The sequence below is a fragment of the Oceanisphaera sp. genome, assembly GCF_048268965.1.
Classification (GTDB): Bacteria; Pseudomonadota; Gammaproteobacteria; order Enterobacterales; family Aeromonadaceae; genus Oceanimonas.
Genome location: NZ_JBLWUK010000014.1, coordinates 1 through 83099 on the forward strand (window position 1 = coordinate 1; position 83099 = coordinate 83099).

Annotated in this window: 72 protein-coding genes and 7 tRNA genes; 28 read left to right on the forward strand and 51 right to left on the reverse strand. The window is 55.7% G+C overall.

Translation table 11 applies throughout. From position 1 onward, the window contains the following. Positions 1–581 precede the first annotated feature (581 nt). A complete protein-coding gene (gene ftsH / locus ACN0VL_RS08125) occupies positions 582–2420 on the reverse strand; it encodes an ATP-dependent zinc metalloprotease FtsH (RefSeq protein ID WP_417616272.1) in 1839 nt (612 codons plus the stop codon). Positions 2421–2616: 196 nt separating this feature from the next. Here ftsH and ACN0VL_RS08130 point away from each other — a divergent pair, with 196 nt between their 5' ends. Beyond that, positions 2617–3789, forward strand: coding sequence for a hypothetical protein (locus ACN0VL_RS08130; RefSeq protein ID WP_417616273.1), 1173 nt, complete (start codon positions 2617–2619; stop codon positions 3787–3789). 88 nt (positions 3790–3877) lie between these two features. Here ACN0VL_RS08130 and ACN0VL_RS08135 read toward each other — a convergent pair whose 3' ends face one another. After that, positions 3878–4960, reverse strand: a complete 1083-nt coding sequence (locus ACN0VL_RS08135) for a hypothetical protein (protein WP_417616274.1) — start codon at positions 4958–4960, stop codon at positions 3878–3880. A 180-nt stretch (positions 4961–5140) separates the two neighbouring features. Further along, entirely contained in the window at positions 5141–6190 is a 1050-nt protein-coding gene (locus ACN0VL_RS08140) for a DUF2235 domain-containing protein (protein ID WP_417616275.1), read from the reverse strand. Positions 6191–6532: 342 nt separating this feature from the next. Here ACN0VL_RS08140 and ACN0VL_RS08145 point away from each other — a divergent pair, with 342 nt between their 5' ends. Further along, positions 6533–6871: a thioredoxin family protein gene (locus ACN0VL_RS08145; protein ID WP_417616277.1), complete on the forward strand. Its 339-nt coding sequence runs from the start codon at positions 6533–6535 to the stop codon at positions 6869–6871. Positions 6872–7133: 262 nt separating this feature from the next. Here ACN0VL_RS08145 and ACN0VL_RS08150 read toward each other — a convergent pair whose 3' ends face one another. From ACN0VL_RS08150 to ACN0VL_RS08160, 3 genes are all read right to left on the reverse strand, one after another. Next, positions 7134–8111 carry a calcium/sodium antiporter gene (locus ACN0VL_RS08150; RefSeq protein ID WP_417616279.1) on the reverse strand — a complete coding sequence of 326 codons (978 nt, stop codon included), beginning with the start codon at positions 8109–8111 and terminating at the stop codon, positions 7134–7136. A gap of 412 nt (positions 8112–8523) precedes the next feature. Then, positions 8524–10014: a CoA-acylating methylmalonate-semialdehyde dehydrogenase gene (locus ACN0VL_RS08155; RefSeq protein WP_417616280.1), complete on the reverse strand. Its 1491-nt coding sequence runs from the start codon at positions 10012–10014 to the stop codon at positions 8524–8526. Positions 10015–10178: 164 nt separating this feature from the next. Beyond that, a complete protein-coding gene (locus ACN0VL_RS08160) occupies positions 10179–11531 on the reverse strand; it encodes an aspartate aminotransferase family protein (RefSeq protein WP_417616282.1) in 1353 nt (450 codons plus the stop codon). Between the two features lie 288 nt (positions 11532–11819). Between ACN0VL_RS08160 and ACN0VL_RS08165 the strand changes: the two genes are divergently transcribed. The 4 genes from ACN0VL_RS08165 (at position 11820) to ACN0VL_RS08180 (ending at position 15627) form a co-directional block, all read left to right on the forward strand. Continuing rightward, positions 11820–12764, forward strand: coding sequence for a LysR family transcriptional regulator (locus ACN0VL_RS08165; RefSeq protein ID WP_417616284.1), 945 nt, complete (start codon positions 11820–11822; stop codon positions 12762–12764). A 132-nt stretch (positions 12765–12896) separates the two neighbouring features. Then, positions 12897–14318, forward strand: coding sequence for a copper-containing nitrite reductase (gene nirK / locus ACN0VL_RS08170; RefSeq protein WP_417616285.1), 1422 nt, complete (start codon positions 12897–12899; stop codon positions 14316–14318). Further along, positions 14318–15094 (forward strand): formylglycine-generating enzyme family protein, encoded by a 777-nt coding sequence (locus ACN0VL_RS08175; protein ID WP_417616287.1) that lies wholly within the window; start codon positions 14318–14320, stop codon positions 15092–15094. Before nirK ends, ACN0VL_RS08175 begins: the two co-directional genes overlap by 1 nt. Beyond that, the gene (locus tag ACN0VL_RS08180; RefSeq protein ID WP_417616289.1) at positions 15091–15627 is read left to right on the forward strand and encodes an SCO family protein; all 537 of its coding nucleotides are present in this window, start codon (positions 15091–15093) and stop codon (positions 15625–15627) included. The genes ACN0VL_RS08175 and ACN0VL_RS08180 overlap by 4 nt, the downstream gene beginning before the upstream one ends. Positions 15628–16119: 492 nt before the next feature. On the opposite strand, the gene ACN0VL_RS08185 is transcribed toward ACN0VL_RS08180, so the two are convergent. Together ACN0VL_RS08185 and ACN0VL_RS08190 are read right to left on the reverse strand one after the other, a co-directional pair. Then, the gene (locus ACN0VL_RS08185; RefSeq protein ID WP_417616291.1) at positions 16120–16743 is read right to left on the reverse strand and encodes a YceH family protein; all 624 of its coding nucleotides are present in this window, start codon (positions 16741–16743) and stop codon (positions 16120–16122) included. An 84-nt stretch (positions 16744–16827) separates the two neighbouring features. After that, positions 16828–17163, reverse strand: coding sequence for a YkgJ family cysteine cluster protein (locus ACN0VL_RS08190; protein WP_417616293.1), 336 nt, complete (start codon positions 17161–17163; stop codon positions 16828–16830). A 326-nt stretch (positions 17164–17489) separates the two neighbouring features. Between ACN0VL_RS08190 and ACN0VL_RS08195 the strand changes: the two genes are divergently transcribed. After that, positions 17490–18041, forward strand: a complete 552-nt coding sequence (locus tag ACN0VL_RS08195) for a hydrolase (RefSeq protein WP_417616295.1) — start codon at positions 17490–17492, stop codon at positions 18039–18041. An 83-nt stretch (positions 18042–18124) separates the two neighbouring features. Here ACN0VL_RS08195 and ACN0VL_RS08200 read toward each other — a convergent pair whose 3' ends face one another. Then, entirely contained in the window at positions 18125–19552 is a 1428-nt protein-coding gene (locus ACN0VL_RS08200) for an alanine/glycine:cation symporter family protein (RefSeq protein ID WP_417616297.1), read from the reverse strand. Positions 19553–19914: 362 nt separating this feature from the next. Between ACN0VL_RS08200 and tal the strand changes: the two genes are divergently transcribed. After that, positions 19915–20874, forward strand: coding sequence for a transaldolase (gene tal, locus ACN0VL_RS08205; protein ID WP_417616299.1), 960 nt, complete (start codon positions 19915–19917; stop codon positions 20872–20874). A gap of 394 nt (positions 20875–21268) precedes the next feature. Beyond that, positions 21269–21460: a DUF3545 family protein gene (locus ACN0VL_RS08210; RefSeq protein WP_417616301.1), complete on the forward strand. Its 192-nt coding sequence runs from the start codon at positions 21269–21271 to the stop codon at positions 21458–21460. Positions 21461–21973: 513 nt separating this feature from the next. Here ACN0VL_RS08210 and ACN0VL_RS08215 read toward each other — a convergent pair. Continuing rightward, positions 21974–23410, reverse strand: a complete 1437-nt coding sequence (locus ACN0VL_RS08215) for an MBL fold metallo-hydrolase (protein WP_417616302.1) — start codon at positions 23408–23410, stop codon at positions 21974–21976. 218 nt (positions 23411–23628) lie between these two features. On the opposite strand from ACN0VL_RS08215, the gene rcsF reads away from it, so the two are divergent. From rcsF to ACN0VL_RS08235, 4 genes are all read left to right on the forward strand, one after another. Further along, entirely contained in the window at positions 23629–24003 is a 375-nt protein-coding gene (gene rcsF, locus ACN0VL_RS08220; protein ID WP_417616304.1) for an Rcs stress response system protein RcsF, read from the forward strand. Beyond that, the gene (tsaA, locus tag ACN0VL_RS08225) at positions 24003–24737 is read left to right on the forward strand and encodes a tRNA (N6-threonylcarbamoyladenosine(37)-N6)-methyltransferase TrmO (RefSeq protein ID WP_417616306.1); all 735 of its coding nucleotides are present in this window, start codon (positions 24003–24005) and stop codon (positions 24735–24737) included. The genes rcsF and tsaA overlap by 1 nt, the downstream gene beginning before the upstream one ends. 121 nt (positions 24738–24858) lie before the next feature. Then, positions 24859–26580 (forward strand): proline--tRNA ligase, encoded by a 1722-nt coding sequence (locus ACN0VL_RS08230; RefSeq protein WP_417616308.1) that lies wholly within the window; start codon positions 24859–24861, stop codon positions 26578–26580. A 566-nt stretch (positions 26581–27146) separates the two neighbouring features. Further along, the gene (locus tag ACN0VL_RS08235) at positions 27147–28298 is read left to right on the forward strand and encodes a patatin-like phospholipase family protein (RefSeq protein WP_417616310.1); all 1152 of its coding nucleotides are present in this window, start codon (positions 27147–27149) and stop codon (positions 28296–28298) included. 38 nt (positions 28299–28336) lie between these two features. Here the strand turns inward: ACN0VL_RS08235 and hda are convergent, their stop codons facing one another. The 4 genes from hda to upp all read right to left on the reverse strand — a co-directional run bounded on the left by hda (position 28337) and on the right by upp (position 32082). Continuing rightward, positions 28337–29059 carry a DnaA inactivator Hda gene (gene hda, locus ACN0VL_RS08240; RefSeq protein ID WP_417616312.1) on the reverse strand — a complete coding sequence of 241 codons (723 nt, stop codon included), beginning with the start codon at positions 29057–29059 and terminating at the stop codon, positions 28337–28339. 1 nt (position 29060) lies between these two features. Further along, positions 29061–30062 carry a DUF2066 domain-containing protein gene (locus tag ACN0VL_RS08245; protein WP_417616314.1) on the reverse strand — a complete coding sequence of 334 codons (1002 nt, stop codon included), beginning with the start codon at positions 30060–30062 and terminating at the stop codon, positions 29061–29063. Positions 30063–30124: 62 nt separating this feature from the next. After that, positions 30125–31393 carry a uracil-xanthine permease family protein gene (locus ACN0VL_RS08250; RefSeq protein WP_417616316.1) on the reverse strand — a complete coding sequence of 423 codons (1269 nt, stop codon included), beginning with the start codon at positions 31391–31393 and terminating at the stop codon, positions 30125–30127. A 62-nt stretch (positions 31394–31455) separates the two neighbouring features. Beyond that, complete coding sequence (upp, locus tag ACN0VL_RS08255) at positions 31456–32082, reverse strand: uracil phosphoribosyltransferase (protein ID WP_417616318.1); 627 nt, start codon at positions 32080–32082, stop codon at positions 31456–31458. A gap of 312 nt (positions 32083–32394) precedes the next feature. On the opposite strand from upp, the gene purM reads away from it, so the two are divergent. Together purM and purN are read left to right on the forward strand one after the other, a co-directional pair. After that, the gene (purM, locus tag ACN0VL_RS08260) at positions 32395–33432 is read left to right on the forward strand and encodes a phosphoribosylformylglycinamidine cyclo-ligase (protein ID WP_417616320.1); all 1038 of its coding nucleotides are present in this window, start codon (positions 32395–32397) and stop codon (positions 33430–33432) included. Further along, positions 33429–34067 carry a phosphoribosylglycinamide formyltransferase gene (gene purN / locus ACN0VL_RS08265; RefSeq protein WP_417616322.1) on the forward strand — a complete coding sequence of 213 codons (639 nt, stop codon included), beginning with the start codon at positions 33429–33431 and terminating at the stop codon, positions 34065–34067. The genes purM and purN overlap by 4 nt, the downstream gene beginning before the upstream one ends. 398 nt (positions 34068–34465) lie before the next feature. On the opposite strand, the gene ACN0VL_RS08270 is transcribed toward purN, so the two are convergent. Beyond that, positions 34466–35266 carry a class II glutamine amidotransferase gene (locus ACN0VL_RS08270; RefSeq protein WP_417616324.1) on the reverse strand — a complete coding sequence of 267 codons (801 nt, stop codon included), beginning with the start codon at positions 35264–35266 and terminating at the stop codon, positions 34466–34468. Positions 35267–35271: 5 nt separating this feature from the next. Further along, positions 35272–35853 carry a D-sedoheptulose 7-phosphate isomerase gene (gene lpcA / locus ACN0VL_RS08275; protein WP_417616326.1) on the reverse strand — a complete coding sequence of 194 codons (582 nt, stop codon included), beginning with the start codon at positions 35851–35853 and terminating at the stop codon, positions 35272–35274. 274 nt (positions 35854–36127) lie between these two features. Between lpcA and fadE the strand changes: the two genes are divergently transcribed. Further along, on the forward strand, positions 36128–38554 hold the full coding sequence (gene fadE, locus ACN0VL_RS08280; protein WP_417616328.1) for an acyl-CoA dehydrogenase FadE: 2427 nt from the start codon (positions 36128–36130) through the stop codon (positions 38552–38554). Between the two features lie 205 nt (positions 38555–38759). Here fadE and kdsA read toward each other — a convergent pair whose 3' ends face one another. Genes kdsA through hemA form a run of 5 tightly spaced genes read right to left on the reverse strand, consistent with a single transcriptional unit; the run spans position 38760 to position 43677 of the window. Continuing rightward, positions 38760–39608 carry a 3-deoxy-8-phosphooctulonate synthase gene (gene kdsA, locus ACN0VL_RS08285; protein WP_417616329.1) on the reverse strand — a complete coding sequence of 283 codons (849 nt, stop codon included), beginning with the start codon at positions 39606–39608 and terminating at the stop codon, positions 38760–38762. A gap of 8 nt (positions 39609–39616) precedes the next feature. Next, positions 39617–40474, reverse strand: coding sequence for a SirB1 family protein (locus ACN0VL_RS08290; RefSeq protein ID WP_417616331.1), 858 nt, complete (start codon positions 40472–40474; stop codon positions 39617–39619). Next, a complete protein-coding gene (prmC, locus tag ACN0VL_RS08295; protein ID WP_417616333.1) occupies positions 40452–41309 on the reverse strand; it encodes a peptide chain release factor N(5)-glutamine methyltransferase in 858 nt (285 codons plus the stop codon). The genes ACN0VL_RS08290 and prmC overlap by 23 nt, the downstream gene beginning before the upstream one ends. Continuing rightward, entirely contained in the window at positions 41309–42394 is a 1086-nt protein-coding gene (gene prfA, locus ACN0VL_RS08300) for a peptide chain release factor 1 (protein ID WP_417616335.1), read from the reverse strand. The genes prmC and prfA overlap by 1 nt, the downstream gene beginning before the upstream one ends. A 23-nt stretch (positions 42395–42417) precedes the next feature. Beyond that, positions 42418–43677 carry a glutamyl-tRNA reductase gene (hemA, locus tag ACN0VL_RS08305; protein ID WP_417616337.1) on the reverse strand — a complete coding sequence of 420 codons (1260 nt, stop codon included), beginning with the start codon at positions 43675–43677 and terminating at the stop codon, positions 42418–42420. A gap of 122 nt (positions 43678–43799) precedes the next feature. On the opposite strand from hemA, the gene lolB reads away from it, so the two are divergent. The 3 genes from lolB (at position 43800) to ACN0VL_RS08320 (ending at position 46453) form a co-directional block, all read left to right on the forward strand. Further along, positions 43800–44375: a lipoprotein insertase outer membrane protein LolB gene (gene lolB / locus ACN0VL_RS08310; protein ID WP_417616338.1), complete on the forward strand. Its 576-nt coding sequence runs from the start codon at positions 43800–43802 to the stop codon at positions 44373–44375. Further along, positions 44375–45244, forward strand: coding sequence for a 4-(cytidine 5'-diphospho)-2-C-methyl-D-erythritol kinase (ispE, locus tag ACN0VL_RS08315; RefSeq protein WP_417616340.1), 870 nt, complete (start codon positions 44375–44377; stop codon positions 45242–45244). Before lolB ends, ispE begins: the two co-directional genes overlap by 1 nt. 261 nt (positions 45245–45505) lie before the next feature. After that, positions 45506–46453: a ribose-phosphate pyrophosphokinase gene (locus ACN0VL_RS08320; RefSeq protein WP_417616342.1), complete on the forward strand. Its 948-nt coding sequence runs from the start codon at positions 45506–45508 to the stop codon at positions 46451–46453. Positions 46454–46769: 316 nt separating this feature from the next. On the opposite strand, the gene ACN0VL_RS08325 is transcribed toward ACN0VL_RS08320, so the two are convergent. Beyond that, positions 46770–47498 (reverse strand): sulfite exporter TauE/SafE family protein, encoded by a 729-nt coding sequence (locus tag ACN0VL_RS08325; RefSeq protein WP_417616344.1) that lies wholly within the window; start codon positions 47496–47498, stop codon positions 46770–46772. A 621-nt stretch (positions 47499–48119) separates the two neighbouring features. Here ACN0VL_RS08325 and pth point away from each other — a divergent pair. The 3 genes from pth to ndk all read left to right on the forward strand — a co-directional run bounded on the left by pth (position 48120) and on the right by ndk (position 50527). Further along, positions 48120–48716 (forward strand): aminoacyl-tRNA hydrolase, encoded by a 597-nt coding sequence (pth, locus tag ACN0VL_RS08330; RefSeq protein ID WP_417616346.1) that lies wholly within the window; start codon positions 48120–48122, stop codon positions 48714–48716. Positions 48717–48746: 30 nt separating this feature from the next. After that, positions 48747–49838 (forward strand): redox-regulated ATPase YchF, encoded by a 1092-nt coding sequence (gene ychF, locus ACN0VL_RS08335; protein WP_417616348.1) that lies wholly within the window; start codon positions 48747–48749, stop codon positions 49836–49838. 257 nt (positions 49839–50095) lie between these two features. Then, positions 50096–50527 carry a nucleoside-diphosphate kinase gene (gene ndk, locus ACN0VL_RS08340; RefSeq protein ID WP_417616350.1) on the forward strand — a complete coding sequence of 144 codons (432 nt, stop codon included), beginning with the start codon at positions 50096–50098 and terminating at the stop codon, positions 50525–50527. Between the two features lie 649 nt (positions 50528–51176). On the opposite strand, the gene ACN0VL_RS08345 is transcribed toward ndk, so the two are convergent. From ACN0VL_RS08345 to queA, 23 genes are all read right to left on the reverse strand, one after another. Continuing rightward, a tRNA-Gln gene (locus ACN0VL_RS08345) sits at positions 51177–51251 on the reverse strand. A 17-nt stretch (positions 51252–51268) separates the two neighbouring features. Then, positions 51269–51353: transfer RNA gene (locus tag ACN0VL_RS08350), tRNA-Leu, on the reverse strand. A gap of 5 nt (positions 51354–51358) precedes the next feature. Beyond that, positions 51359–51435: transfer RNA gene (locus tag ACN0VL_RS08355), tRNA-Met, on the reverse strand. A gap of 208 nt (positions 51436–51643) precedes the next feature. Continuing rightward, positions 51644–51718: transfer RNA gene (locus tag ACN0VL_RS08360), tRNA-Gln, on the reverse strand. A 287-nt stretch (positions 51719–52005) separates the two neighbouring features. Beyond that, positions 52006–52080, reverse strand: a tRNA-Gln gene (locus ACN0VL_RS08365). A 17-nt stretch (positions 52081–52097) separates the two neighbouring features. Continuing rightward, a tRNA-Leu gene (locus ACN0VL_RS08370) sits at positions 52098–52182 on the reverse strand. A gap of 5 nt (positions 52183–52187) precedes the next feature. Beyond that, positions 52188–52264: transfer RNA gene (locus ACN0VL_RS08375), tRNA-Met, on the reverse strand. A gap of 335 nt (positions 52265–52599) precedes the next feature. Next, a complete protein-coding gene (gene pepB / locus ACN0VL_RS08380) occupies positions 52600–53895 on the reverse strand; it encodes an aminopeptidase PepB (protein WP_417616404.1) in 1296 nt (431 codons plus the stop codon). Positions 53896–54075: 180 nt separating this feature from the next. Further along, positions 54076–54276 carry a Fe-S cluster assembly protein IscX gene (gene iscX, locus ACN0VL_RS08385; RefSeq protein WP_417616352.1) on the reverse strand — a complete coding sequence of 67 codons (201 nt, stop codon included), beginning with the start codon at positions 54274–54276 and terminating at the stop codon, positions 54076–54078. Positions 54277–54289: 13 nt separating this feature from the next. Continuing rightward, positions 54290–54628, reverse strand: coding sequence for an ISC system 2Fe-2S type ferredoxin (fdx, locus tag ACN0VL_RS08390; protein ID WP_417616354.1), 339 nt, complete (start codon positions 54626–54628; stop codon positions 54290–54292). A 2-nt stretch (positions 54629–54630) separates the two neighbouring features. Then, a complete protein-coding gene (gene hscA, locus ACN0VL_RS08395) occupies positions 54631–56475 on the reverse strand; it encodes a Fe-S protein assembly chaperone HscA (RefSeq protein WP_417616355.1) in 1845 nt (614 codons plus the stop codon). Between the two features lie 5 nt (positions 56476–56480). Beyond that, complete coding sequence (hscB, locus tag ACN0VL_RS08400; protein ID WP_417616357.1) at positions 56481–56999, reverse strand: co-chaperone HscB; 519 nt, start codon at positions 56997–56999, stop codon at positions 56481–56483. Between the two features lie 9 nt (positions 57000–57008). Further along, complete coding sequence (iscA, locus tag ACN0VL_RS08405; protein ID WP_417616359.1) at positions 57009–57332, reverse strand: iron-sulfur cluster assembly protein IscA; 324 nt, start codon at positions 57330–57332, stop codon at positions 57009–57011. Between the two features lie 11 nt (positions 57333–57343). Continuing rightward, positions 57344–57730 carry a Fe-S cluster assembly scaffold IscU gene (gene iscU, locus ACN0VL_RS08410; RefSeq protein WP_417616361.1) on the reverse strand — a complete coding sequence of 129 codons (387 nt, stop codon included), beginning with the start codon at positions 57728–57730 and terminating at the stop codon, positions 57344–57346. Positions 57731–57768: 38 nt separating this feature from the next. Further along, entirely contained in the window at positions 57769–58983 is a 1215-nt protein-coding gene (locus ACN0VL_RS08415) for an IscS subfamily cysteine desulfurase (RefSeq protein ID WP_417616363.1), read from the reverse strand. 88 nt (positions 58984–59071) lie between these two features. Continuing rightward, on the reverse strand, positions 59072–59530 hold the full coding sequence (iscR, locus tag ACN0VL_RS08420; RefSeq protein ID WP_417616365.1) for a Fe-S cluster assembly transcriptional regulator IscR: 459 nt from the start codon (positions 59528–59530) through the stop codon (positions 59072–59074). A gap of 79 nt (positions 59531–59609) precedes the next feature. Beyond that, positions 59610–60347 carry a tRNA (cytosine(32)/uridine(32)-2'-O)-methyltransferase TrmJ gene (gene trmJ, locus ACN0VL_RS08425; RefSeq protein WP_417616367.1) on the reverse strand — a complete coding sequence of 246 codons (738 nt, stop codon included), beginning with the start codon at positions 60345–60347 and terminating at the stop codon, positions 59610–59612. A 163-nt stretch (positions 60348–60510) separates the two neighbouring features. Next, on the reverse strand, positions 60511–61395 hold the full coding sequence (gene nlpI, locus ACN0VL_RS08430) for a lipoprotein NlpI (RefSeq protein WP_417616369.1): 885 nt from the start codon (positions 61393–61395) through the stop codon (positions 60511–60513). A 119-nt stretch (positions 61396–61514) separates the two neighbouring features. After that, positions 61515–62459, reverse strand: coding sequence for a protein translocase subunit SecF (gene secF, locus ACN0VL_RS08435; protein WP_417616371.1), 945 nt, complete (start codon positions 62457–62459; stop codon positions 61515–61517). 9 nt (positions 62460–62468) lie between these two features. Further along, on the reverse strand, positions 62469–64322 hold the full coding sequence (secD, locus tag ACN0VL_RS08440) for a protein translocase subunit SecD (RefSeq protein WP_417616373.1): 1854 nt from the start codon (positions 64320–64322) through the stop codon (positions 62469–62471). Positions 64323–64343: 21 nt separating this feature from the next. After that, complete coding sequence (yajC, locus tag ACN0VL_RS08445; RefSeq protein ID WP_417616375.1) at positions 64344–64673, reverse strand: preprotein translocase subunit YajC; 330 nt, start codon at positions 64671–64673, stop codon at positions 64344–64346. 93 nt (positions 64674–64766) lie between these two features. Next, complete coding sequence (gene tgt, locus ACN0VL_RS08450; RefSeq protein ID WP_417616376.1) at positions 64767–65912, reverse strand: tRNA guanosine(34) transglycosylase Tgt; 1146 nt, start codon at positions 65910–65912, stop codon at positions 64767–64769. A gap of 173 nt (positions 65913–66085) precedes the next feature. After that, positions 66086–67138, reverse strand: coding sequence for a tRNA preQ1(34) S-adenosylmethionine ribosyltransferase-isomerase QueA (gene queA / locus ACN0VL_RS08455; RefSeq protein WP_417616378.1), 1053 nt, complete (start codon positions 67136–67138; stop codon positions 66086–66088). Between the two features lie 209 nt (positions 67139–67347). Here queA and ACN0VL_RS08460 point away from each other — a divergent pair, with 209 nt between their 5' ends. Then, positions 67348–67854 carry a CBS domain-containing protein gene (locus ACN0VL_RS08460; RefSeq protein ID WP_417616380.1) on the forward strand — a complete coding sequence of 169 codons (507 nt, stop codon included), beginning with the start codon at positions 67348–67350 and terminating at the stop codon, positions 67852–67854. Continuing rightward, complete coding sequence (locus tag ACN0VL_RS08465) at positions 67851–68459, forward strand: ACP phosphodiesterase (RefSeq protein ID WP_417616382.1); 609 nt, start codon at positions 67851–67853, stop codon at positions 68457–68459. Before ACN0VL_RS08460 ends, ACN0VL_RS08465 begins: the two co-directional genes overlap by 4 nt. 330 nt (positions 68460–68789) lie before the next feature. On the opposite strand, the gene ACN0VL_RS08470 is transcribed toward ACN0VL_RS08465, so the two are convergent. The 5 genes from ACN0VL_RS08470 to ACN0VL_RS08490 form a co-directional block, all read right to left on the reverse strand. After that, positions 68790–70619 (reverse strand): protein kinase domain-containing protein, encoded by a 1830-nt coding sequence (locus ACN0VL_RS08470; protein WP_417616384.1) that lies wholly within the window; start codon positions 70617–70619, stop codon positions 68790–68792. Between the two features lie 15 nt (positions 70620–70634). After that, complete coding sequence (locus ACN0VL_RS08475; protein WP_417616386.1) at positions 70635–71894, reverse strand: 2-oxo acid dehydrogenase subunit E2; 1260 nt, start codon at positions 71892–71894, stop codon at positions 70635–70637. A gap of 13 nt (positions 71895–71907) precedes the next feature. After that, positions 71908–72885: an alpha-ketoacid dehydrogenase subunit beta gene (locus tag ACN0VL_RS08480; RefSeq protein WP_417616388.1), complete on the reverse strand. Its 978-nt coding sequence runs from the start codon at positions 72883–72885 to the stop codon at positions 71908–71910. Continuing rightward, entirely contained in the window at positions 72885–74081 is a 1197-nt protein-coding gene (locus tag ACN0VL_RS08485; protein WP_417616390.1) for a thiamine pyrophosphate-dependent dehydrogenase E1 component subunit alpha, read from the reverse strand. Before ACN0VL_RS08485 ends, ACN0VL_RS08480 begins: the two co-directional genes overlap by 1 nt. A gap of 284 nt (positions 74082–74365) precedes the next feature. Further along, a complete protein-coding gene (locus ACN0VL_RS08490; RefSeq protein WP_417616392.1) occupies positions 74366–75964 on the reverse strand; it encodes an isocitrate lyase in 1599 nt (532 codons plus the stop codon). Between the two features lie 766 nt (positions 75965–76730). Between ACN0VL_RS08490 and ahpC the strand changes: the two genes are divergently transcribed. Both ahpC and ahpF read left to right on the forward strand, forming a co-directional pair. Next, positions 76731–77297 (forward strand): alkyl hydroperoxide reductase subunit C, encoded by a 567-nt coding sequence (gene ahpC / locus ACN0VL_RS08495; protein WP_417616394.1) that lies wholly within the window; start codon positions 76731–76733, stop codon positions 77295–77297. Positions 77298–77389: 92 nt separating this feature from the next. Beyond that, positions 77390–78952 carry an alkyl hydroperoxide reductase subunit F gene (gene ahpF / locus ACN0VL_RS08500; protein WP_417616396.1) on the forward strand — a complete coding sequence of 521 codons (1563 nt, stop codon included), beginning with the start codon at positions 77390–77392 and terminating at the stop codon, positions 78950–78952. 590 nt (positions 78953–79542) lie between these two features. Here the strand turns inward: ahpF and yejK are convergent. Then, positions 79543–80535, reverse strand: a complete 993-nt coding sequence (gene yejK, locus ACN0VL_RS08505) for a nucleoid-associated protein YejK (RefSeq protein ID WP_417616398.1) — start codon at positions 80533–80535, stop codon at positions 79543–79545. A gap of 77 nt (positions 80536–80612) precedes the next feature. On the opposite strand from yejK, the gene ACN0VL_RS08510 reads away from it, so the two are divergent. Continuing rightward, on the forward strand, positions 80613–80840 hold the full coding sequence (locus ACN0VL_RS08510) for a DUF1414 domain-containing protein (protein WP_417616400.1): 228 nt from the start codon (positions 80613–80615) through the stop codon (positions 80838–80840). Between the two features lie 81 nt (positions 80841–80921). Beyond that, complete coding sequence (locus ACN0VL_RS08515) at positions 80922–82778, forward strand: DUF3413 domain-containing protein (protein ID WP_417616402.1); 1857 nt, start codon at positions 80922–80924, stop codon at positions 82776–82778. Positions 82779–83099: the final 321 nt, after the last annotated feature.

Below are 83099 nucleotides of genomic sequence, written 5' to 3' on the forward strand. Positions count from 1 at the left end.
AAAACACACCAGTTCTGTGGGTTTGGGTGGCTTGTTCGCTTTACCCTTCACCCTTTACTCTTCACAAAATCCATCAGGATGACGACTTAACTACCAACAACCAGATCTGCCACGGAATCCACTGAACCCACGGACGAAGAATAAATGGTAAAGGGCCCTGTAGTCCGGCGCTTTAGCTGCCGGCTCTGCGTTAGCAGAGTGTATTTAATCATCCCGCTGAGACGGGACTGCCAGCTAAAGCGGCAGCTACAAAACACACCAGTTCTGTGGGTTTGGGTGGCTTGTTCGCTTTACCCTTCACCCTTTACTCTTCACAAAATCCATCAGTATGACGACTTAACTACCAACAACCAGATCTGCCACGGAATCCACTGAACCCACGGACGAAGAATAAATGGCAAAGAGCCCTGTAGTCCGGCGCTTTAGCTGCCGGCTCTGCGTTAGCAGAGTGTATTTTATCATCCCGCTGAGACGGGACTGCCAGCTGAAGCGGCAGCTACAAAACACACCAGTTCTGTGGGTCTGGGTGGCTTATTCGCTTCCCCCTTCACTCTTTACCCTTCACAGAATGGCGGCATTGCTTATTGTTCGGTAGGGCTCGGCTCTGCTGCGGGCCGTAGGCCGTCGGCCAGTTGCCGTAGTTCGGCTTCGTCCAGTGTTTCTACCTCCAGCAGACGGCTGGCGGCGCTTTCCAGTATGTCGCGGTTGTCCGTCAGAATGGCCAGTGCCCGCTCGGAGACCTGCTGCAGCAGGTTGCGCACGGCTTCATCCATGGCCTCTGCCGTGGCTTCACTGTAATTGCGCTCAAAGTAGGCTGGCGTCTGGCCACCGAGAAAGCTGTTCTTTTCGGCTTCGTAGCTTACACTGCCCAGGCTGGCATCCATGCCGTAGCGGGCAACCATGGAGTGCGCTATGTCGGTGGCGCGGGCCAGATCGTCGGCAGCGCCGGTAGACAGATGATCGAACACCAGTTTTTCTGCGGCGCGCCCGCCCATGAGTACCGCTATTTTGTCGCGCAGTTCCGCTTCCGTCATCAAGAAGCGATCTTCCGTTGGCCGCTGTATGGTGTAGCCCAGGGCGCCTATGCCGCGCGGGATAATCGACACCTTGTGTACGGTATCCGCGCTGGCCAGCGCCATGCCAACCAGGGCATGGCCCATTTCGTGATAGGCGACGATTTTACGTTCTCGCGGGTTGATCAGGCGATTGCGCTTTTCCAGCCCCGCCACTATTCGCTCTATGGCTTGGGTAAAGTCCGCCATGGTGACCACTTTGCCGCGCCGGCGCGTGGCCAGCAAGGCGGCTTCATTGACCAGGTTGGCCAAATCGGCACCGGAAAAGCCGGTGGTCAGTGCCGCTATGTCGTCCAGTGCCATGTCCGGCTCCAGTACGATTTTTTTCATGTGCACTTGCAGTATCTGCACCCGGCCCGCCCGATCCGGCCTGTCGACCAATACTTGTCGGTCGAAGCGCCCGGCACGCAGCAAGGCGGGATCCAGAATTTCCGGTCGGTTGGTGGCAGCCAGCAACACCACGCCTTCTGCAGGATCAAAGCCGTCCAGCTCGGACAATAACTGGTTGAGGGTTTGCTCCCGTTCGTCGTTGCCACCGTGCATGGTGCCAGCCCCGCGCGCGCGGCCCAGTGCGTCCAGTTCGTCGATGAAGATGATGGCGGGCGCCTTTTTATGCGCCTGCTCGAAGAGATCCCGCACTCGGGCGGCCCCCACGCCAACAAACATCTCTACAAATTCGGACCCGGAAATGGAAAAGAACGGCGCCCCCGCCTCGCCGGCGACCGCACGGGCCAGCAGCGTTTTACCGGTACCGGGGGGCCCCACCAGCAGGATGCCTTTGGGCATGCGCGCCCCCAGGCTGCCGTAGGCTTTGGGATTTTTCAAAAAATCGATGACTTCCTGCAGCTCGGCCTTGGCCTCATCCACCCCGGCCACATCATTAAAGGTGACCTTGGTATCGCTCTCGACATAGATTTTGGCCTTGCTCTTGCCGATGGACGTCAGCCCGCCCATGCCCTGTTTACCCACCATGGTGCGGATCAAAAACAGCCAGATCCCCACAAATACCAGCAGCGGCAATACCCAGGACATCAAGACGGTAAACCAGGTGCTTTCTACCGCGCCCGAGTAGGTCACACCAGTTTGTTGCAGGTGCTTGGCCAGCTCCGGGGTCACCGGCGTGGTCACAAAACCGTTTTTCCCATCCAGTTCGGTTTTGAAGGTCCCCTTGATCTGGGTGCTGCCCACGGTAACGGTGTCAATCGCCCCCTGCTCAAGATAAGTTTCAAACTGGCTGTAGGGAATGGTCGCTACCGTTTGGTTCTGCATCCAGAAGTCACGCAGAAAAACGAGGCTCAGCAAAGCAACCATCACATACCAGAGGTTAATTTGGGTTCCACGATTCATAGGGCGCTCTCCGTAGCACTTGATCCCGTCTCACATTGAGCCCGACTCAAGTTAAGGTCACCTTAAAACTGTATCACCTATTGGAATTTGTGCAGCCTGGGCGTGAAGGAGCCAGGGCAAGCGTGGCGTTAATGGTTGTAGGCCCGGAACAAACCGGATATACCTTGGCTGTTGATTGCGCTTGATTGGTGAGCCTATGAAAAAGCTGTTTTTGATTTGTGGCCTGGCCCTGTTACTGGCAACTGTGTTCAGTGTGGCCCGCCCCCCGGTTCCCATTGAGCAGAAGCTGATACAGATTCAGGCCGGCGATGTATTGGAAGACTTTCCCGACATTAAGGAGCAGCCGGTCGAGGTTCAGGCCGTGCTGCTGGATCTTGCCGGTGACCCGCTGCTGCTGGTGAAAACGCAGGCGGCGTTTATTCGTTATCCGGGCATGGCCCGCAGGGTGTTTTCGCTCTACGGCAAGGAGCCTGAATTTCAGGAGATACTGATGCGCTATGGCGAAACCGTGCTGCCTCCGATCCATCATTTTCTGACCCGCCCCATCCACACCCTTGAGCTGCTCAACCAGACCGACCAACGCTACCAGGCTATCAAGCAGTACTTTACCGGGCTCCCGGAAACCGTCAGCACCGAAAGCTCGGCTCCAGTCTCAACCCCAGGCTCTGGCCAGTATCAGCGGCTTGCTCCGGAAGAACGTGGCTGGTATGCCGTCAACTTCATCAAGAGCGAGGGCCACGATTTTCTCGGCCAGTTTTTGGTGGACGCTCAGGGTGAAACCCAGTGGATCACGACCGAACGCATGCTGGAAGGGCTGAACCAGTTTTTTACCAGCGGCATCCGACGCCTGGAAACCAAATACCGCGCCGGTGAAGAGCTCACCCCAGGGGATATCGGTTGGGCATCGGTCGATGTGCTGGTACTGACAAGTGCCGTAAAAGTGTTGCGTATGGGGCGGGCTGCTGCAGTCACCACCAAGGCGGCCAGCCGCGGCACTCGCTCGGCGGCCCTGGCTGCCCGGGTCGGTCAGGGTGGGCGCATGGTGCTGAGCAGTGCCCGATATGCCAAGTGGCCCATGGTGATCGGTGCCGGCTACCTGGTGATTAGCCACCCCAGTCTTGTCAGTGACTTGCTCGCGGGGGTCGCTGAGGTGCTGGGCTACCCCGTGCTGGCCGTGCAGTTTGCCGGATGGTTTTTGCTGTTGATTCCGGCTTTGTACCTGGGCAGTTGGCTGTTTTGGCTGTTGGGTCCGCTGCTCATAGGGTTGTTGCGAGTGGCTTACTTCATGCTGGCCAGGCTGAGTGGCAGCAAAGAGCGGATTCGGGATATCAAGAGTGTGGAGATCAGGCAGCGCGGCGAGCACCGATAACCAGCGCCTGTCGGCGGTTCGGCTCTTTATATGAAAAAAGCCGCCATCATCAGATGGCGGCTTTGTCATTTTACGCTTGAGCCAGAGGTTATTTGGCGGAGGCCTGGGCCATGCCTTGCAGGCGGGCGTCACGCTTGAGCTTTAAGGGAGCAAAAATAAGCGCGAAGACCAGGAACAAGCCCAGGTAGCCAATCAGCGGGTAGAAGAAGGCAACCAGCTTGGTAAAGCCGGCAAAGCTGGCCACAAAGCCGATAACCAGAGTGGCTATGCTGAAGCGGTTGCCAGCCGGGGTACGCATTTCTACGAAGCGGGCAACAAAGGCGTAGAACATGCTGGCGCCGGTGCTGAAGATCATGCCGAACAATACAAACGACATGGCAGTGGCCAGCCAGGGCGAGATGCCGTCGATAATTTTAAGCAAGGGCAGAGGATAACCGACGATGTTGTCGATTTGCGAGAACATGGCCAGGTGGCTGATCATGATCAGCACGCCCACGCCGGCGCCGCCCAGCAGGCCGCCCCACTTGGCGATGTTTTCATTTTTCTCGGCCCCCCCTATAACCAGGGTCATGGCTGCACCCACGGCAATATTGAACGACACATAGTTGATGGCCGATACCAGCCAATGCGGCAGAGTTGACGTTACGCTTTCGGCAATGGGCGCCAGCTCGGCAAAGCTACGGTCCATGGTTAACAGGCTGTAGCAGCAAATAAGGACCAGTGCCATCACCAGAAACGGCGTTATGCTGCCAATCAGGCCCACTACGCGCTGCACTTTCAGCATCAGGGTGGCGCCCATGAGCAGGGTCATCACTATGCTGCCCATATAGGGGGGCAAGCCAAACTGCTGATTAAGCATAGAGCCGGCGCCGGCGATCATCACCACGCCTACGCCAAACAACGTAAAGATGATCACGTAGTCGACGATCACACCGATGTAGCGACCGCTGATTTGGTAAATCACGGTTTTATGCGAATTGGTGCTGGTGCGGCTGCCCAGCATGGCGAGCATCATGCCCAGATAAGCGAACAGCGCCGTGGCCACCACGGCGGCGGCGGTACCCATGTAACCAAAGCTGGTGAAGTACTGCAGTACTTCCTGGCCAGAAGCAAAACCGGCTCCCACTATGATGCCAATGAATGCACTGGCGATTTTCACTATATTCCACATGATCGTCTAACAATCCGTTAAAGTGCCTGTCAGCTGAGCGCCGCAAGCGTGCCTAGACAACAGATGCTGTTTAAACATCCACAAGGCGCAGGACCTTAACAGAGTAGTGAGACAATAGACATCCGACCTTAGGTTATTTTGCTGTAAAATCGGTTAAAAATAGCGGCATCAGACGTTAAATCAACCGGGAGGACCCAATCGGGCGTTGAGTAGGGTTCGAGGTCGGTAATGGTCCACGCGCTGCCAGCGTGCCCATACCGAGTCGTCTATGGTCACCCCCACCGCCTGCTGACCTTCTTTGCTCCGGTACAGATCGCGGTAATAGCGACCGTCGCCATGGTGAAACCAGCGCCGGTAATGACGATAAAAACCGCCTAAAAACTGGCGAAACGAGTCGACGGGGGGCGTCAGCCAGGCATATTCTGCCGGTATTACTGGGGTGAGCACCAGGCCGGCCGCCATGGCTTTGTGCTGCATCCAGGCCAGTGGCAGGTCGGCCAGTGGATCATTCTGGTACCCGCCCCCCACGTTGGCATGGGCGCCAATAAACCAGCGTTGCTCTACGTCCAGTTGCCCGGGCTTTTTTTGGCCGTTGGAGCTGGTCCAGGGCACGGTGTCGTACGCGGCCCTGTGTTCGTCCAGGGCGATGGCCTGATAGGCGCGTTCTACTATTTTTGACAGCCTGGTATCGTGCCAGGAATAGGTGCCCCGCTCCGAGATCATGGTGCCGGGGATCCCCAGTGCCCCAACGGTATCCCATACCCCCAGCAGGTGTACTTTGATTTCCCGGCTGTATTCTTGCCTGAACCGACGGCAGTGTTCGCCATCGGGGGCGGCACTTTTATTGCGGTAGAGTCGTTCGGCGGCAGCCAGCTGGATAGGCGTAACAATGCGCAGCAGGCCGCATTTTCGGATCATGCCGACCATGCTTCGTGCGGTATAGGCACCGCGACTAAAGCCGAATACCCACACCTCGTCGCCGGACTGATAATGCCGGGCCAACCAGTCGTAGCCCTGGCGCAGGTTTTTGCTCAGGCCCACGCCAAACATGCCCCCTACCAGGCGAGTGGCATCCGTGGTGCCCACACCGGGGCTGTAAAAGAAGCGTTGTCGCCGTTCGCCATCAAACGGCGCTATGCTACGCGCCAGCTTGATGACGTTGGTATTGTTTTGCGGGTCGTTCCAGGTGCCATCGAACAGCAGCACTAATCGTTGTGGCTGATATGACATCAACTTGCCCTCCAACAGGTAGCCTGCATATAAGCCTATGCCAGAAAACGGAACATGGTGCCGAGTGCCAAGGAAACACTGGCCGGTGTGGTTTGCAGCCTGCCGCTTTAGCTGGCAGTCCCGTCTCAGCGGGATGTTATTAAAACCCTCCTGCTAACGCAGGACCTGCAGCTAAAGCGCAGGGCTACAGGGTGTGGTGTGTATCTTTAACCAGATGCCTGGTGCCGGGCGCTATTTATTGGCTTGTCCGTGGTTTCTGTGGATTCCGTGGCGAAGAAGGTTTTGGTGCTTTTGTAAGGCACCGCTTAAGCGCCTTGTCTTATTTACCGGGATATTGGATTTATGATGTTGAATGTTAGCGATCAAACTGAGCTGGATGCGCTGCTGGCCAGTCATTCGGCGGTGTTGGTGCTGTATGGCGGCCAGGCCTGCGGCGTGTGCCAGGCGCTTAAACCACAATTGCAACGGCTGCTGTCCGAGCAGTTTCCGCGCATGCAGGCCTGTTATGTCGACTGCCAGACCACTGGCGGTGCCCTGTGTGCCCAGCAACGCATTATGGCGCTGCCGGTGGTACAAATCTGGTTTGAAGGAAGCCGCTTTACCGAGTTTTTCCAGGTGTTTTCGCTGGCTGATATTAGTGCCGCCCTTACCCGGCCTTATCAGTTGTTGTTTGAGGGGTAGCGCCAAGCACTCAAACCCACGGAACTGGTGTGTTTTGTAGGGTGCCGCTTTAGCTGGCACTCCCGTCTCAGCGAGATGTTATTAAAAACATCCTGCTAACGCAGAACCTGCAGCTAAAGCGCAGGACTACAAAGTGTGGTGTGTTTGGTAGGGCTTGGCTGTCATCCTGACGAGCGTCAGGATCTCGGGGTTGGTTTGGTGTATTAAAAAGCATCCGCCCATGATGGACGGATGCTTTAACTTGTTTACTCAAGGATCGCTTTTATACGCCGCCGAGTACGCCCTGGGCCAGCCAGCCGGTGTACGCCAGGTAAATGGTGAGCAGCAAGGCGCCTTCAAAGCGGTTGATGCGCGCGGGGCGCCCCTTGAAGCCATAGCCCAGCACGAACAGCGACAATGTCAGCCCTATCATCACCACAAAGTCGCGGCTGATCACTTCACTGGCCACTTCCATGGGGCTGATGACGCCGGCCAAACCAACCACCGCCAGGGTGTTGAACAGGTTGGAGCCAATGACGTTGCCAATGGCCAGGTCGTGCTGATTTTTACGAATGGCGGCAATGGACGAGGCCAGCTCGGGCAGCGAGGTACCAATGGCCACTATGGTCAGTCCGATAACCAAATCGCTTACCCCAAACGCTTGTGCAATATCTACCGCGCCCCACACCAGTATTCGAGAGCTGACCACCAGCAGCAGCAAACCGGCCACCAGCCAGAAGATAGCCTGCTTCAGGGTCATTGGGTTGTCTTCCAGCTCCTGGACTTCTTCACTGGTCATGCTGTCTTTGCCATCGTTCATGCCCTGCTTGATGCTCCAGGCCATAAGCAGCACAAACACCACCAGCAGAACTATGGCATCGGTGCGCGCCAGCATGCCGTTCCACAGCAACGCCAACGACAGCAAGGTAATCACCAGCAGGATGGGCAGTTCTTTGCGCAGCACTTGAGAGTGTACGGAAATAGGACTGATAAGCGCCGTCACCCCCAATATCAGGCCGATATTGGCGATGTTGGAGCCATAACCGTTACCCAGGGCCAGACCCGGGTTACCTTCCAGGGCGGAAATAATCGACACGACGATTTCCGGTGCCGAGGTACCAAAACCGACGATGACCATACCAATCAGCAGGGGCGGCATGCCGGCGTAGCGAGCCGTGGCCGAGGCGCCATCAACAAAACGGTCGGCGCTCCATACCAGTACCGCCAGGCCCAGCACTATGGCTGCAATAGACATCAGCATGCTGTACCTCCCGCATACAAGGGGGAGTCAGGTGTTAATTCAGTGATTTTTTTAAACAGGATGGCCATGGGCAGCATAAAGACTCTTAAGGGCGGGACCTTTTATGCCAGAGCTCCCCTATTCCCCGCCCGGCGAATAAGGTCAGCTCAGGTCTCATCAATCCGTTAGGACACCATCACCATAAGCTTGTGGCTTAGAGATTGTTGACGATGGTTTCGGCAGGCGCCGAACGATTACTCCCCCAAGAAGCGCATATTGTGCCAGCTTGTTGGGGGGATGAAAAGGGCACAAAGCGGCAAACGGTGCTTACGGGAGTCGTTGTCCGTAGGGGCAAGTTTATTCGCCCCTACGGCGTAGCGCGCAGGCTTGTCAACACCTCACTCCTCTCGCCTCACGCTGCAGCGCTCACCTCCTACATACTCGGAAAGGCGAAATCGGAGGCCTGGTGGCTGGCGCGCTCCGGCCATTTTTGGGTGATGGTCTTGCGGCGGGTGTAGAAACGCACCGAGTCGGGGCCATAGGCAGCCAGGTCGCCGAACAGCGAGCGCTTCCAACCGCCGAAGCTGTGGTAGGCAACCGGGACCGGCAGCGGCACGTTGATGCCCACCATGCCCACTTCTATTTCATCGCCAAACAAACGGGCCGTCTCGCCGTCGCGGGTGAAAATACAGGTGCCGTTGCCGTATTCGTGGGCGTTGATAAGCTCTATGGCTTCTTCCAGACTGTTGACCCGTACCACGCACAGCACGGGGCCGAATATTTCTTCCTGGTAGATGCTCATCTCCGGGGTGACCCGGTCGAACAGGCAGCCTCCGAGGAAGTAGCCTCCTTCATGGCCGGATACTGTCAGGCCGCGTCCGTCTACGGTAAGTTCGGCACCCTGCTCTACCCCGGCGTTGATGTAGCCTTCAATTTTGGCCAGGTGCTCCTTGCTGATAACCGGGCCCATGTCCAAGCCGCTCTGGGTGCCGGGGCCGATTTTAAGGGCACGGATTTGCGGTTCCAGTTTGGCAATCAATGCATCGGCCACCGCATCCCCCACACACACCGCCACCGATATCGCCATGCAGCGCTCGCCACAGGAGCCATAGGCTGCCCCCATCAAGGCACCGACTGCGTTATCCAGATCCGCGTCGGGCATCAGCACGGCGTGGTTCTTCGCGCCACCCAATGCCTGTACTCGTTTGCCGTTGGCGGTGCCCTGGGCGTAGATGTATTCCGCCACCGGGGTGGAGCCAACGAAGCTGATGGCCTTGACGTCTTTGTGAGTCAGCAAGGCATCGACCACCGTTTTATTGCCGTGTACTACACCTATCACCCCTTTGGGCAGACCGGCTTCTTCCAGCAGCTGGGCGATCAGCAGCGAGGAGCCGGGATCTTTTTCCGATGGCTTGAGAATAAAACAGTTACCGCAGGCGATGGCCATGGGCAGCATCCACAGTGGCACCATGGCCGGAAAGTTGAACGGGGTAATGCCGGCTACCACGCCCAGGGGCTGAAAATCGGACCAGGCATCGATATTGGGGCCCACGTTGCGGGTGTAGTCGCCTTTCAGCAGCTCGGGCACGCCGCAGGCGTATTCCACGTTTTCTATACCCCGCTGCAGTTCGCCCCGGGCATCTTCCAGGGTCTTGCCGTGTTCTTCGCTGATCAATGCACAGATATCATCGGCTCGGTCTTCCAGCAGCTGCTTAAAGCGAAACATCACCCGCGCTCGTCTGGCCGGCGTTGTGTCGCGCCAGGCCGGAAACGCCGCCTTGGCCACGGCCACCGCCTCGGCCACCAGGGCTTCATCGCCCATGGAGAGCTGGCTGCATACCTGTCCGGTGGACGGGTTATAGACGTCCAGGGTGGTGGTGCTGTGGTGGCGTTCGCCATTGATCAGGTGAGGAATAATGTTCATCGTGAATCCTTTTGTTTGTTGGTCTTGAAAATGTTTAGGTCTGTTGTCCGCAGAGAGGGCAAGCCCGCTTACCGGGCCTGCCGTGCCATCCTGCAATGCTGCGGTCGAATAAATTCGACAAAAAAGTTTCTATATGCCCATTTATGCAGTGTGATTCCGCTTGTTCACCCCTGGGCCTTCAGGGTGCGGTGCACCGCGTTGAACAGCTGCTCCAACTCGTCCGGGGTTGAGATAAAAGGAGGGCCAAACTGCAGGGTATCGCCGCCAAAGCGTACATAATAGCCCTGCTGCCACAGGCTCAGGCCCAGCTCCATGGCCCGGCGGGCCGGCTCACCGGGATAGGATGCCAGCTGCACCGCACCGGCCAGGCCACAGTTGCGGATGTCCACCACATGAGGCAGCCCCTTCAAACGATGGATTTGCTCCTCGAATATTGGCATTAAGGTACGAACCTGGCCCGGCATGTCTTCATCAATCAACACATCGAGCGAAGCCATGGCCGCTGCGCAGGCCACAGGATGTCCTGAATAGGTATAGCCATGGGGAAACTCCACCATGTAATCCGGGCCTGGCTGATCCATAAAAGCCTGATAGATTTGATCTTTGGCGATCACGGCCCCCATGGGAATTACGCCGTTGGTCAGCTGCTTGGCCAGGTTCATGATGTCGGGCACCACGCCAAAGGCTTCGGCGCCAAACATGGCCCCCATGCGCCCCAAACCAGTGATCACTTCGTCGAAGATCAGCAGAATATCGTGCTGTTCGCACAATTCGCGCAGCCGCTGCAGGTAGCCCACCGGCGGCACTATGACCCCGGCCGAACCGGCCATGGGCTCGACGATCACCGCGGCAATGTTGGAGGCGTCGTGCAGTTCAATCATCTGCAACAGGTGATCTGCCAGCTCGACGCCGTGATCGGGTTGCCCCTTGCTGAAGGCGTTTTCTGCCAGCAGGGTATGAGGCAGGTGATCCGCATCGATCAACTGGCCGTAGTGCTTGCGGTTGCCGCCGATGCCCCCCAGGCTGGTGCCACCCATGTTCACCCCGTGGTAGCCCCGGGCCCGGCCAATCAACCTGGTTTTTTCCGGTTTGCCTTTGGCACGCCAATAGGCGCGTGCCATTTTCAGCGCTGTGTCGGTACACTCGGAGCCGGAGTTGGTGAAAAACACCCGGTTCAGATCCGCCGGCGCCAGCTTGGCCAGGCGCTCGGCCAGCTCGAAGGCCAGCGGATGCCCCACCTGAAACCCCGGGGCATAATCCAGCGTATTCAGCTGATGGGTAATGGCCTCGTTGATTTTGGGGTGTTTGTGCCCCACTCCGGTACACCAAAGACCAGAGAGGCTGTCGAACAATTTGTTGCCCTGGGTGTCGGTAAACCAGGATCCTTCGGCCTCGGCAATCAGCCGGGGAGCAGCCTTGAAGGCTCGGTTACCGGAAAACGGCATCCAGAATGCGTCCAGATTCAACTGCTGGGCTTTGGCCGCTGCAGTCAGTTGCGTGTCAATCATGGTGTTCATCCCAACTCCTTGTCATATTCAGTCGCCTCACTGGCGTCGCTAGATGACTGAAGCATGTGCCTTGTTGCCACAATGTTAAATGTAAACTTTATGAACTTCAGTTCACTGTTTACTTAACTTTTGCTTCCCGCTATAAAACGGGAGGCAACAAAGCTGTAGGCGATCAGTTGAAGATAAACACCGTACTTTGTAGCCGGCGCTTCAGCTGCCGGTCCTGCGTTAGCAGGAGGGTTTTTAACATCCCGCCGAGGAGGAAATGCCAGAGTCGGTTGAATAAAGGAGTACATAATGGCGGAAGGAAAGCAGCCGGTGCTGAATCAGGTTAGCGACTTTGAGCTGAAGCTGCTGAGGGTGTTTCGTACCGTGGCGGCTTGCGGCGGGTTTTCGGCAGCGGAGGTGAGTCTGGGCATCAGCCGGGCGGCGATTAGCATGCAGATGGCGGATCTGGAAGGCCGACTGGGGTTCAAGCTGTGTCAACGTGGCCGGGCCGGTTTTGCGCTCACCGACGAGGGCCGGCGAGTGCTGGAGGCCAGCGACCGGCTGGTGGGGGCCATCGACCATTTCAAGGCCGAAATCAACGATCTGCACCAGCACCTGAGGGGCACCCTGACCATTGGCATTACCGATAATCTGGTCAGCCATCCTGGCATGAAAATCACCCACGGCCTGGCTGCGCTGAAAGCCAGAGGGCCGGAGGTGAAGATCCATATTCACATGCAGCCGTCGGACGACATCGAAATCGGTGTGCTCGACGGACGACTGAATATCGGTGTGGTGCCCCAGGTGCGCGAGCTGCCGGGACTGGATTATCTGCCACTCTACGAAGAAAGTTCCAGCCTCTATTGTGCCGCCGGACATCCCCTGTTTTCCGCGGCTGACGAGCCCCCGATTAGCGCGGATGATCTCCAGCAAACGCTGACCGACTATGAGGTAGTGGTGCCCAGCTTCGCCCAGCCAGCCGAGGCTCAGGCGCTGTATCGCCGTCATCCTCTGGGGGCTAGGGCCAACGATCGAGAAGGCATCATGTTTTTGCTGCTCACCGGCTGCTACCTGGGCTATCTACCCGATCACTATGCCCGCCCCTGGGTAGAGCGCGGTCGATTGCAGGCATTGCAGTCGGATCAGACTGGCTTTACCACCCGCTTCTGCGCCATTACCGCCCGCAGCCGCAGAGCCAACCTGGTGCTGGATACCTTTCTCGACACCCTGTCGTCGCCCTCCTCCCTCGATTAGGCGATTCCGGCATTCTCTCTGCCGGTTTATTGATCTACATCAGGCCGGCTCGACTCCCTGCCATCTAAACTTGCACTGTAGATACACATAATCATTTCAAACCGATAACAGTGGCAGCTGCAGGGAGCATTTATGAAACTGAAACACATGGTTACCTCGTTAGGCTTTGCCTTCGCCCTGTCGGCTCAGGCCGCCAGTCTGCCGGTAATAGACGCCGTTCTGACTTCTCCCCCCATGGTGCCACCGCCCATCACCCGGGATCACGCCGCCAAGGTCGTGGTGAAAATGGAAACCGTGGAAAAGGTGATGGAAATCGCCGATGGCGTGGAATACATGTTCTGGACCTTTGGTGGCTCTGTGCCCGGCCAGTTTTTACGCATTCGCGAAGGGGATGAAGTCGAGTTTCACCTTTCCAACCACCCCAGCTCCAAGATGCCGCACAACATCGACTTGCACGCGGTAACCGGCCCGGGCGGGGGTGCCGCCGCGTCCTTTACCGCCCCGGGTCACACCTCGGTATTCAACTTCAAGGCGCTTAATCCCGGCCTATATGTGTACCACTGTGCTACGGCGCCGGTGGGCATGCACATAGCCAACGGCATGTATGGCTTGATATTGGTGGAGCCGGAAGCAGGCTTGCCTGCGGTTGATAAAGAATACTATGTGATGCAGGGCGACTTTTATACCAAGGGCGCCTATGGCGAACAGGGCTTTCAGTCCTTTGACATGGACAAGGCCATCAAGGAAGACGCCGACTATGTGCTGTTCAACGGTGCCGTGGGTGCGCTAAGTGGTGAAAAATCCCTGACGGCCAACGCAGGCGAAACTGTGCGCCTGTATGTGGGTAACGGCGGCCCTAACCTGGTCTCGTCTTTTCATGTTATTGGCGAGATTTTCGACAAGGTGAGTGTAGAAGGCGGCACCCTGGAAAACCATAACGTACAAACCACGCTGGTGCCGGCAGGAGGCGCGGCGGTCGCCGAGTTCAAGCTGGATGTTCCCGGCAATTTCATCATGGTGGATCACTCCATCTTTCGTGCCTTTAACAAAGGCGCGCTGGGCATGATAGCGGTAGATGGCCCAGAGGATAAGATAGTGTATTCCGGCAAGGTGGCCGAGAACGTCTATTTGCCCGAAGGCTCGGCGGTGCAGAGTATTCCTAATGGTCATCCCAAGCTGGTGGCCACCAGCAAGGACGATCAGCTGCTGTTTGGCAAGCGAGTATATGAAGCCAACTGTCAGGCCTGTCACCAGGCCGATGGTAATGGTATCCCTGGCGCCTTTCCTCCCCTGGCTAAATCGGACTTCCTGAATGCCGATACCACCCGGGCGATTGACGTGGTTATTCATGGTTTGAAAGGTCCCATCAAGGTGAATGGCCAGGCCTTCGACAGCATTATGCCTGCCATGAGCTTAAGCGATGAAGACACCGCCAACGTGCTGACCTATGTGTTTAACAGCTGGGAGAACAACGGCACCACCATTAGCCCGGAGCAGGTGAAAAAACGTCGTGAGGAAGGCAAAGCCATTCTGATGGAAGGGAGCGCTCACTAATGTTCTCGGCGCTGCTGCTTGGCCTGGCTACATTGCAGAGCTCGGCGCCGTTTATGGTCGAGCTTCCCCGCGGGGAAGTTCGACCGCTTTATCTGACCAAAGACAGCCCGCTTACACCAGTGGACCCCTTTTGGTTGGATACCACCCCGGTGACCAACCGTCAATTTGCCGACTTTGTGCGCCAGCATCCCCGCTGGCAACCTCGGCAGGCGCCGGCTCTGTTTGTGGAAGCCCAGTATTTAAGTCACTGGGGCGATACAGGGCCAACAAGAGAACAGCAAGATCAACCGGTCACTTATGTTTCCTGGTTTGCCGCCAGTGCCTATTGCAAGGCTCGGGGTAAACGGCTGCCAAGGGTGTCGGAATGGGAATATGTGGCTCAGGCTTCCGAGCTGGCCGCCAACGGCAGTAAAGAGCCCGGCTACACCCAGCGTATTTTATCCTGGTATGCCCACCCCACCACCGATACTTTGGCCAAGGTAGGGCAAGGCAAACCCAACTATTGGCAAGTTCACGACCTGCACGGCTTGGTGTGGGAGTGGACCCAAGACTTCAACTCCGCCCTGGTCACCGGCGAGTCGCGAGCCGACAGTGCGCTTGATCAGGGCTTGTTTTGTGGCTCCGCCGCCGCAGGCAGTGCCGACCCGTCCGATTATGCCGCTTTTATGCGCTTTGGTTTTCGTTCCAGCCTGAAGGCGCCTTATACCCTGCGCAATCTGGGGTTTAGGTGCGCACAGGATCCAGCGCCAGCCGAACCACACCGAGATACCCTATGAAGACATTACTGCTGCTGATGTTATTGGTCGCGTTTAACGTGCATGCAGCCCTGCCTGGTGATTCGATTTATCAGCTGAACAGCCAATGGCAAAATCGTGATAACCGCACGCTAAACCTTGCCGAGCTGGCCGGAAAAAAACAGGTAGTGGCGCTGATCTATACCGACTGCATTACCGCCTGCCCGGTGATCGTCTCGGACATAAAAGCCATACAGGATGCGCTCACTCCGGCTCAACAGCAGCAAATGGGCTTTGTGTTGGTGTCGTTAACGCCGGCCAGAGACACGCCCAAGGTCATGCGCCACTTTGCCAAAAAGAGAGGCCTGGATCGGCACTGGACTTTACTCAGCGGCCCCGATGACCAGGTGCAAACCCTGGCCATGGCGCTGAATATTCAGTACATGGGCCTGGCCGATGGTGAAGTGGCTCATTCCAACGCCATCAGCGTGCTGGACGAACAGGGCCGATTACAGCTTCAGCAAGTCGGCCTGCCCGGCGGACCAGAAGCCCTGATCAACACCTTATGGCCTTAAAGGAAGCTGGAAGCGATCAGTTAAAGATAAACACCGTCTTTTGTAGCCGGCGCTTTAGCTGCCGGTCCTGCGTTAGCAGGATGGTTTGAATAACATCCAGCTACGCTGGCCCGCCGAATAAATGGGCGGACTACAAACGACACGCTTTTTTGTAGGCGCATATTTATTCGCGCGGTTTTGGGTATTTGATGCAGCTGTAGCCCGGCGCTTCAGCTACCGGGCCTGCGTTAGCAGGATGGTTTGAATAACATCCAGCTACGCTGGCCCGCCAAATAAATGGGCGGACTACAAACGACACGCTTTTCTGTAGGCGCATATTTATTCGCGCGATTTTGGGTATTTGATGCAGCTGTAGTCCGGTGCTTTAGCTGCCGGTCCTGCGTTAGCAGGATGGTTTTTAACATCCCGCTGAGACGGGACTGCCAGCTAAAGCGGCAGACCCCTTTTTCTATGTTTTTCTTCTGGCTTTCCGCTTCAAGCTTCCCGCTTTCTTTATTCTTCCAGCTCTTTTATGCGGGCTTGCAGGCGGGCGATTTCGGCCTGCAGGTCGGTGACTTGCTGCAGTAGCGCCTGGTTGTCTTTATCGTTTCCGGTGTCAGCGTAGTGTTCGTAGTCGGTATCGCAAAACAAGTGGCCGTAGCGGGCGTCTCGCTTGCCCGGTAGTTTGGCCAGCTTGATGACGTAAGGGCCTTTATCAATCAGGCTTTGCAGGCTTTTTTCTACGCTGGCGACATCATCAAACTGATGCAGGCGCGAGGTGCGGCTGCGCAGTTCACCCGGTGTTTGCGGGCCACGCAGCAAGAGTTCGCAAATAATGGCCAGCTCGGCGTCAGTAAACTGCAGATCACCAAACTCGGTGTTGCAAAAACGGTGCTGATATTTGGCGGTGCGGGCATTGAAGCCGGCACAGTTATTTACCTGATGCCGCGCCGATAGAGAGTCCAGTGCTACTTGCAACTCGGCCTCGGTGATGTTCATCACCGGCTGGCGGTTACTTTTTTGATTGCAGGCGTTGAGTAAGGATTTCGGGGTAAGCGGATACACTTCAGGCGTGGAAACCTGCTTTTCGATCAGACAGCCGATAACCCTTTGCTCCAGCAGAGAAAGTATTTCCATAAACAGACTCCTTTGTTTTATACCTCAGACTACCGAACAAACCCCGAAACGCCAACACATACCTAGGGTCTGTAGACCCTGGACTCACGCCACGACCGGCTGCCCCTGCAGCGCTGGCAGGCCATAGGCGGCTCGGGCCCGGTTGCAGGCTCCTTCCGCATCAAAGGCCTCAAACTCGCGACAGGGGCTGGGTCTGTTGAGGTAGATGCTGCAGGAAACACAGCCGCCTACTTCCCCTTCCAGAGCAATACAACGGGGCTGTGCCTGGTTGGTGCCCTGCATCGCCATCTTGGTCGGACTCACCGGCTCGGTCAGGGATTCGGGCACCAGAAAATCGCTATGGATCTCGCCCCAGTAAAAAGAAACACGAAAGAAAGCGCAGCAGGCGCCACAGGTCAAACAAGGATTACCACTACTCACAACGTCTTACCTCCAGGCAAAACTCAAAACAGTGACAAAAATAAAAAATCGGGATAACTGAGCAGGATGAGGTAGTAAAAGGAAGACGGGGCGTGTCAGACGAGTGTCTATGACACGGCTGGTCGGTAGGCTCTCCTCGATAAAGTGATATAAGGTTCTTCCCGATAGAGTGACATAAAAATCCATCGCAGTCGTGATATGAATCGTGACGTCAGCCATAGCGATAAACGGCGCGCCGACAGCGCCTTGTAAGCAACCTAGCCCTGCGCTTTTTCTTTTCCCGGCAAAGCGGCATACTGGTTCTGTGTCATCATCAGGAGAGCAATATGTTAATGGTGTCTGGTAAAGCGGCATTAATGGTTATCGATGTGCAGGAAAAACTGCTGTCGGCCATTCATGACAGCGAACGGCTAAGTGCACGTATTCAGTGGTTGATTTCGGCCTGCGATACCTTGAATACGCCTGTGCTGTTTACCGAGCAATATCCCAAAGGGTTGGGTCACACCCTGCCTGCACTCACCCGCCTGGTCGAGCAGCCGGAAGTGGTAGAAAAAATGCATTTTTCGGTGGTGGCCGCCAACTGTCTGCCCACCCACTGGCAGGATTATTCTCAGGTAATAGTGTGCGGCATGGAAACCCATGTTTGCGTGCTGCAAACCGTGCTGGAGCTGGTTAAAGCCGGTAAAGAAGTGTTTGTGGTGGCTGATGCCGTGGGGAGCCGCAGCGAAGAAAATCGTCAGCTGGGCCTGGATCGCATGCGTGACGCCGGAGCGCACATTGTCAGTCGGGAAATGGTGATCTTCGAATTAATGCAACAGGCCGGTACCGAGCAGTTTAAAACCATCAGCAAACAGTTTTTGCGCGGCGAGCAGCCCTAAAAAACCAGGGAATGGGGAATGGGGAATGGCAGCTTGTCGCCACTCACTCCCCTCATTTCTTGTCCCCAGTCCCCGCTTTACGGTTACTTCTTGTTGTTATCCCAAATGCCTTCTTCAAGCTGGCTGTGCAGCTCGGGATACTTGGCCGCATCAAAGGTAGGGAGCTTGCCCAGCTTGCGCTGGTCGTTATAGTCCTTGGCCAGTTTGACCACCACCCCGGATAGCAACAGGATGGCCAGCAGGTTGGTTAACGCCATCATGCCCATGGACACATCGGCCATGGCCCAGATGGTGGGCAGCTCGCCAATGGAGCCAAACATCACCATACCCAATACAAACAGTCGGAATATCAACATGCCGGCTGTGCTGTCGTGCTCCAAAAACACCAGGTTGTTTTCGGCATAGGCGTAGTTTGCCACTATGCTGGTGAAGGCAAAAAACAAAATTGCGATGGCAATAAAGGTATTCCCCCAGTCGCCCACTTCATGGGACAGGGCACGCTGGGTCAGCTCTATGCCGGTTACCCCAGAGCCGGGCTCAAACTGGCCGGACAAGAGAATAATGGAGGCGGTACAGGTACAGATAACCAGGGTATCGGTAAACACCCCCAGCATTTGAACATACCCCTGAGAAGCCGGATGCGGCGGATACGGCGAGGCGGATGCAGCCGCGTTGGGCGCCGACCCCATACCGGCTTCGTTAGAGAACAAGCCACGCTTGATGCCGTTCATCATGGCCTGTGCAATGCCGTAACCAATGGCACCGCCACCGGCCTGCTCCAGCCCGAACGCGGACTTGAAGATCAGCATGAACACGCCGGGCAGCTCGGTCACGTTCATGACTACCACCACCAGCGCAATCAGCAAGTAGGCCAGTGCCATTACCGGCACGACCAGCTCGGCAAAGCGGGCTATGGTACGCAGGCCACCAAAGATAATCAGCCCGGCAGTAAACACCAGAGCCACCCCGGTTGCCCATTCGGGAATACCAAAGGCGATCACCATGGCGGCACTGATCGAGTTGGCCTGTACCGCATTGAATACCAGGCCAAAGGCGATAATCAAAAACACGGCAAACAGCATGCCCATCCAGCGCATCCCCAGGCCTTTTTCCATATAGTAGGCCGGGCCACCACGATAGTTGCCGTCTTCGTCTTTTACCTTGTACAGCTGCGCCAGTGCGCTCTCGGCAAAGGCCGTCGACATGCCGATTAGCGCAATCAGCCACATCCAGAAAATGGCGCCGGGTCCGCCCAGGTACAGCGCCACGGCGACACCGGCGAGGTTGCCGGTGCCTACCCGCGCCGCCAGACTGGTACAGAGGGCTTGAAATGAGGAAATGCCGGCAGCATCGGAGCGGCGGCTGTGCTTAAGCACGGAGAACATGTGGCCAAAGTGGCGAAACTGAATGAATCCTAGCCGTAAGGTAAAAAACGCGCCAGCACCCAGCAGCAGGTATATCAGCACGCTCCCCCAGAGCAAATTGTTGATAAAGGCAATTGTGGCATCCATAAGTCGAGTCCTGCTTAGGTTAGTTGTAGTTTGGTTTGATCAAGCAGCTGCAACCTGGTCTGCTGCAACGAGGGGCGCTAATGTAACAAATTTGGCGCCCGCTGAAAAACGCTGGTTTGTTTTTCTTACTCGATATATATGAGCGATAATGGAGCAAAAAGGCCCATAAACTGCTGAAGAGTTCATCTCGAAAGCTCAACAGACTCTAATCATCATAGGTAATAAAAACGGCCTCGCGCGTATTCTTTGCGCTCGGACTGAGCGAAAAACGACCTATTCGGAAGCTCGGCTTTATTTTAATGGCCCTAATGAGAGATACTGTGCTCCGTTTTTATGCAGACCCAAGCCAAGGATCCTGAATCATGACCGATAAACTGACGCAGTTAAGAGCGCTGACTACTGTTGTTGCCGACACCGGCGACATTGAAGCCATTCGCAAGTATCAGCCTCAAGACGCGACCACCAACCCTTCCCTGATTTTGAAGGCGGCCCAAATTCCCGAGTATCAGCCTCTGCTGACCCAGTCTGTTGAGTGGGCGAAGAGCCGTAGCCAGGATGCCGCCCAGCAATTAATGGATGCCTCCGACAAGCTGGCGGTGAATATTGGTTGTGAGATTCTGAAGCTGATTCCCGGTCGTATTTCTACCGAGGTAGATGCCCGCCTGTCGTTTGATACCGAAGCCAGCATCAACAAGGCGCGCCACCTGGTGGCCCTGTATCAGGAAGCCGGCGTGGGCCGTGAGCGTATTCTGATTAAACTGGCCTCCACCTGGGAAGGCATTCGTGCCGCCGAAGTGCTGGAGCAGGAAGGCATTAACTGTAACCTGACCTTGCTGTTCAGCTTTGCTCAGGCTCGCGCCTGTGCCGAAGCCGGTGCCTATTTAATTTCTCCTTTTGTTGGCCGTATTCTCGACTGGTACAAGCAGAACACCGAGCAAAAAGACTACACCGCCGAACAGGATCCGGGTGTGGTGTCGGTCACGCAGATTTACGATTACTACAAGACCCACGGTTACAGCACTGTGGTCATGGGTGCCAGCTTCCGTAATACCGGTGAAATTCTCGAGCTGGCCGGCTGCGATCGCCTCACCATAGGCCCCAACCTGCTGGAAGAACTGAGCCAGGAAACCGGCGAGGTGGTGGTTAAACTGCAAGACAAGGGTGCCACCCAACCCCGCCCTACGCCCATGACCGAAGCTGAATTCCGTTGGGAGCATAACCAGGATGCCATGGCGACCGAAAAACTGGCCGAGGGCATTCGCAACTTCGCCATCGATCAGAATAAACTCGAAACCATGCTAACGGCGATGTTGGTAAAATAATGGGATAGATGGGGGAAGGGATAACCCCCTTTAACTCACTACTACACTAAGCAATATCTCATAACTGATGTGGACACTGGGGCTAGCTTTCCTTTCTCGTCACCCTCGCGAAGGCGGGGGTCCAGTGTCTTTGCAGGAAAAGCGCAGGCTGACTGTTCTGCGCCACAGGCCCTGGATTCCCGTCCCCGCCTACGCGAGGATGACGTTCCTTCGCGGGAATGACGACAGAACCACACCTGTAATGCGGGATTACTTAATAAAAGATCAAGAGGCCGGTGTTATTTGACTCCGGCCTCTTTTTGTAATCAAAAAGTAATATAACGCTTCTATTCTATAACCTTCCATGCTATATCCCATTGCGACTACAACTGATTAACTAACAGGAGAGAGCCCCATGGAAAGGAGCAGCTTCAATCAGGAACTTGTGGTTACCCGGTCTTCACGCACTAAAACGCGTGAACCTGCCAAAAAAAGCAAATGGCGGGAAATAGAAGCGATACAAGACCAAAAACGCTTACAAAAAGAACTTCAGCAATTCGACTGCACGCTGGATCTGGATGAGCTGGCAGCCGAACTCGAGCTGTAGAGTACGGATATACATTCAAGCGCCCCCGGGCGCTTTTTTATTGCCGGGCTTATGAATGTTACAGAGCTCATCGCTTTTTTTAATATAAAGAGCGAGATACCGGGGCTACGTCATGCTGATACTGAATCAAGTTCAGCATGACGAAGATTCAGTACCAGTAAGACGGCATAGGGAGTTTTTGTAGTCTGCCGCTTTAGCTGGCAGTCCCATCTCTGCGGGATGTTTAAACCTTTCTGCTAACGCAGAACTGGCAGCTGAAGCGCCGGACTACAGGGCTCTTACCATTTGTTCTTCGTCCGTGGGTTCAGTGGATTCCGTGGCAGATCTGATTTTTTGGTAGTTAAGCAGTCATCCTGATGACCATCAGGATCTCGTTGTTGGTTTTGTAGGCACTGCTTTAGCTGTGCAATGTGGCGCAGCCACGTCTCAACACCGATGTTTCATATCGTTCCGTATTGCTTTGAACCAGTGCATCAGATCCGGCGTTGCCGGATTTAGCAGCTAAAGCAGCTACTACATTCGTGCTGTATGTTGGACGCGGGCGATGATCACGTCGGTGTGGGGCAAGGCGGCGGCCAGTTTTTGCTGCAGCACCAGTTTGGCCTGCTCTTCACCGTGAACCAGGCGAATTTGCCGGGGCGCCGGTGTAATGGCGGTAGCAAAGTGCATTAAATCATCTTGCCCCGCATGTGCCGAATACCCACTCACCTGATGCACTCTGGCTCTAAGCGTAACGCGCAATCCATCCAGCTCTACCCAGCCTTCATTAGCCGACGGATTTTTGTCAGCTGATGGCTCTGTCGCCTCATAACGGGGGCCGTATTTCAGAATGTCGTGCCCCGGGGTGCCTTCGGCCTGGTAGCCGACAAACAGGACGTCGTTTCGAGCGTCTTCCAGCAGGGCCTTGAGGTAATTGACCACTCGGCCACCGGTGCACATGCCCGAGCCGGCCAGCACCACAAAGGGCTTTTGGCTTCGAGCCTGGTATTGCACGGCTCTCAGGTGATCTTTATGACTGTTGATCACCGTCAGCTGCTCAAAAGAGAGCGGATGGCGCCCTTCGCTTAATCGGCCTTTGGCTTCGTGGTTCCAAAAGGGTTTCAGCTTGCGGTACAGCCGGGTAAAGTTGGCTGCCAGTGGCGAGTCGACCACCACTTCCAGCTGGTGCCAGGGCAAACCGGGCGCGGCGGCAGCATCAGAAAACTCGCTAATCAGGCTTTCAATTTCATACAGTAGATCTTGCGTTCGGCCCAGGCTGAATGCGGGAATCAACAGAGTGCCGCCGTCGGCCAGGGCATGCTCTATGGCGGCTTTCAGCCGTAATCGCCGGTCTACTCGGCTGTCGTGGTTTTTATCGCCATAGGTGCTTTCCAGCACCAGCACATCACACGCCTGGGGCGGCTCGGGCGCCATCAGTAACGGCGAGTTCGGCGCCCCCAGGTCACCACTGAAGATCACTCGTTCGCCCTGTGCTTCACATTCTACATAGGCCGAGCCCAGAATATGCCCCGCCCTCTGCAACCGTATGGATATTTCGCTATTGGCCACCTTCTGCCACTCGCCATAAGGCAATGGCCGCAGCCGCGATCTCAACAGCTTGAGCACCTTATTGATCAGTTTTTTATTACGGGTAAAACCGATTTTAAGGGCATCTTCCAACATGGCCGGCAATAGCAGTGCCGTTGGTTCGGAACAATAAATCGGCCCCTTGAACCCCGCGCTCAGCAAATACGGCAGGCGTCCGGCATGGTCAATATGCACATGGGTGATCACCAGCGCTTTAATATGATCGATGGCAAAGTCGATGGCCAGATCGTCCCGTTGTTCTTTGCCTTGAAACAGGCCGCAGTCAATTAATATGCCGGCCTCGTTAACGCGCAATTCGTGACAGGATCCGGTCACCCCCTGTACCGCACCGTGATGCAGCACCGCGATTGGCTGTTGGTTCATTTGTATGCTCCTTCCCTACCACCCCTGGATTTTTATTCGGTTTGATGGCTTCACCATAGTCCAAGAAGCATATTGGTGAAGGGAGAAGCGTAAGGCGTAAGGCGTCAGGCGGGAAGCGTATTGGGCCAAAATCCGCCTTTGCGCAATTTCATTCGACCTGCTGCGCTTTTTTGGTGCAGAATAGGGTTAGCTTCTTTTTTAAATATAAGGACTTATCTATGCAGCTGCGTCTTGTTGGTGTGGGTTTGCTGGCCGTTGCGCTATCGGGTTGTGCCAATTGGGGCTTCGATAGCAACGTCTCGCCAGAAGGCATCAAGGATTATTACAAGGGCGATAACGTCACTCTTTATACCAAAGCCAAGCTGGAAGGGCTGAATTACGTGACCCTGGGCTCGATAGAAGGCGAAGCCTGCCAGATTGAAGCCAGCGAAGCGCCTCCCAAAGAAGCCGATGCCCGTGCCAGTGTTCGTCGTCGTGCCGCCGACATGGGCGCCAATGGCGTGCTGCTGGACCGCTGCATTCGCTTTGATGAAATGCCCGGCTGTATAGAACAAGTGCTGTGCAGCGGACAGGCCATTAAGGTAGCCAAGTAATGTCGAAAGCAGGATCCCCCGCTGCACCGCAAACCGTGCTGGATACCATTGGTATTATCCGCTCGCCGTACAAGGAAAAATTTGCGGTGCCGCGCCAGCCCGGCCTGGTATCCAGTGCCCGTGCTCGCCTGGAAATGCTCGCCCCATACAATGAGCCCAGCGCCTTTCGTGGCTTGGCCGAGTTCAGCCATTTGTGGCTGATGTTTGTGTTTCACCAGACTCAGGACCAAGGCTGGAAGCCCACCGTTCGCCCGCCCAGGCTGGGCGGTAACGAGCGGGTGGGTGTCTTTGCCACTCGCTCCACCTTCAGGCCCAATCCGCTGGGGTTGTCTGTGGTGCGCCTGCTCGAGATGTGCAAAGACGGCAACAAGGTGTGGCTGGAGCTGGGGGGCGTGGATTTGGTAGACGGCACGCCCATTGTGGATATCAAGCCTTATCTGCCCTGGGCCGACAGTGTGCCCGACGCCCACGGCGGCTTTGCCCCCGACCCACCCGACTTAAGCATGGAAGTGCTGTTTTCGCCGGCCGCCGAACAGGCCTGTGCCACCTCCAGCATTGCAGATTTGCAGCAGTTTATTACCGAGGTGCTGGTGCAGGATCCGCGCCCCGCCTATAAACGCCAGCAGCAGGAATGGCAGCAATACGGGGTGCGGCTGTATCATTATAATGTGCGCTTTGAAGTGTTTGGCCACCTGACCCGGGTGCTCAGCATAGAGCCCGACGACCAGGCCTAAGCGCATAACATCAGCAGGCGGTGTTTTGCCCTTCTGCCAGACCGGCCCCCCTGCTACAATTACCCTCTTTCATGGTTTTTAAGATCAACCATGTTTTTTAAGCTCAACAAGGTTTAAGCACATGCGTACCACTCAATACTTGCTTTCCACTCTTAAAGAAACTCCAAGCGATGCCGAGGTGATCAGCCACCAGCTGATGTTGCGTGCGGGCATGATCCGCCGACTGGCGTCCGGCCTCTATACCTGGCTACCCAGTGGCCTGCGAGTATTGAATAAAGTGGCCGCCATCGTACGGGAAGAAATGAACCGCGCCGGCGCGGTAGAAATGCTGATGCCGGTGGTACAGCCCGCCGAACTGTGGCATGAAACCGGTCGCTGGGAGAAGTTTGGCCCCGAGTTACTGCGCATTAAAGACCGGCACGACCGCCCCTTTGTGCTGGGCCCTACCCATGAAGAAGTCATTACCTCCATGGTGCGGAACGAAGTGTCTTCCTACAAGCAGCTGCCACTGAACCTGTATCAGATCCAAACCAAATTCCGTGACGAAGTCCGTCCTCGCTTTGGTGTGATGCGCTCGCGCGAATTCATCATGAAAGATGCCTACTCTTTCCATACCAGCCTGGAAAGCCTGGAGCAAACCTACCAGGACATGTACCAGGCCTACAGCCGGGTGTTCGAGCGCATGGGGCTGGACTTTAGAGCCGTGCTGGCCGACACCGGCGCCATTGGCGGCAGTGCCTCGCACGAGTTTCATGTGCTGGCCGACAGCGGCGAAGATGATATTGCCTTTTCGACCGAGTCGGATTATGCCGCCAACATCGAAATGGCCGAAGCCGTGGCGCCCAAGGCCAGTGCCGATGCACCGACCCAGGAAATGACCCTGGTCGATACCCCGGACGCCAAGACCATTGCCGAGCTGGTCGCGCAGTTTGATTTAAACATTGAACAGACGGTGAAAACCCTGCTGGTGAAGGCAGCTGACGATCAGGAAGCCCCGCTGGTGGCGCTGATGGTGCGTGGCGATCACGAGCTGAACGAAATCAAGGCCGAGAAACTGCCTCAGGTGGCCAGCCCGCTGACCTTTGCCACCGAAGAAGAAATTCGCGAGCTGGTGGGTGCTGGCCCGGGCTCTCTGGGTCCGGTCAACATGCCACTGCCGGTGATTGTGGATCGCGCCGTGGCGGTCATGAGCGATTTTGGCGCCGGTGCCAACATTGAAGACAAACATTACTTTGGCATCAACTGGGGCCGCGATCTGGAGCTGCCTGCGGTGGCCGACCTGCGTAATGTGAAAGAAGGCGACCCCAGCCCTTGCGGCAAGGGCGTGCTGCAGATTAAACGCGGCATTGAAGTGGGCCACATCTTCCAGCTGGGTAACAACTATTCCAGCAAGATGAACGCCACCGTACTGAACGAAGCAGGCAAGTCTACCGTGCTGGAAATGGGCTGCTACGGCATTGGCGTGTCGCGCATTGTGGCGGCAGCCATAGAGCAGAACCACGACGATCGCGGCATTATCTGGCCCGAGTCGATTGCCCCTTTCCAGGTGGCTATCATTCCCATGAACATGCACAAGTCCGAGGCGGTTCAGGCCGTAGCCGGCAAGTTGTATGACGAGCTGACTGCCGCCGGCATCGAAGTGATTTTCGATGACCGCAAAGAACGCCCCGGCGTGATGTTTGCCGACATGGAGCTGTTGGGTGTGCCCCATACGGTTGTGATTGGCGACCGCAGCCTGGAGAAAGGCGTGGTGGAATATAAAACCCGTCGCCAGGGTGACAAGCTTGAAGTAGCGACCGACGACATTGCCGCCCGGTTGATCGAGACCATCAAGTCAGCATGAGACGTAAAGTGTGATGCGTAAGGGAAGATTTAGTCCCTCGTCACACCGCCAACCCTCCAGCGGCGCCGTATTCTACGGCGCCGCTTTTTTGTGCTTCATAACTGATGTGAATTCTGAGGCTAGATAGCCTGCCTTTAAAGACCAAAATACCTTCGCCACGGAATCCACTGAACCCACGGAAAGATAAATATAAGATCTGAAAAACATGGGTTAGTAAGCGCTGGAAAATAACGCCATTATCACCACCCTGCGTGCCTTTGTAGCCCGCCCATTTATTAGGCGGGCCAGCATAGCTGGATTTATTTTATCATCCCGCTGAGACGGGACTGCCAGCTAAAGCGGCAGCTACAAAAACTCCCTATGCCGTCTTACCGAGCTTGGCTCGGTCTCTCGTCCTTCGTATTAAAACCAAACCAAGATCCTGTCGTTCGTCAGGATGACTGCTTAAGTTCGGGCAACCTTGTCCGCTTCACTCTTTACGCTTCACCCTTCACGCTTCACTGTTTAGTCTTATCGTTGTGGCCTGCCGACAAACTCTTATACTGGGTAAAAAGGGAGTGTGATTCATGGAACTAGAAGCAAGCAATCCCAGCGCCCTGGTGTTAACCGGCGGTGGCGCGCGAGCCGCCTACCAGGTAGGGGTATTAAAGGCGATTTCCGAGTGCTACCCCCGTGGCCAGGCCATCCCCTTCCCTATTCTTTGTGGTACCTCTGCCGGTGCCATTAATGCCACCGCTCTGGCCTGTTATGCCTCTTGTTTTCATCTTGGGGTGCGCAAGCTGGAATATGTGTGGCGGCACCTTAAAACCGAAGAAGTGCTGCGCCTGCAGGCGGGCAGAGTCATTCAGCATTCGCTTAAAAGCCTGTTGTGGGGAGTGCTGGGCAAGCCGAGTCAGATTGCGCTGCCGCTGTTTGACAGCAGCCCGTTGGAGCGATTGCTGGAAAAGGTCATCGACTTTCAGCGCATTGATAACAATTTGCTGTATGGCGCCCTGGAGGTGCTGGCCGTGACCGCTTCCAACTACAATACCGGTGACTCCACTACCTTTTATCAGGGACGCCCCTATCATCAGCCCTGGGTAAGAGCCGGTCGCTCGGGTCGTTCCGCCATTATTGCTCCGCCTCATTTAATGGCAACCAGCGCCCTGCCTTTTGTGTTCAAGCCCTGGCTGTTGCAGAATCATCATTATGGCGATGGTTCCATTCACCAGCTGAACCCCCTTAGCCCGGCCATTCACCTGGGTGCCAAGCGTATTTTAATCATCAGCCTGGCGCCGGATGAAAATGATACCGATACCCTGCCCAGTGACCCCAGCAGCTCGGACATTGCCGGCCACCTGCTGGACACCATATTTACCGATGCCCTGACCTCGGATATAGAGCGACTGCAGCGCATTAACAACACCATCAGGCTGATACCCGAGCGCAAGCGCGAGCAGCTGTCGCTGCGCCATATCGACAACCTGGTGCTTAAACCCAGCCAGAATCTGGACGACCTCACCCACAAGCACTTTCACAAGTTGCCCTACAATATTCGGGCGCTGCTGCGGCTATTTGGCGTGAATGCCGGTGATGCCACCGGTCTGGCCAGCTTCTTGCTGTTTGAACAGGGTTACTGCCGCGAACTGATTGATCTGGGCTATCAGGATACCCAGGCCCGGCTGGAAGAAGTGTGCGACTTTTTAGTGGTGGAGCCCAAACTAAAACGTACGGGCTGATACAGGCCGGTTGCGGCCAGCAAGCAGCCCCTCTGCTGTTAGAACCCCAATATTTCCTTGGCGAAGGGAATGCTGAGCTTGCGTTTGGCCTGAAACGAGGCGTTGTCGAGCAAGTCCAGGGCGGCCAGCAGGGTGCTCATGTCACGCGACAGGCGATTGAGCAGAAAGCGACCCACATCGGTAGGCAGTTTGAATCCCCGCAGCTCGGCGCGTAATTGCAGGGCACTGAGCTTGCCTTCGTCATCCAGCGGTTTTAACTGATAGGCCACCCCCCAATCCAGCCGTGAGGCCAGATCCGGCAGCCCCAGCCCCAGGTTGCGTGGCGCATTAATGGCACTGATCACCAAAGAGCCCATGACTTTTTCCCGGCGGCGATTGAAAAAATTGAAGATTGCGCGCTCCCAGGGTTCTATCCCGGCAATGGCATCCAGGTTGTCCAGGCACACCAGCGCCTGCTGCTCCATGCCTTCCAGGATCCGGGGCGACATGCTGTGGTGAGTCTCGAGAGAAATATAGGCGGCGGTTTCTCCCTCTTCGTCATCGAGCTCGGCACAGGCGGCGTGCAGCAAATGGGAGCGTCCGCTGCCCTGCAGGCCCCAGATATAAAGCAGTTCGTCACCCTGGCCAATGGCGGCATTCTTGAGGGCCGTGATCAGCTGGGCATTATCGCCGGGGTAAAAACTGGCAAAGGTTTCGTCATCCGGCAGTTGCACGGCCAATGCCAGTTGGGCCGGTTGATGATCTGCATCGTCGTTTGTCACCTTAGCTCCCCGACCAACTGAATGCGCGCTCACCCTGAGGCGTTAACCCACTCAAGGTCGTCAACGCCTGCAAGGTGGCCGCCCGCGAGCCCGGCACGCTTAGGCGGTATCGCCCCTGGGAGCCAATGCTGTCCACCACATAGACAGACTTTACGCCCTCGAGTTGGCGCAACTGACGCTCCAGCAATACGGTGTCGGAAAACTGCCGCAGTCCGGATACCAGTATGGTCAACTCATCGGCACCATCTTCTGTAATCAACAGCGGCTGCTGGGGTGCAGCATTGTCTGCCCGCAAGCCTCGCGTGACGGGATCCTGGGCTGCTTGCCGGGTCCAGTAGTCATTCAGCTCTGCCATCAGGGTCGCTGCCGCATCGGCATCGCCGTTGAGCCTGCCCTGCAGCAAGGGGGCTGCTTGTGTTGCCGCAAACAACTGCCAGCGACCAGCTGTGGTTGATTGTGGCTCATTATTCTGCTCCATGACCAGCCAGTAAGCGGCGTCGTAGCGCTCACTGGCACGACGCAACGACTCGTCACTAAAGGCCTCGGAATTGTTTAACGCCATGTGCTCTTCCAAATCCCACAGGGGCCAGAGCAGTGGCTGCTGGTAGCGTTCGGCGGCGGCTTTCCAGCTGCGACTGGCTTCATTGCGCACCTGACCATCTTGGCGCAGCCAAACCAGCAGGCTGGGCCTGGCCGACGTGACAAAGGGCAAGCCGGCACTGGTCAGCAGTGCTTCCAGCTCCTGACGATTGAACTCAGCCTGATAACCCGGGCCCGACGACTCGCTTTGCAGGTAACGGGTTATCTCACTGCGGGCCTCTTCTTGCACCCAGGACTGCCTGGCCTGCTCACCACCGAGGCGAGTCAGTACTATGTCCAATGCCTGCATTCGCGCTTCGTCCCGGCTGTAGGGAGCCGGGTTGAGCGTCACTTCAAATACCGACTGGGCTGTGGCAAGCGCAGAAACACCCCACAGCGCCGCCAAAAGCAACTTCTTTACCATTTGTTTGCCATTATTAAAAAGCGTGCGTCCATGATAACCACTGAGCCTTGTTCAAACCAGACTCAATGCGGCTTGGCTTTGGGCAAAATCAGGTTCAACAGAATACCCACTATGCCACACAGGCTGATGCCCTGCAGACTGAAGCCGCCAATGCCGAAGGCCATGCCGCCAATGCCGAAGATAAGAATCACCGCCACTATGCACAGATTGCGGGCCTGGGATAAATCCACCTGATGCTTGATCAGGCTGTTCAAGCCCACGGTGGCAATGGAGCCGAATAACAAAATCATGATGCCGCCCATCACCGGCGTGGGAATGCTCAGCATCAGGGCACCAAACTTGCCGACAAACGCCAGCACGATGGCAAAGCCTGCCGCCCAGGTCATGATCACCGGGTTGAAGTTTTTGGTCAGCATAACGGCGCCGGTCACTTCGGAGTAGGTGGTGTTGGGCGGGCCACCAAAACTGGAGGCGCCTATGGTGGCCAGGCCGTCACCCAGCAGGGTACGATGCAGACCCGGCTTCTTGAGGTAGTCTTTGCCGGTCACCGAACTGATGGCCAGAATATCACCTATATGTTCAATGGCTGGCGCAATGGCCACCGGCAACATGAACAGCACCGCCTGCCAGTGCCACTCGGGCGCCACAAAGTCGGGCATGGATAGCCAGGCCGCCTCTTTCACCGGAGAAAAGTCCACCACCCCAAACCACAGCGCCATGGCATATCCCACGGCAATACCCGCCGTAATGGGCACCAGACGAAACACGCCTTTGGCCATGGTCGACACCAGCAAGGTGGTGATCAGGGCCGGCAGCGACAGCCAGAGCGCAATATCATGGGGGATGAGTTCGACCGAGCCGTCCCCCGCCTTGCCAATGGCCATGTTAACCGCCATGGGCGCCAGCCCCAGGCCAATCACCATGATCACCGGCCCCACTACCACGGGGGGCAGCAACCGGGTTAACAAGGCCGTTCCGCGCCAGCGCACCAGCTGGCTGAGCAACACATACATGACCCCCGCCGCCATCAGGCCACTCATAGTCGCGGGGATGCCCCAGGTTTGTACGCCATATAAAATAGGGGCGATAAAGGCAAAGGATGAAGCCAGAAAAATAGGCACCTGCCGTTTGGTACACACCTGAAAAATCAGGGTGCCGAACCCCGCCGTAAACAGGGCTACGTTAGGGTCTAACCCGGTAATCAATGGCATGAGCACCAGGGCGCCAAACGCCACAAACAGCATTTGCGAGCCGGCCAGCGCCCGGCGCAGTGGGGTATTGGCGGCACTGGCATGCCCCGTCAATATCTTGGGTTGTTCTACTGAACTCATCTTTCTTTACCTTGTTCAAACAGAAAAAAACCGGCCTGCGCCGGTTTTAACTCACATAGTATTTATTTGGTACCAAATATCTTGTCGCCGGCATCGCCGAGGCCAGGAATGATATAACCATTTTCATCGAGCCGCTCATCAACAGATGCACAATACAGCTCAACATCCGGGTGCGCGGCCTCGAGTGCCTCGATCCCCTCGGGGGCGGCCACCAGAACGATGACTTTAAAATGCTGACAGCCTTTTTCCTTTAACAAGTCGATGGTGGCGATCATGGAGCCACCGGTGGCCAGCATGGGGTCGACAATTAACGCCAGGCGTTCATCTATGTGGCTGACCAGCTTGTTGAAGTAGTGTACCGGCTGCAGGGTTTCTTCATCTCTGTATACACCGACCACACTGACGCGGGCACTGGGCATGTGCTCGAGCACGCCGTCCATCATGCCAAGACCGGCACGCAAGATAGGCACGACCGTGACCTTCTTGCCTTTCAGCTGATCAACCTCGGTGGCACCGCTCCAGCCCTGGATGGTCGTTTTTTCGGTGTCAAAATCGGCAGTCGCTTCATACGTCAGCAAGCTGCCTACTTCTTTTGCCAGCTCGCGAAAACGTTTGGTACTAATGTCGACCTCGCGCATTAGACCCAGCTTGTGTTTCACCAAAGGGTGTTTAACCTCAACGACTTTCATTCACGTATTCTCCCGACTTAGGCGATGCACAAAAAAACCGCGAAATGTTAGCATAAAATAGCGTACAAAGGCAGTGTTTCAGGGTTAATTTTAGCAAAAGGTGTGCTGTTAATCCTGTTACCACTGTTCTGCCCGTTACAAGAAGATAGCCCAGTTGGTCAACGTTGGTGGCACTGCCTTGCGCATTAAATTAGAATAGAGGGAGAAACAGTGACTGACAGACGGAACAGCCCACCCACCTCTTCAAGCTTAGTGCTAAATGAGGCTGATGTGCGCGCCTCCGCTCCTAAAACAATGACAAGGTAACCACTCGTGACGCAGAAATCCCCCCTGAGCTACAAAGACGCCGGTGTTGATATTGATGCTGGTAATGCCCTGGTTGAACGCATTAAAGGCGTTAGCCGTCGCACACATCGCCCAGAAGTAATGGGCGGACTCGGGGGCTTTGGCGCGCTATGCCAGCTACCCACTGGCTATAAAGAACCGGTATTGGTCGCCGGCACCGACGGCGTGGGCACCAAGCTGCGTCTGGCCATCGACCTCAAGCGCCATCAGGGCGTGGGTATCGATCTGGTCGCCATGTGTGTAAACGACCTGATAGTACAGGGTGGCGAGCCACTGTTCTTTCTCGACTATTATGCCACCGGCAAGCTGGACGTAGACACGGCCGCCGATGTGGTGACCGGTATTGGTGCCGGCTGCGAGCTGAGCGGCTGTGCCCTGATTGGTGGCGAAACCGCCGAAATGCCCGGCATGTATGAAGCCGGCGACTACGATCTGGCGGGCTTTTGTGTCGGCGTGGTAGAAAAAAGTGGCATTATCGACGGCACCAAAGTGGGCGCCGGTGATGCACTGATCGCCCTGGGTTCCAGCGGCCCGCACTCTAACGGTTATTCGTTGGTGCGCAAGATCCTGGAAGTCAGCAATGCCGACCTGCAACAGCCTCTGGGCGACACCACGCTGGCCGATGCCCTGATGGAGCCTACCCGTATTTACGTGAAGCCGGTGCTGGAATTGATCAAGCAGTTTGATATTCATGCCCTGAGCCACATTACCGGTGGCGGCTTCTGGGAAAACATTCCTCGCGTGCTGCCCAAGGGCACCAAGGCCCTGATTGACGGCACCAGCTGGCAGTGGCCTGAAGTGTTCAACTGGCTGCAAACAGCCGGCAACGTGGAAACCACAGAAATGTATCGCACCTTTAACTGTGGTGTCGGCATGGTGATCGCCCTGCCTGCCGACCAGGCCGATGCGGCCGTTAAATTCATGCAGGATGCCGGCGAACAGTGCTGGGTTATCGGCAACATTGCCAACGCCGCCGACGGTGAAGAGCAGGTCGAAATCAAATGAGCCGAATCGTTGTGCTGATTTCGGGCAGTGGCAGCAATTTGCAGGCCTTGCTGGATCAGTCTGCAGCGGGGCAGCTTGGCGGTCAGGTTACCGCCGTCATCAGCAACAAGGCAGAAGCCTATGGTTTGGAGCGTGCCCGCAATGCGGGCATTGCCACCCATGTCGTCTCTAACCGGGATTATGCCGATCGTGCCAGCTTTGATGCCGCTTTAATGCAGGTCATTGATCGCTATGAGCCAACACTGGTGGTGCTGGCCGGCTTCATGCGTATTTTAACCCCTGAGTTTGTACGCCACTATCAGGGGCGTATGCTGAATATTCATCCGTCCTTGCTGCCTCGTCATCAGGGCCTGCATACCCATCAAAAAGCCATTGATGCGGGTGATAAGGAGCACGGCTGCAGTGTGCACTTTGTTACCGAAGAGCTGGATGGCGGCCCTGTAGTATTACAGGCCCGGGTGCCTGTTTTTGCCGAAGATGACGCCACCGCGGTGGCCGAGCGGGTGCTGGTGCAAGAGCATGCGATTTACCCGTTAACGGTACGCTGGTTTTGCGACGGCCGCCTGGTCATGCAGCAAGGCAAGGTCTATTTAGACGGTGCCCAGCTGCCCGCCCAGGGCTACGCCGGAGAATAACTTCAGCTGCAAGCGCTCAGTAAATCATAAACCCCGAACCATCAGGTTCGGGGTTTTGTTTTAGATGGCGCCTGATGGGGGTTGTGAGGAGTGAAGGGAGCTCGGTTTTGGTTTTTGTAGCGTGCCGCTTTAGCTGGCACTCCCGTCTCAGCGGGAGTGTAAAAAACCTCCTGCTAACGCAGGACCGGCAGCTAAAGCGCCGGGCTACAGCTGCATCAAATACCCAAAACCGCGCGAATAAATATGCGCCTACAGAAAAGCGAGTTTGTTGTAGTCCGCCCATTTATTCGGCGGTCCAGCGTAGCTGGATGTTATTCAAACCATCCTGCTCCGCAGTCTCGGCAGCTAAAGCGCCGGCTACAAAGTACGGTGTTTATCTTTAACTGACCGCTTCCGGCTTAAAGCTTGCCGCTGCCCTCAGGCATGTCGGTGGCGGCGACCCGCTCCCCCAGCAAGAAGAGGTTGAACTCGCCCGGTTGCATCTTGTGCCATTGCTCGTTGTTGGTGAGCGGCTGAGTGGCAATCACGGTGACGATGTCGTTGGGCGTGGTTTCTTTCTGAAAGTCGATTTCCACTTCTTCATCGATCAGGGTGGCCGGACCAAAAGGCGCCCGACGGGTGATCCAGTGCAGATTGTTGCTGCAATAGGTCATCAGATATTCGCCATCGGTGAGCAGCATGTTGAATACTCCCAGGGCCCGTAGCTGATCGCACAGGCTGGCCACATAGCGAAACATGGCTGACATGTCATCAGGCCGGGTGGGAAACTTGCGCTCAATCGCATCCAGAATCCAGCAGAAGGCCAGCTCGCTGTCGGTTTCACCCACCGGATTATGGCGGCCGGTTTTCAGGTGCTCGTATCCGCTTAACTGGCCATTATGGGCAAACGTCCAGTAACGGCCCCACACCTCTCGCGTAAAAGGGTGGGTATTTTCCAGCGCGATGCCGCCCCGGTTGGCCTGGCGAATATGGCTGACCACAGAGCAGCTTTTAATGGGGTATTCCTGCACCAGCTTGGCTATGCGCGACTGGCTGGAAGGCTGTGGATCCTTAAAGGTACGCAGCCCTTTGCCTTCGTAAAATACGATGCCCCAGCCGTCTTTATGGGGGCCGGTACGCCCACCGCGCTGCATCAACCCGGTAAAGCTGAAACAGATATCCGTGGGTACGTTGGCGCTCATCCCTAGCAGTTCACACATATTGCTTACGCTTGCTCCATCTCTTTTTCAACCAGCTGGATCAGAATATGAATGATCTTGATATGCACTTCCTGGATCCGGTCCGCATAACCAAAGTGTGGCACGCGAATTTCTACATCGGCCAGGCCGGCCATTTTGCCACCGTCTTTACCGGTTAATGCTATCACCTTGATGCCCTTGGCTCTGGCCGCTTCAATGGCCTTGATAATATTGCCCGAGTTGCCGCTGGTGGACAGGCCCAGCAAGACATCACCGGTTTGCCCGACGGCTTCCAGATAGCGAGAAAAAACGAACTCGAAGCCAAAGTCGTTGGCGACGCAAGACAAGTGGCTGGGGTCGGAAATGGCAATCGCTGGATACCCGGGGCGATTTTCGCGATAGCGACCGGTGAGCTCTTCGGCAAAATGCATGGCATCGCAATGTGAGCCGCCATTGCCACAAGACAACACCTTGCCACCGGCCTTAAAGCGTTCGGCCAACAGTTTGGCGGCCTGCTCGATGGCTTGAATATTAGCGTCGTCGGCCAGGAAGAGATTCAGCACGTCGGCGGCTTCGGTCAGTTCGCTACGGATCAGATCCTGATACATGAAATTGCCTCTCACTCACGGTAAATAACCATTTTGGCATAAGTCACCCACAGCGGGAAGCTCCGCAACCCTGAGGGTGAAGGCGAAAAGTGCAAAGCGGCAATAAAGCGCCATCCCGCGTGCCTGTTTGCACCTTGCCCCTCACCTCTTACTTTTAACACGTCGCATTTTCTCATTACTTGATTTAAACATTTTCATCAATTACAACTAGGCTATCAACAGGTCAGACCTCACCCACCTGTTCAAACTTATCGATGCCGACAAGGAGCTCTTGATGTTGACCATACTGCTACTCGTACTTGCCTGGAGCCTGTTGGCTTATCGCCGTGCATCGCTGTTCAGTTTTACCCTGGCCACCGGCATTCTGCTGATGTTGGGCACACTCTTTGGTGAAGTCAGCTCCACTTGCTGGCTGGTGTTTGCGGTGGCGGCAGCCGTGTTGAATGTCACGCCTCTGCGCAGCCAGCTGCTGAGTGCCCCACTATTCAGGATGTATAAAGGGCTGATGCCGGAAATGTCATCCACCGAGCGTGAAGCCATAGAAGCCGGCACCACCTGGTGGGAAGCCGAGCTCTTTGGCGGCAAGCCAGACTGGGAAACACTGCATCAGTACCCCAAGCCCCAACTCAGCGCCGAAGAGCAGGCTTTTATGGATGGCCCCGTGGCCGAAGTGTGTCGCATGACCAACGACTGGGAAGTCACCCACGAGCGCGCCGACCTGTCGCCCGAGGTGTGGGCCTACCTGAAGCAGCACAAATTTTTCGCCATGATCATCAAAAAGCAGTACGGCGGCCTGGAATTCTCGGCCTTCGCCCAGTCGCGGGTATTGCAAAAATTGTGCAGTACCAGTGCGGTGCTGGCCTCTACCGTGGGGGTGCCCAACTCGCTGGGTCCGGGTGAATTGCTGCAACATTACGGTACCAAAGAGCAAAAAGATCACTACTTGCCGCGGCTGGCCGCCGGTGATGAAATTCCCTGCTTTGCCTTGACCGGGCCCGAGGCCGGATCCGATGCCAGTGCCATTCCCGATGTGGGTATCGTCTGCATGGGCGAGTGGCAGGGTGAACAGGTGCTGGGCATGCGCCTGACCTGGAACAAGCGCTATATTACCCTGGCGCCCATTGCTACCGTGCTGGGGCTGGCCTTTAAACTGCAAGACCCGGACGGCTGGCTGGGCGACAAGACTGACCTCGGTATTACCTGTGCCTTGATTCCTACCGATATGCCCGGCGTGATCACAGGCCGCCGTCACTTTCCGCTGAACGTGCCGTTTCAAAATGGGCCAACTCAGGGCAAAGACGTGTTTGTGCCCATCGACTTTATCATTGGTGGCCCCGCCATGGCCGGCCAGGGCTGGCGCATGTTGACCGAGTGTCTGTCGGTGGGCCGTGGTATTACCCTGCCCTCTACCGGCACCGCCGGCACCCGGGTGTCGGCGCTGGCCTCGGGTGCCTACAGCCGCATTCGTCGCCAGTTCCGTATTCCCATTGGCAAGATGGAAGGCATTGAAGAGCCTCTGGCGCGATTGGGGGGTAACGCCTACTTGTCCGATGCGGCCAGCATGCTGACCGTGACCGGAATCGATCTGGGCGAAAAGCCCTCGGTGATTTCTGCCATCGTCAAATATCACCTTACCCACCGCAGCCAGCACAGCCTGATCGACGCCATGGATATTCACGGCGGAAAAGGCATTTGCATGGGCCCCAACAACTATCTGGCGCGGGGCTATCAGGGCGCGCCCATCGCCATTACCGTAGAAGGGGCCAACATACTCACCCGCAGCATGATCATTTACGGTCAGGGGGCCATTCGCTGTCACCCTTACGTGCTGAGCGAAATGCTGTCGGTGCAGGAGCCGGATCCGCAAAAGGCGCTGGGGCAGTTTGATGGCGCCGTATTCGGCCATATGGGGTTTGCCATCAGTAATACGGTGCGCAGCTTCTGGTTGGGCCTGACCAACGCCCGCTTCAGCGCCACGCCGGTGAATGACGCCACCGCGCCTTACTACCGGCAGATGAACCGCCTGAGTGCCAACCTGAGCCTGTTGTCCGATGTGGCCATGGCCAGCCTGGGTGGCGAGCTCAAACGCAAAGAGCGATTGTCGGCACGACTGGGGGATGTGCTCAGCCAGCTGTATCTGGTATCGGCAACCCTTAAGCGCTTTAACGACGACGGTCGTCCCGCCGAACTGCTGCCCCTGGTGCATTGGGCCTGCCAGGACGGCTTGTATCAGGCACAGACTGCCGTTATCGAGCTGCTGGAAAACTTCCCTTCGCCCGTGCTGGGCAAGCTGTTGCATGCTCTGGTTATGCCCTGGGGTGCGCCCCTGGTGCCGCCATCTGACAAGCTGGATCATCAAGTGGCACAAGCCCTGCTCTTCTCAGGTCCGGCCCGGGATGCCCTGGCCGAGGGGCTATATTTAACCGCCGAAGAAGACAATCCGCTGGGGATGCTGGAGCAGGCTTTCGTGGATATTCAGCAGGCTGAACCCATCTTCAACAAGATTATTGAAATTCTGGGTCGTCGCCCCTTTACCGGCCTGGATGCCCTGGCCAAAGAAGCGCTGAGTGCCGACATCATCAGCCAAGCGGAAGCCAAAGTCCTGCAGCAGGCAGAAGTCAGCCGCCTGCGTACCATTAACGTGGATGACTTCGACCCAATGGACCTGCCGGCGAAGAAAGTCGTAAGGGGTAAGGGGTAAGGGGTAAGGGGTAAGGGGTAAGGGGTAAGGGGTAAGGGGTAAGGGGTAAGGGGTAAGGGGTAAGGATATCGCTCTACAAAACAACACCCCGAGTCGGTATACCGGCTCGGGGTGTTGTTTTTAACGTAAGGCAGACAGCGTAAAACGTAAGGCGGCATCCCCCCTCACGCTTCACACCTCACTATTCACATTTCACGTTTCACATTCAGTTCGATGTATCCAGCACGGTGAAGCTTTTCACCAGATCGTCCAGCGCTTTCAGCTGGGCCAGAAATGGCTCCAGCTTGGTCAGCGGCAAGGCACTGGGGCCATCGCATTTGGCGTTTGCGGGATCCGGATGTGCCTCCAGAAAGAGGCCTCCCAGGCCGGTGGCCAGACCGGCACGGGCCAGATCGACTATTTGTTCCCGTCGGCCGCCCGAGGCTTCGCCCAGCGGATCGCGACATTGCAGCGCATGGGTCACATCAAAGATAATGGGTGCGCCGCCGGTGGCTTGCTTCATCACGCCAAAGCCCAGCATGTCGACCACCAGGTTGTCGTAACCGAAGTTGGCACCGCGCTCGCACAGCAGTAATTGATCGTTACCGCACTCGATAAACTTGTCGACTATGTTCTTCATCTGCCCCGGGCTTAAGAACTGGGGCTTCTTGATGTTGATCACCCGGCCGGTTTTGGCCATGGCTTCCACCAGATCGGTTTGGCGTGCCAGAAAAGCCGGCAGCTGGATCACATCCGCCACTTCGGCCACGGGAGCAGCCTGATGGGGTTCGTGCAAATCGGTGATCACCGGCACCTTGAAGGTGTCTTTCACTTCTTGCAGCAGCTTCATGCCCTCTTCCAGCCCCGGGCCGCGAAAAGAGTGAATGGACGAACGATTGGCCTTGTCCCAGCTGGCCTTGAACACATAGGGGATACCCAGCTTTTCCGTCACCTGAACGTAATGCTCGCAGGCTCGCATGGCCAGGTCACGCGACTCCAGCACGTTGATACCGCCAAACAACACGAAGGGCCGGTCGTTGGCAACGGGAATATGATTGATATGAACGGTTTTCATTGCTACTCCTAGTGGAGGGTTTGGGGGACCAGGTCCAGGGCCATTACTTGGGCTTTAAGCACATCGGACACGGGATCTTCCGGGCACTGTTCAATAAAAAATTCGAAATCGTCGGCGGCCAACTGATTACAATCGAGCTGTTCATACAGGAAGCCGCGGTCACGCCGTTCGAAAGGACATTCAGGTTTGAGCTTGAGCAGCAACTGGCTGCAGAGCAGCGCCTGGGCAAACTGCTGGTGATGAATAAAAGAGCCCTTGGTCACATTCAGCAATCGCGTCAATACCTCGAGCGGCTCGGCCGCCTTCAGGTGCTTGGGCTTCAGCCTGGCGAGGTTTCCTCTGGCGCCACGCAACAGTTGTTCTATTTCATGGCGAGTCAGCGTTTTACCGGTGAAAGGATCGATAATATCACTGTGTTCACGAGTATTATGCTCGCTGCCTGGTTCGCCGCTCTTGTGATGAAACAGGCGTAACAGGAAATGACCGGGAAAGCTGATCCCTTCACCACGAATACCGAACCGCTCGCACAGGTGCAGCACCACAATCGCCAGCGTCACGGGAATGCCCCGTCGACGGGTGAGCACCTTGTCCATCAAACAGTTGTCGATGGCAAAAAAGCGTTCCCAGTCTCCAGCCAAATCCAGGGGGCCATACAGGGCCGCCAGCAGATCACTGCCGGTGATTGTCCCGGATGCCAGTGGCTCTGCAAGCTGCTCGGCCAACTCTTGCTCCAGGGCAAACAGTTTTACCTCGGCCTGATCTCGCGCATCCAGGCCATAGAGGCTTTCTACCACGTCCAGTGCCAGTGTCATCAAACTGGCAGGCTCATCATTCAACCAGTTATCACTGATGTTCGTTTTCAGCATTTTGCCTCCCGGGCCATTGTGCCAGCGTAATACGCTCTTGCCCGCCGTAGTCACGTAGCGTGCTGACGGCTTGGTACCCCTGCTTGGTAAAGTAGTCGCGCACCAGGGCACCCTGCTGCCAGCCATGCTCCAGCAGTAGCCAGCCATTGGCCAGCAGATATGTACGTGCCTCTGTGATCAGGTGCTGCAAGTCGGCCATGCCGCCGGCGTCGGCCACCAGAGCTGAAGCCGGTTCGAAGCGCACATCACCGGATTGCAAATGGGGATCGGCGGCGTCGATATAGGGCGGGTTGGATACAATCATGTGGAACTGCAGGCCGGCCAGGGGCTCGAACCAGCTGCCCTGACGCACTGCTATATCAAGCTGCAGGCGTTCACTGTTCAGGCGCGCCAGATCCGCCGCATCGGCATTGAATTCCACGGCAATGATGGTGTCCTGGGGGCGTTCGCTTTTAAGCGCCAGCGCGATGGCGCCGGTGCCGGTGCCCAAATCGGCCAGCGTCGATGCCGAGGACGGCAGGCGAGCCAGTGCCGCTTCAATCATCAGCTCGGTGTCGGGGCGAGGGATCAGGGTGCTGGCCGATACCGCCAGGGGCAAAGACCAGAACTCCCGCTCGCCGGTCAGATGAGCCACGGGCTCACCGGCCCGGCGCCGCAGGGTAAGGGCCGTTAATTGTGCCTGTTCGGCCTCGGTGGGCCGGTATTCCGGCCAGGCCAGCAGGAAGCTGCGGGGCTTGCCCAGCACATGGCACAGCAAAACGTCGGCATCCAGCGCCACAGACTCGGAGTCGGCCAGCTGTTCACGCATCCATTGTCGCCACTGTGCCAGCGTCATCAATGTTCCGCCAGCGCGGCCAGCAAGTCGGCCTGATGTTCTTGCATAATCGGCTGGGTCAGCATGTCCAGATCGCCTTCCAGCACTTCACTCAGGCGATACAGCGTGAGGTTGATGCGGTGATCCGACACCCGTCCCTGAGGGTAGTTATAGGTGCGAATACGGTCGGAGCGATCCCCGGTGCCCAGCAGGTTGCGCCGCGTGTCCTGCTCTGCGGCATGACGCTTGTCGTGCTCTATCTGCGCCAGGCGAGAGTTCAACACCGCCATCGCCTTGGCACGGTTTTTATGCTGTGACCGTTCGTCCTGACATTCCACCACCACGCCACTGGGCAAGTGGGTAATACGAATGGCCGAGTCGGTTTTGTTCACGTGCTGACCACCGGCACCCGAGGCGCGAAAAGTGTCGACCTTGAGGTCGGCCGGGTTGATGGCAATGGCTTCGGCTTCGGGAATTTCGGCCATAATGGCCACGGTGCAGGCCGAGGTATGAATGCGCCCCTGGGATTCGGTTTCCGGCACCCGCTGTACCCGGTGTCCACCAGACTCGAACTTGAGCTTGCCGTACACGCCCTTGCCTTCGATGCGGGCAATCAGTTCTTTATAGCCGCCGTGCTCACCTTCGTTGACGTTGACGATTTCTATTTGCCAGCGCTGTTGCTCGGCGTAACGGCTGTACATGCGAAACAGATCTCCGGCAAAAATCGCGGCTTCATCGCCACCGGCACCGGCCCTGATTTCCAAAAAGCAGTTATTGTCGTCGTTGGGATCTTTGGGCAATAGCAGGATCTGCAGCTCGACGCCAAGCGCATCGATGGTTTCTTTGGCAGCGGCTATTTCTTCTTGCGCCATGGCCTTCATTTCGGCGTCGTCTTCGGCCAGCATTTCCTGAGCGGCGGCCAGGTCGGCCTCGGCCTGGCAATAGCGACCATAGCAGACCACCACGTCTTCCAGCTGGGCATATTCTTTGGTCAGGCTGCGGTATTGCTCCTGGTCATTTATGACGGATGCTTCACCCAACAGCGCCTGAATTTCTTCGTAACGCTCCTGCAGCCCTTCCAGTTTCTTTAATATGGATATATTCATGATGTCTCGCCGCTGTGGCTCAATCAGCGCTGGCCCAGCTTTAGGTTATGGGCTAATACGGTCAGAATGTCCTGATCACCGTTTTTGCCTGCCTGGTTCAGCGCCTGAGTCGGAGTATGGATCAGTTTATTGGTAAGGCGTCGGGCCAGCCGCTCTATGACTTGCACACTGTCTTTGCCCTGAGCCAGCGCCTGTAGTGCCAGGGCCAGCTCTTGTTGCTGCAGCTGTTCGGCCTGGCTGCGATAGTCCAGGATCAGCTTGACCGACGCCAGCGAGCGATACCAGGCCATAAAGTGCTCGCGCTCTTCCTCTATGATGAGTTCGGCCTGTCCTGCCGCTTGCTGCCGGGTGGCCATGTTCTGCTCTATGATGCCCTGCAGATCATCCACCGTATAAAGATAGGCGTCGTTCAGTTCGTCGACTTCCGGCTCTATGTCTCGCGGCACCGCGATGTCGACCAGCAAAATGGGCTGATGACGACGGGCCTTCAACGCGCGTTCGACCAGACCTTTGCCGATAATGGGCAAGGGGCTGGCGGTGGAGCTGATCACTATGTCGGCCTTGGGCAGGTAATCGGGAATTTGCTCAAGGGTCATCACCTGGGCATCAAACTCCTGCGCCAGGTTCTGTGCCCGATCCAGTGTCCGGTTGGCCACCATCATCTGGGTGACCGACTGATCTTTAAGGTGGCGCGCCACCAGCTCTATGGTTTCGCCTGCCCCGACCAGCAGCACGCGGGTGCGGCTCAAGTCGGAAAAGATACGCTTGGCCAGGCTGACGGCGGCAAAGGCTACCGAGACGGCACTGGCACCGATGTCGGTTTCGGTGCGCACCCGTTTGGCCACGGAAAAGGTTTTTTGAAACAAGCGGTCCAGGGTGCCTTGCAGGCTGCCCATCTTTTGCGCCTGGTTATAGGATTGCTTGATTTGCCCCAGAATTTGCGGTTCGCCCAGCACCAGCGAGTCGAGCCCGCAGGCCACCCGCATAAGATGATGCACCGCTTCTTCGCCGTGATAGCGATACAGGCAGGCGTTGAGCTCGTTTTCATCCAGCTGATGAAAATCTTGTAACCACAACCGTACCAGATGGCTGTCGCCTTCGGGATCCAGATGACAATAGAGCTCGGTACGGTTGCAGGTAGACAGGATCACCGCTTCCCCCACGCCCGGGGTACGCATCAGCTCCTGCAGTGCCCTCGGGGCAACTTCAGGTCCAAACGCTACCCGCTCGCGCAGGGCGACGGAAGCTGTCTTATGATTTATTCCCAATACCAGCAGGCTCATGAGGGTTTTGCGCGGCTCGTTACGTCTTTCAAGTAGCCGTACATTGTACGAGAAAGAGTTAGGCTTTAAAAGGCACCAACCTTGCCCTTATACTGACAGCACATTTCAAGGGAGAATTACCGGTGCGGATTATACTGTTCGTTTTAGCCCTGCTGTGGCTGTCGGGCTGTGCCTACAAGGCCGAAAGGGCACCCGCCGGCAGCTGGTTGGCGCAAAAAAATTCGTTGGCACAATTAGAGCAATGGCAGCTGTCGGCCCGGCTGGGCATTATTACCGCCGATGAGCGCGGCAGCCTGAGCCTGTTCTGGCGACAGAACAGCGACGACTACCGCATGAATCTGACCAACGTGGTTGGCAAGCGGGTGTTTGATCTCAACCGCCGCGGCAACCGTGTGCAGTTAATCGATAGCGAAGGCCGGCAGCATCAAGCCACCGACGCCCGCGAGCTGGTGCAACGGTTAACCGGCTGGGATTTGCCCGTTGAACAATTGTCTTACTGGATCAAGGGCCTGCCCGGCCCCACAGATTTGGTGACCTATGATCAGCATGGCCGACCGCAAACCATTAACGCCCACGGCTGGCAGTTACGCTATTTGGGCTACACCCAGATTGAAGGTCTGTGGTTACCCAGCCGTCTGGATCTCAGCCACCAAGGTACCAAGCTGCGCTTGGCCATCAATCAATGGGAACTCAAATAATGATGGTGCTTCCGGCTCCTGCCAAGCTCAACCTGTTTTTATCGATTACCGGTCGGCGTGACGATGGCTACCACAGTTTGCAAACCCTGTTTCAGTTTGTGGACTATGGTGACGCGTTGCGCTTTGCCCCTGTCGCCGACGGCGAGTTGTTGCTGACGCCGGCGTTGGCTGGTGTCCCCCAAGAGCAGAACCTGATTATAAAAGCGGCGCGATTGCTACAAGCTCATACCGGCTGTACCCAGGGCGCGCACATTCACCTGACCAAGCGCTTGCCCATGGGCGGCGGTCTGGGTGGCGGCTCCAGCGATGCCGCCACCACCCTGGTGGCATTGAACCGGTTATGGAAGCTGGGACTGAGCACGGATCAGCTGGCCGAGCTAGGCATTAGGCTGGGCGCCGACGTGCCGGTGTTTGTGCGAGGTCAGGCCGCCTTTGCCGAAGGTGTTGGTGAACTATTAACCCCCGCCACACCGACCGAACCCTGGTATCTGGTACTGTGCCCTCAAGTTGAAGTGGCAACGGCCGCTATTTTTAACGACCCGGATCTGCCCCGTAACAGCCCGGCTTTAAGCCTGCAACAATGGCTGAACACCCCCTGGTACAACGATTGCGAGGCACTGGTTAAAAAGCGATACCCCGAGGTTGCCAAGCTCCTTGGCTGGTTGCTAGAATATGCGCCGTCAAGAATGACGGGCACGGGTGCCTGTATTTTCGCCAGTTTTGATAGCCGGGAAGCGGCTCAAAATGTGCTGAAAAACGCCCCGAAAGGCGTGTTGGGTTTTGTAGCCAAGGGCTGCAATCAATCGCCTTTATTCAGCGCACTAGCGCAGCTGGATAGCCTTGCTTCGTCATCAAACTCGGCAATTTGAGACAGTCGTTTCAGAGAATGGGGGTGGGCCCATTTTCGCTCTTGTTCCAAGAGTTAATTGGCTGCCAGGTGTACAGACTGGTTGGTAAGGCTTAACGCCATCTCGCCGCTTGGGTTCTTCAACTCAACACCCCGTCTGATGCACTGTTATACTCTAATTTGATTTCCAAAACGGGCTGGATAGCGAATGTGTTTTCGTGATTACGGGTTCACGGCCCCGTCCAGTCTCGCCACCCATGAAACAACCCCGAGGTTTTCAACCGTGCCCGACATGAAGCTGTTTGCTGGTAATGCTACGCCGGAACTCGCCCAACGTATCGCCGATCGTCTGTTCATCAAACTGAGTGCTGCCGATGTTGGCCGCTTCAGTGATGGTGAGATCTGTGTACAAATCAACGAAAACGTACGGGGCGGCGATGTGTTCATCATCCAGTCGACCTGTGCGCCAACCAACGATAACCTGATGGAACTGATCGTGATGGTGGATGCGTTGCGCCGAGCGTCTGCCGGCCGTATTACCGCCGTCATCCCCTACTTCGGTTATGCTCGTCAGGACCGTCGTGTACGTTCTTCCCGGGTGCCCATTACCGCCAAGGTAGTGGCTGACTTTCTGTCCAGCGTCGGTGTAGACCGTGTGCTGACCGTTGATTTGCATGCCGAGCAGATTCAGGGCTTCTTCGATGTACCGGTAGACAATGTGTTTGGTACGCCCGTGCTGCTGGAAGACATGTTGTCCAAGAACCTGCAGGATGCGGTAGTTGTATCTCCGGATATTGGTGGTGTGGTACGTGCCCGTGCCGTGGCCAAGCTGCTGGATGAAACCGAAATTGCCATTATCGACAAGCGTCGCCCGCGCGCCAACGTTTCTCAGGTAATGAACCTGATCGGTGACGTTGAAGGCCGTGATTGTGTGATTGTTGATGACATGATCGACACCGGTGGCACCTTGTGTAAAGCCGCAGAAGCGTTGAAAGAGCGCGGCGCCAAGCGCGTATTTGCCTACGCGACCCATGCCGTGTTCTCCGGCAATGCGGCACAAAACATCAGAGACTCGGTTATCGATGAAGTGATCATCACCGACTCGGTACCGCTGAGCGAAGAAATGAAAGCCATTAGCAAGGTGAAGCAATTGTCGCTGTCATCCATGCTGGCCGAGGCTATTCGTCGCATCAGCAACGAAGAGTCCATCTCAGCCATGTTTGAGCATTAAGCAAAACACAGTGCCAAGCGCCTGGTAACAGGCGCCGAGCTGTAAAAAACGCCAAGCCCCTAACAAGGCTTGGCGTTTTTTTATCAGCTAAATCTGCTTTAAACAGTTTTTGCCACGGAATCCACAGAAACCACGGACGAAGAATAACAAAGCAAAAGCGAAAGTTTATGTCTTGTGAGATCTTACTCAGTCAGGGTTCGTTCCTGGGAACTTTATCTTAACTTTTCCGTGGGTTCCGTGGATTCCGTGGCAAGAGGGCCTTTAATTTTTAGGTCCGGGAGCTGGCGCTCGGCTCCTTTAAGCCTGACTTCTCACTTTATAAATAAAACCGTATGAAATAGTAGCCACTCAGGCCCAGGCCGAAGGTGACTATGCTCCAGGCCAGCAGTTTTGGGTTGATCCATGCCAGCAGCCTGGCTCCCAACTTGCCACCGGCCAGATATCCCACAGCCAGCAGCAAGCCGCCCTGCCAGTACACCAGGCCTGATAGCGAATACACCACTATGGTAGCCCCGCTGGCCAGCATGGAGAGATAGAGCTTGATGGCATGCTGCTGCAAATTGGAGCCCATGCGCAGCTGGCCGGTCAGTGCCATCAGGAATACCCCTAAACCGCCACCAAAGAAACCACCGTAAAAACTGCCACCAAACAAGAGGGGCCAGGCTCGTCGACGCAGTACCAGAGGCCCTTCAAACCCTGCCTTGCTTAATAATTGGCGGCCATACAGTAAACTGACCGCCAACAGTAGCCAGGGCACCAGATAGTTAAAACTACTGGCATCAAACTGCACCAGCGCCAGGGCACCCAGGCCACCGCCCAACAGACCGATCACGGTTAATGCCCACAGAGGCCCGGTGCGTAAATGCTTTCTAATCCCCCAGTATGCACTCATGTAACCCGGCCACGAGGCCACACTGGCGGTGGCTACCGCCGACGTACTGGGTATGCCCAGTGCCAGCAGTGCGGGCAAGGTAAAAAACAGGCCGCCACCGGCCAGGGCATTCACTACCCCCGCCAGCAAGGACCATCCCAACAATTCAATCATCCAACACCTTTCATTAACAATGCGCCCTGGGGCGCGGCTGTATGTTTCACGCCGCACGCAGCCAGTAAAGCAAGACGGTGAGGCTGTCTTTGGCTTGACGAGTGCGGTGTACGGCAAGCCCGCTATTTTATGATCTTTGTCCGCACTCTTCCGCGCTTTTCGTGACTTGTATGGCAAAACAGGTTCTGGCTGGAATATTAGGGTCTGTTGACCTTTCGAGATCATTTTTGCAGCAGTTTGTGGCACCTTTATACAAGGCAGCGCTTGTGCCATGTAGTCATTCTCCACACTTTCCATAAATACGAGCAGTAACGCAGTAGAAAGGCGCCACAAGCGCTGCCCTGCGGGTTCGGCTAAACGCGCTTTTCTCTTTGTTGAGCGGGCTTTGCTTAGAATGACTAGGCTACAACCCGCTCGCCGCGATAAAATCGCGTTTAACTCGAACAAAATTTAACCGCAAAAGGTCAACAGACCCTAGGCCTCGTGCTGCTCCCCTCCCCTTGCACTCTTTACGCTTCGGCTGCTCTTTTCGCGCTATTATGTCGGTTTGGTTCGAGCAAGGTGGCCATTATTGCCGCTCTTAATTAGAATGTAGCGTCATTTTAACGGCCGACTCAGCATATGAACCCTATCGAACTGATTGTCGGGCTCGGTAACCCGGGTCCGGAATACGCCAATACCCGCCATAACGCCGGCGCCTGGTATGTGGCCGAGCTTGCCCGCATGCACGGCAGCCCATTGAAAGAAGAAGCAAAATTCTTTGGCTGGACCGGCCGGGTACGCATTCAAGGGCGAGATGTTCGCCTGTTGATCCCCGCGACCTTTATGAATCGTTCGGGCAAGGCGGTGGCCGCCATGGCCAACTTTTACCAGATTCCGCCCGAGTCGATTTTAATCGCACACGACGAGCTGGATCTTGCGCCAGGCACGGTGCGCTTCAAGCAAGGTGGCGGCCACGGCGGCCATAACGGCCTGCGCGACACCATTAGCTGCCTGGGCAACAACAAAGACTTTTATCGCCTGCGTATTGGCATTGGCCATCCGGGTCACAAGTCTCAGGTAGCCGGCTTTGTGCTGACCAAGGCGCCCGCCGCCGAACACAGCCTGCTGGAAGCGGCGGTTGATGAAGCCGCCCGCTGCACCGATATTTTATTTAACGATGGCATGAACAAGGCAATGAACCGCCTGCATGCCTTTAATGCCGACTCCACCAAGTAACTTTCTGTCATCACTTTCAGGACACATATCATGGGTTTTAAATGCGGTATCGTGGGTCTGCCTAACGTAGGCAAGTCCACTCTGTTTAACGCACTCACCAAGGCCGGCATTGAAGCCGCCAACTTTCCATTTTGTACCATAGAGCCCAACACGGGCGTGGTGCCGGTGCCGGACAAGCGTCTGGATGCTTTGGCGGAAATCGTCAAGCCCCAGCGCATCCTGACCACCTCCATGGAGTTTGTCGATATCGCAGGCTTGGTGGCGGGTGCCTCCAAAGGCGAAGGCCTGGGCAACAAGTTTTTGGCCAATATTCGTGAAACCGACGCCATTGGTCACGTGGTGCGCTGCTTCGACAACGACAACATCGTTCATGTTTCGGGTCAGGTATCCCCCAAAGACGACATCGACACCATCAACATCGAGCTGTCACTGGCGGATCTGGATACCTGTGAACGGGCTATTCAGCGCAACGCCAAAAAAGCCAAGGGCGGTGACAAAGATGCCAAGTTTGAAATCACCGTGCTGGAAAAACTGTTGCCGGCGCTGGAAGAAGCCAAGGTATTGCGCAGCGTTGAGCTGAGCAAAGAAGAAAAAGCGGCCATCGAATACCTGAACTTCCTGACCATCAAGCCCACCATGTACATTGCCAACGTCAATGACGACGGTTTTGAAGACAACCCCTATCTGGCTCAGGTGATGGAAATTGCCGCCGCCGAAAACGCCATAGTGGTACCTGTGTGTGCCGCAATGGAGTCGGAAATTGCCGAGCTGGACGCCGAAGAAGCTGCCGAGTTCATGGCTGATCTGGGCCTGGAAGAGCCAGGCCTGAACCGGGTGATCCGCGCCGGTTACGAGCTGCTGAACCTGCAAACCTACTTTACCGCCGGTGTAAAGGAAGTCCGTGCCTGGACCATTCCTGTAGGATCCACAGCGCCACAAGCGGCAGGCAAAATCCACACCGACTTCGAGAAAGGCTTTATTCGCGCGCAAACCATCGCCTATGATGACTTTATTGCCTTTAAAGGCGAGCAAGGCGCCAAAGAGGCCGGCAAGCAGCGCGCAGAAGGCAAAGACTACATCGTAAAAGATGGTGATGTGTTGAACTTCCTGTTTAACGTTTAAGTCGCTTAGCGAGTCTGGCATCCTGCACCGGGCCTGGCCAAAGAAAGCCTCGAGCCTGCCGGTTCGGGGCTTTTTATTTGTGCCGTTATCCTGACGCAGATCGGAAGATCGCTCGCGGGACGGCCAGGCAGGTACCGGGCGCTGCTTTTTGAAGTTGAATTAAATTATGGGGTAACGGTGTTAATTTTGTCCGCTTTTACGTATAATCGCGCGGTTTTCACCCCTGATCTTATTGATTGATATATTAAGGAATCAACATGGCTATCGAACGTACTTTTTCCATCATCAAGCCTGATGCCGTAGCAAAAAACCTGATTGGTGCCATCTACAATCGTTTTGAAACTGCTGGCCTGAAAGTTGTGGCTGCAAAAATGGTACACCTGGATCAAGCCAAGGCTGAAGGCTTCTACGCCGAGCACAGCGAGCGTCCTTTCTTTAAAGCGCTGGTTGATTTCATGACTTCCGGTCCTGTTATGGTTCAGGTTCTGGAAGGCGAAAACGCCGTACTGCGTCACCGTGAAATCATGGGTGCAACCAACCCAGCTGACGCCCTGGCCGGTACCCTGCGCGCCGACTACGCAGACAGCATCGACGAAAACGCCGTACACGGTTCCGACGCTGCCGCTTCTGCTGCTCGCGAAATCGCGTACTTCTTCAGCGACGAAGAGCTGTGCCCACGTACCCGCTAAGGGATAACGTTAAACACTTTAGTTGTTGATAAGAAAAGGAGCTTCGGCTCCTTTTTTAATGGGTAAATGGCGGCCGGGTTATGAACCGGCTACTTGCTCAAGCAACCTTCTGTCGAGCATCACCCTCAAGAGCAGCCAGCCCCCCTCCTTTGCATCGCTCAGAGTAACCGATAGCATCAGCCACCTTGTAGTGCCGAACGCTCCTGGATCGCGCGTGCGCTTTTAGGCGCGCTTGTACTTCTACCAAACTGATTAAATGACAGAGCTATGTGGTTGAGCAGTCAAAGGGAATTGTCGCAGCCAACCATAGAATGCCAGAGGCGGGTTTTAACAAACTATCCTGCTCCGCAGGGGCGAGCCTACCTCGCCGTGACGAATCATTTCAGCTTAATCGAATATCCAGTGAATATTCGCAGTGGGCTGAAATGGTGAGTATCAACTTCTCAAAGCGCCGGCTACAGGGGATCAGTGTATTGGGCTGGTTTATCTGAAGCTGAAAGCTGACGGGCTGATTATGGGTTTTCTAGATAACAGAAAGCAAAAAACCAGCCTTTTGGCTGGTTTTTTGTATGTGGCTGGAGTACAAGTACTCGAACCTGGGCACTGAGGCCGAGAGCAAAACCCGCTTTATTCAGCGAATTTTTTAATATGGCTGGGGTACCAGGATTCGAACCTGGGAATGGCGAGATCAAAACCCGCTGCCTTACCGCTTGGCGATACCCCAATTTTTTAGCTTCAATATGGTGCGGGAGGCGAGACTTGAACTCGCACACCTTGCGGCGCTAGAACCTAAATCTAGTGCGTCTACCAATTTCGCCACTCCCGCAAAAATGGTGGCTATGGCGGGATTCGAACCTGCGACCCCATCATTATGAGTGATGTGCTCTAACCAACTGAGCTACATAGCCACAATGGTAAACCAGAACTTTTTATCTCATTCACTCTTAATGTGAAATCGACACTCAGGCCTACACTGCAATTGTCTTACTTAAACTTCGATTTCAAGTAACTCTTATGGATTACTCAAAACACTGAATATGGCTGGAGTATAAGAACTCGAACCTGGGCACTAAGGCCGACATCAAAACCCGCTTCGTTCAGCAAGTTTTTTGAATATGGCTGGGGTACCAGGATTCGAACCTGGGAATGGCGAGATCAAAACCCGCTGCCTTACCGCTTGGCGATACCCCAATTTTTCTGGCTGATATTTATAGCATATAGCCAATTTTTTACAAGTTACTTAGCTACTAAGTTTCTTGTTACTTTCGCTTCAGGTACTTAGACCTGATCTCAAAACCCGCTTTTTCAGCCGATTTCTTTAATATGGCTGGAGTACAAGCACTCGAGCCTGGGCACTAAGGCCGAGATCAAAACCCGCTGCTTTAGCGAGTTTCTTCAATATGGCTGGAGTACAAGTACTCGAACCTGGGCACTGAGGCCGAGAGCAAAACCCGCTTCATTCAGCGAATTTTTTAATATGGCTGGGGTACCAGGATTCGAACCTGGGAATGGCGAGATCAAAACCCGCTGCCTTACCGCTTGGCGATACCCCAATTTTTTAGCTTCAATATGGTGCGGGAGGCGAGACTTGAACTCGCACACCTTGCGGCGCTAGAACCTAAATCTAGTGCGTCTACCAATTTCGCCACTCCCGCAAAAATGGTGGCTATGGCGGGATTCGAACCTGCGACCCCATCATTATGAGTGATGTGCTCTAACCAACTGAGCTACATAGCCACTGCATCGATAAGCTTCTCTTGCAACAAAATACATCCTGCTACAGGTAGCCCTTGGTAGTGGGCATTGCGTTACCGAACGGGGCGCATTATGCGTACCAGGCCCAAGATCGTCAACCGTTTTTTATATAAAAACAGGCGAGTTTCAACTGTTCGGCCACAAAGTAGACGCTTAGGCGGTAGAATAGACAAAATAAGCTGGAAGCTACAGACTCTTTAGTGAAATACACGCTGAGACGGGAGTGCCGGCTAAAGCGGCACCCTACAAAAAAATCGACTCAGCGGGGGCTGGTTCGCTTCGCTCTTTACGCCTTACCCCTCACCTCTTTTAAGCGATTAACGGCACACCCGAGCCAACATGGCGGCGATGGTGCGTATGCCATGCCCCTTGCCACCCACGGCCCACAGATCGTTGGCAGCCTTCTGATAGGCACCTGCCAGGTCGAGGTGCACCCACTGGCGGCCGTCGTCCGGTACAAAACGAGACAGAAATGCCGCCGCCGTAGAGGCGCCGGCCATGCCTTCACCACCATGCACATTCGCCATATCGGCGAAAGACGAGGTTAGCTGGCCCACATGGAATGGCTCCAGGGGCAACTGCCAGGCTTTTTCATACTCCGCATCGGCAGCCGCTACCGTGGCCTGAGCCAATTCGTTGTTCATGCTGAACACGGCGTTGTAGTCGCGGCCCAGTGCCATTTTGGCGGCACCGGTCAGGGTGGCGGCGTCCAGAATAAAGGGCGCACCGGTCGCGCTGGCCGCCAGGAGACCATCGGCCAGCACCAGTCGACCTTCGGCATCCGTGTTAAGGATTTCAACGGTAATGCCGTTCTGGTAGGTCAGAATATCCCCCAGCTTGTAAGCGTGGCCGGACACCAGGTTTTCTGCGCAGCACAAAAACAGCTTGACGCGCTGTGCCAGGCCGCGCTGAATCGCCAGGGCCAGTGCCCCGGTGACCGTTGCCGCGCCGCCCATGTCGGACTTCATGACCGACATGCCAGCTGACGACTTCATGCTGTAGCCGCCCGAGTCAAAGGTAATGCCCTTGCCAACCAGACAGGCGGCAACCGGCGCGTCATCCTCACCGCTGGGGTTGAAGTCCAGCTCCAGCATGATGGGGCTGCGCTCGCTGCCACGGCCGACTTCATAGAGACCTACATACCCCATGTCTTTGAGCTGTTCGCCGCTGTAGGTGCGATAGGTCACGCTGTTGGGAGCCAGGGATTGGATAAACTTGCCAGCATTGGCGGCCAGAGATGCGGGATAGACATCCTCTGGCGTGCCATTGATCATTTCCCGTACCCAGCGAGCCGCCTTGTTACGCGCTTCCAGCTCGGTCAGCTCGTCGGCGGGCATGTCGCCCCACTCCAGCAGCTGTTCGCCCCGGGCGTTATAAAACCCCTGGGCAAAGGCCCAGCGGCTTTCCAGCTGCCAGCCATCCCCACTCAGGCGTACCTGTTTGATGCCCATGGCATCGAGCCTGCGACCGGCTTGCTGTGCCTTGCGTTCTCGTTCGCTGCCATTGGGCACATGTACCCGGGCTTCATCTGCATTAAAGCTCAACAGTGCCTTCTCGCCCCAGTGGGCGGGGGCTGCTTCACTGCAGAGCACGACATTCATTATTGATGACATCATGATTCCTTATCGGGGTCTGTTAACTGGTTAACTGAAGAACGCAAAAAGCCACAGCAAGAACTGTGGCTTTGATGCAGCTGAAAGCTGTGAGTTAAAGAACGGCAAGGGTAAAGAGTGAAGCGTTAGGGGAAACACCCCACGCCTTACCATTCACTCCTCACCGTTACTGCTGATCGGTTAGTCGTATTCATCCATCCAGATCATGATGATGGCTTCCAGAATGCGCTCGTTGGACGCCTTGGGGTCATCATCAAAATCTTCGAGCGCACAAATCCACTGATGCAGATCGGTAAAGCGCACGGTTTTAGGATCCGTTTCAGGATAAGCGGCCAGCAATTCAAGCGCTATATCCTGGCTGTCCGTCCATTTAAGACTCATACGCCCTCCCCGATTACTGGCTTTCCGATACCATGTTCACGGTATATTTAGGGATCTCGACCACCAGATCCTCATCGCTCACTCTGGCCTGACAGCCAAGACGTGACTCAGGCTCCAGCCCCCAGGCCTTGTCCAGCATGTCGTCTTCCAACTCACAGCTTTCTTCCATGGAGTCGAAGCCTTCACGCACTATGACATGGCAGGTGGTACAGGCACAGGATTTTTCACAAGCGTGCTCAATGTAGATACCATTGCGCAAGGCAACATCCAATACGGTTTCACCCAGTTCGGCTTCAAGCTGAGCCCCTTCCGGGCACAGTTCAGGATGAGGCAAAAAAACAATCTTCGGCATCGTTACACCTTATCTACACGTTGTCCGGCCAGGGCGCGACGAATGGAGGCATCCATGCGTCGGGCAGCAAAGTCAGCCGTTTGTTTGTCTGTCTGCTCTATGGCGAGCTTGATGGCAGCCACGTCGTCACCTGTGGCACTCTGTTGCAGCGATTCAACCGCCGCCGTTATGTCTGCACGCTCTTGATCGTCGAGCAGCTCGGCGCCGTCTGCCGCCAGCGCACTGACGATGTTTTCGATGACGCGCGCCGCTTCTACTTTTTGCTCGGCCAGCATGCGCGCGTCAAGGTCTTCTTTGGCATGCTCGAACGAGGCTTTCAACATGGTGGCAATGTCGGTTTCATTCAGGCCGTAAGAGGGTTTAACCTCGATATCTGCCTGCACGCCGGAGGATTTCTCCATGGCGCTGACCGACAATAAACCATCGGCATCCACCTGAAAGGTCACGCGAATATGCGCCGCACCGGCCGCCATCGGCGGTATGTCGGTCAGGTTAAAGCGGGCCAGTGAGCGACAGTCGGCCACCAACTCGCGCTCCCCCTGTACCACGTGAATCGCCATGGCGGTCTGGCCATCTTTAAAGGTGGTAAATTCCTGCGCACGCGCCACGGGTATGGTGGTATTGCGCGGGATCACCTTTTCTACCAGACCACCCATGGTTTCGAGCCCCAGTGACAAGGGGATCACGTCCAGTAACAGCATGTCGCTGTCGGGCTTGTTGCCGATCAGTATATCTGCCTGAATGGCGGCACCAATGGCCACCACTTTATCCGGATCCAGACTGGTCAGCGGTTCGGTGGCAAAGAACTCCCCCACCCGGTGGCGCACCAGTGGCACCCGGGTCGAGCCGCCCACCATCACCACTTCCTGCACCTCGGCCGCCGTGACGCCTGCATCTTTCAGGGCGCGGCGACAGGCCATCAGGGTCTTGTTGACCCAGGGCAGAATAAGCGCATCAAAGTCGGCACGGGTCAAGGTGCCTTGCCAGTCTTGCCAGCGGATGTCTACGGTGTCGCTGTCGGTTAATGCCTGCTTGGCGGCACAGGCCACATCCAGCAGATTGCGCTGCTGGGTCGGGCTCAGTTCGCCGATATTGGCCTGTTGCTGGATCCAGTCGGCCAGGGCATGGTCAAAGTCATCGCCGCCCAAAGAGGAGTCACCACCGGTAGCCAGCACCTCGAAGACACCACGATGCAATCGCAGGATGGAAATATCGAAGGTACCACCGCCCAGATCGAAGACGGCAATCACGCCTTCCTGTCCCGAGTCCAGCCCGTAGGCAATGGCTGCTGCCGTGGGCTCGTTCAGTAAGCGCAATACCTCAAGACCGGCCAGTTGTGCCGCATCCTTGGTGCCCTGGCGCTGGGCATCATCAAAATAGGCCGGCACCGTGATCACGGCGCCTTGTATCGGATTACCCAGGCTGGCTTCGGCTCGCTCGGCCAGCGCCTTCAGAATTTCGGCCGACACCTGCACCGGATTAACCGGCCCCTGAGGGGTGTCCAGCTCTATGATGCCGTTGTTGGTATCGCGAAAGATATAGGGCAAACGCTGATGGGGGATGTCGGCAAGCGCCTTGCCCATCAGTCGTTTGACCGAGGCGAAGGTATGTTGCGGATCCTGGTCTGCTTCGCGTTTGGCATCGTGGCCCACTCGCAGGCTATCCTGGGTATAGTGCACCACAGAGGGCAGCAAGTCGCGGCCTTGATCGTCAACCAGGGTTTCGGGCGAACCGCTGCGTACCACGGCCACCAGCGAGTTGGTGGTGCCCAAATCGATACCCACCGCCCATTTATGCTCATGCGGAGCCGCGCTCTGGCCCGGCTCAGATATTTGTAATAATGCCATTAGGGTTAGAATTCCTGCTGCGCATCTTCCAAACGTTCGAGTTCGGTATGCAGCTTAGTCATGAATTTAAGTTTACGTACCGTATCGGCGGCCTCTTGCCACTGAGCCGCGCCCAGTTGCTGTTCCAGCTCGGCATAATAGTCGGCCGTGGCCTGCTGCAGCTCTTGATCAAACGCCATGATGGCGGCAAATACATCTGGTGCATCACTGATGTCTGCCAGTTGTTCACGCCATTCCATTTGTTGCATCAAGAACGCGGGATCTTTAAGTGTTTGCTGCTCGGCATGCAGTTCGACGCCCTGCAAAGCAAGCAGATGTTCGGCGCGACTGAGAGGTGATTTAAGCGTAGTGAAGGCATCATTGATTAAGGCGGCACGTTGTACCGCCTGAAGACGCTCTCGCTCAGGGCGAGCGGCAAACTTATCGGGATGGAACTGCATTTGCAGCCCCCGATAGGTTTCGGCCAGCGTCTGATTATCCAGTGCAAACTCTGCCGGCAAATCAAACAGCTCGAAATAGTTCATGCTGCGTCCTTAAACGTTAAAGCTTTCGCCGCATCCACATTCCCCACTGGTATTGGGGTTGTTGAATTTGAAGCCTTCGTTCAAGCCTTCTTTGGCAAAGTCGAGTTCGGTACCGTCTAAATACACCAGGCTTTTGCTATCGACGATCACCTTGACGTCGCCATGCTCGAACACTTGATCGCCTTCTGACAGTTCGTCGACGAATTCAAGTACATAAGCCATGCCAGAACAACCGGAAGTTCTCACTCCCAGGCGCAGGCCAAGGCCTTTGCCTCTGTTATTCAAGAAGGTCCGCACCCGCTGTGCAGCTGCATCGGTAATGGTGATCGCCATGGTGTCTCCGTTTACGCTAGGTCTTTCTTCTTCTTGTAATCTTCAATCGCTGCCTTGATGGCATCTTCGGCCAAAATGGAGCAGTGGATTTTTACCGGTGGCAACGCCAGCTCTTCGGCAATATCGGTGTTCTTGATACTGGCCGCTTCTTCCAGGTTCTTGCCTTTTACCCACTCGGTAATCAGCGAGCTGGACGCAATGGCAGAGCCACAGCCGTAGGTCTTGAACTTGGCGTCTTCAATAATGCCTGCGTCGCTGATCTTCAGCTGCAGTTTCATGACGTCGCCACAGGCCGGAGCACCCACCATACCGGTAGCAATGCTCGGGTCGTTCTTGTCGAAACCGCCCACGTTACGGGGGTTTTCATAGTGATCTATTACTTTTTCGCTGTAAGCCATGATTTATTCCTCACCCATGCTTTAATGGTTTAGACACCTTAATGGTGTGCCCATTCAACTTGATCCAAATCTATTCCGTCTTTAAACATTTCCCACAGTGGAGACATGTCACGCAGGCGGCCGATGGCGTCGTTGACCAGACGAATGGCGTAGTCAATTTGCGCTTCGGTGGTAAAGCGTCCGATGCTGAAACGAATGGAGCTATGCGCCAGTTCGTCGTTCAGACCCAAGGCACGCAGTACATAGGAAGGCTCCAGGCTGGCAGACGTACAAGCCGAGCCGGAAGAGACCGCCAGATCCTTCAGCGCCATAATCAGGGACTCACCTTCTACATAGGCGAAACTGATGTTCAGAATACCCGGCACCCGCTGTTCCAGGTCACCGTTTACATATACTTCTTCGATGTCTTTAAGGCCGTTGTACAGGCGCTGACGCAAGGCCAGAATACGCTCGCCTTCGGCGTGCATTTCTTCCTGGGCAATACGGAACGCTTCACCCATGCCCACAATCTGGTGGGTAGCCAGGGTACCGGAGCGCATGCCTCTTTCGTGACCGCCGCCGTGCATCTGGGCTTCCAGTCGAACCCGAGGCTTGCGGGACACATAAAGTGCACCTATGCCCTTGGGGCCGTATACCTTGTGTGCGGATACTGACAGCAGGTCGATATTCATGTCTTTCACGTCGATGTCGATTTTGCCGGCACTTTGTGCGGCATCAACATGGAACATGATCTTGCGGCTGCGGCACAGCTCGCCAATGGCTTTAACGTCCTGAATAACACCGGTTTCGTTGTTCACGTGCATGATGCTCACCAGTATGGTGTCTTCACGCAGGGCATTTTCAATTTGCTCCAGGGTAAACAGGCCGCTGGACTGTGGCTCGAGGTAGGTTACCTCATAGCCTTCGCGCTCCAGCTGGCGGCATGGGTCCAGCACGGCTTTATGTTCGGTCTTGGAGGTAATAATGTGCTTGCCTTTCTTGCCATAGAAGTTGGCTATCCCCTTGATGGCAAGGTTGTCAGACTCGGTTGCACCCGAGGTGAACACGATTTCACGCGGGTCGGCATTAATCAAGTCGGCAATCTGATTACGGGCAATATCGACCAGCTCTTCCGCCTGCCAGCCGAAGCGGTGCGAACGGGAAGCCGGGTTACCGAAAATACCGTCTTGGGTCAGACATTGCATCATCTTTTCGGCAACGCGTGCATCTACCGGGCAGGTAGCCGCATAGTCGAGATAAATGGGCAGTTTCATTATATTCTCCATTACAACGCTGCTCTGTACGGCAGTCTTGTCATCGACATTTAATAAATAGGTTCGGGCTCACTTGCTGTTACTCGTATTATTCCAGAGTTAACAGGCTTACTTTACTGTCTTGCTGCTCGGCGATGCGCCGCACACCTTGCTGACTGACCAGCTCGGCTAAACTTATACCTTCAAGAAAGTCACTTATGCGATCACTGAGTGCGCACCAGAGTGAATGGGTCAGGCACTGATTACCACCTTGGCAATCGCCCTTCCCCTGGCATTTGGTGGCATCTACCGACTCGTCGACGGCCATGATAATGGCTCCGACGGAAATGGCGGATTGCTCCATACCCAATCGGTATCCACCACCGGGACCACGCACACTACTCACCAGCCCGTGCTTGCGCAATCGCGCAAACAGCTGCTCAAGATAGGACAGGGAAATTCCCTGTCGCTCGGAGATATAGGCCAGTGACACAGGTCCTGCGTCGCCGTGCAAGGCTACATCGAGCATGGCAGTAACTGCATAACGCCCTTTTGATGTCAGTCTCATGTAATTAAACCCTTTCCAGATATGACATCAGGGTGTCATACCCGACTGTTTCAGTCAAGTATTAACCCGAGTGATACAGTCAACTATTATCGCCCCGCTGGCGGCCCGTTTTTTGTATCGAAGTGAGAATGCCACGCAAGATATTCAGTTCATAGGCTTCGGGTCGCGCACGGGTAAACAGACGGCGCAATTTGGTCATAATCTGCCCCGGATGAGGCTTGATGATAAAGCCGGTTTCCAGCAGGGTTTCTTCCAGATGCACATAGAAACGCTCCAGATCCTGCGACAGGGGATAATCCTGCTCCGGTTCTGCGTCTGTACTCTGCTCCCGGGCCAGCCAGGCCATACGGGTTTCATAGCTGATGGTTTGCACCGCCATGGCCAGGTTGAGGGAGCTGTATTCCGGGTTGGCCGGAATAGCCACGTGATAATGGCACTGCTGTAACTCGTCGTTGCTCAAACCGGTACGTTCACGGCCAAATACCAGCGCCACTTTGTGCTTTGGGGCTTCGGCTATGGCTTTGTTGCCCGCTTCGCGCGCATCCAGCATGGGCCAGGACCAGGTACGAGAACGGGCACTGGTGCCAATGACAAGGCCGCAATCGGCGACGGCCTCGGCCAGGGTAGCCACTGTGGTGGACCGTTCCAGAATGTCACTGGCGCCGGCCGACAGGGCAATCGCCTGATCGTCTATCGGGTTAACCGGATCGACCAGCCACAACTCGCCCAGCCCCATGGTTTTCATGGCGCGTGCGGCCGAGCCGATATTGCCGGTGTGTGAGGTATTAACCAACACGATTCGTATTTGCTCAAGCATGTGCAGAGAATCCAAGGGTGCTTAAGGCGCAAGATTCTAACACAGTGAACGGCCGCTGTAAGAGAATGATAAACACAGTTGAGGGGAAAACGTGAAGTGTGAGAGACAAAAAAAAGCAGCGGACCTACAGGTTCACTGCTTTTTTAACTTTCAGCTTCCAGCTTTATTTCCGCGCGTGCCTGAGTTCGCCACCTTGCTCGATCAAGTTCAGTTCCAGCAGTGAGTAGCGGTGTTCGACAAAGTCGTAGATGTTGGTGGCCAGTGCCAGCTTGAAATAGACTTCGGCGCTCTCGAGGTCACCCTGGCGCTGAGCACGCTTGGCCAGGTAGAAGTAGGCTTCACATAACCGTTCGGCCAGCTCCTTGTTATCGGCGCTTTCTTCTGCAATGCGGTTAAGCAGCTGCTCTTCGGTCACGGTTCCCAGGTAGACATTCACAATATCCCAGGTCCATTCATCGTTGCCATACTGCTGCTGATGTTGTTGCAAGGTGACCAGCGCCGCCTCGGGATCCAGACGCTCCAGCGCCAGATACCAGAGCAATAACCGATAAGGGTCACCGGGCTCGTCGTCGAGAAACACCTTGAGATCCTGTGCTGCCAGCCGTGGCCGCCCGCCATAGTACAGGGCGATGCCACGATTGAGGTTGGCATAGGCATAATCCGGAGCCAGATCCAGCGCCGAGTCGAAAGCCTCGTAGGCTTCATCGAACTCCTGATTCTGGGTCAGATAAACACCATTCAGATTATAGGCATCGGCAAAATCCGGTCTTTCCCGCAAGGCGCGATTGAAGTCCAGTCGCGCCATTGCTCGCAAGCCAACACGATCGAAAATGACACCACGCTGAAAAAACAGCTCGGCACGTTGTTCGGGGGTTAACCCGGGAGAATTCAGCATTTGCCCCAGTCGGGCAATTCCCAGCTCACTTTCGTAGGACACCTGCATAGGCACAGGAAGAACCAGAGTAGGCGTGACTACGCTGGGTGAACTGCAACCAGCCAACAGGCTGCCAAGAAGCACTAAAGGGCCGAGCAATAATCTTTCGTTCAAGACGGCTCCGAACTTGTCTTATTATGAACACATGTTAAGCAGCTCTGCGCCATTTGTCATGTTGCAAATGAACTCCATAACAAAAAGGGCCCCAACGGGGCCCTTTAGTATAGACATTCTTAAGCCAACGGCTCTTGATCTGCCCCTTCTTTTTCTACCTGTGGCGGTAGCATGTGCTCCCGCTGCACCCCCAGCATCATGGCCCAGGCGCTGGCGATATAAATTGAAGAGTAGGTACCAAAACCGATGCCCAGCAACAGGGCCGTGGCAAAACCGTGAATCAAGGCTCCGCCCTTCATAAACAGGGCAATCACCACCACCAGGGTGGTGGCAGAGGTGATCAAGGTTCGACTCAGGGTCTCGGTAATGGCCTCGTTGAAGACCTCGGCGGTACTGGTATTACGCACCCGGCGGAAGTTTTCCCGCACCCGGTCAAACACCACTATGGTGTCGTTGAGCGAGTAACCCACCACCGTTAGCAAGGCCGCCACTATGGTCAGATCAACTTCAATCTGCAGCCAGGAAAAGACACCCAGGGTAATAATGACATCGTGTGCCAATGACATGACGGCACCGGATGCCAGACGCCACTCGAAACGCATTCCCACATAGACAAGAATACTCAGCAGCGCCACCAGAATGGCCAGACCACCCTGCTCGGCCAGCTCTTTACCAATGGCCGGCCCCACAAACTCCAGCCGCTTCATTTCCACGGGGGTTTGGGTTTGTGCCATGGCGGCCAGCACAGCGTCACCCTGCTGCTGCACATCCACGCCCGCCTGAGGCGCCAGCCGGATCAGTATATCCCGGCTGGTGCCAAAGTTTTGCACGGTAGCACTACTCAGGCCCAGCTGTTCCAGGTTATCACGCACTGCGTCCAGCTCTACTGCTTGCTCGAACGCCACTTCCACCACAGTACCACCGGTGAAGTCCAGCCCCCAGTTCAGCCCTTTGGTAAACAGGCTGAAAAAGCACAGCGCAATCAACACCAGTGAAGCGACGGTCGCCGCTTTCGAATAGTGCATGAAGCGAATGGGCGCCCGGGTTTTGAGGATCTCAAACATGTTATTTCCTCATATCGACAGTTTGCTGAGACGCTTGCCGCCCCAGAACAGGTTAACCAGCGCTCGCGTTCCCACAATAGCGGTAAACATGGAAGCCAGGATCCCTATCATCAAGGTAACGGCAAAGCCCTTGATCGGACCCGTGCCCACGGCAAACAGGATAATGGCGGTGATCAGGGTGGTGATGTTGGCATCGGCAATGGTGCCCAACGCCTTGTCATACCCGATGTGAATGGCCTGCTGTATCCCGCGGCCATCGCGCAGTTCTTCACGTATGCGTTCGAAGATCAGCACGTTGGCATCTACCGACATCCCTATGGTCAATACGATACCGGCAATACCCGGCAGCGTCATGGTGGCACCGGGTACCATGGACATGACACCGATAATGATCACCAGGTTGGCCAGCAAGGCCGCATTGGCGATCAGGCCGAACTTGCGATAATAGATCATCATGAACAGCACCACGGCCAACATGCCGTACAGCATGGCCATCATGCCGTTTTCGATGTTCTGCTTACCCAGACTCGGACCTATGGTGCGCTCTTCCACAATCTGAATAGGGGCAATCAAGGCGCCGGCTCGCAACAGTAACGACAGGTTTTGTGCTTCTGCCATGGAGTCGATACCGGTAATACGGAAGCTTCGGCCCAGTCGCGACTGAATGGTCGCCACGTTGATCACTTCCTGCTGCTTGTTGAATTGTCGCGAGCCGTCCTCGTTTCGCTCTTCACCGGTTTTATACTCGGTAAACACGGTCGCCATGGGGCGGCCCACGTTATCCTTGGTAAAATCGGCCATGCGGCTACCACCCGGTGCATCCAGGCTGATATTCACCTGAGGGCGGCTGAACTCGTCCATGCTGGCGCTGGCGTCAACAATGTGTTCACCGGTCAGGATAATGCGCTTGTGCAATACCACGGGGCGGCCGTCACGGTCGCGCAGTAATTCGCTGTTGGCAGGAATGCGGCCAGCATTGGCGGCGGCTATGTCTGCCTTTTCATCCACCAGACGGAATTCCAGGGTAGCGGTTGCCCCCAGTATTTCCTTGGCGCGGGCCGTGTCCTGAATGCCCGGCAACTGGACCACTATGCGTTCCGCACCCTGGCGCTGTACCAGGGGCTCGGCCACCCCGAGCTCGTTGACCCGGTTACGAATGATGGTGATGTTTTGCTGCAGTGCGTATTCTTTTACTTCTTTCAGTCGCTGCTCGCTCATGACGGCAAACAGGCCGGGATTGTCGCCGTTGTCCCGCTCGGAAAACACCAGACTCGGATAGCGGCCACGTAAAAAGCTGAGTGCCTGATCACGGGTATCGGCATCACGGAACACCACCAGGGTGCCGTCATCTTTCGTTAATACACCCGAATAGCGCAGGCGTTTCTCGCGCAAGTCGGTACGAAAGTCCTGAATTCGTTGCTCCTGAACCCGGTTCAGGGCTTCCGCCATGTCCACTTCCATCAAGAAGTGCACGCCACCTCGCAGATCGAGGCCCAGCTTCAGCGGTCCGGCACCAATGGCTTCGAGCCAGTGCGGGGTTGCGGGTGCCAGGTTGAGGGCGGTGATGTAGTCATCACCCAGCGCCTGGGCAATCAGATCCTTGCCTTTGAGCTGATCGTCGGTATTACGAAAACGAACCAGCAACTGGTTGTCTTCCAGTACGGCACTTTTTATTTCTATGCCGGCTTCGTTCAGGCGCTGCTGTGTTTGGGCTAATACCGCGGTGGTAACCTGGCTACCACGAGAGCCTGACACCTGCAACGCAGGGTCTTCACCAAATAAATTGGGTGCTGCATATAGAAAACTGATGGTGATCACGGCGATCACCATCAAGTATTTCCACAGCGGATATCGATTTAACACGCTGTGCTCCTCGACAAGGAATTAAAGGGACTGAATAGAACCCTTGGGAAGAACGGCAGTAATGAAGTCCTTCTTGATGGTGACCTGGCTCTGCTCGCTCAGGCTCAGTACCACGTAATCGCTGTCGGCAGCAATTTTGGCAATCTTGCCCACCAAACCACCGTTGGTCAGCACTTCGTCGCCTTTGCTCAGGGAAGACATCAGGTTCTTATGCTCTTTGACTCGCTTGGACTGAGGGCGGAAAATCATGAAGTAGAAGATCAGGCCGAACACCGCCAGCATGATGATCATTTCCATGCCACCACCTGCGGCACCGCCACCTTGAGCATAAGCGTTAGAGATAAAGTTCATTGTTTTTCGTTCCTCATTGATGATTAAAGCGATGAATAAAACTCGTACCTAAAAGAAAAGAGAGGTCAGATGCTCACCCCTCTTCAACCATTTTTATTGCTCGTTTTCTATTACCTGCTGCCCTACGGTTGGAACAGGTCTGCCCAGACGGCCATAGAAGTCGGCAACAAAGGCGTCTAATTTACCCTGCTCTATGGCCGTGCGTAAACCTTCCATTACTCGCTGGTAGTAACGCAGGTTGTGAATGGTGTTTAAACGCGCACCCAATATCTCGTTACACTTGTCTAAATGGTGCAAATAAGAGCGGGAGTAATTCTTGCAGGTGTAGCAGTCGCACTCGGCATCCAGCGGCCCGGTATCCGTTTTATGCTTGGCATTACGAATTTTCACCACGCCGTCTGTGGTAAACAGGTGGCCGTTACGGGCGTTGCGGGTGGGCATCACACAGTCGAACATGTCGATACCGCGGCGTACCCCTTCTACCAGGTCTTCCGGCTTGCCGACTCCCATCAGGTAACGGGGCTTGTCGGCGGGTATCTTGGGACAGATATGCTCCAGCACCTGGTGCATTTCGTGCTTGGGCTCGCCCACCGCCAGTCCACCGACCGCATAGCCGTCGAAGCCCACGTCGAGCAGGCCGGCCAGCGACTCATCGCGCAGATCGTCGTAGATGCTGCCCTGAATAATGCCAAACAAGGCATTCTTGTTACCCTGCTTGTCGAAATGATCCCGCGAGCGCTTGGCCCAGCGCAGCGACATTTCCATCGATTTTTTAGCCTCTTCCCAGGTCGCTGGGTAAGGCGTGCATTCGTCCATGATCATGACGATGTCGGAACCCAGATCGTACTGGATTTCCATCGACACTTCCGGCGAGAGAAATATCTTGTCACCGTTGACCGGGTTCCGGAAATAAACCCCTTCTTCGGTGATCTTGCGAATGTCACCGAGGCTGAATACCTGAAAGCCACCGGAGTCGGTCAGTATCGGCCCCTGCCAGTTCATGAAGTCATGCAAGTCGCCGTGCAGCTTCATCACTTCCTGCCCCGGGCGCACCCAAAGGTGAAAGGTATTGCCCAGCAGAATGTGCGCGCCTGTGTCGGCCACCTCTTCCGGCGTCATGCCCTTGACAGTGCCGTAGGTTCCCACCGGCATAAAGGCGGGGGTTTCCACCACACCACGGTCAAATATCATGCGGCCACGACGGGCAAGGCCATCGGTAGTATCCAGTTCAAATTTCATCAATTACCTCTTACGGTCAGAGAAACAGTCCAACCTTGTTTTTAAAACAGGTGAGGGGTGAGACGTGAGGAGTAAGGGGCAAACCAATGCCCTGGGTACACCACATATGTGCGATCCCGACTTACGTCTCACGCTTTGCAGCTTACGTCTCACACTTCACACCTTACGGTTCTTTATAATTTGCTCTGCCGCGTAATAAACATGGCATCGCCATAGCTAAAGAAGCGATAACGCTCGCTGATGGCCTGGCGATACGCTTCTTTAATATGATCATAACCGGCAAAGGCACTCACCAGCATGATCAGCGTTGATTCGGGCAGGTGGAAGTTGGTGATCATGGCATCCACCAGCTGAAAGCGATATCCGGGGTAGATAAAAATATCGGTATCCCCGTAAAAAGGCGCCAGCGGGGTATTGTTGGCCAGAGCCGCCTGGGCCGCACTTTCGAGGGAGCGTACCGAGGTGGTGCCCACGGCGATAACGCGCCCGCCGCGGGCCCTGGTGGCCTCAATTTGTGCCACTACGCCTGCCGGTACTTCTATATATTCGGAGTGCATTTTATGCTCAAGCACATTATCCACCCGCACCGGCTGAAAGGTGCCGGCACCCACGTGCAAGGTGATAAAGGCCAGCTCGGCGCCCTTGGCCACCAGCGCATCCAGCAGCGGCTGGTCGAAATGCAGGCCGGCCGTCGGGGCGGCAACGGCACCGGGCTTTTCGTTGTATACGGTCTGATAACGCTCTTTATCGGCTTCGGTATCCGGCCGGTCGATATAAGGAGGCAGCGGCATATGGCCAACGGCTTCCAGGATCTCGAGCACGGTTCTGTGGTCATCGTGAAATTCAATTTCAAACAAGGCGTCGTGGCGAGCCACCATGGTGGCCTGTACGTCCGGCTCCAGTATCAGGGCCGTACCGGGCTTGGGAGCCTTGGAGGCACGCACATGAGCCAGAACGCGCTTGTCGTCCAGCACCCGCTCTACCAGTACTTCCAGCTTGCCCCCACTGGCTTTATGGCCAAAGAGTCGGGCCGGAATAACCCGGGTATTATTGAAGACCAGCAAGTCACCGGGATTAACCCGCTCCAGAACCTGGTGGAAGTGACCATGACTGATATCACCACTGTTACCGTCCAGTTGTAACAGGCGACTCGCGCCGCGTTCCGGCATGGGATGGCGGGCTATCAGTTCATCGGGAAGCTCAAAGGAAAAATCGCGGACCAGCATACACAACCTCTTGTAATAACGGGCGCTAGTCTAGTGAGGCCGACCGACAGGATCAAGGCAATTCGCCAAGGTGGCGGCATAATGCATATGATTAGAATATAGCGTAAGGTCGATGTACCGGATGTTTGATGGGTGGGTGCTTTATGGCAACCCCCGTCATGCAAGCTGCTGCTATTCAGCTATCTTGATATAAAAGAGAGGAATACACCATGCCAGCTATCGTCTCTGAAATTATGACTCGCGATGTGATTAGTCTCCCTCCCTCCGCCACTCTGGGCGAAGCCCGTATCCTGATGCAGCGCCACCATATTCGCCACCTTCCGGTGCTGGCAGAAGATACTCTGGTGGGGTTGGTTAGCCAGCGCGATATTTTGGCCGCCCAGGAGTCGAGCCTGGAAAACGATCACAATGGCGCTTTTCTGCTGCAGCACCGACTATCCGAAATCATGGTGCAGGATGTGACCACCGTTAGCCCCAGAGCCGGTATTCGCGAGGCGGCACAGTATTTGCAAAAATATAAATACGGTTGCCTGCCGGTGACCGACAAGGGCAAACTGGTGGGCATTGTTACCGACAGTGACTTTGTTACCGTGGCGATTCATCTGCTTGAAGTGCTGGATGCCCAGCTGGCCGATCAGCCCGATGACGAACCCGATCCCGATGATCTCGACCTGGTCATCACCGAAGAAGACAGCGACGATCTCGCGGCACGATGAATTACCTGGCCCACCTGCATCTGGCGCAGTGCAGCCAGACCAGCTTGTCGGGTGCGCTGCTGGGTGAGTATGTTAGAGGCGCCATAGATACCCGGCTCACCGCCCGGCTGCAGGAAGGCGTTTGGCTACACAGACGCATAGACAGTTTTACTGATGCTCATCCCCTGCATGCGGGGGCGGTACGAGCCTTGCCCAGCCCTTTTCGCCGTTATGGCGGCATTATCATGGACATGATGTTCGATCATTTTCTGGCGCGGCACTGGTCCCGTTACCATGCCTTGCCACTGCGCGAGTTCATCGACTACGCTCACGCCCAGCTGATACCCGATGAGCATTGGCCCACCGCCATGAAGACCCTGGTTGAGCGTATGCAGCACTATCAGCTACTGGCCAGCTATCAAACTCTGGACGGCATCAGCCTGGCTATTGCCCGCATCGATCACCGCTTTCGTCGTCCTACTCCCCTGCCGCACTGCGGCCCGCTGTTGCAAGAACACTATGCTGACATGGAGCAGGCGTTTCTGGATTTTTATCCCGACCTGATGACCTTTGCCATCGCCGAAGTAAGCCAGCACCAAGCAAGCTCGCATAACGAATACAAGTAGTGTGTCGAGTTTGCTGTTAAAAATTAAAAATATTTATCGCCACGGAAACCACGGACGAAGAGCGAAAAGGGCTGTAATGGGTGAAGAATAAACAGCCAAGGGTCGAACCTGTGCACCAGATCCTGCTGCGCAGGATTTAGCAGCTAAAGCAGCTCCTACAGGAGGCGATGATTTGGTTTTTCGTAGGCTCTGCTTCAGCTGTGCAATGGCGCGGAGCGGCATCTTGGTCTCGATATTTCATATATCGCCGTATTGCCTCGAACCGGTGCCCCAGATCCGGCGTTGCCGAATTTAGCAGCGGTCGCAGCTACTACAGGGGGAGGTGGCTTGTTAGACCTTTACCCATGCCTTGGGGTTTGCCGGATAAAAAAGATCGGGCTGCCGTGGGACATGCTCGAATACGCGGGTGTTTTTGTGGGGTAACTTCATGAAGCCACCCACTCCCTGATCGGTGATCTCGGGAATAAGCGACACTATTTGCCGTAACAAGGCGGCAAAGTCCGCCTCGGCACTCGCATCCAGCAGCCGGTAATAGCTGTGCAGCTTCATGTGGTGCGGGGTTACTTCGAAGATGATACAGCCGGTGTGATGAATATCGTTAAGCCGTGCCAGCACCGCCATAATACTGGGTGGCAGGGTCAGTTGTTCATCCGGATCTCGACCATCTTCAAAATAGGAATGCTGCCGGCTGGCAGCGTGAGTACTGGGAATGTCTGCCAGGCGATACGGAATTTCGGTATCCGCCAAGGGATAAAACGGCTCAATGGCGCGGTTGCGACTCAGGTGAATGGTGTTGCGCGCATTAAATAAACAGGCCTTGAACAAGCCGACCTTGTCGATGGCCTGGGCCAGCTTGACCACCGTATTAACGGCCTGCACAAAGGCATGCTCCAGCGCGCTATCATACAAGTTCAGACTGGAGTCGATATAGAGACCATCGGCTTGCCAGTGCACCACCAGCCCACCCACCACCGGATAGCGCCCCAAACGGCTCACCGCCGCAACAAAGGCTTTTTCACTCTCTCCCATCCCCGTCAGGTAATTCTTGTAATAGCGTTCAAGCTGAGCGTCGTTGACATCATACAGGCTGGCCCGCTCGCTATGCTCTCGCAAAAAAGAGGTGCGCGACGAATAGACGACGGTATCCATGGCGTGCAGCTCCGGGCTGACCCACACGGGTAATTTGGGGCGGGTGTCGAGCAAGGGCAGCTCGGGCAGCACCAGCCGTTTCAGGCGGGCCATGGTGGGGATCAGGTAGTCGCCCGCCAGGCGACGGGTCTTGGCATCCGGTGCCAGCAAGCCGTCCAGCAAGAGCGCAAACTCTTTGGGCAACCCCAGGCTGCTGGCCGGCATCACGCCACAACCAAAGCGACAGCCCTGCCCCGAAGCCAGCGCATACAAGGTAGCCGCCACACCTTGTTCATCAAACCGGGGGCTGGATAGCGCCCCGTCTCGTTGCTCGGGACCAATAAAATAAATATCACCCAGTCGTGCATTGCTGTGCTGCAGATCCGCCGCCATCAGCTGCATCACATTGGTGGCAATAAACTGCCCCTTGCTGTCGGTTTGTGCAAATACCGACGAGCCCCAGTCCACCAGCTTGATATGGCCGCTGTCGGCATCGAAGACGATATTGGACGGTTTGATGTCGCCGTGTACCACAGGCGCCGGCTGCCCCTGCTGGTGGTGATTGCGCAACGCCTGCAGAATTTCTGCCAGCTGGGCGGCAATATCGATGAGCTGGCGAGGCGGCAACGGCCCCTGGCGCAGACTGTACTGCTCTAAGTCGATGCCTCTGGCGCGGCTCATCATCAGGATGCCCTGCTTCTTGATGCGCTGATAGGTGATATAGGTAGGGACGCCGGGATGATCTATCTGCGCCAGCATATAGGCTTCATCGGCCAGCCGTTCGCGAATGTGCAGCGGCAAGGTAATGCGCGAAAACTTGAAGGCATATTCCTGACCCGGCTCGGCGATGCCGGCAAAGGTAAAGCCGTAAGCACCCTGGCCCACCAACTGAATATGACGATAGCCCAGCTCTTGCAGCTTGCAGATACACAAGGCAATCCAGTCTTTGAGTTTTTTGGCGTCGTTGGCATTCAGCAGATAAATCGACTGTTCTTCGGGAATATAAAAGTTATGCAGCTGGTGCCTGTCCATCTGTGGCTCGCCCCCTTAGCGCAGCTGAGCCAGCATGCGCGCGGGTTGCTCCAGATACCGGCACCAGCAGCGGTTGAAACGCGCCAGGGTCGCGCCATCGATCAGACGATGATCTGCCGACCAGCACAACATCATCAGCGCTTTCGCCTCAAGCTCTTCCTGCTCGTTAAAACGTGGCAACCTCTGCCAATGCCCCAGGGCGGCAATGGCCACCTGGGGAGGATTGACGATAGGGCTGGACACCAGACCGCCCAGGGCACCGATATTGGACAGAGTAATGGTGGCCCCCTGCAGTTCGACCGGCGTCAGCCGCCCCGCTCGCGCCGCCTGGGTCAATCGCTCCAGCTCGGCCGCTATGCTCAATAAGGATTGTTGCTGACAATCACGCAGCACGGGCACCAGCAGGCCGGCATCGGTATTCACCGCCACGCCAATATGATGCCGAGGCTGATAGGTCACCTGGGTGCCACTGGCATTGAGCTGGCTGTTCAGCTTGGGAAAATCATGCAGCGCCAGCGACAGGGCCTTGAGAAAAAAAGGCAGCAGCGTCAGCGTGATACCTTGCTCGGCAAACAAGGGGGTCAACTTGTCTTTCATCGCCAGCAGTTCATCCAGGGCCAGTTCATCGCACAGGGTAAACTGCGGCACCTGCAACGACGCCGTCATCTGTTTTGACATGGCAGCGGCAATGCCCGTTAACGGCTCTGTGTGGGTTTCCGGTTCAGTCTGTTTGGCCCGGGATTGATCTTGCTGCGCCAGGTAGGCGGTGATGTCTTCCTTATAGACGCGCCCTTTTTCTCCGGAACCCGGTACCTCGCTCAGGATCACGTCCTGCTCTCGTGCCAGCCGACGCACCGCCGGGCTGGCCAGCGCTTTTCCGCTATTCATGGCCGGCCGCTCATCGGCGATGTGCGTTTTATCCTGGGTTGCCTGAGGGGGCGAATCCGGGGGAGGGGCGGAAACGGGGACTGCTTTGGCGACCTGAGGCTCAGGCTGTTCCACCACCGAGGAGCCGGAGGGTTCATTCTGCTCGGCTTCGCTCAGCTCCATGGCGAATAGCGGTGCATGCACCCGGGCCATCTCCCCCTTGGCCACATACAGCTTGCTGATCACGCCATTGTGGATCGCTGGTATCTGTACCAGTGCCTTGTCGGTCATCACATCGCAAATGGCCTGGTCCTCCACGACCGTGTCTCCTTCTGCCACCAGCCATTCCACCAGTTCGCACTCCACTATGCCTTCGCCTATATCCGGCAGATAAAAGTCCTGTTTCATACGGCCCCCTAACCTAGAAGTTACATGCATCCACTATGGCGACGAACACCTTGAGATGATCGGCCATGTATTCCTTTTCCAGCGCCAATGGATAAGGGGTGTCCAGGCCACACACCCGCGCTATGGGGCTTTCCAGATACAAAAAACAGTGCTGCTGAATGGTGGCGGCAATCTCACCGGCAAATCCGCCGGTCAGCGGCGCCTCGTGGCTGATCACCAGGCGGCCGGTTTTCAGTACCGACTCGATCACGGCGCTCTGATCCCAGGGCAGGATGCTGCGTAAATCAATCAGCTCGCAGGAAATCCCCTCCTGCTCTGCCAGCGCCACCGCCTTGGCGACCACCTCCAACTGGGCGCCCCAGGCCAGTACGGTCACGTCGCTGCCGGCTTGCAACACCTCGGCCTGACCCAGGGGATATTCGTAATATGCCTCGTCCACCTCGCATACACTGGCGCGATACAGTCGCTTGGGTTCCATAAACAACACAGGATCCGGGCAGGCAATGGCTCCCAGCAAGAGTCCCTTGGCCTGGTCCGGATTACGCGGTATCACTATTTTCAGGCCGGGGGTATGGGCAAAGTAGGCTTCGGGGGACTGACTGTGATAGTGCCCACCGGCAATGCCGCCCCCATAAGGGGTCCGGATCACCAGACCGCCGACATTGAATTCATTACCGGAGCGATAGCGGTATTTGGCGGTTTCATTGACAATTTGGTCGAAGGCGGGATAGATATAATCGGCAAACTGAATTTCCGCTACCGGCTTCAAACCCAGGGCCGCCATGCCATTGGCGAAGCCGATAATGCCCTGTTCGGTCAACGGCGTGTTAAAGCAGCGATCCTGGCCGTATTTTTCCTGCAGCTGACTGGTGGCACGAAACACACCACCAAAATGGCCGACATCTTCGCCAAAGCACACTACATTTTCATCCTGCGCCATGGCCAGATCCAACGCCTGGTTGATGGCTTGCAACATGTTCATTTCTGCCATTATTCAAACCTCCCCGCGCTCAGCGGATAGGCATCGGGATATTGCCTGATATGCGATTTCAACTGCTCGAGCTGCGCCTTGAGCGCCGCGGTCGGCTCTGCATAAACATCGCCAATCAAGGTATCAATATGGGGTTTGGCGCGTTTTTCGGCGATTTTAAGGGCATCCAGCACTTCCTGGCGCAATGCATCACTGGCAATTTGATCCGCCGCTTCATCCAGCCAGCCTTTTCGTTGCAGCCAGCATTTATAACGGGCAATGGGATCCTGCTTGCGAAAGCGCGCCTCTTCTTCCCGGGAGCGGTAACCGCTGGGATCGTCAGAAGATGAATGCGCCCCCAGCCGATAGGCGACGGCTTCTATGAGTATCGGTTTATGCTGTTCCAGCGCCAGCTTGCGCGCCAGACGAGTGGCTTCATAGACCGCCAGCGCATCGGCGCCGTCTACCCGAATGGCCTGCATGCCATAACCGACGCCACGGCAGGCAATGCCGTCGCCCACAAACTGCTCATGGGCGGGGGTGGAAATGGCATAGCCGTTGTTACGACAGAAGAAAATCACCGGCGCTCCCAGCACGGCTGCCATGTTCATGCCGGCATGAAAATCCCCTTCCGAGGCGGCGCCTTCACCAAAATAACAGAGGGTGAGGTTATTTTGGCCTTTCAGCTTTTGCCCGTAGGCATAGCCACTGGCCTGGGGGATCTGGGTGCCCAGGGGGGAGGATATGGTCATGAAGTGCAAGTCCCGGCTGCCGTAGTGCACCGGCATTTGCCGCCCCTTGCCGAGATCCCTGTCATTGGACAATAGCTGGTTCATGAACTGGGTCAGAGTGAACCCCCGATAATGCAAGGCCCCCTGCTCTCGGTATTGCGCCATGATCATGTCTTTTGGGTCGAGAGCGGCGGCGCTGGCCACCGTAGAGGCTTCTTCCCCAAGGCACTGCATATAAAAGCTGATCCGCCCCTGACGCTGTGCCGCCAGCATGCGCTCATCCAAAATACGAATGAAAACCATGCTGTCGTATATTTTCAGCGCCGTGGTGCGATCCAGGCTGGGGGTAGAGGCGCCGGCAAACAGGCTGCCGTCTTCTTGCAATATGCTGAGCGTGGGAATCGTCAGGGCGTGCGGGTCGGTAAATTCTGCCTGATGCACGGTATGGGTGGTGGTATTGCTCGGGTTGTTTGTGGCATTGCTCATGGCATCACTCCCATCGCCGATCAGGCGAGTCAGGAAACGGGGCCAAACTTGTCTGTTGATGGCCGCTTGCTCTGCCGCCAATTATAACACCTGATGAATAAAGCGACGGAAATGCGCCCATTCAGGGGAGCTTGGTGGTGGTGGAGCGTCCCTCACGCTTTACGCTTCACTCTTTACACAATCTAAAGAGGCGAACATAAAAAAGGCAGCACCAAGGCTGCCTGAACTGAAAAGTAATCACCGATGATGTGCTCATCACCTTATTATTACATCAAATGATTGCATCAAACGTTCTCGAACTGCCCCATGGTGTTGTCTTTACCACCGGCTTTAAGGGCTGCCTCACCGGCAAAGAACTCTTTATGGTCGTCACCAATGTTGGAGCCGGCCATATCCTGGTGCTTGACGGTGGCAATGCCTTCGCGAATTTCCTTGCGCTGCACTCCGGCCACGTAAGCCAGCATACCTTCATCGCCAAAGTAGCCCTTGGCCAGGTTATCGGTAGACAGGGCCGCGGTGTGGTAGGTGGGCAGCGTGATCAGGTGGTGGAAGATGCCTGCCTCTCGGGCGGCGTCACGCTGGAAGTTGGCCGTCCATTCATCGGCCACCTTGCCCAGCTCGGACTGGTCATAATCGGCACTCATCAGCTTGTCGCGATCATATCCGGCCAGATCCTTGCCTTCGGCTGCCCAGGCATCATAGACCTGCTGGCGGAAGTTCAGGGTCCAGTTAAACGAAGGGCTGTTGTTGTAAACCAGCTTGGCATTAGGCACCACTTCGCGAATGCGATTGACCATGGCGGCAATCTGGCCGACGTGGGGCTTTTCGGTTTCAATCCACAGCAAGTCGGCGCCATTCTGCAAGCTGGCGATGCAGTCCATCACCACCCGGTCTTCGCCGGTACCTTCCTTGAACTGGAACAGGCCGGAGGCAAGGCGCTTTGGCTTGACCAGCTTGCCGTTTTGCTTGATCACCACGTCACCATTGTTGATGTCGTCGGCGCTTTCGATAATGTCGCCATCGATAAAGCTGTTGTATTGATCGCCCAGATCGCCAGGCTCATTGGTTACGGCAATTTGCTTGGTCAGGCCGGCCCCCAGTGAGTCGGTGCGCGCGACTATGACGCCGTCGTCCACTCCCAGCTCCAGAAACGCCAACCGCACCGCGTTGATCTTGGCGAGAAACTCGGCGTGCGGCACCGTCACCTTGCCATCCTGGTGACCGCACTGCTTCTCGTCCGACACCTGGTTTTCAATCTGGATACAACAGGCACCCGCCTCTATCATCTGCTTGGCCAGCAGGTAGGTCGCCTCGGCGTTACCGAAACCGGCGTCTATATCGGCGATAATCGGCACCACGTGAGTTTCGTGATTGTCGATTTGGGCTTGGATATCTTTGACTTTGGCCTTGTCACCGGCCTTCTGGGCCTCTTCCAGGTCACGGAACAAATGGTTGAGCTCCCAGGAGTCAGCTTGGCGTAAAAAGGTGTACAGTTCTTCGATCAGGCCCGACACCGCGGTTTTTTCGTGCATGGACTGATCGGGCAAGGGACCAAACTGCGAACGCAGGGCGGCAACCATCCAGCCGGACAGGTATAAATAGCGGCGCTTGGTACTGTTGAAGTGTTTCTTGATGGAAATCATCTTCTGCTGACCGATGAAACCATGCCAGCAACCCAGTGACTGGGTATATTGCGAACTGTCCTGGTCGTAGTTGGCCATGTCTTCACGCATGATTTTTGCCGTGTATTTCGCAATATCCAGCCCGGTCTTGAATTTGTTCTGGGCGCGCATACGGGCGACGTATTCCGGCTTGATGGCGCTCCAGGTCGGGTTTTGCTTGATCAAAGAAGTCAGTGTGTCGATTTCGCTTGCGTATGGCATGGTGTCCGTCCTGTTCTCTGCTGTCGGGTTGAGGCCCTTGACTGGGCCTGTTACTTCCCTGTCACAACGCTAACCGCGAGCCTGGCCATGTCGTTGTGCACAGTGTTCCTTGTTATTTTGCTCCGCAACCATGTCTGTTTTTTATTTCGCCAAACATCGAGGGTCTGGTCTGTATGAGATGACGCTTCCGTTTATTCTGCGTTGCGTTACCACTATCAATCTGCGTAATAAACACGAGAAGATCAAGTTACAATTTTACAAAATCACAACATGGGTCACATAACCACCAAAACATAAAACTAAAGTATAGTGGCTGGATTACTGGCTTAAAGCTGCCTTAATTGAGTATTCCCTTATCAATACGCAACCCACAAAGAAACAATAAAACGTAATTTAATTACATGCACTGACCATACACTAGAGTAATATCAAAGGTGTTTATTTAACTCTTCTTTATCTCTCGACCGCTACCCTCCGCCGTCCAGCGGACATTTCCGGACCTTTTCAATCTTGACGCTCTATTTTTTGCGATCGCAAAATAATAGCGAGTTCCGGACGATCAGCCTGCTGATTGGCAAGGTATGTCGTTGCTTTATCATTTCCGCTCGCTCACTCGGGCACCTCTGCCCTTCGCAGCCCCGCCCTCGCCCATCAATAGCTTTTAGCTATCACTCCGATAGATTTAAGCAGATTAACTTAATCAATAGCAGCCTCTACTATGAGAACCGTTCACAGCAAGACACTCATCAAACATCAAGGAGCCAACATGACTGTTGCTATTAATACTGAAATCAAACCCTTCACCGCTCAGGCCTATCATCAGGGTAACTTTGTTGAAGTGACCGAAGCGGATCTGAAAGGAAAGTGGTCTGTAGTGTTCTTCTACCCTGCCGACTTTACCTTTGTTTGCCCTACTGAACTGGGAGATGTAGCCGACCATTACGCCGAGCTGCAACAGATGGGCGTAGAAGTATTCTCCGTGTCTACCGACACCCACTTTACCCACAAGGCATGGCACGACAGCTCGGATACCATTGGTAAGATTCAGTACTACATGGTGGGCGACCAAACCGGCACCATCACCAATAACTTTGGCGTCATGCGTGAAGGCCAGGGCCTGGCAGACCGCGCCACCTTCATCATTGATCCGCAGGGCATCATTCAGGCGGTGGAAGTGACTGCCGAAGGCATAGGTCGTAACGCTGCCGATTTGCTGCGCAAGCTGAAAGCCGCCCAGTATGTTGCGGCTCACCCAGGCGAAGTATGCCCGGCCAAATGGCAGGAAGGTGAAGCTACCCTGGCTCCGTCACTGGACCTGGTCGGCAAGATCTAACCCCCAGGCAGCAACCCCCGGCCCGCCACCTTGATCCCTTATGCTCTCGGCGGGCCGGTTTTATCCTCCCATACTCAGCACAGGACACGACCATGCTAGATGCCAACCTCAAGCAACAACTGGACACTTATTTGCAGAATATCGTCTCTCCCATCGAGATTAGCGTGTCCGGTGACAACACAGCAAAATCAACCGAATTAATGACGCTGGCCACGGAGATCAGCCAGCTTTCCAGCCAGATCACCCTTAAAGAAGCGACGGCAGTACGCACCCCCAGCATGAGCATAGCGCCCGCAGGCCAGACGCCGCGAGTCAGCTTTGCCGGTATCCCCATGGGCCATGAATTTACTTCTCTGGTACTGGCTCTGCTGCAAACTGGCGGTCACCCCGCCAAGGCCAGCGCCGAGCTACAGCAGCAAATTCGCGATCTTGAGGGCGAATATCATTTTGAAAGCTATATTTCGCTGTCTTGCCAGAACTGCCCGGATGTCGTGCAGGCGCTCAATTTAATGGCGACCCTGAACCCGAACATTACCCATGTGATGATCGACGGCGCCCTGTTTCAGGAAGAAGTGGATCGTCGCCAAATCATGGCGGTGCCGGCGGTATATTTAAACGGCGAACCCTTTGGCCAGGGCCGCATGAGCCTGGAAGAGATCGTCACCCGGCTGGATACCGGAGCCGCCCAGCGCCAGGCCGCCAACCTGAATGAACAGGCCCCTTACGAGGTGCTGGTCGTGGGCGGAGGGCCTGCCGGTGCCGCTGCCGCCATTTATGCAGCACGCAAGGGAATACGCACCGGCCTGCTTGCCGAGCGTTTCGGCGGCCAGGTGATGGATACGGTTGCTATAGAAAACTTTATTTCCGTGCCCTATACCGAAGGCCCCAAGCTAGCGGCCAGCCTGGAGCAGCACGTCAAGGAATATGGCGTTGATATCATCACCGCACAGCGGGCGGCTGGCATCAAGCAGAGCAGCGACGATGCGGCACTCCCCCAGTTGCTGGAAGTCCCTTTAGCCAGTGGCGCCACGCTGAAAAGCCGCGCGGTTATTCTGGCCACGGGAGCCCGCTGGCGCGAACTGAATGTGCCCGGCGAGGCGGAGTATCGTAATAAAGGAGTGGCTTATTGCCCCCACTGCGACGGCCCCCTCTTCAAGGGCAAGCGCGTGGCCGTGGTCGGCGGCGGTAACTCGGGCATTGAAGCCGCCATCGATTTGGCCGGCCTGGTGGAGCACGTCACCGTGCTCGAGTTTGCTGACACCCTGCGTGCCGATGAAGTGCTGCAACGCAAGGCTCGCTCCATGCCCAACATCGACATCATCAGCAATGCACAAACCACGGAAGTGGTGGGTGATGGTCAGAAAGTCAGTGGCATGCATTATATCGACCGCCCCAGTGGCGAGCAGCGTCACCTGGCCGTGGCAGGGATCTTCGTACAAATTGGCCTGGTGCCGAATACCGAATTTCTGACCGGCTCGGCGGTAGAGCTGACCCGCTCTGGTGAAGTGATCATCGATGCCAAAGGCGCGACCTCGATACCCGGTGTGTTCGCCGCCGGCGATGCCACTACCGTGCCCTACAAGCAAATCGTGATTGCCATGGGCGCCGGCGCCACCGCCGCACTCAGTGCCTTCGATCATTTGATTAGAACTTAAAACAAGTTTCAAGCAGTCAGCTATAAGCCTGTCTCTTAGTCACAACTATTTTTTGATCTTAGTGATGTAGTCAGGCAGAGGGCACTACTCCTCCGACTCGCCGTAAACCCATCCATGGGGGCTCAAACCGCGCCATCCCTGGCGCAGATGGTCGGTTGAGCAGACACCCTCTGCCTTCCCGTTGGCACCGGTGCCGTCGGTCAGTGATGCTCACCGAAGACTCGGTGCCTAAAAAGAGGCGGCTGGGATAGCCTCAGCCGACCATCACATGACAGGGACGTCATGTGCTGAGCGTGCAGGGGGCGAGCTTGTCTCGCCGTGACTCACCTTTTCAACCAGACCGAACATCCAGTGAATGTTCGCAGCGGTTGAAAAGGTGAGTGTCATGTATCCGAAGCGTGTCGGGGGAGGGTACCCAGTTACCTCTGGGCACTTATTCACTGGCTAGCGACTTGTGACTAAGAGTCAGGCTGTCAGCGATCAGCCAAAGACAAAACCAGCGCCAAGCGCCTATAAAAAAACACCGAAACCTGAAGGCTCGGTGTTTTTCTGATCGTTGACTGCTTAAAGCTTATCGCTGCTTCTTGCTGTTATTTAAGCAATTGCGATTTCAGATTGGGGGGAACGCCCTTGATGACCAGGGTGTCGGTGTTGGCGTCGTATTGAATTCGCTCGCCCAGCAGCTTTTGATCGAAGCTGATGGTCAGGCCGCCGCCGGAGCCGACGTATTTGGTCAGCCCTTTCAGGGCAGACCTGTCTACCGGGAATTTGTCTTCCAGTTGGTACTCTTCGCTGACAAACTGATAAAAATCCAGATCGTCATCTGTGCCCAGCTCGGCAGACAGCTCGCGCAGCTCCAGCTCTTCGCCCTCTTTAAGTTGTTCGCGGCAATACTTGTTGACCAGCGCCTTGCTCTCCTGCTTTTCCTCCTTGCTCAGCTGGCGACTCTCACAGAACTCATCCACCGCCTTTAACAGCCCCTGACTTTGTGCCTTGGGATCCATGCCTTCGACACAGGAGAGAAAGTTCAGGAAGAAGTCGGAGACCTTGCGCCCGGCCCGGCCCTTGATAAAGGAGAAGTAGCGATGGGAGTCGGGTCGACTCTGCAATTCGGTCAGATCCAGCCGCGCCGCCAGTTGCATCTTGCCCAGGTCCAGGTAGCTGGCATGACTGACTTCCAGCTTGTCGGTGACGGTGACGCTGTCTTTATTGTCCAGCAAGGCAATCAACAGGTAGTGGGCGCCCAGCCACTGATAACGCACAAACAGCAGCACGCCCTGCTCGTTCATGTCCAGCCGCTTCAGTTCGCCCAACAGCCGTTCCGACGCCTGATGGGTAAACGCGGTAAAGCTCAGGCTTTCGTCTTCTACCCGACGCACCAGATCGCGAAAGCCGGTATCTTCTTCATTGAAGTAACCAAATATCTTGCCGGCCTTGGTGTTGTAGATGTGATGCAGCTCGCTCATCAGGTGGCTCACTGCAGGCCCGGTGGCCAACTCCTGATCGCGAGTGGCCAGCTGGGTCTGGCCCTGCTCATCGAGAAACAGAGAATGTACTATGATGTGTTCGATATCCAAGCTCATAACAGATTGCCGTAGAGTTGCCAGAAGGGGTGGGGTATTATAGCTGCCCTGTTATCAAGATACATGATTGAGTGCCCATGCCTGTTATTTCCAAGTACGAAAAAGAATTCGATAAACTGTTGAGCGACCTTGAAGCCGTGATGGACCAGCATCTGGCGCCGGCCGACTTGCGCTTGATGGTATTAGGCAACCTGGCCACTCATGTCATTAATCATCAAATCGCGCCCGGGCAACGCAAGGTCATTGCCGACAAGTTTGCCAAAGTGCTGATAGCCTCGGTAGACACGCAAAAAGGGGCTCACTAAGCGCCTTTTTACTGCCCAACACTCCTGTCAGGCGGTTGAGCCAGGATGGGTGTTAACCCAATAGTTGAATTATGCTGAACTATGCTCGAAACCGGTAACCTCTATCGCGACAATGTGTCCCGTCTCATCGGCTGGGGACATTGGCTGGTGTTTGTCAATGTACTGCTCGCCATGGCGGTATCGAGCCGCTACTTGCTGATCGCGGGTTGGCCGGACACCCTGCTGGGCGTCGGTTATATGCTGGTGAGCTGGGTAGGTCATTTCGCCTTTCTTACCTTTTTCACCTACTTGCTCACCCTGTTCCCGCTGACGTTTTTATTTCCGAAAGTGCGAACCATGCAACTGCTGGGGGCGGCCATTGCTACCGGTGCGCTCACCCTGCTGCTGGTAGACACCCAGGTGTTCAGCCTGTTCAAGTTTCACCTCACTCCTACCGTATGGCAATTATTGCTGGATCAGGCGCAAACCGAAGAAGCCTCGGGCTGGGGCTGGCTGTTTGTCTGGGTTCCGCTGCTGTTTTTGGTGGAGCTGTGGCTGGCGTCCTGGTTATGGCGCTGGAGCCAGCGCCGCCGGCGCTCTCTGGCCCTGCCCCTGTCGCTGCCGTTACTGGTGTGCTTCTTTCTGACTCATAGCGTGCATATCTGGGCCGATGCGCTGGTGTATGCGCCCATTACCGAGCAAAAAGCGAACTTCCCCCTGTCTTATCCCATGACGGCCAAAAGCTTTTTAATCAAGCAGGGCTGGTTGGACGAAGATCAATATCGCGAGCTGTCGAAACAGGTGGCCGAACAGCCCAAGCGCAACCTGAATTACCCGCTGCGCCCGTTAACGGTCAAGGCCCCCGAGCTGGCGCCCAACATCTTGCTGATTGTCGCCGATGGTCTGCGTGCCGATCAGCTCGATGCCTTTACCATGCCTAATCTCAACCGGTTCGCCCATCGCCACTTACGCTTTAACAATCATTTAAGTGCCGGCAACCAAAGCGAGACCGCCTTGTTCAGCCTGTTTTACAGCCTGCCAAGCCGATATCTGCGCGACGCCGAGCAAGAAAACATGGCGCCGGTGTTCATCGATGAATTACAGCGCCAGGATTATCGCTTTGGCCTGTTTGTCAGCGGTGGCCTGGAGAAGCCCCTGTATGAAAAGGCGATTTTTTCCAGCTTGCGACATCGTACCTTCAGCGATGCCCCCGGCGGCGTCAAGGGAGACCGCCAGGTGGTGGCCGAGTTCAACGACTGGCAGGCCCAACAAAGCGACCAACGCCCCTGGTTTTCGTTTGTCTATCTGGATGCGCTGAATTCCCTGGACCTGCCCGAAGGCGTTAAAGGGCCTTTTCAACCTTCGCTTGAGCAGTTGAATCCCGCCCAGGCTTACCAAAGCGAGCAGCGAGACGCCCTGTTCAACCGTTATCGAAATTCGGCTTTCTATACCGATCGCCTGCTTGGCAACCTGCTGGCATTCAATCGCCTGGGCAGCGAGCGCAATACCATCATCATCGTCACCTCCGGCCACGGCATGGAGTTTAACGACAACGACAACAATACCTGGGGCTTTGGCAACGCCTACTCACCGGCGCAGTTGCACGTTCCGCTGGTGATCAGCTGGCCGGGACAGGTGCAACCGGCCCACTTCGACCATCCCACCAGCCAGCTGGATGTGATCCCGACGCTGATGCGCCAGGCCCTGGGCGTGCAAAACCCGGCGCGCAGTTACAGCACCGGACAGTCGCTCTTCAAGGTAGATGCCGATCGCTGGCGACTCGCCTCGGACGAAGATGAATATGCCATTTATCAGCAGCAGGACATCACCCTGTTCAACCGCCGGGGCGACATGCTGTTTCTGGGAGCGGACGATTATAAAGCGCAAGATAACGCCAGCCCCGAGCTGTCGTTGCTGCTGCAGGTAATGAGCGATTTGAATCGCTTTCAGGGAGATTGATGAAAGCTGGGGATAAGGGTTAAGAATTCGAATCCCGGTTCTTACCGTTAGTCCAGGCTGGCAGTTATGTTGTGTAGGGTCGAATTTATTCGACCAGAAAGGTGGTTCGTGCTTAAAAGAGGGCGAATACGCTTTACACAAAACATGGACCCTACACACTGTGATGATGCTGCGGTCATCCTGATGGCCATCAGGAGCTTGGGACCAATTCTTTCTTTAGCTGCTCGCTGACGGCTGTGTTTTAAGTTATACCAAACAGATTAAATAGCAGATCTATTTTCTTGCTCTATAAAGGTCGGATAAAGGGCCTCCTCCACCGAC

Excerpts from the sequence above, each read along its gene's own strand:
- ftsH (WP_417616272.1), bottom strand. The coding sequence starts at position 2,420 with ATGAATCGTGGAACCCAAATTAACCTCTGGTATGTGATGGTTGCTTTG.
- ACN0VL_RS08130 (WP_417616273.1), top strand. The coding sequence starts at position 2,617 with ATGAAAAAGCTGTTTTTGATTTGTGGCCTGGCCCTGTTACTGGCAACT.
- ACN0VL_RS08135 (WP_417616274.1), bottom strand. The coding sequence starts at position 4,960 with ATGTGGAATATAGTGAAAATCGCCAGTGCATTCATTGGCATCATAGTG.
- ACN0VL_RS08140 (WP_417616275.1), bottom strand. The coding sequence starts at position 6,190 with ATGTCATATCAGCCACAACGATTAGTGCTGCTGTTCGATGGCACCTGG.
- ACN0VL_RS08145 (WP_417616277.1), top strand. The coding sequence starts at position 6,533 with ATGATGTTGAATGTTAGCGATCAAACTGAGCTGGATGCGCTGCTGGCC.
- ACN0VL_RS08150 (WP_417616279.1), bottom strand. The coding sequence starts at position 8,111 with ATGCTGATGTCTATTGCAGCCATAGTGCTGGGCCTGGCGGTACTGGTA.
- ACN0VL_RS08155 (WP_417616280.1), bottom strand. The coding sequence starts at position 10,014 with ATGAACATTATTCCTCACCTGATCAATGGCGAACGCCACCACAGCACC.
- ACN0VL_RS08160 (WP_417616282.1), bottom strand. The coding sequence starts at position 11,531 with ATGAACACCATGATTGACACGCAACTGACTGCAGCGGCCAAAGCCCAG.
- ACN0VL_RS08165 (WP_417616284.1), top strand. The coding sequence starts at position 11,820 with ATGGCGGAAGGAAAGCAGCCGGTGCTGAATCAGGTTAGCGACTTTGAG.
- nirK (WP_417616285.1), top strand. The coding sequence starts at position 12,897 with ATGAAACTGAAACACATGGTTACCTCGTTAGGCTTTGCCTTCGCCCTG.
- ACN0VL_RS08175 (WP_417616287.1), top strand. The coding sequence starts at position 14,318 with ATGTTCTCGGCGCTGCTGCTTGGCCTGGCTACATTGCAGAGCTCGGCG.
- ACN0VL_RS08180 (WP_417616289.1), top strand. The coding sequence starts at position 15,091 with ATGAAGACATTACTGCTGCTGATGTTATTGGTCGCGTTTAACGTGCAT.
- ACN0VL_RS08185 (WP_417616291.1), bottom strand. The coding sequence starts at position 16,743 with ATGGAAATACTTTCTCTGCTGGAGCAAAGGGTTATCGGCTGTCTGATC.
- ACN0VL_RS08195 (WP_417616295.1), top strand. The coding sequence starts at position 17,490 with ATGTTAATGGTGTCTGGTAAAGCGGCATTAATGGTTATCGATGTGCAG.
- ACN0VL_RS08200 (WP_417616297.1), bottom strand. The coding sequence starts at position 19,552 with ATGGATGCCACAATTGCCTTTATCAACAATTTGCTCTGGGGGAGCGTG.
- tal (WP_417616299.1), top strand. The coding sequence starts at position 19,915 with ATGACCGATAAACTGACGCAGTTAAGAGCGCTGACTACTGTTGTTGCC.
- ACN0VL_RS08210 (WP_417616301.1), top strand. The coding sequence starts at position 21,269 with ATGGAAAGGAGCAGCTTCAATCAGGAACTTGTGGTTACCCGGTCTTCA.
- ACN0VL_RS08215 (WP_417616302.1), bottom strand. The coding sequence starts at position 23,410 with ATGAACCAACAGCCAATCGCGGTGCTGCATCACGGTGCGGTACAGGGG.
- rcsF (WP_417616304.1), top strand. The coding sequence starts at position 23,629 with ATGCAGCTGCGTCTTGTTGGTGTGGGTTTGCTGGCCGTTGCGCTATCG.
- tsaA (WP_417616306.1), top strand. The coding sequence starts at position 24,003 with ATGTCGAAAGCAGGATCCCCCGCTGCACCGCAAACCGTGCTGGATACC.
- ACN0VL_RS08230 (WP_417616308.1), top strand. The coding sequence starts at position 24,859 with ATGCGTACCACTCAATACTTGCTTTCCACTCTTAAAGAAACTCCAAGC.
- ACN0VL_RS08235 (WP_417616310.1), top strand. The coding sequence starts at position 27,147 with ATGGAACTAGAAGCAAGCAATCCCAGCGCCCTGGTGTTAACCGGCGGT.
- ACN0VL_RS08245 (WP_417616314.1), bottom strand. The coding sequence starts at position 30,062 with ATGGTAAAGAAGTTGCTTTTGGCGGCGCTGTGGGGTGTTTCTGCGCTT.
- ACN0VL_RS08250 (WP_417616316.1), bottom strand. The coding sequence starts at position 31,393 with ATGAGTTCAGTAGAACAACCCAAGATATTGACGGGGCATGCCAGTGCC.
- upp (WP_417616318.1), bottom strand. The coding sequence starts at position 32,082 with ATGAAAGTCGTTGAGGTTAAACACCCTTTGGTGAAACACAAGCTGGGT.
- purN (WP_417616322.1), top strand. The coding sequence starts at position 33,429 with ATGAGCCGAATCGTTGTGCTGATTTCGGGCAGTGGCAGCAATTTGCAG.
- ACN0VL_RS08270 (WP_417616324.1), bottom strand. The coding sequence starts at position 35,266 with ATGTGTGAACTGCTAGGGATGAGCGCCAACGTACCCACGGATATCTGT.
- lpcA (WP_417616326.1), bottom strand. The coding sequence starts at position 35,853 with ATGTATCAGGATCTGATCCGTAGCGAACTGACCGAAGCCGCCGACGTG.
- fadE (WP_417616328.1), top strand. The coding sequence starts at position 36,128 with ATGTTGACCATACTGCTACTCGTACTTGCCTGGAGCCTGTTGGCTTAT.
- kdsA (WP_417616329.1), bottom strand. The coding sequence starts at position 39,608 with ATGAAAACCGTTCATATCAATCATATTCCCGTTGCCAACGACCGGCCC.
- ACN0VL_RS08290 (WP_417616331.1), bottom strand. The coding sequence starts at position 40,474 with ATGCTGAAAACGAACATCAGTGATAACTGGTTGAATGATGAGCCTGCC.
- prmC (WP_417616333.1), bottom strand. The coding sequence starts at position 41,309 with ATGACGCTGGCACAGTGGCGACAATGGATGCGTGAACAGCTGGCCGAC.
- prfA (WP_417616335.1), bottom strand. The coding sequence starts at position 42,394 with ATGAATATATCCATATTAAAGAAACTGGAAGGGCTGCAGGAGCGTTAC.
- hemA (WP_417616337.1), bottom strand. The coding sequence starts at position 43,677 with ATGAGCCTGCTGGTATTGGGAATAAATCATAAGACAGCTTCCGTCGCC.
- ispE (WP_417616340.1), top strand. The coding sequence starts at position 44,375 with ATGATGGTGCTTCCGGCTCCTGCCAAGCTCAACCTGTTTTTATCGATT.
- ACN0VL_RS08325 (WP_417616344.1), bottom strand. The coding sequence starts at position 47,498 with ATGATTGAATTGTTGGGATGGTCCTTGCTGGCGGGGGTAGTGAATGCC.
- pth (WP_417616346.1), top strand. The coding sequence starts at position 48,120 with ATGAACCCTATCGAACTGATTGTCGGGCTCGGTAACCCGGGTCCGGAA.
- ychF (WP_417616348.1), top strand. The coding sequence starts at position 48,747 with ATGGGTTTTAAATGCGGTATCGTGGGTCTGCCTAACGTAGGCAAGTCC.
- ndk (WP_417616350.1), top strand. The coding sequence starts at position 50,096 with ATGGCTATCGAACGTACTTTTTCCATCATCAAGCCTGATGCCGTAGCA.
- pepB (WP_417616404.1), bottom strand. The coding sequence starts at position 53,895 with ATGTCATCAATAATGAATGTCGTGCTCTGCAGTGAAGCAGCCCCCGCC.
- iscX (WP_417616352.1), bottom strand. The coding sequence starts at position 54,276 with ATGAGTCTTAAATGGACGGACAGCCAGGATATAGCGCTTGAATTGCTG.
- fdx (WP_417616354.1), bottom strand. The coding sequence starts at position 54,628 with ATGCCGAAGATTGTTTTTTTGCCTCATCCTGAACTGTGCCCGGAAGGG.
- hscA (WP_417616355.1), bottom strand. The coding sequence starts at position 56,475 with ATGGCATTATTACAAATATCTGAGCCGGGCCAGAGCGCGGCTCCGCAT.
- hscB (WP_417616357.1), bottom strand. The coding sequence starts at position 56,999 with ATGAACTATTTCGAGCTGTTTGATTTGCCGGCAGAGTTTGCACTGGAT.
- iscA (WP_417616359.1), bottom strand. The coding sequence starts at position 57,332 with ATGGCGATCACCATTACCGATGCAGCTGCACAGCGGGTGCGGACCTTC.
- iscU (WP_417616361.1), bottom strand. The coding sequence starts at position 57,730 with ATGGCTTACAGCGAAAAAGTAATAGATCACTATGAAAACCCCCGTAAC.
- ACN0VL_RS08415 (WP_417616363.1), bottom strand. The coding sequence starts at position 58,983 with ATGAAACTGCCCATTTATCTCGACTATGCGGCTACCTGCCCGGTAGAT.
- iscR (WP_417616365.1), bottom strand. The coding sequence starts at position 59,530 with ATGAGACTGACATCAAAAGGGCGTTATGCAGTTACTGCCATGCTCGAT.
- trmJ (WP_417616367.1), bottom strand. The coding sequence starts at position 60,347 with ATGCTTGAGCAAATACGAATCGTGTTGGTTAATACCTCACACACCGGC.
- secF (WP_417616371.1), bottom strand. The coding sequence starts at position 62,459 with ATGTTTGAGATCCTCAAAACCCGGGCGCCCATTCGCTTCATGCACTAT.
- yajC (WP_417616375.1), bottom strand. The coding sequence starts at position 64,673 with ATGAACTTTATCTCTAACGCTTATGCTCAAGGTGGCGGTGCCGCAGGT.
- tgt (WP_417616376.1), bottom strand. The coding sequence starts at position 65,912 with ATGAAATTTGAACTGGATACTACCGATGGCCTTGCCCGTCGTGGCCGC.
- queA (WP_417616378.1), bottom strand. The coding sequence starts at position 67,138 with ATGCTGGTCCGCGATTTTTCCTTTGAGCTTCCCGATGAACTGATAGCC.
- ACN0VL_RS08460 (WP_417616380.1), top strand. The coding sequence starts at position 67,348 with ATGCCAGCTATCGTCTCTGAAATTATGACTCGCGATGTGATTAGTCTC.
- ACN0VL_RS08465 (WP_417616382.1), top strand. The coding sequence starts at position 67,851 with ATGAATTACCTGGCCCACCTGCATCTGGCGCAGTGCAGCCAGACCAGC.
- ACN0VL_RS08470 (WP_417616384.1), bottom strand. The coding sequence starts at position 70,619 with ATGGACAGGCACCAGCTGCATAACTTTTATATTCCCGAAGAACAGTCG.
- ACN0VL_RS08475 (WP_417616386.1), bottom strand. The coding sequence starts at position 71,894 with ATGAAACAGGACTTTTATCTGCCGGATATAGGCGAAGGCATAGTGGAG.
- ACN0VL_RS08480 (WP_417616388.1), bottom strand. The coding sequence starts at position 72,885 with ATGGCAGAAATGAACATGTTGCAAGCCATCAACCAGGCGTTGGATCTG.
- ACN0VL_RS08485 (WP_417616390.1), bottom strand. The coding sequence starts at position 74,081 with ATGAGCAATGCCACAAACAACCCGAGCAATACCACCACCCATACCGTG.
- ACN0VL_RS08490 (WP_417616392.1), bottom strand. The coding sequence starts at position 75,964 with ATGCCATACGCAAGCGAAATCGACACACTGACTTCTTTGATCAAGCAA.
- ahpC (WP_417616394.1), top strand. The coding sequence starts at position 76,731 with ATGACTGTTGCTATTAATACTGAAATCAAACCCTTCACCGCTCAGGCC.
- ahpF (WP_417616396.1), top strand. The coding sequence starts at position 77,390 with ATGCTAGATGCCAACCTCAAGCAACAACTGGACACTTATTTGCAGAAT.
- yejK (WP_417616398.1), bottom strand. The coding sequence starts at position 80,535 with ATGAGCTTGGATATCGAACACATCATAGTACATTCTCTGTTTCTCGAT.
- ACN0VL_RS08510 (WP_417616400.1), top strand. The coding sequence starts at position 80,613 with ATGCCTGTTATTTCCAAGTACGAAAAAGAATTCGATAAACTGTTGAGC.
- ACN0VL_RS08515 (WP_417616402.1), top strand. The coding sequence starts at position 80,922 with ATGCTCGAAACCGGTAACCTCTATCGCGACAATGTGTCCCGTCTCATC.